At 69.6% G+C, this 114,784-nt stretch carries 107 protein-coding genes and 1 tRNA gene (1 of these 108 running past the window's edge); 46 read left to right on the top strand and 62 right to left on the bottom strand.

Features of this window, described 5'->3' with window-relative positions:
- The 3 genes from DPQ65_RS03795 to DPQ65_RS03805 all read left to right on the top strand — a co-directional run.
- Positions 1-280 carry the final stretch of an IclR family transcriptional regulator gene (locus tag DPQ65_RS03795; protein ID WP_114906045.1) on the top strand. The gene continues 554 nt to the left of window position 1, outside the view, so only the last 280 of its 834 coding nucleotides appear in the window; its start codon lies off the left edge, out of view; it ends in the stop codon at positions 278-280.
- A gap of 76 nt (positions 281-356) precedes the next feature.
- On the top strand, positions 357-1,007 hold the full coding sequence (locus tag DPQ65_RS03800; protein WP_202862995.1) for a hypothetical protein: 651 nt from the start codon (positions 357-359) through the stop codon (positions 1,005-1,007).
- Between the two features lies 1 nt (position 1,008).
- A complete protein-coding gene (locus DPQ65_RS03805; RefSeq protein WP_114906046.1) occupies positions 1,009-2,574 on the top strand; it encodes a GMC family oxidoreductase in 1,566 nt (521 codons plus the stop codon).
- Positions 2,575-2,837: 263 nt separating this feature from the next.
- Here DPQ65_RS03805 and map read toward each other — a convergent pair whose 3' ends face one another.
- Together map and DPQ65_RS03815 are read right to left on the bottom strand one after the other, a co-directional pair.
- Positions 2,838-3,605, bottom strand: a complete 768-nt coding sequence (map, locus tag DPQ65_RS03810) for a type I methionyl aminopeptidase (RefSeq protein ID WP_114906047.1) — start codon at positions 3,603-3,605, stop codon at positions 2,838-2,840.
- Positions 3,606-3,610: 5 nt separating this feature from the next.
- The gene (locus tag DPQ65_RS03815) at positions 3,611-5,014 is read right to left on the bottom strand and encodes a glycine--tRNA ligase (protein ID WP_114906048.1); all 1,404 of its coding nucleotides are present in this window, start codon (positions 5,012-5,014) and stop codon (positions 3,611-3,613) included.
- A 39-nt stretch (positions 5,015-5,053) separates the two neighbouring features.
- Between DPQ65_RS03815 and DPQ65_RS03820 the strand changes: the two genes are divergently transcribed.
- The 11 genes from DPQ65_RS03820 (at position 5,054) to DPQ65_RS03870 (ending at position 16,062) form a co-directional block, all read left to right on the top strand.
- Complete coding sequence (locus DPQ65_RS03820) at positions 5,054-5,413, top strand: DUF6703 family protein (RefSeq protein WP_114906049.1); 360 nt, start codon at positions 5,054-5,056, stop codon at positions 5,411-5,413.
- 74 nt (positions 5,414-5,487) lie between these two features.
- A complete protein-coding gene (locus DPQ65_RS03825; protein ID WP_114906050.1) occupies positions 5,488-6,579 on the top strand; it encodes a metal ABC transporter substrate-binding protein in 1,092 nt (363 codons plus the stop codon).
- Complete coding sequence (locus DPQ65_RS03830) at positions 6,576-7,463, top strand: metal ABC transporter ATP-binding protein (protein WP_114906192.1); 888 nt, start codon at positions 6,576-6,578, stop codon at positions 7,461-7,463. The genes DPQ65_RS03825 and DPQ65_RS03830 overlap by 4 nt, the downstream gene beginning before the upstream one ends.
- Complete coding sequence (locus DPQ65_RS03835) at positions 7,463-8,437, top strand: metal ABC transporter permease (protein WP_114906051.1); 975 nt, start codon at positions 7,463-7,465, stop codon at positions 8,435-8,437. The genes DPQ65_RS03830 and DPQ65_RS03835 overlap by 1 nt, the downstream gene beginning before the upstream one ends.
- Positions 8,434-8,829 (top strand): Fur family transcriptional regulator, encoded by a 396-nt coding sequence (locus DPQ65_RS03840; RefSeq protein ID WP_114906052.1) that lies wholly within the window; start codon positions 8,434-8,436, stop codon positions 8,827-8,829. The genes DPQ65_RS03835 and DPQ65_RS03840 overlap by 4 nt, the downstream gene beginning before the upstream one ends.
- Positions 8,830-8,971: 142 nt before the next feature.
- Positions 8,972-9,754 carry an ABC transporter ATP-binding protein gene (locus DPQ65_RS03845; protein ID WP_114906053.1) on the top strand — a complete coding sequence of 261 codons (783 nt, stop codon included), beginning with the start codon at positions 8,972-8,974 and terminating at the stop codon, positions 9,752-9,754.
- Complete coding sequence (locus DPQ65_RS03850; RefSeq protein WP_114906054.1) at positions 9,751-10,557, top strand: ABC transporter ATP-binding protein; 807 nt, start codon at positions 9,751-9,753, stop codon at positions 10,555-10,557. Before DPQ65_RS03845 ends, DPQ65_RS03850 begins: the two co-directional genes overlap by 4 nt.
- Entirely contained in the window at positions 10,554-12,422 is a 1,869-nt protein-coding gene (locus tag DPQ65_RS03855; protein ID WP_114906055.1) for an AMP-dependent synthetase/ligase, read from the top strand. Before DPQ65_RS03850 ends, DPQ65_RS03855 begins: the two co-directional genes overlap by 4 nt.
- Entirely contained in the window at positions 12,422-13,336 is a 915-nt protein-coding gene (locus DPQ65_RS03860) for a branched-chain amino acid ABC transporter permease (protein WP_114906056.1), read from the top strand. The genes DPQ65_RS03855 and DPQ65_RS03860 overlap by 1 nt, the downstream gene beginning before the upstream one ends.
- The gene (locus DPQ65_RS03865) at positions 13,333-14,586 is read left to right on the top strand and encodes a branched-chain amino acid ABC transporter permease (RefSeq protein WP_114906057.1); all 1,254 of its coding nucleotides are present in this window, start codon (positions 13,333-13,335) and stop codon (positions 14,584-14,586) included. The genes DPQ65_RS03860 and DPQ65_RS03865 overlap by 4 nt, the downstream gene beginning before the upstream one ends.
- A gap of 33 nt (positions 14,587-14,619) precedes the next feature.
- Complete coding sequence (locus DPQ65_RS03870; protein WP_114906058.1) at positions 14,620-16,062, top strand: ABC transporter substrate-binding protein; 1,443 nt, start codon at positions 14,620-14,622, stop codon at positions 16,060-16,062.
- Between the two features lie 66 nt (positions 16,063-16,128).
- On the opposite strand, the gene DPQ65_RS03875 is transcribed toward DPQ65_RS03870, so the two are convergent.
- Both DPQ65_RS03875 and recO read right to left on the bottom strand, forming a co-directional pair.
- Entirely contained in the window at positions 16,129-16,905 is a 777-nt protein-coding gene (locus DPQ65_RS03875; protein ID WP_114906059.1) for an isoprenyl transferase, read from the bottom strand.
- Complete coding sequence (recO, locus tag DPQ65_RS03880; RefSeq protein ID WP_114906193.1) at positions 16,902-17,633, bottom strand: DNA repair protein RecO; 732 nt, start codon at positions 17,631-17,633, stop codon at positions 16,902-16,904. The genes DPQ65_RS03875 and recO overlap by 4 nt, the downstream gene beginning before the upstream one ends.
- Positions 17,634-17,755: 122 nt before the next feature.
- Here recO and DPQ65_RS03885 point away from each other — a divergent pair, with 122 nt between their 5' ends.
- Positions 17,756-18,403 (top strand): alpha-ketoglutarate-dependent dioxygenase AlkB, encoded by a 648-nt coding sequence (locus DPQ65_RS03885; protein WP_114906060.1) that lies wholly within the window; start codon positions 17,756-17,758, stop codon positions 18,401-18,403.
- A 168-nt stretch (positions 18,404-18,571) separates the two neighbouring features.
- Here the strand turns inward: DPQ65_RS03885 and ptsP are convergent, their stop codons facing one another.
- The 13 genes from ptsP to hrcA all read right to left on the bottom strand — a co-directional run bounded on the left by ptsP (position 18,572) and on the right by hrcA (position 31,838).
- Positions 18,572-21,058 (bottom strand): phosphoenolpyruvate--protein phosphotransferase, encoded by a 2,487-nt coding sequence (ptsP, locus tag DPQ65_RS03890; RefSeq protein WP_114906061.1) that lies wholly within the window; start codon positions 21,056-21,058, stop codon positions 18,572-18,574.
- Positions 21,059-21,061: 3 nt separating this feature from the next.
- Positions 21,062-21,688, bottom strand: coding sequence for a dihydroxyacetone kinase subunit DhaL (gene dhaL / locus DPQ65_RS03895; protein ID WP_114906194.1), 627 nt, complete (start codon positions 21,686-21,688; stop codon positions 21,062-21,064).
- Positions 21,689-21,690: 2 nt separating this feature from the next.
- Positions 21,691-22,695 (bottom strand): dihydroxyacetone kinase subunit DhaK, encoded by a 1,005-nt coding sequence (gene dhaK, locus DPQ65_RS03900; protein WP_114906062.1) that lies wholly within the window; start codon positions 22,693-22,695, stop codon positions 21,691-21,693.
- A 78-nt stretch (positions 22,696-22,773) separates the two neighbouring features.
- Entirely contained in the window at positions 22,774-23,085 is a 312-nt protein-coding gene (locus DPQ65_RS03905; RefSeq protein ID WP_162802001.1) for a DUF4333 domain-containing protein, read from the bottom strand.
- A 72-nt stretch (positions 23,086-23,157) separates the two neighbouring features.
- Positions 23,158-24,129 carry a GTPase Era gene (era, locus tag DPQ65_RS03910; RefSeq protein ID WP_114906064.1) on the bottom strand — a complete coding sequence of 324 codons (972 nt, stop codon included), beginning with the start codon at positions 24,127-24,129 and terminating at the stop codon, positions 23,158-23,160.
- Entirely contained in the window at positions 24,126-25,445 is a 1,320-nt protein-coding gene (locus tag DPQ65_RS03915; protein WP_114906065.1) for a hemolysin family protein, read from the bottom strand. Before DPQ65_RS03915 ends, era begins: the two co-directional genes overlap by 4 nt.
- A gap of 16 nt (positions 25,446-25,461) precedes the next feature.
- A complete protein-coding gene (gene ybeY / locus DPQ65_RS03920) occupies positions 25,462-25,962 on the bottom strand; it encodes an rRNA maturation RNase YbeY (protein ID WP_114906066.1) in 501 nt (166 codons plus the stop codon).
- The gene (locus DPQ65_RS03925; protein ID WP_114906067.1) at positions 25,959-27,152 is read right to left on the bottom strand and encodes a PhoH family protein; all 1,194 of its coding nucleotides are present in this window, start codon (positions 27,150-27,152) and stop codon (positions 25,959-25,961) included. Before DPQ65_RS03925 ends, ybeY begins: the two co-directional genes overlap by 4 nt.
- A 13-nt stretch (positions 27,153-27,165) precedes the next feature.
- On the bottom strand, positions 27,166-27,528 hold the full coding sequence (locus tag DPQ65_RS03930) for a histidine triad nucleotide-binding protein (RefSeq protein ID WP_114906068.1): 363 nt from the start codon (positions 27,526-27,528) through the stop codon (positions 27,166-27,168).
- A 53-nt stretch (positions 27,529-27,581) separates the two neighbouring features.
- Positions 27,582-28,946: an MFS transporter gene (locus tag DPQ65_RS03935; protein WP_114906069.1), complete on the bottom strand. Its 1,365-nt coding sequence runs from the start codon at positions 28,944-28,946 to the stop codon at positions 27,582-27,584.
- Complete coding sequence (locus DPQ65_RS03940; protein WP_114906070.1) at positions 28,937-29,680, bottom strand: 16S rRNA (uracil(1498)-N(3))-methyltransferase; 744 nt, start codon at positions 29,678-29,680, stop codon at positions 28,937-28,939. The genes DPQ65_RS03935 and DPQ65_RS03940 overlap by 10 nt, the downstream gene beginning before the upstream one ends.
- Complete coding sequence (dnaJ, locus tag DPQ65_RS03945; RefSeq protein WP_114906071.1) at positions 29,677-30,798, bottom strand: molecular chaperone DnaJ; 1,122 nt, start codon at positions 30,796-30,798, stop codon at positions 29,677-29,679. The genes DPQ65_RS03940 and dnaJ overlap by 4 nt, the downstream gene beginning before the upstream one ends.
- 11 nt (positions 30,799-30,809) lie before the next feature.
- Complete coding sequence (gene hrcA / locus DPQ65_RS03950) at positions 30,810-31,838, bottom strand: heat-inducible transcriptional repressor HrcA (protein ID WP_114906072.1); 1,029 nt, start codon at positions 31,836-31,838, stop codon at positions 30,810-30,812.
- A 597-nt stretch (positions 31,839-32,435) separates the two neighbouring features.
- On the opposite strand from hrcA, the gene DPQ65_RS03955 reads away from it, so the two are divergent.
- Together DPQ65_RS03955 and DPQ65_RS16010 are read left to right on the top strand one after the other, a co-directional pair.
- Entirely contained in the window at positions 32,436-33,314 is an 879-nt protein-coding gene (locus tag DPQ65_RS03955; protein WP_114906073.1) for a DUF3097 family protein, read from the top strand.
- Position 33,315: 1 nt separating this feature from the next.
- Entirely contained in the window at positions 33,316-33,885 is a 570-nt protein-coding gene (locus DPQ65_RS16010; RefSeq protein WP_238146665.1) for a DUF4870 domain-containing protein, read from the top strand.
- Between the two features lie 160 nt (positions 33,886-34,045).
- Here DPQ65_RS16010 and hemW read toward each other — a convergent pair whose 3' ends face one another.
- The gene (hemW, locus tag DPQ65_RS03965; RefSeq protein WP_114906074.1) at positions 34,046-35,296 is read right to left on the bottom strand and encodes a radical SAM family heme chaperone HemW; all 1,251 of its coding nucleotides are present in this window, start codon (positions 35,294-35,296) and stop codon (positions 34,046-34,048) included.
- Between the two features lie 98 nt (positions 35,297-35,394).
- Here hemW and ppk2 point away from each other — a divergent pair, with 98 nt between their 5' ends.
- From ppk2 to DPQ65_RS03995, 6 genes are all read left to right on the top strand, one after another.
- Complete coding sequence (gene ppk2, locus DPQ65_RS03970) at positions 35,395-36,309, top strand: polyphosphate kinase 2 (protein WP_420330068.1); 915 nt, start codon at positions 35,395-35,397, stop codon at positions 36,307-36,309.
- A 127-nt stretch (positions 36,310-36,436) separates the two neighbouring features.
- Complete coding sequence (locus DPQ65_RS03975; RefSeq protein ID WP_114906076.1) at positions 36,437-36,838, top strand: GntR family transcriptional regulator; 402 nt, start codon at positions 36,437-36,439, stop codon at positions 36,836-36,838.
- Positions 36,835-37,725 (top strand): ATP-binding cassette domain-containing protein, encoded by an 891-nt coding sequence (locus DPQ65_RS03980; protein ID WP_238146666.1) that lies wholly within the window; start codon positions 36,835-36,837, stop codon positions 37,723-37,725. The genes DPQ65_RS03975 and DPQ65_RS03980 overlap by 4 nt, the downstream gene beginning before the upstream one ends.
- Positions 37,722-38,474: a hypothetical protein gene (locus DPQ65_RS03985; protein WP_114906078.1), complete on the top strand. Its 753-nt coding sequence runs from the start codon at positions 37,722-37,724 to the stop codon at positions 38,472-38,474. The genes DPQ65_RS03980 and DPQ65_RS03985 overlap by 4 nt, the downstream gene beginning before the upstream one ends.
- Before the next feature lie 2 nt (positions 38,475-38,476).
- Positions 38,477-39,445, top strand: a complete 969-nt coding sequence (locus DPQ65_RS03990; protein WP_238146667.1) for an ABC transporter ATP-binding protein — start codon at positions 38,477-38,479, stop codon at positions 39,443-39,445.
- Positions 39,442-40,242: an ABC transporter permease gene (locus DPQ65_RS03995; protein WP_114906079.1), complete on the top strand. Its 801-nt coding sequence runs from the start codon at positions 39,442-39,444 to the stop codon at positions 40,240-40,242. The genes DPQ65_RS03990 and DPQ65_RS03995 overlap by 4 nt, the downstream gene beginning before the upstream one ends.
- A gap of 177 nt (positions 40,243-40,419) precedes the next feature.
- Here the strand turns inward: DPQ65_RS03995 and DPQ65_RS16270 are convergent, their stop codons facing one another.
- The 4 genes from DPQ65_RS16270 to lepA all read right to left on the bottom strand — a co-directional run bounded on the left by DPQ65_RS16270 (position 40,420) and on the right by lepA (position 46,550).
- Positions 40,420-43,593, bottom strand: a complete 3,174-nt coding sequence (locus DPQ65_RS16270; protein ID WP_272947633.1) for a helix-turn-helix transcriptional regulator — start codon at positions 43,591-43,593, stop codon at positions 40,420-40,422.
- A 27-nt stretch (positions 43,594-43,620) separates the two neighbouring features.
- Positions 43,621-43,773, bottom strand: coding sequence for a hypothetical protein (locus DPQ65_RS04005; protein ID WP_162802002.1), 153 nt, complete (start codon positions 43,771-43,773; stop codon positions 43,621-43,623).
- 165 nt (positions 43,774-43,938) lie between these two features.
- Positions 43,939-44,697: a tRNA (guanosine(46)-N7)-methyltransferase TrmB gene (gene trmB / locus DPQ65_RS04010; protein WP_202862997.1), complete on the bottom strand. Its 759-nt coding sequence runs from the start codon at positions 44,695-44,697 to the stop codon at positions 43,939-43,941.
- Positions 44,694-46,550 (bottom strand): translation elongation factor 4, encoded by a 1,857-nt coding sequence (gene lepA / locus DPQ65_RS04015; protein ID WP_114906082.1) that lies wholly within the window; start codon positions 46,548-46,550, stop codon positions 44,694-44,696. Before lepA ends, trmB begins: the two co-directional genes overlap by 4 nt.
- 154 nt (positions 46,551-46,704) lie before the next feature.
- On the opposite strand from lepA, the gene DPQ65_RS04020 reads away from it, so the two are divergent.
- The 7 genes from DPQ65_RS04020 (at position 46,705) to DPQ65_RS04050 (ending at position 51,925) form a co-directional block, all read left to right on the top strand.
- A complete protein-coding gene (locus DPQ65_RS04020) occupies positions 46,705-47,220 on the top strand; it encodes a type II toxin-antitoxin system PemK/MazF family toxin (RefSeq protein WP_114906083.1) in 516 nt (171 codons plus the stop codon).
- A 61-nt stretch (positions 47,221-47,281) separates the two neighbouring features.
- Entirely contained in the window at positions 47,282-47,476 is a 195-nt protein-coding gene (locus tag DPQ65_RS04025) for a hypothetical protein (RefSeq protein WP_114906084.1), read from the top strand.
- A 55-nt stretch (positions 47,477-47,531) separates the two neighbouring features.
- Positions 47,532-48,017, top strand: coding sequence for an RNA polymerase sigma factor (locus DPQ65_RS04030; RefSeq protein ID WP_114906198.1), 486 nt, complete (start codon positions 47,532-47,534; stop codon positions 48,015-48,017).
- Positions 48,014-48,622 (top strand): methylated-DNA--[protein]-cysteine S-methyltransferase, encoded by a 609-nt coding sequence (locus tag DPQ65_RS04035; protein WP_114906085.1) that lies wholly within the window; start codon positions 48,014-48,016, stop codon positions 48,620-48,622. The genes DPQ65_RS04030 and DPQ65_RS04035 overlap by 4 nt, the downstream gene beginning before the upstream one ends.
- A gap of 90 nt (positions 48,623-48,712) precedes the next feature.
- The gene (locus tag DPQ65_RS04040; RefSeq protein WP_420330065.1) at positions 48,713-49,318 is read left to right on the top strand and encodes a DNA-3-methyladenine glycosylase I; all 606 of its coding nucleotides are present in this window, start codon (positions 48,713-48,715) and stop codon (positions 49,316-49,318) included.
- Positions 49,319-49,418: 100 nt separating this feature from the next.
- Complete coding sequence (gene mgtE / locus DPQ65_RS04045; RefSeq protein ID WP_114906086.1) at positions 49,419-50,759, top strand: magnesium transporter; 1,341 nt, start codon at positions 49,419-49,421, stop codon at positions 50,757-50,759.
- A gap of 197 nt (positions 50,760-50,956) precedes the next feature.
- Positions 50,957-51,925, top strand: a complete 969-nt coding sequence (locus DPQ65_RS04050) for an AEC family transporter (RefSeq protein WP_114906087.1) — start codon at positions 50,957-50,959, stop codon at positions 51,923-51,925.
- 123 nt (positions 51,926-52,048) lie between these two features.
- On the opposite strand, the gene DPQ65_RS04055 is transcribed toward DPQ65_RS04050, so the two are convergent.
- Positions 52,049-52,978, bottom strand: coding sequence for a sigma-70 family RNA polymerase sigma factor (locus tag DPQ65_RS04055; protein ID WP_202862998.1), 930 nt, complete (start codon positions 52,976-52,978; stop codon positions 52,049-52,051).
- An 86-nt stretch (positions 52,979-53,064) separates the two neighbouring features.
- Here DPQ65_RS04055 and DPQ65_RS04060 point away from each other — a divergent pair, with 86 nt between their 5' ends.
- Complete coding sequence (locus DPQ65_RS04060) at positions 53,065-54,384, top strand: FAD-binding oxidoreductase (protein WP_114906088.1); 1,320 nt, start codon at positions 53,065-53,067, stop codon at positions 54,382-54,384.
- A gap of 75 nt (positions 54,385-54,459) precedes the next feature.
- Here the strand turns inward: DPQ65_RS04060 and DPQ65_RS04065 are convergent.
- The 5 genes from DPQ65_RS04065 to DPQ65_RS04085 form a co-directional block, all read right to left on the bottom strand.
- A tRNA-Ala gene (locus DPQ65_RS04065) sits at positions 54,460-54,532 on the bottom strand.
- Positions 54,533-54,628: 96 nt separating this feature from the next.
- Entirely contained in the window at positions 54,629-55,264 is a 636-nt protein-coding gene (locus DPQ65_RS04070) for a histidine phosphatase family protein (protein WP_238146668.1), read from the bottom strand.
- Between the two features lie 4 nt (positions 55,265-55,268).
- Positions 55,269-55,628, bottom strand: coding sequence for a ribosome silencing factor (gene rsfS, locus DPQ65_RS04075; RefSeq protein WP_114906090.1), 360 nt, complete (start codon positions 55,626-55,628; stop codon positions 55,269-55,271).
- Positions 55,629-56,210, bottom strand: a complete 582-nt coding sequence (gene nadD, locus DPQ65_RS04080) for a nicotinate-nucleotide adenylyltransferase (RefSeq protein WP_272947634.1) — start codon at positions 56,208-56,210, stop codon at positions 55,629-55,631.
- Positions 56,210-56,434 (bottom strand): hypothetical protein, encoded by a 225-nt coding sequence (locus tag DPQ65_RS04085; protein ID WP_114906091.1) that lies wholly within the window; start codon positions 56,432-56,434, stop codon positions 56,210-56,212. Before DPQ65_RS04085 ends, nadD begins: the two co-directional genes overlap by 1 nt.
- Before the next feature lie 34 nt (positions 56,435-56,468).
- On the opposite strand from DPQ65_RS04085, the gene DPQ65_RS04090 reads away from it, so the two are divergent.
- Positions 56,469-57,446, top strand: coding sequence for a glycosyltransferase family 2 protein (locus tag DPQ65_RS04090; protein WP_114906092.1), 978 nt, complete (start codon positions 56,469-56,471; stop codon positions 57,444-57,446).
- Here DPQ65_RS04090 and DPQ65_RS04095 read toward each other — a convergent pair.
- The 11 genes from DPQ65_RS04095 to DPQ65_RS04145 all read right to left on the bottom strand — a co-directional run bounded on the left by DPQ65_RS04095 (position 57,391) and on the right by DPQ65_RS04145 (position 70,384).
- Positions 57,391-58,089, bottom strand: a complete 699-nt coding sequence (locus tag DPQ65_RS04095) for a class I SAM-dependent methyltransferase (protein WP_114906093.1) — start codon at positions 58,087-58,089, stop codon at positions 57,391-57,393. The two genes, DPQ65_RS04090 and DPQ65_RS04095, sit on opposite strands and share 56 nt — an antisense overlap.
- A gap of 74 nt (positions 58,090-58,163) precedes the next feature.
- Positions 58,164-59,021, bottom strand: a complete 858-nt coding sequence (locus tag DPQ65_RS04100; RefSeq protein ID WP_114906202.1) for a DUF3626 domain-containing protein — start codon at positions 59,019-59,021, stop codon at positions 58,164-58,166.
- 61 nt (positions 59,022-59,082) lie between these two features.
- The gene (locus DPQ65_RS04105) at positions 59,083-60,153 is read right to left on the bottom strand and encodes an SGNH/GDSL hydrolase family protein (protein ID WP_202862999.1); all 1,071 of its coding nucleotides are present in this window, start codon (positions 60,151-60,153) and stop codon (positions 59,083-59,085) included.
- Positions 60,154-60,229: 76 nt separating this feature from the next.
- Complete coding sequence (locus DPQ65_RS04110; protein ID WP_114906095.1) at positions 60,230-61,330, bottom strand: alpha-hydroxy acid oxidase; 1,101 nt, start codon at positions 61,328-61,330, stop codon at positions 60,230-60,232.
- 51 nt (positions 61,331-61,381) lie between these two features.
- Positions 61,382-62,665, bottom strand: a complete 1,284-nt coding sequence (locus tag DPQ65_RS04115; protein ID WP_114906096.1) for a glutamate-5-semialdehyde dehydrogenase — start codon at positions 62,663-62,665, stop codon at positions 61,382-61,384.
- Positions 62,666-62,777: 112 nt separating this feature from the next.
- Entirely contained in the window at positions 62,778-63,905 is a 1,128-nt protein-coding gene (gene proB / locus DPQ65_RS04120; protein WP_114906097.1) for a glutamate 5-kinase, read from the bottom strand.
- Positions 63,906-64,018: 113 nt separating this feature from the next.
- Positions 64,019-65,530, bottom strand: a complete 1,512-nt coding sequence (gene obgE, locus DPQ65_RS04125) for a GTPase ObgE (protein WP_114906098.1) — start codon at positions 65,528-65,530, stop codon at positions 64,019-64,021.
- Between the two features lie 98 nt (positions 65,531-65,628).
- Positions 65,629-65,904: a 50S ribosomal protein L27 gene (gene rpmA / locus DPQ65_RS04130; RefSeq protein ID WP_114906099.1), complete on the bottom strand. Its 276-nt coding sequence runs from the start codon at positions 65,902-65,904 to the stop codon at positions 65,629-65,631.
- Positions 65,905-65,938: 34 nt separating this feature from the next.
- Positions 65,939-66,247 (bottom strand): 50S ribosomal protein L21, encoded by a 309-nt coding sequence (gene rplU, locus DPQ65_RS04135; protein ID WP_114906100.1) that lies wholly within the window; start codon positions 66,245-66,247, stop codon positions 65,939-65,941.
- A 134-nt stretch (positions 66,248-66,381) separates the two neighbouring features.
- On the bottom strand, positions 66,382-69,300 hold the full coding sequence (locus DPQ65_RS04140; protein WP_114906101.1) for an Rne/Rng family ribonuclease: 2,919 nt from the start codon (positions 69,298-69,300) through the stop codon (positions 66,382-66,384).
- 316 nt (positions 69,301-69,616) lie between these two features.
- Positions 69,617-70,384: a TIGR03936 family radical SAM-associated protein gene (locus DPQ65_RS04145; RefSeq protein WP_114906102.1), complete on the bottom strand. Its 768-nt coding sequence runs from the start codon at positions 70,382-70,384 to the stop codon at positions 69,617-69,619.
- A 176-nt stretch (positions 70,385-70,560) separates the two neighbouring features.
- Here DPQ65_RS04145 and serC point away from each other — a divergent pair, with 176 nt between their 5' ends.
- The 3 genes from serC (at position 70,561) to DPQ65_RS04160 (ending at position 74,122) form a co-directional block, all read left to right on the top strand.
- Positions 70,561-71,640 carry a 3-phosphoserine/phosphohydroxythreonine transaminase gene (serC, locus tag DPQ65_RS04150; RefSeq protein WP_114906103.1) on the top strand — a complete coding sequence of 360 codons (1,080 nt, stop codon included), beginning with the start codon at positions 70,561-70,563 and terminating at the stop codon, positions 71,638-71,640.
- Positions 71,633-72,823 carry a phosphoglycerate dehydrogenase gene (locus DPQ65_RS04155; protein WP_114906104.1) on the top strand — a complete coding sequence of 397 codons (1,191 nt, stop codon included), beginning with the start codon at positions 71,633-71,635 and terminating at the stop codon, positions 72,821-72,823. The genes serC and DPQ65_RS04155 overlap by 8 nt, the downstream gene beginning before the upstream one ends.
- A gap of 165 nt (positions 72,824-72,988) precedes the next feature.
- Positions 72,989-74,122 carry an MFS transporter gene (locus DPQ65_RS04160; RefSeq protein ID WP_337589675.1) on the top strand — a complete coding sequence of 378 codons (1,134 nt, stop codon included), beginning with the start codon at positions 72,989-72,991 and terminating at the stop codon, positions 74,120-74,122.
- 28 nt (positions 74,123-74,150) lie between these two features.
- Here DPQ65_RS04160 and DPQ65_RS04165 read toward each other — a convergent pair whose 3' ends face one another.
- Positions 74,151-76,100 (bottom strand): TIGR03960 family B12-binding radical SAM protein, encoded by a 1,950-nt coding sequence (locus DPQ65_RS04165; protein ID WP_114906203.1) that lies wholly within the window; start codon positions 76,098-76,100, stop codon positions 74,151-74,153.
- 89 nt (positions 76,101-76,189) lie between these two features.
- Between DPQ65_RS04165 and DPQ65_RS04170 the strand changes: the two genes are divergently transcribed.
- Entirely contained in the window at positions 76,190-76,852 is a 663-nt protein-coding gene (locus tag DPQ65_RS04170; protein WP_114906106.1) for a Pr6Pr family membrane protein, read from the top strand.
- Here DPQ65_RS04170 and DPQ65_RS04175 read toward each other — a convergent pair.
- From DPQ65_RS04175 to DPQ65_RS04215, 9 genes are all read right to left on the bottom strand, one after another.
- Positions 76,840-78,684 carry an AMP-dependent synthetase/ligase gene (locus tag DPQ65_RS04175; protein WP_114906107.1) on the bottom strand — a complete coding sequence of 615 codons (1,845 nt, stop codon included), beginning with the start codon at positions 78,682-78,684 and terminating at the stop codon, positions 76,840-76,842. The genes DPQ65_RS04170 and DPQ65_RS04175 overlap by 13 nt on opposite strands.
- Positions 78,685-78,772: 88 nt before the next feature.
- Complete coding sequence (rodA, locus tag DPQ65_RS04180) at positions 78,773-79,951, bottom strand: rod shape-determining protein RodA (protein ID WP_114906108.1); 1,179 nt, start codon at positions 79,949-79,951, stop codon at positions 78,773-78,775.
- A gap of 3 nt (positions 79,952-79,954) precedes the next feature.
- Positions 79,955-80,917 (bottom strand): bifunctional riboflavin kinase/FAD synthetase, encoded by a 963-nt coding sequence (locus tag DPQ65_RS04185; protein WP_114906204.1) that lies wholly within the window; start codon positions 80,915-80,917, stop codon positions 79,955-79,957.
- A gap of 10 nt (positions 80,918-80,927) precedes the next feature.
- Complete coding sequence (gene truB / locus DPQ65_RS04190) at positions 80,928-81,887, bottom strand: tRNA pseudouridine(55) synthase TruB (protein ID WP_114906109.1); 960 nt, start codon at positions 81,885-81,887, stop codon at positions 80,928-80,930.
- Positions 81,868-82,389 (bottom strand): 30S ribosome-binding factor RbfA, encoded by a 522-nt coding sequence (gene rbfA, locus DPQ65_RS04195; protein ID WP_114906110.1) that lies wholly within the window; start codon positions 82,387-82,389, stop codon positions 81,868-81,870. Before rbfA ends, truB begins: the two co-directional genes overlap by 20 nt.
- 94 nt (positions 82,390-82,483) lie before the next feature.
- Complete coding sequence (gene infB, locus DPQ65_RS04200; RefSeq protein WP_114906111.1) at positions 82,484-85,411, bottom strand: translation initiation factor IF-2; 2,928 nt, start codon at positions 85,409-85,411, stop codon at positions 82,484-82,486.
- Between the two features lie 233 nt (positions 85,412-85,644).
- Positions 85,645-85,950, bottom strand: coding sequence for a YlxR family protein (locus DPQ65_RS04205; RefSeq protein ID WP_337589671.1), 306 nt, complete (start codon positions 85,948-85,950; stop codon positions 85,645-85,647).
- 9 nt (positions 85,951-85,959) lie between these two features.
- Complete coding sequence (gene nusA, locus DPQ65_RS04210) at positions 85,960-86,994, bottom strand: transcription termination factor NusA (protein WP_114906113.1); 1,035 nt, start codon at positions 86,992-86,994, stop codon at positions 85,960-85,962.
- Positions 86,994-87,515 (bottom strand): ribosome maturation factor RimP, encoded by a 522-nt coding sequence (locus DPQ65_RS04215; protein WP_114906114.1) that lies wholly within the window; start codon positions 87,513-87,515, stop codon positions 86,994-86,996. Before DPQ65_RS04215 ends, nusA begins: the two co-directional genes overlap by 1 nt.
- Before the next feature lie 104 nt (positions 87,516-87,619).
- Here DPQ65_RS04215 and DPQ65_RS15500 point away from each other — a divergent pair, with 104 nt between their 5' ends.
- Positions 87,620-88,747 (top strand): hypothetical protein, encoded by a 1,128-nt coding sequence (locus DPQ65_RS15500; protein WP_162802004.1) that lies wholly within the window; start codon positions 87,620-87,622, stop codon positions 88,745-88,747.
- Positions 88,740-89,717, top strand: coding sequence for an aminoglycoside phosphotransferase family protein (locus tag DPQ65_RS04220; protein WP_162802005.1), 978 nt, complete (start codon positions 88,740-88,742; stop codon positions 89,715-89,717). The genes DPQ65_RS15500 and DPQ65_RS04220 overlap by 8 nt, the downstream gene beginning before the upstream one ends.
- Positions 89,718-89,738: 21 nt before the next feature.
- Here DPQ65_RS04220 and DPQ65_RS04225 read toward each other — a convergent pair whose 3' ends face one another.
- Together DPQ65_RS04225 and DPQ65_RS16025 are read right to left on the bottom strand one after the other, a co-directional pair.
- Entirely contained in the window at positions 89,739-90,314 is a 576-nt protein-coding gene (locus tag DPQ65_RS04225; protein WP_238146670.1) for a DUF1206 domain-containing protein, read from the bottom strand.
- Positions 90,241-90,546: a DUF1206 domain-containing protein gene (locus tag DPQ65_RS16025; protein WP_337589672.1), complete on the bottom strand. Its 306-nt coding sequence runs from the start codon at positions 90,544-90,546 to the stop codon at positions 90,241-90,243. Before DPQ65_RS16025 ends, DPQ65_RS04225 begins: the two co-directional genes overlap by 74 nt.
- 150 nt (positions 90,547-90,696) lie before the next feature.
- On the opposite strand from DPQ65_RS16025, the gene DPQ65_RS04230 reads away from it, so the two are divergent.
- The 3 genes from DPQ65_RS04230 to DPQ65_RS04240 all read left to right on the top strand — a co-directional run bounded on the left by DPQ65_RS04230 (position 90,697) and on the right by DPQ65_RS04240 (position 94,662).
- Positions 90,697-91,173 carry a HesB/IscA family protein gene (locus DPQ65_RS04230; RefSeq protein WP_114906116.1) on the top strand — a complete coding sequence of 159 codons (477 nt, stop codon included), beginning with the start codon at positions 90,697-90,699 and terminating at the stop codon, positions 91,171-91,173.
- Between the two features lie 31 nt (positions 91,174-91,204).
- A complete protein-coding gene (locus DPQ65_RS04235; protein WP_114906117.1) occupies positions 91,205-93,244 on the top strand; it encodes a thioredoxin domain-containing protein in 2,040 nt (679 codons plus the stop codon).
- A gap of 71 nt (positions 93,245-93,315) precedes the next feature.
- Positions 93,316-94,662 (top strand): CapA family protein, encoded by a 1,347-nt coding sequence (locus DPQ65_RS04240; protein ID WP_114906118.1) that lies wholly within the window; start codon positions 93,316-93,318, stop codon positions 94,660-94,662.
- 267 nt (positions 94,663-94,929) lie between these two features.
- Here the strand turns inward: DPQ65_RS04240 and DPQ65_RS04245 are convergent, their stop codons facing one another.
- The 4 genes from DPQ65_RS04245 to DPQ65_RS04260 all read right to left on the bottom strand — a co-directional run bounded on the left by DPQ65_RS04245 (position 94,930) and on the right by DPQ65_RS04260 (position 100,471).
- Positions 94,930-97,062, bottom strand: a complete 2,133-nt coding sequence (locus DPQ65_RS04245) for a cell wall-binding repeat-containing protein (protein ID WP_114906119.1) — start codon at positions 97,060-97,062, stop codon at positions 94,930-94,932.
- Between the two features lie 82 nt (positions 97,063-97,144).
- Complete coding sequence (locus tag DPQ65_RS04250; protein ID WP_420330066.1) at positions 97,145-97,930, bottom strand: TSUP family transporter; 786 nt, start codon at positions 97,928-97,930, stop codon at positions 97,145-97,147.
- The gene (locus tag DPQ65_RS04255; RefSeq protein WP_114906120.1) at positions 97,923-98,654 is read right to left on the bottom strand and encodes an HAD family hydrolase; all 732 of its coding nucleotides are present in this window, start codon (positions 98,652-98,654) and stop codon (positions 97,923-97,925) included. The genes DPQ65_RS04250 and DPQ65_RS04255 overlap by 8 nt, the downstream gene beginning before the upstream one ends.
- Before the next feature lie 38 nt (positions 98,655-98,692).
- Entirely contained in the window at positions 98,693-100,471 is a 1,779-nt protein-coding gene (locus DPQ65_RS04260; RefSeq protein WP_114906121.1) for a proline--tRNA ligase, read from the bottom strand.
- Between the two features lie 121 nt (positions 100,472-100,592).
- On the opposite strand from DPQ65_RS04260, the gene DPQ65_RS04265 reads away from it, so the two are divergent.
- Positions 100,593-101,474, top strand: a complete 882-nt coding sequence (locus DPQ65_RS04265) for an alpha/beta hydrolase (RefSeq protein ID WP_114906122.1) — start codon at positions 100,593-100,595, stop codon at positions 101,472-101,474.
- Here DPQ65_RS04265 and DPQ65_RS04270 read toward each other — a convergent pair.
- The 6 genes from DPQ65_RS04270 to DPQ65_RS04295 form a co-directional block, all read right to left on the bottom strand.
- Complete coding sequence (locus DPQ65_RS04270; RefSeq protein WP_114906123.1) at positions 101,459-102,163, bottom strand: ABC transporter ATP-binding protein; 705 nt, start codon at positions 102,161-102,163, stop codon at positions 101,459-101,461. The genes DPQ65_RS04265 and DPQ65_RS04270 overlap by 16 nt on opposite strands.
- Positions 102,160-103,839, bottom strand: coding sequence for a branched-chain amino acid ABC transporter ATP-binding protein/permease (locus DPQ65_RS04275; RefSeq protein ID WP_114906124.1), 1,680 nt, complete (start codon positions 103,837-103,839; stop codon positions 102,160-102,162). Before DPQ65_RS04275 ends, DPQ65_RS04270 begins: the two co-directional genes overlap by 4 nt.
- Complete coding sequence (locus DPQ65_RS04280; protein WP_114906125.1) at positions 103,840-104,715, bottom strand: branched-chain amino acid ABC transporter permease; 876 nt, start codon at positions 104,713-104,715, stop codon at positions 103,840-103,842.
- Positions 104,716-104,760: 45 nt separating this feature from the next.
- The gene (locus tag DPQ65_RS04285) at positions 104,761-105,939 is read right to left on the bottom strand and encodes an ABC transporter substrate-binding protein (protein WP_114906126.1); all 1,179 of its coding nucleotides are present in this window, start codon (positions 105,937-105,939) and stop codon (positions 104,761-104,763) included.
- Between the two features lie 39 nt (positions 105,940-105,978).
- Entirely contained in the window at positions 105,979-107,235 is a 1,257-nt protein-coding gene (locus tag DPQ65_RS04290; protein ID WP_114906127.1) for an alpha-hydroxy acid oxidase, read from the bottom strand.
- Positions 107,236-107,379: 144 nt separating this feature from the next.
- On the bottom strand, positions 107,380-108,222 hold the full coding sequence (locus DPQ65_RS04295) for a GNAT family N-acetyltransferase (protein WP_114906128.1): 843 nt from the start codon (positions 108,220-108,222) through the stop codon (positions 107,380-107,382).
- Between the two features lie 137 nt (positions 108,223-108,359).
- Here DPQ65_RS04295 and DPQ65_RS04300 point away from each other — a divergent pair, with 137 nt between their 5' ends.
- From DPQ65_RS04300 to glpK, 3 genes are all read left to right on the top strand, one after another.
- Positions 108,360-110,093 (top strand): glycerol-3-phosphate dehydrogenase/oxidase, encoded by a 1,734-nt coding sequence (locus DPQ65_RS04300; protein ID WP_114906206.1) that lies wholly within the window; start codon positions 108,360-108,362, stop codon positions 110,091-110,093.
- 92 nt (positions 110,094-110,185) lie between these two features.
- Positions 110,186-110,914, top strand: a complete 729-nt coding sequence (locus DPQ65_RS04305; protein ID WP_114906129.1) for an MIP/aquaporin family protein — start codon at positions 110,186-110,188, stop codon at positions 110,912-110,914.
- A 90-nt stretch (positions 110,915-111,004) separates the two neighbouring features.
- A complete protein-coding gene (gene glpK, locus DPQ65_RS04310) occupies positions 111,005-112,543 on the top strand; it encodes a glycerol kinase GlpK (RefSeq protein ID WP_114906130.1) in 1,539 nt (512 codons plus the stop codon).
- 101 nt (positions 112,544-112,644) lie between these two features.
- On the opposite strand, the gene DPQ65_RS04315 is transcribed toward glpK, so the two are convergent.
- Complete coding sequence (locus DPQ65_RS04315) at positions 112,645-113,133, bottom strand: MarR family winged helix-turn-helix transcriptional regulator (RefSeq protein WP_114906131.1); 489 nt, start codon at positions 113,131-113,133, stop codon at positions 112,645-112,647.
- A gap of 50 nt (positions 113,134-113,183) precedes the next feature.
- Between DPQ65_RS04315 and DPQ65_RS04320 the strand changes: the two genes are divergently transcribed.
- A complete protein-coding gene (locus tag DPQ65_RS04320) occupies positions 113,184-114,533 on the top strand; it encodes a PQQ-dependent sugar dehydrogenase (protein ID WP_114906132.1) in 1,350 nt (449 codons plus the stop codon).
- Positions 114,534-114,784 lie beyond the last annotated feature (251 nt).

Here is a 114,784-nt window from a genome sequence, read left to right on the forward strand (position 1 = left end):
CCGTCTCACACCCTCCACCATCACCGACCCGGCGGAGCTGGAGTCTGCCCTGGCCCAGATCGCCGCGGACGGCATCGCCTGGGAGCACGAGGAGTTCCAGGTCGGCACCACCTGTGCCGCCGTGCCGATCCGGGCGGACGACGGGTTGCTGATCGGCTCGGTCGCCGTCTCGGCCCCGGTCCACTGGTATGCCGGACAGCAGCGGCACGTCGAGCACCGGCTCCGCGCCACCGCCTCCCGGGCCGGCCGGATCTACCGCCTGGGCAACCGGCACGCCTGACCCGACCTTCGGCATACCCCTGGTCTTCTCACGCGGTGAGAAGCACCCCTTCCGGCGCCACCTCTGCCTCCCTACGGTGACCAGCACACCGGTCGCGAACTGCAAGGAGGCAGTGATGGGCTATCCCGAGAAGTACCCGGCGAAGTATCCGCAGCTCAACGAGATGGAGTTCACGGACACCGCCCGCCAGATCCTGATCCGCATCCTGCGGGTCGCCTTCCCGCACGAAGGTTTCCCGGACGGACCCTACGAACGACAGGCCGACCAGATCTTCGAGCTCGCCAACGAGTCGACCTGGTTCCGGATCAAGCTCACGCAGGGCATCGCCACGCTCAACGACCTCGCCGGCGGCTCCTTCCTCGGCCTGGATGACCAGAGCGCCACCAAGGTCCTCAAGCACGTCGAGCACACCGACTTCTTCGGGTTCATCCGCCGCACCACGATCCTGAACATGTATGAGGACGAGGCGGTCTGGGAGGTGCTGGGCTATGAAGGGCCCTCCTTCGACAAGGGCGGCTACGTCGACCGTGGCTTCAACGACCTGGACTGGCTGCCCGACCCCCGCGTCGAGGAGAGCCAGGAGGAGTTCGTCGAGATCGTCTCCGACCTGCCGGTGACCTCGGGTGCTGCGCCGGGAACCGACCAGCCGACCGGCGACGCCGCGCGGTCCTCGCACCCCGGCGTGGCCTCCACCACTGCCGACCAGAACCTGACGGAGGACAACTGACATGGCCCAGATCAGCCAGGACGAGGCGAGTGTCGTCATCATCGGCTCCGGCGCCGGCGGCGGCACCCTGGCCTACGAGCTGACCAGGGCCGGGATCCCGGTCGTGGTGCTCGAGGCGGGACCGCACCTGCGCAACGAGGACTACATGAACCTGGAGTGGGAAGCGTTCAACCAGATGGCCTGGCTGGACCCGCGCACCACCTCCGGCAGTTGGCGGATCGCCACGGACTTCCCGAACCTTCCCGCCTGGCTCGTCAAGGCCGTCGGCGGGACGACGACCCACTGGTCGGGAGCCACCCCTCGGTTCAAGGCCCACGAGTTCCGCACCCGGTCGGTCTACGGTCGGGTCGAGGGTGCCAACCTGCTCGACTGGCCGATCACGCTGGAGGAGCTGGCGCCCTACTACGACCGCGCCGAGAAGGCCATGGGTTCGACGCACCGGCACGGGCGCCCACCGTTGCCGGCCAACAACAACTACAAGGTGCTCGCCGGAGGAGCGGAGAAGGTCGGCTACCGGCACTACGCCACGGGCCCGTATGCGACCAATGCCGAGCCGTATGACGGCCGCCCCGCCACCGTGCAGGACGGGTTCAACTTCCAGGGGGACAAGAACGGGTCGAAGTGGTCCACGCTGGTGCGCGAGCTCCCCCGGGCCGGAGAGACCGGCCTGCTGGACCTGCGGCCGGAGAGCCAGGCCGTGCAGATCACCCACGGCAAGGACGGCAAGGTCGACGCGGTCATCTACCTCGACTCAGAGGGCAACCTGCACCGGCAGGCCGCCAAGGTGGTGTGCGTCGCGGGCAACTCGATCGAGACCCCGCGTCTGCTCCTGATGAGCGCCTCCTCCCTGTTCCCCGACGGGCTGGCCAACTCCTCCGGCCAGGTCGGGCGCAACTACATGCGCCACACCACGGGCAGCGTCTACGCGCGCTTCGAGAAGGAGGTGCGGATGTATCGCGGCGAGACCATGTCCGGCCTCATCGCCGATGAGTCGCGGCACGATCCCTCCCGCGGCTTCGTGGGCGGCTACTACCTGCAGATGATCTCGTTGGGTCCGGCCTTCCTCGCCAGCTTCATCGAGCCCGGTGCGTGGGGGAAGGAGTTCACCGAGCTGATGGACGCCTACTCCCGGACCGCGGGCCTGTGGATCGTCGGGGAGGACATGCCGCAGGAGACCAACCGGGTGACCCTCAACAGCACGGTGCAGGACCGGCACGGGCTCCCCGTCCCCGACGTGCACTTCGACGACCACGCCAACGACGTGGCGATGCGCGAGCACGCCTACGCCCAGTCGGACCGTGTCTACGAAGCGGTCGGTGCGCTGGGCACCCACCACACGCCGCCCTATCCGTCGACCCACAACCTGGGCACGTCCCGGATGAGCGAGCGGCCCGAGGACGGCGTCACGGACAGGTGGGGGCGCACGCACGACGTGCCCAACCTGTTTGTCTCCGACGGGTCACTGTTCACTACCGGCGCGGCGGCCAACCCCACCCTGACGATCGTCGCCCTGGCGATCCGGCAGGCGGAGTTCCTCGTGGAACAGCTGCGGACCGGGGCCCTCTGACCGGCGGCGGCCGCGGACTGGACACCCCGAGACGGTCCGCGGCTGCCGCCATCCATTTTTGGGGAGGTTTGGACCGCCCCTGCGCAACTTTGGGGAGGTTTGGACCGCCCCTGCGGAACCTTGGGGAGGTTCGGAACGCCCCCTGCGCAACTTTGGGGAGGTTCGGAACGCCCCCTGCGCAACTTTGGGAAGGTTCGGAACACCCCTGCGGAGCCTTGGAGAGATCCGCAGCACCCGAGCGGGTGTGGCGCGCGGAGAGACGCTCAGGTGCGGTCGGTGAGAACCAGGGGGCCGTCGGCCGTCAGCGCCACCGTGTGCTCGCTGTGCGCCGCGCGCGACCCGTCCGCGCTGCGCAGGGTCCACCCGTCGGCATCGGTGTAGATCTCGTCCGTGGTGGCCATCAGCCAGGGCTCGATGGCGATCACCAGACCGGGCTGCAGCCGCAGCCCGCGCCCCGGCCTGCCGTCATTGGGCACGTGTGGGTCGCCGTGCATGGTGCGGCCGACGCCGTGACCTCCGAACTGGAGGTTGACGCCGTAGCCGGCACCTCGGCATACCTCGCCGATGGCAGCGGACACATCGAACAGGCGACCGCCCGGCTGCAGCGCGGCGATGCCCGCCTCGAGAGCCCGCTCGGTCGTCTCGATCAACTGCAGGTCAGCTCGACTGGCCTCACCCACGACGAAGGAGACGGCCGAGTCAGCCACCCAGCCATTGATGGAGACCGCGAAGTCCAGACTCAGCAGGTCACCGTCCTGCAGTGTGTAATCGTGGGGCAGGCCGTGCAGTGCCCCGTCGTTCACGGAGGTGCAGATGACCTTGCCGAACGGCATGGCCCCGAAACTGGGGTGGTAGTCGACATAGCAGCTGGTGGCACCGGCCGCCGCGATGAGCTCTGTTGCACGCGCATCGATCTCCAACAGGTTGGTGCCGACGCCCACCTCGTCCCGGAGGGTGCTCAGTGCCTGCCCGACGAACTGCCCAGCCGGGCGCATCGCCTCGATCTCGCGCGGCGTGAAGTGCTCGATCACCGCCGTCAGCAGCCGATCAGACGCTGCGCGAGGTAGGCCTCGACCTTGTCCAGGGACACCCGCTCCTGGCTCATCGAGTCGCGCTCGCGGATGGTCACCGCGTTGTCGTCGAGCGTGTCGAAGTCGACGGTCAGGCAGAACGGCGTGCCGATCTCGTCCTGCCGGCGATAGCGACGACCGATCGCGCCGGCGTCGTCGAAGTCAATCATCCAGTTCTTGCGGAGCTGGGCCGCGAGGTCGCGGGCCTTCGGGGTCAGGTCGGCGTTGCGTGACAGCGGCAGCACGGCGGCCTTGACCGGCGCCAGGCGCGGGTCCAGTCGCAGCACGGTGCGCTTGTCGACGCCGCCCTTGGTGTTGGGGGCCTCGTCCTCGTGGTAGGCGTCCACCAGGAAGGTCATCAGCGACCGACCCAGACCTGCTGCGGGTTCGATCACGTACGGCGTGTAGCGCTCGCCGGTCGCCTGGTCGAAGTAGGTCAGGTCAGCACCGGAGTGCTCACTGTGCGTCTTGAGGTCGAAGTCGGTGCGGTTGGCGATGCCCTCCAGCTCACCCCACTCAGACCCGGCGAAGTTGAAGCGGTACTCGATGTCCACCGTGCGCTCGGCGTAGTGGGACAGCTTCTCCTTCGGGTGCTCGTAGTGGCGCAGGTTGTCCCGGTTGATGCCGAGGTCGACATACCAGTTGGTGCGCTCCTCGATCCAGTACTCGTGCCACTCCTTGGCTGTCGAGGGCTCGACGAAGAACTCCATCTCCATCTGCTCGAACTCACGGGTGCGGAAGATGAAGTTGCCAGGCGTGATCTCGTTGCGGAAGCTCTTGCCGGTCTGGGCGATGCCGAAAGGCGGCTTCTTGCGGGCCGCCCCCATCACGTTGGCGAAGTTGATGAAGATGCCCTGCGCGGTCTCTGGCCGCAAGTAGTGCAGGCCGGACTCGTCCTCGATGACACCCAGGTAGGTCTTGAGCATCATGTTGAACTCGCGGGGAGCGGTCCACGCGCCCCGGGTGCCGCAGTTGGGGCAGGCGACCTCAGCCAGGTCTACATCGTCGGGGTCGACCTCCTTGCCCTTCTTGGCGGCCTTGGCCGCGACGTCCTCCTGCAGATGGTCCGCACGGAAGCGCTTGTGACACGACTGGCACTCGGTCAGCGGGTCGGAGAAGGTCCCAACGTGACCCGAGGCGACCCAGGTCTGCTTGGGCAGAATGATCGAGGAGTCGAGGCCTACCACGTCGTCGCGGCCCTGCACCACCGAGCGCCACCACTGGCGCTTGATGTTGTCCTTCAGCGCCACGCCCAGGGGACCGTAGTCCCAGGCCGATCGGGTGCCGCCATAGATCTCGCCGCAGGGGAAGACGAACCCACGGCGTTTGCAGAGGCTGACGACGGTATCGACGGTAGAAGTGGCTGCCATGCCGACGAGTTTAGGCCGTGCGGAGGCTAGGCTCAGAACGTGTCCAATCCGATCACCTCCCCCGACCCTCACTACCAGGCCACCGGCGCCCGTGCGGCCATCGAGCGGGCCAGTGTGCCGGTGCTCAAACGGCTGGCCCTGCTACCCACCTGGTTGCCGATGGTGGTTATCGCAGCGTTGATCCTGGCCGGGGCGTTCCTCGGTGGTCCTCTCGTCGAGGACGACGGCGTGCGGGTGGCCGGAGTCCTGGGCCTCGGCCTGATCGGCGTGGCCCTGCTGGCACTGTTCTGGCTGCTCTATCTGAGCTGGCCACACCTCACACCCCCATTGCGGATGATGCGCATCGCTGTCCTGGTGCTGCTGCTGGTGATCGTCGTCACCCAGTTCGTCACCCCCTGACCGACCTGCTTCGCGCCAGGGGTGGCATCCATGTGATTTGACAACGGTTCTCACGCGGAGTGAGAATCATTCCCATGACCCGACCCTCCACCGTTCTCCCGTTGACCATCGCTTCTGCCCTCCTGCTGGCCAGCTGTGGCGGTAGTGATGCCGGAACCACGGGGGAGGGCACACAGCTCCACGTCGTCACGGCCTTCTATCCCCTGGAGTTCGCGACCCAGCAGGTGGTCGAGGGTGTTGACGGGGTCGAGGTCGAAACGCTGACCAGCCCCGGGGTGGACGCCCACGACCTCGAGCTGACCCCCCGCCAGGTCGGGTCGATCAGCGAGGCCGACCTGGTGGTCTACTCCTCCGGCATGCAGGCCGCCGTCGATGAGGCCGTCGGCGAGCAGGCCGCCGACCACAGCCTGGACACGACAACGGTGGTCAACCTGGTGGACCGTTCCTCGGAGGAGCAGGGGGCCTCCGAGGACGGCCACGAGGCGAGCCACGAAGGTCACGAGGAGCACGAGGACGAGGACTCCGACCACGAGGGCCACGAGAACGAAGGCGCCCACGAAGGTCACGAGGAGCACGACGACGAGGACTCCGACCACGAGGGCCACGAGGACGATGGCGCCGGCCACGAGGGTCACGACCACGGGCCGCTCGACCCGCACTTCTGGCTCGACCCGCAGCGCTATGCCGACGCGACCGAGGCCATCGCCGAGGAGTTGGCGATCGCCGACCCCGCCAATGCCGAGGCCTACCGGGCCAATGCCCAGGCCTTCGCGGCCGAGCTCGGGGCCCTGGACACCGAGTTCAGCCAGGCCCTCGCCACCTGTGAGCAGGACACCATGGTGACCACGCACGAGGCCTTCGGCTATCTCGCCGACCGCTACGGGCTGCACCAGATCGGCATCTCGGGCATCGTCCCGGACGGTGAGGTGTCTCCTGCGCGCGTGGCCGAGATCACCCGGACGGTCGAGGAGCTGGGGGTCCCCGCGATCTATGCCGAGTCCTCCGCCGGCGGGGACCTCGCCGATGTCATCGCCTCCGAGACCGGCACGCAGGTCCTGTCCCTCGACCCGATCGAGGGAATCAGCGGTGACTCGGCCGGCAGCGACTACCTTGAGGTGATGAGTGCCAACCTCGAGGCCCTGCGACAGGGCCAAGGGTGCGCGTGAGCACCACGCAGCACACCCCGGCCGACGCCCCCGCGGTCCGGCTCGACCACGCCGCCTTCGGCTATGCCGGGAGACCTTTCACCGAGGGCATCAACCTGGCGGTGCCCCAGGGCGAGGTCATCGCCCTGCTGGGTCCGAACGGCTCGGGCAAGTCGACCCTGGTGCGCGGCCTGCTCGGGCTCAACGACCAGGTTGGCGGAACCGTCACGCTCTTCGGCACCCCACTGGACCATCTCACCGACCGCAGCCGCCTGGGCTACGTGCCCCAGCGGCATACCCTCTCTGCCTCGGTGCGGTCCACGGTGCGCGAGGTCATCTCCACCGGCCAGCTGGCCAGTCGACCCTGGTGGCGCCGGGCCTCAGCGAACGACCGGGCCACTGTCACCAAGGCCGCCGACACAGTCGGTCTGGCCGACCGCCTCGATGCGGACGTGGCGACCCTGTCCGGGGGGCAGCAACGGCGGGTCCTGATCGCCCGCGCCCTCGCCTCTCAACCCGACATGCTGATCATGGACGAGCCCACCGCGGGCGTCGACGCGGCCAACCAGGACGTCCTCGCGACCGTGCTGCGACGGCTGGCCAGGCTCGGCGTCACGATGCTCGTGGTCACCCACGAACTCGCCGCGCTGCGCGGCATCGTGGACCGGATCGTGGAGATGGACGCGGGCCGGGTGAGTTTCGACGGCACTCCCCTGCAGTATGCCGAGCACCGGGCCCAGGTGTCCCGCGCCGCTGACTCGGGGCTGGCTGGTGCGGATCACTCCGGGGCGCGCCACCACCTCGCCTTCGACGAGCACCACCACGACGACGGACCGGTGGAGTCTCCCGGACTACTCAGCGGGGTGGGGCCGATGGACGGCCCGGTCGAGGGGAAGGACTCCTGATGCCTGAGATCCTGTCCTTCGACTTCATGCGCAACGCGCTGCTGGCTGCCCTCCTGGTCGGGGCCGTTGCTCCGCTGGTCGGCATCTTCCTGGTGCAGCGACGCCTGTCCCTGATCGGTGACGGGCTGGGCCACGTGGCCCTGGCCGGTGTGGCCGTCGGCATCCTGCTCGACAACCAGCCGATCATCACCGCCCTCATCGCGGCTGTCCTGGCCGGGGTGGCCGTCGAGGTGATCCGCGCCCGCGGCCGGGCCAGCGGTGACATCGCCCTGGCCGTCATGTTCTACGGAGGTATCGCCGCCGGTGTGGTCATCATCAACCGGGTCGATGGCAGCCAGAGCGCCAACCTGACCAGCTACCTGTTCGGCGCCATCACGACCACCTCACGGGGGGATCTGATGGTCTTCGGCGTGCTGTCAGCGGTGATTCTCGTTGTCACCGTGACGTTGCGCCAGCGACTGTTCCTCGCGGCAGGCGATGAGGAGTATGCCCGCGCCAGCGGCCTGCCGGTCATGGCACTGAACATCACGCTCTCGGTGCTCACCGCCGTCACCGTGGTCGTCTCCATGAGGGTCGTCGGCCTCCTGCTGATCAGTGCCCTGATGATCGTGCCCAACGCCGCGGCCCAGCAGGTCGCGCGGAGCTTCCGCGCAGCGACCGTGTGGGCGGTGCTCTTCGGCGTCCTGTCCGCGGTCGGCGGCGTGGTGACCTCCTTCTATGCCGACACTGCTGCTGGTGGCACGATCGTCCTGCTGGCGATCGGAATCTTCCTGGTGATCGCGGCCGCCATGGCCCTCGTGACCGCTGCCACCGCGCACCGGCACCGGGTCGCCGAGCGCCATCCGCATGAGCACGGCCCGGGTTGTGGCCACGAGGCGATCCCCCACGATGACCATATTGACTACCTCCACGGAGACCACCGGCACGCCCCCCACGGTGGTCACTACGACGAGCACGAACGGGTGACGAGATGACCGAGACCAGACGCCGACCGACCAGACAGCAGGCCGCGGTGGCCACGGCCCTGCAGGAGATGGAGGACTTCAGCTCCGCCCAGGAACTGCACGCCCGCCTTCGGGAGACCGGCGAGACCGTCGGCCTGGCGACCGTCTACCGCACGCTGACCGGCCTCGCCGAGTCGGGTGAGGTCGACGTGCTGCGCACCGACGAGGGTGAGGCCATCTACCGCATGTGCAGCACCGGACACCATCACCACCTGGTGTGCCGCGACTGCGGGCGGGCCGTGGAGATCGAGGGACCCGCCGTCGAGCGATGGACGGACCAGGTCGCGGCCGAGCACGGTTTCAGCGACGTCGCCCACACCCTGGAGATCTTTGGCACCTGCGCCGACTGCACGCGCCGCTGATCCCTTGCCCTCCTCGCCTCCGGCAGAAGAGGTTACGTTTCGGTAACGAGTGGTTTCGTTCGGTTCTCGACGCCTCGCGGTGGCCATAGCATTCGGCGCAACCTCGGCCGACTCCTGCGGCCGGATGCCGTCTGGAGCAACGATGCTCGCTGTGCACAACCTTGAAGTGGTCTACGAGGACGTGATGCTCGCCGTCCGGGGTGCCAGCCTGTCCGTCGGGCGGGACCGGGTCGTGGCTCTCCTCGGCGCCAACGGAGCCGGCAAGACGAGTCTGCTGCGCGCGATGACCGGGCTCCTTGACGTGCACCGAGGCAAGATCACCCGGGGCGAGGTCACGATCGAGGGCCGCAGACTCAACACCGGCAACGCCTCCTCGGTGGTGCGCGCTGGCGTTGGTCAGGTGATGGAGGGGCGTCGAGTCTTCGTCGAGTTCACCGTGGAGGAGAACCTGCGAGTCGGGGGCCACACTGCCGGCGGCGCAGGCCTCGAGGAGAAGTTCGACCGCATCTACGGGATGTTCCCGGTGCTGGCCGACCGCCGCCGCACGACCGCGGGGTATCTCTCCGGTGGTGAGCAGCAGATGCTGGCCATCGGCCGGGCCATGATGTCCGACCCCGACTATCTGCTGCTGGACGAGCCCAGCCTGGGGCTGGCACCCAAGATGGTGGAGCGGATCCGGGACCTCATCGTGGAGATCAACCAGGCGGGCACGGGGATCCTGCTGATTGAGCAGAACGCCGCCATGGCTCTGTCTATCGCCCACCACGGCTATGTCATGGAGAACGGCATCACGGTGATGGACGCCTCCGCGGACACGCTCCGGGCGGACGAGGATATCCAGGAGTTCTACCTGGGGGTCGGCGCGGAGGGCACGTCCCTGCGCGATGTGAAGCACTACAAACGTCGCAAGAGGTGGCTGTCATGACCACTCCCCTGCTCACGGCCGAGGGCATCGCCCTGCGGTTCGGTGGCAACGTCGCGCTCGACGACGTCAGCTTCGACGTGCGTCCCGGCGAGCTGTTCGCCATCATCGGCCCCAACGGGGCGGGCAAGACTTCGACCTTCAACTGCATCTCCGGCGTCTACCGCCCACAGTCCGGCGACATCACCTTCCGCGGAGCGTCGTTGCTGGGCCAACGGCCCGACCGGATCGCGGCGCAAGGCATCGCCCGGACCTTCCAGAACATCGAGCTGTTCGACAACCTGTCGGTGCTGGAGAACCTCCTCCTGGGGCGCCACCACCTGATGAGGGCCCCCTGGTGGCAGGCCATGGCGTGGCAGCCCGGCACCCGTCGTGAGGAACGTGCTGCCCGGCTGGAGATCGAGCACCTCATCGAGTTCCTCGACCTCACCTCCGTCCGCCGCCACCCTGTCGGGATCCTGCCCTACGGCATCAAGAAGCGCATCGAGCTGGGCCGCGCGCTGGCGATGCAGCCCGAGCTCCTGCTGCTCGACGAGCCGGTGGCGGGCATGAATGCGGAGGAGACCGAGGACATGGCCCGGTTCATCCTCGACATCCGCACCGAGCTCGGGCTGGCCATGGTCATGGTCGAGCACGACATGCGGCTGGTCATGGACCTTGCCGACCGGGTGATGGTGATCGACTTCGGTCGGCGGATCGCCCTCGGCACCCCGCAAGAAGTGCAGCGCGACCCCGCCGTCATCGCCGCCTATCTGGGTGGGGCCACCGACGAGGTCCTTGAGTCGGCTCACCAGGAGCAGCGATGACCGAGGTCCAGCACCTGAGTCGTCAGCTGCGGGCGGCAGCGGCAGAGGTCCCGGACGTGGTCGCGCTCCGGGAGAAGCGGTATGGCCTGTGGCGCGACATCACCTGGGCGGACTACCTGCACAACACCGAGGCGATCGCCTTCGGCCTGGCCGCGCTGGGCGTCGGCCGGGGCGATCGGGTCGCGATCCAGTCCGAGAACCGACCCGAGTGGCTGTATGCCGACCTGGCCAGCGCCATGCTCCGCGCCGTGAGCGTCGGGTTCTACCCCACCAACCCGGTGGCCGAGGTCCGCTACCTGCTCACCGACTCCGGTGCCCGGGTCCTGTTCTCCGAGGACCAGGAGCAGGTGGACAAGGCCCTGGAGATCATCGACGAGATCGACAGCCTGGAGTGGGTGGTCTACCTCGACGGCCGCGGCATGGCCGACTACTCCCACGAGCGCCTGGTGTCGATCGACGAGCTGATCAGCAAGGGGGCCGAGCTGCGCGACCGGGACCCGGACGTGCTGGCCAGGGCCGATGTGGGCCGGGAGCCTGAGGACCTGGTCACGGTCATCTACACCTCGGGCACCACCGGCCCGCCGAAGGGCGCCATGCTCAGCGCCCGCAATGTCGACTTCGGCGCCGCCACCTTCGGCCGGGCACCGGGCATGTTCGGCCACCAGGGACTCCGCCAGAACGACGTGCTGGTCTCCTACCTCCCGCTCTCTCATGTGGTCGAACGGGCCATCAGCACCTGGTGCGGGGTGCGCAACCGTGGCCTCGTCCACTTCGCCGAGTCGATCGACACGGTCGTCAGTGATCTCGCGGAGGTGCAGCCCACCGTCCTGTTCGCCGTGCCCCGCATCTGGGAGAAGATCCAGGCGACGGTGACCATCAAGATGGCCAACGCGTCCTGGGTCAAACGCCGCCTGTTCGCCGCGGGACATGCGATGGGCACCAGGGCCGCCCGGCAGCAGTTGGCGGATGGCACGCCGAGCGTGCTCTCCCGCGTCCTGTTCTTCCTGTCCTGGGTGCTGGTCCACCGCAAGGTCCGTCGGCACCTGGGGCTGGCCCGGGTCCGGCACGCACTCTCCGGTGCGGCACCGATCGCCCCCGAGGTGCTGGAGTTCTTCCTCAGCATGGGGGTCCTGATCCACGAGGCCTACGGCATGACGGAGAACACGGCCGTCGCGACCTGCAGCTATCCCGGCAGGGTGCGCTTCGGCACCGTCGGCGAGGTCCAGCCGGACATTGAGCTCGTGCTGGCCGAGGACACCCACGAGGTGCTCACCCGGCACCCGGGGACCTTCCAGGGCTACTGGGGCAAGCCTGCGGCGACCGCCGAGGTGATCGACAGCGAGGGGTGGCTGCACACCGGCGACGTCGGGGAGTGGGTCGAGGAGAGCTATCTGAAGATCGTGGACCGGATCAAGGACATCATCATCACGGCCGGGGGCAAGAACATCTCGCCCAGCGAGCTGGAGAACGCGATGAAGGCCTCCCCCTACATCCGGGAGGCGGTCGTCATCGGCGACCGACGGCCCTACCTCACCGCCCTGGTCGGCATCGAGTACGACACCGTGGCCGACTGGGCCTCCCGGCAGCGCATCGAGTACACCACCTACAAGGACCTGGCGACCAGGCCGGAAACCGTCGACCTGATCTCCGGCGTGATCCACGAGGTCAACGGCAAGGTCGCCAGGGTCGAGGCCGTGCGCAAGTTCCGGATGCTGCACAAGGAGCTGGACCACGAGGACGGTGAGCTCACCGCGACGCAGAAACTGAAGCGCACCGCCTTCGCAGCGACCGTCCCCCACCTGGTGGACGACATGTATGCCGGCACCGCCGAGCACGCCGGCGCCGACCTGGGGCGGAGCGGCTGATGGCCACCGTCGCGAGCACCCTGCTGGCCGGGCTGGGAGACGGCGCCGTCTACGCCCTCATCGCCGTCAGCTTCGTCATCATCTTCCGTGCCACCGGCGTGCTGAACTTCGCCCAACCCGGGCTCCTCATCCTGGGCACCTACGTCACCTCGGTGCTGGCGGTGGACCGGGGCGTCCCCTTCTGGGTCGCCGCGGTCATCGCGGTGCTGGTGGTCGCAGCCATCTCGATGGGCATCGAGCGGGTCGCCATCCGCCCGATGATCGGCCGGCCGGTCTTCTCCACGGCCCTGGTCACCGTCGGCATCTTCATCGTGCTGCTGATCCTGGCCTTCCGGTTGTTCGCCGCCCGGGCACGGACGATCGCCGACCCCTGGCAGCTCGAGCAGTGGTGTCTGGTCCAGGGCGAGACGCTCTGCGCGGTCAGCCTGTACCAGCACCATGCGGGCAAGATCGCCGTCGTTGCCGTGGTGCTCGGCCTCCTGGGCGTGTGGCTCAGTCGCTCCCGCGTCGGGCTGGCGATGCGCGCTACCTCCCTGGACCAGGAGGCCGCGCTCGCCCAGGGCATCAACGTCGGGCGGATGTTCTCCCTGTCCTGGGCGCTCGGCGGCGGCCTGGCAGCCCTCGGTGGCATCCTGCTGGCGGCCAACGGCTCAGTCGTGCAGGCCAATGACGCGCTCTTTGCTCTCGTCGCCCTGCCTGCACTGATCCTCGGCGGCATCGACTCCCTCCGCGGGGCGGTCGTCGGCGGCCTGGTGATCGGCCTCGTCTCCGCCCTGTCCAGCACCTACCAACCGATCCACGCGCCGTGGCTCGGCCCCAACTTCGAGAATGTCGCGCCCTACCTGGTGATGATCCTGGTGCTCCTCATCCGCCCCTACGGCCTGTTCGGCACCAAGGAGGTGCAACGCCTATGACGACGGTCGCCCCCGACAGCAACCGCGCCACACAGGATGGTGCTCAGCACGGCGCGGAACGCTCCTCGACGTCCCGGCTGACGGGTCAGTCCAGGGCCCTGCGCTCTGGACCCGGGCGTGGGAAGGCTCTCCGGTCGGCCACCCGTGGACGGCCGCGCCTGTTCACCAGCTATGACCAGGACTCGGCGCTGCTCAATACCTCGGCCAAGCGTTGGTGGACCCTGGCGGCCATCAGCATTTTCCTCGTCCTGCCGTTCTGGCTGACGCGCGATCTGAGCCATCTCCTCTCGGTCGCGATGGTCATGGCGATCGCCGGCGTCGGACTGAACCTGCTCACCGGCTACGCCGGTCAGATCTCGCTGGGTCACCCCTTCTTCATGGCGCTGGGGGCCTACACCGGGGCGGTCGTCGCCGGGGTGCCTGGCTCGATCGTCATCGGCTGGGAGTTTGACCTCTCGATCGCCTTGGTTCTGGCCGCCGTGATCCCGGGTCTGGTCGGGCTCGTGGTCGCCCCACTCGCCACCCGGGTCCGTGGTCTCTACCTCGCGGTCCTCACGCTGGGTCTGCTGATGCTCGGCGAGCAGCTGTTCAAGCAGTGGGCCAGCGTCACCGGTGGCTCCGGTGTCGGTCGCGCCGGGGCGGTCCCCGTCCTGTTCGGCAACGACCTCGAGCGCACGTATGCCGTGGGGCCACTTCTCATTGCGCCCCACGTCTCGCTCTATCTGCTCTGTCTCACCCTGCTCGTGGTCCTGGCCGTCGCGGCCCGCAACCTGGCGCGCAGCCGCACGGGGCGCGCCTTCGCCGCGGTGCGTGACCGGGACATCGCCGCCGAGGTCATGGGCGTCAACCTGTTGCGCACCAAGACCCTGGCGTTCGTGTTGTCCAGCGCCTATGCGGGCGTGGCCGGCTGCCTGTTCGCCATCCTCATCGGCCGGGTGGCCCCGGAGCAATGGAACATCCTGATGGCCATCAACCTCCTGGCCATCGTGGTGATCGGTGGGGTGGCCACCATCTCCGGCACGCTGATCGGTGCCGCCTTCGTCGTGCTGCTTCCCCGGATCCTGGAGTGGCTCGCCCCGTGGTTGCCGTTCGTCTCCACCGGCAGCGGTGGCCTGATCACCGTCTTCCAGCTCGAGTCGATCCTGTTCGGCGCGCTGATCGTGCTCTTCCTCATCCTTGAGCCACGGGGGCTCTTCGGCCTGTGGCACCGGGTCCGCACCTACTTCGCCACCTGGCCCTTCAGCTATTAACCCAGCCAACCCACCGCACAAAGGAGTGCAGACATGTCACAGCGCACCACCCCACGAAGGTTGCTCGCCGCAGCAGCAGCCACCGGCCTGATCCTCAGCGCCTGCACCGCAGTCGATGAGGACCCGGACACCGACGATGAGGCGATCGCCGCGGAGGAGCCAGATGCCCCCGCGGACGATGAGCCCTCAGACGAGGACACCACAGACTCCTCCGACAGCACCGACGACGCCGAGGACACCGAGGACCCGGCCGCCGGAGGTGACATCACCACTGGCGACGGTGTCACCGAGGAGGCCTGCCCGGAGGCCGTGAACCCCGACAACGGCTGCATCTACCTCGGCGTCCTGTCCGACCTCACCGAGGGGCCGTTCGCCGCCCTCGCCGTGCCGATCACCGACGCCCAGCGCGCCTACTGGGCACAGGTCAACGAGGCCGGTGGCATCGCCGGCTTCGACGTCGACATCGACACCTACACCCGAGACACCAAGTACCAGCCGGCAGAGCACGCCGCGGCCTACCAACAGATCGAGCCCAACATCCTGGCGATCGCGCAGAGCCTGGGCACGGTGAACACCGAGTCGGTGTTGAGCGACATGGACGCCAACGACATTGTCGCCGTGCCTGCCTCCTGGTGGTCCGGCTACGCCTTCTCGGAGAACGACCACGGCCTGATCATGGAGACCGGCTACTCCTACTGCGTCGAGGCGATGGTGGGTCTGGACTGGTACGGCGAGAGCCACGGCGAGATCACCTCGATCGCTGCCGTCGGCTACCCCGGCGACTACGGTGGCGACTCCGCCGCTGGCGCCCAGCTCTGGGCCGAACAGAACGGCGTGGACGACGTCACCGTCATCCCGACCGGCCCCAACCAGGTGACTGGCGGGCAGGACGCCGTCGTGTCGGCCGTCATGGCTGCGCAGCCGGACGTCGTGCTGCTGGCCGTCGGACCGGCGGAGAACGCCGAGATCGTCGGCAAGCTGGCCGGTGGCGGCTTCACCGGCCGGTTCCTGGGCTCGCTGCCCACCTGGAACCCGGCCCTGCTGGAGAGCGCCGCCGCACCGGCGCTCGTCGGTCTCTACAACCACCTCGCCCCCACCGAGCAGTGGGACGGCACCAGCGCCGGCACCGAGGCGATGAAGGCCTCCCTGGACGGCGAGCTGCCGGCCAACGGTGGTTACATCATCGGCTGGGTCATGAACTACCCGATGCACGCACTGCTGGAGAAGGCTGCCGACAGCGGCGACCTGACGCGCGCCGGGGTGCGGGCCGCCATGGACGGACTCGAAGTCGACTTCGACGGCATGGCCGAGGCGATCACCTACGGAGGCGAGGGCGCTGAGGTGGCGGTCAGCGGCCTGATCGTCGGCACCCCGAACGCCGAGGCACCACTTGGCATCGAGACGACCAACGAGTTCTTCTCGGGTCCCAGCTTCGAGGCGATCGGCTACGACCAGGCCTGCTCGGCCAGCAGCTGAGGCGCCCTGAGCCCCAGTTCGTGCCGGGAGCCCGTCACGGTCGTGACCGTGGCGGGCCTCCCGGTCTCAGCCCGGAGCGTCCACGGCGCCGCCGTAGCGCCGGTCGCGTGAAGCATAGGTCTCGATGGCCCGCCACAGGTCGCGCCGGTCATAGTCGGGCCAGAGAACGTCCTGGAAGACCATCTCGGCATAGGCGCTCTGCCACAGCAGGAAGTTGGACGTCCGCTGCTCCCCCGAGCTGCGGACGAACAGGTCCACATCCGGCACCTCCGGATGGTAGAGGTAACGACCAATCGTGCGCTCGTCGATCCCCCGCGCAGAGAGCCGCCCGTCACGCACGTCCGCCCCGATCTGTCGCACGGCATCAGCCACCTCGGCCCGGCCCCCATAGTTGACGCAGAAGTTCAGCGTGATCACCTCGTTGCCACGTGTCTGCCGCTCGGCCTGCTCGAGCTCGGAGATCACCGACTTCCACAGGCGCGGGGTGCGCCCCGACCAGAGCATCCGCACCCCCCAGCTGTCGAGCTGGTCCCGCCGCCGGTGGATCACATCCCGGTTGAAGCCCATCAGGAAGCGGACCTCCTCGGGGCTGCGGCGCCAGTTCTCGGTCGAGAAGGCATAGGCCGAGAGGCACTGCACCCCGATGTCGATCGCGCCCGCGACCACGTCAAGCAGTGAGGCCTCCCCGGCCTCATGGCCCTGCGTGCGCTTGAGCCCACGCTGGTTGGCCCACCGGCCGTTGCCGTCCATGACGATCGCGACGTGCCGTGGCACCAGTTCCCGCGGGATCTCCGGTGGGCGGGCACCGCTGGGGTGCGGGAACGGGCGGACCGGCGCCGTCACTGGACGCGCTCCACGAGCCGCAGGGAGCGGACTCCACGCTCCAGGTGCCAGTGGACATGTGCTGCCGCCAGCTTGCTGGCCTCCCTGCGGTGCTTGGCCTCGCTGGCATCAGCCAGCACCCAGTCACCGCTGAGCAGGGCAGCCATCAGCTCCAGGGTCTGCGGTGCCGGCGCCGCACAACCCGGCGGTCGGCAGACAGGGCACACTGACCCCCCGGAGGCCACATCGAAGGCCCGGTGCGGTCCCTCTGCACCGCACCGGGCGCAGTCGTGGAAGCTGGCGGCCCAGCCGGCGATCGCCATCGAGCGCAGCAGGTAGGAGTCGAGCACCAGCCCGGCCTCGTGACTGCTCGCAGCGAGTGAGCTCAGGGCACCGGCGAGCAGCACGAACTGCTGGACCGCGGGCTCACCCTCATCGGTCAGTCGGTCACAGGTCTCGAGCATCGCGCTGGCCGCGGTCCAGGCCTCATAGTCACGAGCGATCGCGTCACCGTAGGACGCCAGCGACTCGGCCTGGGTGACCGTGTCCAGGTTGCGGCCCTCGTAGCACTGCAGGTCCACGACCATGCCCGGCTCGAGTCGCGCCCCGAACTTGGACCTGGTGCGGCGCACCCCCTTGGCCACGGCGCGGATCTTGCCCCGCCCGCGGCTGAGGAGGGTGACGATGCGGTCGGCCTCCCCGAGGTTGTGGGTGCGCAGCACGATGGCGGCATCCCGATAGAGCGGCATGACCCCAGTCTCCCACTCTGCCGCCAAGACCCCCTCACATCTGCGTGCCGGTGCCCGTCGTGTCGCAGCCGGATGAGCCACGCCCCTTGCGTCAGTGCGACACCTGTTCTAGTGTCGAACACATGTCCGTTGCACTGCAGGGATCGCTCCTCGACCAGGTCAACGACGTGGGACTGCGGTCCCTCGCCGGGGCCGTTCAACGCACGACGCTCAGCGCGGGTGCCTGGGTGGACATCCGGCCCGGCTGGGTCACCGGCTCCGACGAGTTGTTCACCCGGCTCGCCCTCGGCGGGTCGGCCGGCGTGCAGTGGCGCGGTGAGCGCCGCGTGATGTGGGACTCCGAGGTCGACACTCCGCGCCTGCTGCGCTTCTATGACGAACACGAGGAACTGCCCGACCCCGTGCTCACCCGGGCCCGTGATGACCTGAGCACGCACTATGGCCCCGAGTTGGGTGAGCCGTTCCGCACCGCCGGCATGTGTCTCTATCGCGACGGGCGGGACAGTGTCGCCTGGCACGGCGACCGGTTCGGTCGGGGCAACAGCCAGGACACCATGGTTGCCATCGTCTCCATCGGCGCTCCCAGGGCCCTGCTGCTCCGACCCAACGGAGGCGGCGCCGGCCGCACCATCCGCCGGGTGATCGGTCACGGTGACCTGCTAGTGATGGGCGGCTCGTGTCAACGCACCTGGGAGCACGCCGTGCCCAAGACGGCCAAGCCAGTGGGGCCCCGCATCAGCATCCAGTTCCGCCCGCGCGGGGTCCGCTAGCCGGACCTCCCGCTCGCGACCCCAGCGAGCTCCTGGCACGCCGCGAGGTCGCACGATCGGTGATCACCCGCGTCTCCCCGAGGACGCACGATCGGGGATCACCCGCGTCTCCCCGAGGACGCACGATCGGGGATCACCCGCGTCTCCCCGAGGACGCATGATCGGTGATCACCCGTGCGCCAGCAGCTCGCGCACCTCACGGGCCGACTCGGCCACCAGCGCACGCGCGGCCAGGTCCTGCAGACCGGCCAGGGCAACCCCGCGCAGGGCGTCCTTGACGGCCGGGACGGAGGCAGCCGTGGCGCTGAGCTCGGTGACCCCGAGGCCGACCAGCAGCCGGGCCAGCCCGGGATCGCTGGCCGCGTCACCGCACAGGCACACCTCAACGCCCTCTGCGACTCCGGTCGCGATGCCTTGGATCAGTTGCAGCACAGCGGGGTCCGCTACATCTGCCAGAGCGCCGAGGGCGGGGTTCCCACGCTCGGCCGCGAGGGTGTACTGCACCAGGTCGTTGCTCCCGATGCTGACGAAGTCCAGCAGCGTCGACAGCGCCTCCGGCCGCAGTGCCGCAGCCGGGACCTCCATCATGATGCCAACCTCGAGGGCGTCCGGACGTCCGTCCGGCAGGCGACCACCAGCTTCGTCCAACCGGGCCAGGGCCCACTCGACCTCCTCGACAGTGCTGACCATCGGGAACATCACGCGGACCCGACGCTCCCGTGCCACCCGACAGATCGCCTCGAGCTGGTCCACCAGCAGGGTCGAGTCGTCCCGGAAGGCCCGCACACCGCGCTGGCCCAGGAACGGGTTGGCCTCGACGGCCATGGGGTGGAAGGGCAACGGCTTGTCCCCGCCGACGTCCCACGTGCGGATGGTGATCATGGCCCCGGACAGCTCTTCGGAGATCCGCTCGAAAGTCTGGACCTGCTCGGCGACGCTCGGGGCGGTGCTGTGCGCGGCGAACAGAGCCTCGGTGCGCACCAGGCCGGAGCCGTCAGCCCCTGAGGTGGCGGCGAGCGAGGCCTCCCCGAGGTGGGCGATATTGGCCTTGACCAGCACCTCGTGCCCGTCCAGCGTCACAGCGGGCTCATGAGCGGCGCGGAGCATGCGACGACGGGCGCTGACCCGATCCGCGAGCAACGCCTCGAACTCTCCACGGGTCTCCAGGTCCGGGTCGATCTCCAGGCGACCCGACCGCGCGTCGAACGCGACGAGCGTCCCCTCCGGCAGGCCCTCCGCCGCACGCGCACCCGTCAGCACCGGGAGTCCCCGCGCCCGAGCCAGCAACACTCCGTGCCCCGTGGCACCACCACCGATCGTGATCACACCCAGGGTCTGCCGGGGATCGAGCAGCACGGCGGTGGCCGGGTCCAGCTCGGACACCACCAGCACACCCGCCCCGTCCCGGGAGCCCGGAGCGGCTCCCGTGAGCGCTCGGAGCAACCGCTCCCCCACGCTGGTGACGTCCGCACCCCGCTCACGCTGATAGGGGTCTGCCAGTGTGTCGAACTCGTCCCGCAGCTCGGCCACGCGAGCTGACAACGCCTCGGGCGCGCTCTGCCCGGAGCGTATGCCGTCCCGCACCGGAGCCTCCAGGCTCGGGTCCTCGAGCATGGCCAGGTGTGCCTCGAAGACCGCTGCCTCCGCTGTGCCGACCTGCTGGGTCGTGCGCGCCACCAGGTCGGTGAGCTCCTGTCGGGTCCTCCCCAGTGCGAGGTCGAGGGCCGCGAGCTCCTCGGCCTGGCCATCCTGGTGGTAGTCGTCCAGGCTCACGGGCTGCTCCGGTCGCACGACCGGGCCGACCGCAGCCTCCAGGGCGTAGGTGGGACCCGTCGTGGCATCGTGCCGCGCCGGAGCCGGATCGGCAGCAGGCTCCGGCGCCTCCAGGTCACCGAAGCCCGACCGGGCCAGGTCCTCGAGGGCGTCGAGGAGGTCCGCGGCCCCCTCGCCAGCCGCCACCACCTCGATGCGGTGTCCCCGCCGGGCATCGAGGGTGGCGATGCCGGTGAGGCTGCGACCGTCAACGGGCCCCTTGCCGGTGTCGAGGTTGTGCACCCGCACCTGGAGCCCCGGGTGTCTGGCCACCTCGCGGACGAAACGCGCCGCGGGCCGGGCGTGCAGGCCGTGCGGCGCCGTGACCGGCAGTTCCCTGCTGACCCCGGTCTGCCCGCCCCTGCCCGAGGCGCGCAGGTGCTCCGCGTCGTCAGGCTCCGGCGGCGCTGATACGGGCTCAGGGTGTCCCTGTCCGGCCCCCAGGTGCTGGGCCTTGGCCACCAGACCCTGCTCTGCCTCCCTCGCGGCGGTCACCAGGTCCGCACCTGCCCCAGCGGCCACGGCGGCCGCCACGAGCCCCTCGACCAGCGGGGCCCCGGACACCCGGACTCGCTCGGCCAGCTCGGGGTCGACGAACTCCAGCGCCATCTCCGCTGAGAGCACCGCGCTGCCCAGATCGAGCAGCACCAGCACGCCGTCGCCGCTGTCTGCCTCGGTGATCGCCTCGGAGACGGCAGCAGCGTCGGTGCCGAAGGTCTGTGCGTCCAGGCCCGCCGCGACCAGGATGGCAGGACGGTGCTCGGGGTCGGTCATCTCGCCGGCCAGTGCCATCGCCGCCTCGGCCAGAGCACGGCTGTGGCTGACCACCACGATCCCGATCACGAGTCAGGCCAGGCTGCGAGCAGCGGACTCGATCAGCAGGGTCGAGCTGGTCGCGCCCGGGTCGATATGGCCGCGGCTGCGCTCCCCGAGATAGCTGGCCCGTCCCTTGCGGGCGATCAGGTCCTTGGTGGCGTCGCGACCCCGCGCTGCCGCGTCCGCCGCAGCCCGCAGCGCCCCCGCCAGGTCACTCCCGGCACCGACAGCCTCGTCGAAGGCGTCCAGGGCCGGCGACCACGCGTCATACATGGTCTTGTCGCCGGTCTCTGCCTTGCCCCGCGCCAGGATGCCCTCCACGCCCGCCCGCAGGCCAGCGCCCACCTCGGCCGCCCCGGCCTCCGCGACGTCGGCGAAGGCGCCGGCCATGCGCAGGAAGAAGGTGCCATAGAGCGGCCCGCTGGCGCCACCGACGTTGCTGACCAGGCTCATGCCGACCTTCTTGAGGTAGGCGTCGATGGCCGAGAACTCCTCGGCGCCGGCCAACTCCGCGGCCTTGACCATCCCGCGGTTCATGTTGCTGCCGTGGTCAGCGTCGCCGATCGCGCGGTCCAGGTCGGTCAGGTAGTCCGCCTGCTCACTGACCACGCTGGCATAGTCTGCGATCCACTCGGTGAAGGACTGCAGGTTCGCCACGTTCAGACCCCCCAGCGCAGGCCGGGGGTGTTCACGGGCGCGTCCCACAGCCCGACGAGGTCGTCGTCGGCGCGGAGCAGCGTGACCGAGCAGCCGGCCATCTCCAGGCTGGTGATGTAGTTGCCGACCAGGTTGCGCGCCACGGTGACACCGGACTTCTCCAGGATCTGGGCGACCTCGTGATACATCAGGTAGAGCTCGAGCAGCGGGGTGCCGCCCATCCCGTTCATCATCACGATCGCCCCCGTGTCGCCGGTGAAGTCCAGGTCGGCCAGGACCGGCTCGAGGAGCATCTCGGCGACCTCCTTGGCCGGCGCCATCGGCATCCGCTTCCGGCCGGGCTCACCGTGGATGCCGATGCCGACCTCCATCTCGTCCTCGGCCAGGTCGAAGGTTGGCTTGCCGGCGGCCGGCACCGTGCACGAGGTCAGCGCCATGCCCATGGAGCGACCGCTCTCAGCGACCTGGGTGGCCAGCGCCGCGCAGTCGGCCAGGGAGCGGCCCTCCTCGGCCGCCGCGCCCACGATCTTCTCCAGCAGGACGGTGGTGCCGACCCCGCGACGACCCGCGGTGTAGAGGGAGTCCTGGACCGCCACGTCGTCATCGACCACGACGGACTGGACCTCGGTCCCGGCCTCGGCCGCCGCAAGCTCGGCAGCCATCTCGAAGTTCATCACGTCGCCGGTGTAGTTCTTCACGATGTGCAGCACCCCGGCACCGCCGTCGACCTGCTTGGTCGCGGCCATCATCTGGTCCGGCACGGGCGAGGTGAAGACCTCTCCGGCGCAGGCGGCGTCCAGCATGCCGAGCCCGACCAGGCCACCGTGCATCGGCTCGTGACCTGAGCCACCACCGGACACCAGACCGACCTTGCCCGCACGGATCGGGTCCCTGCGGTAGACGACCCTGTTCTCAAGGTCCACCCGGAGCCTGTCGGGGTGGGCCGCAGCCATGCCCCGCAGTGCCTCGACGACAACGTCCGCGGGGTCGTTGATCAGTTTCTTCATGCCCCCAGCCAACCACCGAACGGGCCTGCCCACCAGAGGGGCGAGGGGACGCGGGCCGTCGAGGCGACTGGCGCCGGTCTAGTCTCCCTGGGCCAGCAGCGGCAGCAGGGTGTACTCGACGTTGTTGCCGTCGACCTCGGTGACCTCGAGCTCATAGCGGTCGTAGTCACCCTGGGGCCCGCTCATCTGCACCTCACAGGTCAGGCTCGCGCCGACCTCCGCAGCCAGTCCCTCCGGGCAGTCGACCGAGGTCACCGACAGGCCGTGAGCCTCGGCCTCCTCCGTGATCGTCGCCTCCAGGTCCTCGGTGGAGATCTCCTTGGAGCACCCACCGAGCAGCAGGGCGAGAGCCACTCCCGCCCCGAGCACCGCACCACGACGCACCATCATGTCCTGCCTCTCCCGACGTCCAACGAGCCGTGCCCGGCCAACCCCACCACGCGGCATACCCGATCGACAAACTCAGAAACCGAGCCGCTGCAGCTGCTTGGGGTCCCGCTGCCAGTCCTTGGCGACCTTGACGTGCAGGTCCAGGAAGACCTTGTGGCCGATGATCTGCTCGATGCCGACCCTGGCCCGGGCGCCGACCTCCCGCAGCCTGGACCCGCCGCGCCCGATGATGATCGCCTTCTGGCTGGGGCGCTCCACGAAGATGTGGACGCGCACGTCGGTCAACGGGCGGCCCTCAGGACGGTCTACGCGCGGGACGACCTCGTCCACCACGACGGCCAGCGAGTGGGGCAGCTCGTCACGCACGCCCTCCAGGGCTGCCTCACGCACCAGCTCAGCGATCATCACGATCGTCGGCTCGTCGGTCAGCACGTCGTCCGGGTAGAGCTTCGGTGAGGCCGGGAGATAGGACGCCAGCACGTCGGCCACGTCCTCGACCTGATCGCCGCGGGCTGCTGAGCAGGGCACGATCGCGTCCCAGGTCCCGAGCTGGTCGATGGCGATGAGGTGCTCGGCCAGGCGTTGCTTGTCGACCGCGTCGGACTTGGTCGCCAGCGCGACCACGGGCACCCGACGGGCCCGCTGCAGCTCGGCGAGGTCGCGCGCGATGAAGGTGTCACCAGGCCCGGGCCGCTGGTCGGCGGGCAGGCAGAAGGCGATGACGTCGACATCCAGCAACGTCTCCCGGACCAGGTCGTTGAGGCGCTGCCCGAGCAGGGTGCGAGGCCGGTGCAGCCCCGGGGTGTCCACCAGAATCAGCTGGTAGGCATCGGTCGTGCGAATGCCCCGGATCGCGTGGCGCGTGGTCTGCGGTTTGCTGGAGGTGATCGCCACCTTCTGCCCCACCAGGGCGTTGGTCAGGGTCGACTTGCCCGCGTTGGGGCGGCCGATGACGCAGGCAAAGCCGGCGTGGTATGCCGAGGGCTCGGTGGGCTGTCGAACCGCGCCCTCATCCTCGGTGGGGTGATTCTGGGGCTGGCTCACTGGGCGTCCTCCGACTGCCGATCGGAGCCACCGGGCGTGGCGGACTCCTCGTCCTCATGGTGCTCTGACTCGACCCGCTCGACCAGGAGGGTCGCCACGCGCCGCCGCCGCCCGGCCATGCGCTCGGCCGTGAGGCGCAGCCCGGCCACCTGCGCCGAGGACCCCACGATGGGCACCATCCCGATCTGGGCGGCCAGCAGTCCCCCGACGGAGTCGACGTCCTCGGTCTCGATCTCGACGTCGAACATCTCGTTGAGGTCGTCCACAGGCATCGTCGCCGGCACCCGGACGGTGCCGTCCTCGAGGGTCTCCACCTCCACGACGTCACGGTCGTACTCGTCGGTGATCTCCCCGACAATCTCCTCGAGGATGTCCTCGATGGTGATCAGTCCGGCGGTCCCGCCGTACTCGTCGATCACGATGGCGATGTGCAGCCGGTCGCGCTGCATCTCCCGCAGCAGCCCGTCGACCGACTTGGACTCGGGGATCCGTTGGACCGGGCGCATCAGCTCGGTGACCGCGTCCCTGCTGTTCTCGGCGTTGGCGTTGACAGCGCGGGCGACATCCTTGAAGTAGAGGATGCCCAGCACGTCGTCGGTGCCTTCGCCGATGACCGGGATGCGGCTGAAGCCCGAACGCAGGAAGAGTGACATGGCCTGCCGGAGGGCGCGGTCCTGCCGGATCGAGACCATGTCCGGCCGGGGCACCATCACCTCGCGCGCCACCGTGTCGCCGAGCTCGAAGATGGAGTGGATCATCTCGCGCTCACCGGCCTCGATCACCGAGCTCTCCCCGGCCAGGTCGAGCAGGTCGCGCAGCTCGGCCTCACTGGCGAACGGTCCCTCGGCGAACCCGCGGCCGGGAGTGACCGCGTTGCCGAAGAGCACGAGCACCTTGGCCAGTGGCCCCAGCAGCACGCGCAGCACCCGGATGACCGGCGCGGACATCAACGCCACCTTCTCGACGTGCTGGCGCCCCAGCGTCCTGGGTGAGACCCCCACGACGACGAAGGAGATGACAGTCATGATGCCCACCGCGATCAGCGCGGTGCGCCAGTGGCTGTCGGTCTGGGTGTCGACAGCGACCGTGACCGCGACGGCGGTGACGGCCTCGGCCAGCACCCGGGTGAAGGCGGCCACGGCCAGGTAGGGGGCCGGTTCGGCGACGATCCTGGAGAGGGCGTCGGCACCGCGCTGGTCCTCCTCCTGTAGGTGCTCGGCCCGGTGGCGGGAGACCCGCAGCAGCGCGGTCTCACTCGCGGAGAGGAGGAAGGCGACGAGGGTCGCCAGAACGGCGACAACGATCAGCGTGATCAACGGTGCGCTCCGGGGTTCACTGCTCGGCGCGGGCGCCGGGTGCCGCCGTGGTGGTGCGGCCCCGCTGAGCCAGGTAGGTCAGCAGCAGCGTGCGCTGCAGCTCGAACATCTCGCGCTCCTCGTCGGGCTCGGCGTGATCGAAGCCGAGCAGGTGCAGGATCCCGTGCGTGGTCAGCAGCAGGATCTCGTCCGCGACGCTGTGTCCAGCCTCCTTGGCCTGCCTGCGCGCCACCACAGGGCACAGCACGACATCGCCCAGCACCCCATCGGTCGTCTCGGTGTCCGAGCCGGGACGCAGCTCGTCCATCGGGAAGCTCATCACGTCGGTCGGTCCGGGCAGGTCCATCCACTGCACGTGCAGGGCCTCCATGGCTGACTCGTCGACCAGGGTGATCGCCAGCTCGGTGCGCGGGTGGACCCGCATCTGGTCGAGCACATAGCGACCCAGGTCGTGCAGCTCCTGTTCCGTGACGGGCGGGGGCACCTCGCCGGACTCGTTGAGGACCTCGATGCTCACCGGCCACTCTCCCCGGCCCGCGGGTCGGTCTGCTCCGAGCCGACCTCACCGCTGTCCTGTCCTGGCCGCCCGGCGCGTCCAGTGTCCGTCGACCGGCCCCGTCGCACGGGTCGGCCCGACCCACCGGACCGCTGTCGCTCGTGGCCCTGCTGGTCGGCATCGTGCCTGCCGTAGGCCTCGACGATCGAGCTGACCAGCCGGTGCCGGACGACGTCAGCGCTGGTCAGTGTCGCAAAGTGGATGTCCTCGACATCAGCCAGGATGTCGCGCACCACCCGGAGGCCCGAGCTGGTGCCAGTGGGCAGGTCGACCTGCGTCACGTCGCCGGTTACGACCATCTTGGAGCCGAAGCCGAGCCGGGTGAGGAACATCTTCATCTGCTCCGCCGAGGTGTTCTGGGCCTCGTCGAGGATGATGAACGCATCGTTCAGGGTACGGCCCCGCATGTAGGCCAGGGGCGCCACCTCGATGGTGCCAGAGGCCATCAGCCGCGGGATCGAGTCCGGATCCACCATGTCGTGCAGCGCGTCATACAGCGGCCGCAGGTAGGGGTCGATCTTGTCGTTGAGGGTCCCCGGGAGGAATCCCAGGCGCTCGCCCGCCTCGACCGCGGGACGGGTCAGGATGATGCGGTTGACCTGTTTGGCCTGGAGAGCGGCCACGGCCTTGGCCATCGCCAGATAGGTCTTGCCGGTGCCGGCCGGGCCGATGCCGAAGACGACCGTGTGCTGGTCGATCGCGTCGACGTAATGCTTCTGGTGCAGCGTCTTGGGACGGATGGTGCGGCCGCGGTTGCTGATGATGTTCATCGTCAGCACGTCGGCGGGCCGTTCGGCCGAAGCGCTCCGCAGCATCCCGATCGAGCGCTCGACCGCGTCGCGGTTCAGCGGCTGCCCGGCGGTGGCGATCACCACCAGTTCGTCGATCAGTCGCTCGATGATCGCCACGTCTTCGGAAGGTCCGGCGAGCCGGAACTCGTTGCCCCGCACCAGCACATCCACGTGCGGGAACGAGCGCTCCATCGTCTTGAGCAACTCGTCGCGCGGCCCCAGCAGGGCCGCCATCGAGGTCTCGGGGGGGATGACCACCGTGTGCGTGGGTGCGTGGCTCCCCTCGCCTGGCGTGGTCTCGGTCGGTTCGGTGGCCGGGGTGGCGGCGTTGGCCGTCCCCGGATGGTGAGGCTCTGTCATCAGGGCCCCGAGTCTAGCCCTGACCGGGCCCTACCGGCCCGAGCTTTTGCGCCCCCAGCACGTGGACGTGCACGTGGAAGACCTCCTGGCCGGCGTCAGCACCCACATTGCTCACCACCCGATAGCCGCTCTCCTCGATGCCCTCGAGCCGAGCGACCTCCCGGGTCGCGGTGAACAGCTCGGCCACACTGGCGGGATCGTCAGCGGCCATCTGACCCAGGGTGTCCTCGTGAGACTTGGGGATGACCAGCACGTGCACCGCGGCCCGCGGAGTGATGTCCCGGAAGGCCAGCACGGTGTCGGTCTCATAGACCGTGTCGTTGGGGATCTCCCCCGCGACGATCTTGCAGAACAGGCAGTCGTTCGAAGTCGGCATGCACCCAACGGTAGCCGGGCCGCGGGCACGTCAGCAGTGGGCCGGGCTGTGTGTCACGCCGGGCGGGACCGGGCCGAGGTGGCGAGCGCCGCCAGCCCGGCCGCCACCGAGGCCACCGCCACCGCGAGGAAGGCGGTGTGCACCGACCCGGCATGCAGCGCCGTGAACACCGCGCCGACCACCGCGAGCACGACGGCGGAGGCGAGGGCCTCACTCACCTGCAGTGAGGACGAGTTGCGGCCGAGGACGGCCGGGGCGGACAGTCGCATCGTCAGCAGGGACGTGGTGGGGTAGGCGATCCCGACACCTGCCTGTGTCAGGCCCCAGACCACGAGCACGGTCCAGCCCGGCCAGTCCAGCGCGATGGCGGCCACCAGGAGGCTCAGCCCGAGCAGGGTGATCGAGGTGCCGATGACCATGACCCGCACCCGGTCCACCGTGTCGTTCAACCGACCCTGCAACCAGGACCCACCCGCCCAGGTGACGGCCCCGACAGCGAGCGCCGCACCGGCCTCGGCCGGGCTGTAGCCGTGCAGATCCTGCAACATCAGTGGCAGGTAGGCCTCCGCGGCCATGAATGACGCACCGATCGCGCCGCGTGCGGAGATCACCGAGGGCAGGCCGCGGCCCAGGGTGAACGTGCCCGGCGGCATGAGCCGCCAGGCGGCCACACCGAGGGCGATGGCGAACGGCAGACCGACCAGCACGTCTCGGCCTGAGATCTGCTCGCCCCCGAGGTTCAGCACGCCGACGCTGGCTGCTGCGAGCACCGCCCACAGAATCGTGCTCACCCCCAGGTAGGGAGCATCCTCGCTCGGCGCGGTGTCTCTGAGGGCTGGCAGCAGCACGGCCAGGCTGACCAGCACGAGGGGGACGACACTCAGGAAGACCCACCGCCAGCCCGCGTGCTCGACCATCAGCCCGGTCAGGACGGGGCCGACCAGGCCGGGCAGCACCCAGGCCGCGGCGAGGAGGGAGAACATCCGCGGTCGCAGTTCATCCGGGATCCCCTGGGCGATGACCACGTAGATCGCGACGGTCGCCATGCCGGTGCCCAGTCCCTGCAGCCCCCGCGCCAGCACGAACAGCTCCATGCTGGGGCTGAGGCCCGCGGCGAGGAGTCCGCAGGCGAACGTTGTCGACCCGACGAGCAGGACCGCACGCGGACCGGATCGGTCCGACCACCAGCCTCCCAGGATCATCCCGATGACGCTGGCGGCGATGGTGGCGCCGAAGGCCAGGGCATAGAGCCCCAGACCATCCAGGGCGCGCGCCACCGTGGGCATCGCGGTCCCGACGGCGATGTACTCGATAGCGAACAGCGAGATCAGCGTCGTGGTCCCGATCGCGACCGGTCGGTTGTCGGGGGTGAGGAGCGAGCGGCGGGGTGAGGGGACTGAGTCGTTCGTCAGGCCCATCGCGACCGGCCGCTGAGCAGGGCGATCGCTGCGGCTCCGGCCGTCGAGGTGCGCAGGACGGTGTCGCCGAGCCGCACCGAGCGGGCACCGGCTGCCACCAGCGCGGCGGTCTCCTCCGAGCTGATGCCGCCCTCCGGACCGACCACCAGCAGCACCACGCCACTGGCGGGCAGCTCCACCCCGACCAGCGGGTCGGTGGCCTCCTCGTGCAGCACCAGCGCCAGGTCGGCCTGACGGACGCGCTCCACGAGGGCGCTGCGATCGACGAGTGGTGCAACGGTGGGCACCCGGGCGCGCCGGGCCTGTTTGGTGGCGGCGCGCACCGTGCGCTCCCACTTGGCGTGTGCCTTGCCGGCCCGCTCACCACGCCAGACGACGACGCTGCGGGAGGCGGCCCACGGCACGACCTCATCGACTCCCAGTTCGGTGCCGATCTCGATGGCGAGCAGGTCGCGGTCTCCCTTGGCGAGTGCCTGGACCAGGGTGAAGCGCGGCTCCGGAGCGGGTTGGTCACGAATGTCACCCGCGACCAGCTCGAGCTCCCCACGGCCGACCGCTGACACCCGTCCCCGGACCAGCCGTCCGCTGCCGTCCGCTACCAGGATCTCCTCGCCGGTCGTCAGGCGGGTCACCGTCGCCGCATGTCTGCCCTCGGGACCGTCGAGACGGACCGTGTCGCCGACAGCGACGGCGCCCAACACCCCGTCAGCAACGAAGAACAGGGGCGCGCTCACCGCGCCGAGAAGGCTTCCTTGAGCTTGCCGAGGAAGCCGTTGTTGGCCGGGGCCAGGCGGCCCTCGGGGCGGGACTCCCCACGCTTCTCGGCCAGCTGGGCCAGGAGATCCCGCTGGGTGTCATCGAGCTTGGTCGGCACGCGCACGTCCAGGTGGACGATCAGGTCGCCGCGTCCCGAACCACGCAGGTGAGTGACGCCCTGCTCGGGGAGGGTGACGGTGTCCTGGGGCTGGCTGCCGGCCTGGAGGTCCACCTCGGTGGGACCGTCGAAGGTCTCCACCGAGAGCGTGGCACCCAGGGCGGCCGCGGTCATCGGCACCTGCACCGAGCAGTGCAGGTCGTCACCGCGGCGCCGGAAGGTCTCGTGCGGGCGCACCGCGATCTCGACGTAGAGGTCGCCGGGAGCACCGCCGCCGGGGCCGACCTCGCCCTCGGCGGCCAGCTGGATCCGGGTGCCGGAGTCCACACCACCGGGCACCTTGATCTTCAGGTCGCGCCGGGCGCGGATGCGGCCCTCGCCCGCGCAGTCGACACACGGCTGCTCGATGATCTCCCCGAAGCCACGGCAGTCCGGGCACGGGCGGGTGGTCATCACCTGACCGAGGAAGGAACGCTGCACCGACTGGACCTCACCGCGGCCGGCGCAGCTGGCACAGGTGCGGGTGCCGGTGCCGGGTTGGCTCCCCGAGCCGGTGCAGGTGGCACAACGGGTGGCCGTGTCGATGACGACGGTCTCCTGCCCACCGAAGACGGCAGTGCGCAGGTCGATGTCCAGTCGCACCAGGGCGTCCTGGCCGCGCTGGGTGCGCGAGCGGGGACCCCGCGACCCGCCGGCGGCGCCGCCGAAGAAGGCGTCCATGATGTCGGTGAAGGAGAAGCCCTGGCCAAAGTTCTGGCTCGCCCCGGCATACGGATCCTGGCCCCGGTCGTAGGCCGCACGTTTGGTGGAGTCAGACAGCACGTCGTAGGCCTGGCTCACCTTCTTGAACTCGGTCTCGGCCTCCGGCCCCGGGTTCACATCAGGGTGCAGTCGGCGTGCTCGCTTGTGATAGGCCCGCTTGATGTCCTGTGCGCTGGCGTCACGGGACACGCCGAGATCGGCGTAGTAGTCGTTCACTCAAAACCTCTCTAGCTGTCCAGGATCTCGGACACATAGTGCGCGACCGCCCGCACCGACGTCATCGTGGTCGGGTAGTCCATCCGGGTGGGACCGACGACGCCCAGTCCACCGGCGCTGCCGTAGTTGGTCGTGATCACCGACGTCGACTGGAAACCTTCGTAAGGGTTCTCGGCGCCGATGCTCACCGCGACGGCGTCGTCGTCGATCAGCGTGCTCATGCTGGACATCAACTTCAGCAGGACCACATGTTCTTCCAGCGCCTCAAGCACAGGCCCGATGGAGCGGGGGAAGTCAGTGACCACGCGGGCCAGGTTGGCGGTGCCAGCCAAGACCACGCGTTCTTCAGTCTGCGCCAGCAGGGCCTCTCCCAGCGAATCGACCACGGCCTCGGCCACCGGTCGGTCGGTCTGCGCCATGGTCTCCAGCGCGGCGCTCAAGCGGGCCGGGACCTCGGGGAGTGGTTGACCGGCTGCCTCGGCGTTGAGCAGGGCCCGGAGGTCCTGGATGGTCTGCTCGCCGGCCAGCCCGATCATGTCGCGGCCGACGTCGACCACACGCTGCTCGACCCGTCCGGTGTTGACGATGAGGACCACCATCAGGCGCGAGCCGCCCACGGCGACCAGCTCGATGTGGCGGACGGTCGAGCGCGACAGCGACGGGTACTGCATGACCGCGACCTGGTTGGTCAGGGAGGCCAGCAGTCGCACCGAGCGGCCTACGACGTCGTCAAGGTCGACGGCACCGGCCAGGAACTCCTCGATGGCCCTGCGCTCGGCCTTGGTCATCGGCTTGATGGCGGCCAGGCGGTCCACGAAGAGCCGATAGCCGGCATCCGTCGGGATGCGACCCGCACTGGTGTGCGGGGCGGCGATCAGGCCCTCCTCCTCCAGCAGCGCCATGTCGTTGCGTACGGTCGCGGCGGAGACCCCGAGCTGATGACGTTCGAGCAGCGCCTTAGAGCCGACCGGCTCGGAGGTGCGCACATAGTCCTGCACGATGGCACGGAGCACCTGCAGTCGTCGGTCGTCACTGGTCATGCCGCTCACCTCCTTCACACGTCTGGCACTCTGACCTGCCGAGTGCCAGTCTACGCCGAAGTGCGTCGCGGTCCGCCTGTGCGTGTGAGATTGGCGACACGCCGACCCCGCAGTTGGTCCACGGGGTGGCGCAGCCAGTACAAATGATGTGGTTGCCCTGCCTGGTATGAGCCTGCAGGAATCCCGGCTTGTCCAGAGCCGTCACAGATGAGGTGTGGGCCCTTCGCGAAGTATGAGTTTGCGAAGGGCCCACGGTGTGTCCGGCGTGATGCTCCGAACGACCGAGCAAGGAGTCGATTGGCTCGCGCCACCCCATCACAGGTGGTGGTCACCGGGACGAAACCCGGATCGCGAATCCGCGACGTTGCCTTGTGGTCAGCGCCTCGTCTCCGAGGTGCGTAGGACAGTTCTAGCCTGCTTCGGCCACCCACGCAAGGGGTTCGGGAGGAAATCTTGGGAAAATCTCGCGGGCCACGGCGTGTCGCCCTGGGAAACGATCCGAACTGTGCCTAGCAGCGGTCGCTCAACGTCCGCGCGGGCACCGGCACTCCGGCGGGTCGACCCCTTCAGACGCTGCTCCTTCCCTACGCTGGCCCGGTGAACAATCGCTATGGCGCAGACGTCCTCTCCGGCGACTGGCGCGCCCCGCGCGGGGGCCGCGCAGCCCCCAGGGAGGCCGAGACCGGTCTGGTCGTCGAGGACGTCCAGACCGGCTATGTCGGCGCGGTCGTCCGCGTGGAGAAGGCCGGCGGAATGCACGTCGTGCACCTGGAGGACCGACGCGGCCGGCTCAAGGGATTCCCGCTGGGCCCCGGCTTCCTGGTGGACGGGCGCCCGGTGGTCCTGACGGCACCCACCGCAGACTCGCGCCAGGCGCTCGCCGCCGCCAGGGCTGCCACGTCCCGCACCGCCAGCGGCTCCCGCTCGGTGGACCGCGCACCCGCCCGGGTGGCCGCCGGCTCCCGTCTCTTCGTCGAGGGCCGACACGACGCCGAGCTGGTGGAGAAGATCTGGGGTGACGACCTGCGCGTCGAGGGCGTGGTCGTCGAGCTCCTGGAGGGAGTGGACGACCTCTCCGCCGTCATCCGCGACTTCGCTCCGTCTCGCGAGCGCCGCATGGGAGTGCTCGTGGACCACCTGGTGCCCGGCACCAAGGAGGAGCGCATCGTCCGGGCCGCCGAGCGGCTGCCACAGTCGCGTTGGGTGCGCATCCTCGGGCACCCCTATGTCGATGTCTGGCAGTCCGTCCGCCCCGCCCGGCTGGGCCTGCAGGTCTGGCCGGTCATCGAGCGCGGGCGCCCGTGGAAGCAGTCCGTCCTCGCGGAGCTGGGCTGGGCACATGACACCCAGGCCGATGTTGCGCGAGGATGGAAACAGATTCTCGGTTCCGTGCGTTCCTATAGTGATCTGGAACCCTCTCTGCTCGCCAGCGTCGAGGAACTGATCGACTTCGTCACCGTCCCCCAGGAGGACTGACATGACCGACAACCCGCAGTGGCAGCCAGGGCAGGTCCCGCCGCCGCCCAACGATCCCCAGCAGCCGCCCGCCGGCGCACCCGGACAGCCGGGTAGCGCCCCACAGCAGGGTCACCCGGCCGGCGGTGCCTGGCAGAGCCAGGGCGCGCAGCCACAGGGCTCCCCTCAGGGCGGGTCGGGGCAGGGCCAGCCTGCCTACCAGGCCGGCCCGATGGCAGCCGGCGACGAACGCACCTGGATGATCCTGGCGCACGTGTCGGCGCCGATCGCGATGATCGTCAGCGCCGGGTGGCTGTCCTTCGCCGGTCCCCTGCTGGTGTGGCTGGTCAAGAAGGACCAGAGCTCAGCGGTGCGGCAGGCGGCCTCAGGCGCCTTCAACTTCAACCTGGCAGCGTGGCTGATGGCGATCATCGGCTGGATCTGCTTCTTCACGATCATCCTGATCCCGGTCGCCATCATTCTCTGGATCATCGTGTTCGTCGTGTCCGTCTACGCCCACCTGCGCGGAGCCTGGCTGGCTTCCAAGGGGCAGGTCTACACCTACCCGTTCCAGATCCGCGTCCTGAGCTGACCCATTTTTGGGGAGGATCGGACCGCCCTATGCGTGATTTTGGGGAGGTTTGGAACACTCGCCGCTGGCGTGATCCTGTTCCGATCTTCCCCAAAGATGCGTGGTCGGCGTTCCGATCTTCCCCAAAAATGGGCGGCTCGCGTTCCGATCTTCCCCAAAATTAGGCAGCGAGCAACCGGTGGACGACGGTGTCGGCGAGCAGGCGCCCGCGCACGGTGAGGACCGCCCTGCCCTGCAGCGCTGCCCGCCCGTCGACCAGGCCATCGGCGATCAGTTCCGCCACCGCCGCCCGGCCCGCCCCCTCGACCAGCCCTAGGTCGAGCCCCTCCACCAGGCGGATGCCGAGCAGGATGTCCTCGTCGTGCCGCTGCTCAGCGGTCAGCACCTCGCGACCCGCCCCTGGCGAGACACCTGAGGCGAGCCGATCGGCATACGGGGCAGGGTGTTTGACGTTCCACCAACGCACCCCACCCACGTGGCTGTGCGCGCCCGGCCCGACGCCCCACCAGTCGGCGTTGCGCCAGTAGTTGACATTGTGTCGGCACCGGTTCTCTTCTGCCAGAGCCCAGTTGCTGATCTCATACCAGCCATATCCGGCGCCGCCGAGAAGGTGCTCGGCCAGCTCGTACTTGTCGGCCTCGTCATCGTCGTCCGGCATCGTGACCACACCGCGCCGCACCTGGGCCGCCAGCTTGGTGCCCTCCTCCACGACCAGGGCGTAGGCGCTGACGTGGTCCGGGCGCAACCCGATCACCGTCTCCAGGCTGGTGCGCCAGTCCTCCAGCGACTCCCCCGGCGTGCCATAGATGAGGTCCAGGCTGACCTGCATCCCTGCCGCACGCACAGCCTCGACAGCCGCATGGACATTGGCCGGGTCGTGCGTCCGTTCCAACGTGGCGAGCACGTGCGGCACGGCAGACTGCATGCCGAGGCTGACGCGGGTGAACCCACCGTCCGCGAGCTCCTGGGCCACGGCGGGCGTGATGGTGTCGGGGTTGGCCTCGGTCGTCACCTCAGCCCCCTCGGCGAGACCGAACTGCTCCCGTATGCCGAGCAGCACCTGGACCAGGTCGCGCGGCGGGAGCATGGTCGGCGTCCCACCGCCAACGAAGACAGTCTGGACCGCGGGAGCAGGTTGCCCTTCGGTGCCGCTGCCGCCAGCAGCAGCGAGCACTCCCCGCGCCAGCTTGACCTCGGCGAGTGCTGCCTCGGCGTAGGTATCGACCGTCGCCCCGTGACCGCCGAGCTCCGGAACCGTGTAGGTGTTGAAGTCGCAGTAGCCGCACCGGACCCGGCAGAAGGGCACGTGCACGTAGATCCCGAACGGACGCTCCCCCAGCCCCCGCGTGGCCCCCTGCGGCAGCCGGCCGTCCGCGGGCACGGGCTGACCCACTGGCTGAGCTGACGGCATACGGCCCATTCTCTCAGGTGATGCCCTCCACCCTGGCATCGCTGGAACGGCCCTCGGCGACGACCCGGCAGCCTCGAGGATGGCGTCACCCGCTGTTCATCGAAGCCTCCTACCCTGCCCACGTGCAACAGGAGCTGCGTGAATATATCGACCGCCTTCGGTCCGAGGGTTACACCGTTCGCGACGACCACGGATCGGACCCGGATCTGATCACCCCGGACGGGCGGGCCGTGGACACCTGGCGCGAGGACTACCCGTATGACAGTCGCCTCTCCCGCAGCTACTACGAGGTGGAGAAGTGGTTGCTCCAGGTGGAGCTGCTCAAGTTCCAGTACTGGCTCAAGGACATCGGCCAGCGCGCCGTCATCGTCTTCGAGGGACGCGATGCGGCGGGCAAAGGCGGTGCGATCAAGCGCTTCATCGAGCACCTGAACCCTCGGGGCGCGCACGTCGTGGCCCTCACCAAGCCGACGGAGCGGGAGCGCGGACAGTGGTACTTCCAGCGCTATGTCGCCCACCTGCCGACCGCCGGCGAGATCGTGCTGTTCGACCGGTCCTGGTACAACCGCGCCGGTGTCGAGCGTGTCATGGGCTTCTGCACCGACCGCGAGTACGAGATGTTCATGCGGCAGGCGCCGCTCTTTGAGGAGATGATCACCGACTCCGGAACGCACCTGACCAAGTTCTGGTTCTCGGTGACCCAGTCCGAGCAGCGCACCCGCTTCGCGATCCGCCAGCTCGACCCGGTGCGCCGGTGGAAGCTCTCCCCGATGGACCTGGAGTCGCTTGACAAGTGGGAGGCTTACACCGCAGCCAAGGAGGAGATGCTCCGGCGCACCGACACCGATCACGCGCCCTGGACCACCATCAAGTCCAACGACAAGAAGCGCTCGCGCCTGAATGCCATGCGCTCCTTCCTGGGTCAGTTCGACTACGCGGACAAGGACCACAGCGTGGTGCTCCCGCCCGACCCGCAGTTGGTCAAGCGGGCTCGTTTCACCACCGGCGACTGACCCGCCACACCGGCGGACGTCCCACCTGGTCCGCCGCACACCTCGCCCCGCGCCAGGGGAATTCATCTTGCGCACCTCACGGCCTCTATGGTTCACTACTCTAGTAATGAACCAGTGAGGAGTAGCGATGTTCGAGGGTCGTGAACCCATCTACCACCAGATCGCGGAGGCGATCCGTGGCGAGATCCTCTCCGGCGCGCTCAAGGAGGAGGACCAGGTCATGTCGACGACGCAGTACGCGACGACCTACCGGATCAACCCGGCCACGGCCGCAAAAGCGTTTGCGCAACTGGTCGACGAAGAGGTTCTCTACAAACGGCGGGGGGTCGGCATGTTCGTGGCGCCGGGGGCGGCGGCTGCCCTGCGCAGCCAGCGTCGCGAAGCCTTCTTCGCGGAGCGGCTCGAGCCGGTCATCCGGGAGGCCGCACTGCTCGGCCTCAGCACCAGCGACCTGACGGACTACCTCGCATCGCACGCCACGACCGGCGTCAGCACCACCGCCCCAGACCAGACTCCAGAGGAGCGATGATGACCGGCTACCGGCTCCACACTGACAACCTGACCGTCTCCTACGGCAAGACCACGGCGCTGACCGGGATCAACCTCGACCTGGCCCCCGACCGCATCCACGGCCTGCTGGGCCGCAACGGCGCGGGCAAGACCACGTTGATGTCCGTGCTCGCTTCACTTCGACGCGGCCAGGGAACCGTCCGGGTGGAGGGCCAGGACCCCTTCGAGAACGAGGCCATCATGCAGAACGTGTGCCTCATCCGGGAGAGCGGTGACCTGCTCCTGGACGAGAAGCTCACCACCAACCTGAGCTTCCTCGAGGACGCCCGCCCCCGTTTCGACCGCACCTACGCCGAGTCACTGATGGCCACGTTCCGCCTCGATCCGGCCAAGAAGCCCCAGGCCCTTTCCCGAGGACAGGCCTCGGCCTTCGGCGCGATCGTGGGGTTGGCCAGCCGGGCACCGCTGACAATGTTCGACGAGGTGCACCTGGGCATGGACGCCCCTGCGCGGCAACGCTTCTACCACGAGGTGCTGCACGACTTCGCCGAGCACCCCCGCACGATCGTGCTCTCCAGCCACCTCATCAGCGAGATCGCCCACATGCTGGAGACCGTCACCATCCTGCACGAGGGCCGGCTGCTCCTGTCCAACGAGGCGGACGACCTGCACGTCAGTGGAGCAACCCTCACCGGAGCAGCGGAGGTCGTCGACCGGCACGCGACCGGGCAGCAGGTCGTCGGCACCCAGGACCTGGGACCGACCCGCCAGGTCACCGTCTTCGGCGACCTCGACGAGGCCGCCCTGGCAGCGGCAGAGCGAGACGGGCTGACCGTCGGTGCCGTCCCGCTGCAGGACCTGTTCATCCACCTGACCGACACCGACCGCGCCGAGGAGGCATCATGACCGCCGTCACCGACGCTCCCGCCACCGGCCGGAGCACCCCGCAGTGGAGGAGCGCGCTGCACTACCTTCTCTCCGGCTACGTCTACATGCTGACGCTGTGGTTCTGGGCGATCGCCCTGCCCGTCGTCGCGATCATCATGTTCATCATCGGCCAGAACGTGGACGAGGTCACCTCCTCGGGCATCGCCTTCACCCACCACGGCGCCCTCTGGTTCCCGTTCAGCATCGCGATCATCCTCTCGGTCACCTACCTGCCCATCCACGTGGCCAACGGGATGACGCGCCGCTCCTTCACCCGGGCAGCCCTCGCGGTCAATGTCATCGTCGGCCTGCTGAACGCCACCATCGCGACCGGTGCCCTGCTCGTGGAGCGCGAGATCTACCATGCCGTCGGCTGGGTGCACGGCGGCACCGACGGCTCGGGCATCGCGGTGTTCAACGGCGGCGTCCTGGTCTACCTGCTGGGCCTGGCGATGCTCTTCATCGCCGGCCAGGTCAGCGGCTCCCTGATCGGCGTCGCCTACTACCGCCTCGGCGGCATCATCGGCACCGTGGCCCTGCCGCTGTGCCTCCTCCCGCTGGCCGCGGTCGGTCTTCTCGGGCTGGGCCAGGGCGAGCAGTGGAACCCCTGGAGCTGGACGGCCGACCTCGCCCCCTGGGGCACGGTGGTCGCCGTGCTCGTCGTCATCGCCTCCGCAGGTGCCTTCCACCTGCTGGTCCGCGACATCGCCATCGACAGCAAGGACTGATCATGAACACCATCACCCGTATGCCGACAGTCGCCTCCTCCTCCCCCGGCACCGCGCCGGTGGTCCAGGTGGTCGGGCTGCGCAAGACCTACGGCAGCAAGGTCGCCGTCGACGACGTCTCATTCGAGGTCGCCCGCGGCGAGATCGTCGGCATCCTGGGGCAGAACGGCGCCGGGAAGACCACCACCGTCGAGGCGCTGGCCGGTCTGCGGACCGCCGACGGCGGCACCGTCAGGGTTCTCGGGCACGACCCGCAGCGCGACCCGGCGCCGGTCCGCGAGCTCCTGGGTGTCCAGCTGCAGGAGTCGCGGCTGCCCGCGAAGCTGCGGGTCGCCGAGGCACTGCGCCTCTATGCCTCGTTCTACGCCGACCCCAGGGACCCGGAGGAGCTCCTCACACTGCTGGGCCTACAGGACAAGCGGGACACGCCCTACCAGAAGCTGTCCGGCGGCCAGAAGCAACGCCTCTCCATCGCCCTGGCACTGGTCGGCAACCCCCAGGTCGCGATCCTGGACGAGCTGACGACCGGGCTGGACCCGCAGGCGCGCCGGGAGACCTGGGACCTGATCGAGGCGGTGCGCGACAGTGGCGTCACGATCGTGCTGGTCACCCACTTCATGGACGAGGCCGAGCGACTCTGCGACCGGGTGGTCATCATCGACGACGGCCGGGTCATCGCCCAGGGCACCCCGGGCGACCTGGCGCGCGGCGACCACGCCGGGGTCACCTTCCGGATGCGGCTGCCGCAACCGCTCGACGCGGCTCTGCTGGTCGGCATCGACTCGGTGACCTCGATGCGCGAGGTCGGTCGCGACCTGGAGGTCACCGGCGGCGCGACCGTGCTGCCGGACGTCATCATCGCCCTGCACTCCTGCGGCCTGGTGCCCGAAGAGGTGCAGACCATCAGCCCGAGCCTGGAGGACGCCTTCGTCGCCCTCGTGGGCCGCCCACCCCAGGAGGACCCGTCATGACCAGCCAGACCCTGACCCCGGCCAGCAGCCACACCGGCACCCGCGGCCTGTCCGCCCTGATCACCGCAGAGCTCAGACTGTTTCTGCGGGACGCCGGCAACGTCTTCTTCGTCGTGGCCTTCCCCACGGTGCTGCTCATCGGCATGGGCCTGGCCATCCCGGGGATGCGCGAGCCGATCACCGACCTGCCCGAGCCGTGGCTCGGTCTGCGGGCCGTGGACCTGTTCGTGCCCCTCATGCTGTGTGTCGCCGCGGCCACCGCCGGCCTGAGCACCGTGCCGGCCTACCTGGCCAGCTACCGGGAGACCGGCGTGCTGCGCCGCATGGCGACCACGCCCATGCGGCCGCAGGGAGTGCTGTTCGCACAGGCCGTGGTGCAGCTGGCCGGCGTGACCGCCGGAGGTGTCCTGGCGTTGGCCGTCGGCAGCCTGGTCTTCGATGCACCGATGGCCCAGAACCCGCTCCTCGCCCTGGTCGTCTTCCTCCTGGCGACAGCCTCGATGTTCGGCATCGGCGTGCTGATCGGCGGCCTGGCTCCCAAGGGCGCCACGGCCTCCGGCATCGGGATGCTGATCTACTTCCCGATGCTGTTCCTGGCGGGCCTGTGGACCCCCGGCCCGATGATGCCGGACGCCGTGGAGGCCATCGCAACGTATACCCCGCTCGGCGCCGCCTCGCAGGCCATGAGCGAGGCCTGGTTCGGCCTCGGTATGCCGTGGGTCCAGCTCGTCGTCATGCTCGCCTGGGCGGTGCTCATGTTCACGGTCGCCGCCCGCACCTTCCGCTGGGAGGTCTGACCCGCCCCCGGGTCGCGCACAGCAACCGGAATCGTCACCAGGTCGCAGCGACCCCGATGCTCTGACCTGCGGTGATGCCGGGAGGCCGCCGACGATTCCGGTTGCTGTGCGGCCGGCAGCGGGGGCGCTGGGGCTGCGGCCGACCACACCAGTGCGAGGCGCAGGGGCTGCGGCCGACTACAGCAGGCGGCGGCCGCGGGCGATGGCGGCGGCCTCGGTGCGACCGGAGGCCCCCAGCTTGGCCAGGATGTTGGAGACGTGGACGCTGACCGTCTTGGTGCTGATGAACAGCTGCTTGGCGATCTGTCCGTTGGTGCGCCCCTGGGCCACCAGCACCAGCACCTCACGCTCACGCGGGGTCAGCTGCGGGACGGCCTCAGCGACCCGGTCGGTGCTGCGGTCGGGCCCCTTCGCCCCAGTTGCCGGCCCGTCCGGGTCCAGCAGGGAGAGCTCGGCAAGAAGCGGGAGCGCCCCCAGCCGGGTGGCCGTCTCGCGCGCCAGCCCCACCTGCTCACGCGCCTCCCCGCTCTGGCCCTGTGCCCGCAGCACCGCCGCGAGGCGCGCTCGGGAGCGGGCCACCTCAAAGGGATGGCCCAGCGTCTCAAAGGCCGCGACCGACTGTTCCCAGGCCACTCGGAGCTCATCCTCCCCCACGGGTTCGATGCCGGTGAGCCAGCGCAGTCGCAGCAGCTCGGCCGTCAGCCGGAGGTGCCAGGCCTGCCCCTCCGGCCCCATCGGGCGGCTCGCCTCGGCCCGTGCCTCCACCGGCTGACGCGCGGCGGTGCCGACCGCTTCCGCCCGCTGGAGCAGACCTGCCCGCTCGGACTGCGGCACGGTCGCGACATTGTTGCCCATCTGTCCCAGCAGCAACGCCGCGAGCCGCACCTGACCGGAGAACCACGGCACCGACCACAGGGTCGACACTCCCGCGACGACCTCCTCATAGGTGCGTTCGGCACGGTCCAGCCTGCCCTCGTCCCCGGCGACATCGATCGCGGAGGCTCCCGCCAGGATGGCGTTCCAGCCGTCCTCGGTCCAGGTCCCTCTGGACCGGTCCACCAGCGCCGCCGCGGCCGGGTCGCCCCGCCCGGCAGCCACCGCCAGTCGCAAGGACTCCAGCAGTGACCGCGGCACCGGTGGTGCGTGGTCATCAGCTGCGTCGGCGACCCGGACCGCCGCGACCCAGTCACCGACCATGTAGGCCGTGATCCCGGACATCATGCGTGCGTCGAAGCCGTAGGGCGACCAGACTCTGCCGGTCGTGCGAGCCAACTCGGCTGCGTCGCGATAGGCCTGTCTGGCCTGCGGGAGGTCGCCCAGTTCCAGCAGGGCCCCACCCAACTGATGCAGCCCGCGCACGACCGCGGCCGGCTCCCCGCGCTCCCTGGCCCGGGCCACCACGTCGAGGAGGGCCTCGGCAGAGGCCTGTGGGTCCCCGAGGAACTCCTGCAGCCGCGCGAGGGTGGTGGAGGCGTCGACGGCCGTCCCGGGCAGGTCGAGCTCGTCGGCCAGGTCGAGGGCTGCCTGCGCCACGCGGACCGCGTCCTCAAAGCGGTCGACATCGATGTAGGCCCGTGCGTGCACGGCCAGGGCGGTAGCACGCAGGCGGCGGGACTCCGGAGCGATGAGGTCCAGCGCCTCCGTCGTCGCCTCCAGGGGCTGTCCGGCCTGTTGGTCACTGAGCAACCCGGCTCGGGCCAGTCCCAGGAGCAGGCGGGCACGGTCGTCTCCTCCCGCAGGTGCCGCCGGCGCATCCAGGGCCGCCCGGAGCAACGCGAAGGAACGGGGCGCGTGGCCAGCATCCACGAGGGCCTCCCCCGCGCGCACGGTCAGCCGCACCCGGTCGACATCGGACTGGTCGGCCACGGCTGGGTCCTCGAGCAGTTGCAGGGCCAGCTGGTAGTGCTCGGCCGCCTCGTCCGGTCCCCCGACCTGCATCGCATCGTCACCGGCCTCGATGCTGGCGGTCAGGGCGGTCAACAGGTCGTGCGCGGCGCGGGCGTGACGCGCCAACTCGGCGGAGGCCCCGAGCCCACCACCGGAGATGGCACGCACATAGGACCGGTGCAGCCGCGTGCGCTCCCCCGGCAGCAGGTCGTCATACACCGCCTCGGCCAGGAGAGCGTGGCGGAAGGCGTAGGAGCCACGGTCGGGGACCAGCACGTTGGTCTCCACCGCCACCCGCAGTGCCGCGTCGAGCTCGGCCTCGGGGAGGCCCAGGACCGCCTCCAGCAGGTCGTGACTCACCCGCCGTCCGGCGGCAGCAGCGGCCCGGACCATGTGCTGTGCCGTCTCGTCCAGGCGGTCGAGTCGCAGGAGCAACAGGTCGGCCAGATCAGCGGGCAGGGCATCGCCACCGAGCTCGCTGGCCTCCAGGAGCTCCTCGGCGAAGAAGGCGTTGCCCTCGGCGCGCCGGACGATCTCCTGCACCCGCTCCTCCGCGAGGTCGGTGCCGTGCGACTGGACATCGTGGGCCGTGCGCACCAGGCGCCGCACCTCGGCGTCCGGGAGAGCCTCCAGGTGGAGCCGCTCCACGCCGGGGATGCGTCCCCACTCGGTGACCGCGTTACGCAGTGGGTGCCTGCGGTGCAGGTCGTCACTGCGATAGGACACGATCAGGCTGACCGGTGCTCCGAATCCCCGGCCGAACAGGAAAGAAATCATGTCGCGCGTCGAGCGGTCTGCCCAGTGCGCGTCCTCCACGACAACGAGGAGCGGGCTGGACCGGCCCAGGTCCTCCAGCGCCCCGTGAACTGCCTCGAAGAGCTCGCCGCGGGCCATGCCGTCGTCCGCGGCTGGCGCGCCGGTGCTCCAGATCGCGCTCGACTCCCCCGGGCGCCCGGCTCCCGCACCCTGCTCCCCCTGGCGCCCGGCTCCCGCACCCTGCTCCCCCTGGTGACCGGTTCCCGCGCTCTGCTCCCCTGGGTGTCCGGTTCCTGCGCCAGCGCGGCCGGCGCCTGTGCCCACGGACGAGGTGCCCGCGACTGTCGGCATACCGCCACTGCGCAGCCGGCGACCGGGCAGCAGGCGGGTGATGGACGGCCGGGAGTCGGCAAGGGCTCCCGCGCGGTCCGGAGCCGCCGTGGCCAGCCGACCAAAGATCTCGGTGAACGGCAGGTAGGGCAGACCGCTGTCCCCGAAGTCCAGACAGTGCCCGACCAGGACCGTCCACCCCGCCTCGACCGCGCGATCGGCCACCTCGGTGACCAGTCGCGTCTTGCCGACCCCTGCGTCCCCGCCCAGCACGACGACAGCCGACACCGGGTCGCTCCCGATGCCGGCTGCCCCCGTCAGGTGATCGATCTCACGTGCCCGCCCGACGAGCGGGGTCCTGGTCTGAGGTGTGGCCACATCCTCCATCATCGCTGGCCCCGGGGGTCAGCGCGCAAGAGCCACGCGGCCCGAGCCCGGAGTGGTGGGCTTGACGGCCCGGCGCCGGCTCCGGGTGGTGCGACCACCCCAGGCCCGGCGCAGCTCCTCGCGACGGTAGTCGGCCTCGTTGCTCAGATGCAGCGGGTTGGTGCTGAACATGTCCTGCTCCGATCCGGTGATGGGTCCCTGGTGGACCCGACCACTCAAGAGTCGGTTGCTGAGGTAGGCCAGCACATCGGAGGAAGTCCCTAAGCGCGTGCGTCGGGCTACCTCAGATCGAGGGTTTCCGCTGGTCGTGCCTACCTCAGAGCGGGTGGCAGACCCTCAGCGGCGCTGGTAGGCCAGGTCGCTGATCGTGCGACCGACCTCGGTGCCTCGGCGCTCGAAGCGGGTGACCGGCCGCAGCGCGGCACGCTCGCTCGAGACCAGCTCGAGCCCGGGGTGCACCTCCAGGACCCGGCGCATGTGCTGCGCGTAGTCGTCGATGTCGGTGGCCAGTCGCCAGAGCCCACCCGGCTCCAGCACACGGCACACGGTGTCGGCGAACTCGGGACGCACGATCCGCCGGTGGTGGTGCCGTCGCTTGGGCCACGGGTCCGGGAAGTAGGTCCACACCTCGGCGGCCGCTCCCTCCCCCAGCATCGTGGCCAGGCCAACCTCCGCGTCGACCTCGACGAAGCGGAGGTTGGGCAACGGGTCATCGATGAGCCGGGACAGGCACTGGCCGATGCCCGGGCGCCAGACCTCCAGGGCCAGGAAGTTGGTGTCCGGCAGTGCTTTCGCGCCCGCGATGAGGGCGTCCCCCGAGCCCGGACCGACCTCCACGACGAGCGGTCCCGTCCTGCCGTAGACCGCCGCCACGTCCAATGAGAAGTCCGGATCGACCGTGGTCGAGCCGTCGTGCCGCGGGACGTCGATCACATAGGTCCCGGCCAGGGCGTCATAGGCGGCCTGGTGCCGCGGTGGCATGCGCTCACCGCGGCGGGTGAAGGAGCGGATGCGAGCGCGGTAGCCGGTCGGGATGCCCGAGGTGGGTCCCGACGGAGTGGGCTGCACGGTCCCCGTCGGATCGGCCGAGCTCACTTCTTGGCCTTCTCCGCGGCACCGCCATCCTGGGACAGCGCGGCGATGAAGGCCTCCTGCGGCACCTCGACGGAGCCGACCATCTTCATCCGCTTCTTGCCTTCCTTCTGCTTCTCCAGCAGCTTGCGCTTGCGGCTGATGTCGCCGCCGTAGCACTTGGCGAGCACGTCCTTGCGGATCGCGCGGATGTTCTCCCGGGCGATGATCCGGGCTCCGATCGCAGCCTGGATCGGCACCTCGAACTGTTGCCGTGGGATGAGCTCCTTGAGCTTGCCGGCCATCATCACGCCGTAGGCGTAGGCCTTGTCGCGGTGCACGATGGCGCTGAACGCATCGACCGCGTCGCCCTGCAGGAGGATGTCGACCTTCACCAGGTCTGCATCCTGCTCACCGTCGGGCTCGTAGTCCAGCGACGCGTAACCCTTGGTGCGGGACTTCAGCGCATCGAAGAAGTCGAAGACGATCTCCGCCAGCGGGAGGGTGTAACGCATCTCCACGCGCTCAGGTGACAGATAGTCCATCCCGCGCAGGGTGCCGCGACGGTTCTGACAGAGCTCCATGATCGACCCGATGTACTCACTCGGCGCCAGGATCGTGGCACGCACGACGGGCTCGGTGATCGTGGCGACCTTGCCGCCGGGGAACTCGCTGGGGTTGGTCACCTCGATCTGCGAGCCGTCCTCCATCCCGACCTGGTAGACCACGTTGGGCAGGGTGGAGATGAGCTCCAGGTCGTGCTCCCGCTCCAGCCGCTCCCGGACGATCTCCAGGTGCAGCATGCCGAGGAAACCGACCCGGAAACCGAAGCCCAGCGCGGCAGAGGTCTCCGGCTCGTAGACCAGCGCAGCATCGTTGAGCTTCAGCCTGTCCAGCGCGTCGCGCAGGATCGGATAGTCCGACCCGTCGATCGGGTAGAGCCCCGAGAAGACCATCGGCTTGGGGTCCTTGTAGCCCCCCAACGCGCCTGTCGCCGACTTGACGGCCGTGGTGACGGTGTCACCCACCCGGGATTGGCGCACGTCCTTGACCCCGGTGATCAGGTAGCCGACCTCCCCGACGCCCAGCCCCTTGGACGGCGCCGGCTCCGGTGAGCTGACACCGATCTCAAGCAGCTCGTGGGTAGCCCTCGTCGACATCATCGTGATCTTCTCGCGCGGGCTCAGATTGCCGTCCACCACCCGGACATAGGTGACCACGCCGCGGTAGGTGTCATAGACCGAGTCGAAGATCATCGCCCGGGCGGGGGCAGCGGCGTCCCCGACCGGTGGAGGCAGCTCGCGCACGATGGTGTCGAGCAGTTCGGTGACGCCCACGCCCGTCTTGCCCGACACCTTCAGGACGTCCTCGGGCTCGCACCCGATCAGCCCAGCCAGCTCCTCGGCATACTTCTCCGGCTGAGCCGCCGGCAGGTCGATCTTGTTCAGGACCGGGATGATCGTCAGGTCGTTCTCCATGGCCAGATAGAGGTTGGCCAGGGTCTGTGCCTCGATCCCCTGCGCGGCGTCGACCAGCAGGACAGCGCCCTCGCACGCGGCCAGCGAGCGGCTCACCTCGTAGGTGAAGTCCACGTGGCCGGGCGTGTCGATCATGTTGAGGATATGGGCCGACCCGTCGAGCTCCCACGGCATGCGCACGGCCTGTGACTTGATGGTGATGCCGCGCTCCCGCTCGATGTCCATCCGGTCGAGATACTGCGCCCGCATCTGTCGCTGCTCGACCACGCCGGTCTCCTGCAGCATGCGGTCGGCCAGGGTGGACTTGCCGTGGTCAATGTGCGCGATGATGCAGAAGTTGCGGATCAGCTCCGGCGGCGTCGCGTTGGGCTGCGGCGCGGAGTGGGCGATCGGTGACACGCTGGGAGAACCTCGGGATCGTCGGGACAGTCCCACTAGTCTCCCATGGCTCCGCCCCCGCGTCGTCCTTCCGCAGCCTGTGGCGTCGGGCCGGCACCACTCCGGGCGCTCGCCTCCACCCGCCAGCCCACCCTGGGCGCTTAGGGTGACCGTCATGCCGACGATGCAGCAGCTCCTCCGGACCGTCCTCAAGATCGTCCGGAGGGCGACCCACGAGGCACGGCGCAGCCAGAAGCGGGCCCGTCAGGGTGGGGCCGAGGGTGGAGCCGGTTACGCCGGCGACTACGAGGGCACTCCCACCATCAGCTATGAGCCGGTGGCCGACGACCGCCCGGATCCGGGTGAGGTCGTCTGGGCCTGGGTGCCCTACGAGGAGGACCATTCCCAGGGCAAGGACCGTCCCGTGCTGGTGATCGGCCGCGACGGGGACCGGCTGCTCGCGCTCCAGATGAGCAGCCAGGACCACGACCAGGACGCTGAGGACGAGGCCCGGTGGGGTCGCTACTGGGTCGACGTCGGCTCCGGCGCGTGGGATGGCAGGGGCCGGGACAGCGAGGCTCGGGTGGACCGGGTCCTGCGGTTGGAACCGGAGTCGATCCGACGGATCGGCGCCGTGCTGGGCCGCGAGCGCTTCGACGAGGTTGCCGAAGGGGTCCGCAAGCACACCTGAACGGCAGCGATCCGCTGGGGAAGTCTGCCCAGCAGCGGCACCGCAGTGCCAGGATGGTCTCGTGAGCACTGACCGGGAGACCCTGGAGCGCTGGGCAGAGTTCGGTGGCGTATGGCGCGTGGTCGCCGCGGACGATGGCGCCGCCACGGTCTCGATGTGCCGGTGCGACGGGGGCGAGGAGGTGCAACGGCTCACCACCGTCGACCCCGAGCTGCTGACCTGGCTGGCGGAGCACCCGGTGTCCGGTCCCGCGTGACCGGACACCTCGACCTCACGTTTTCATGCCCAGGCGCGACTACCCGGTGATGAGCATGCAGCAGCCCTTTGAGCACACCGTGACCGAGCACGGCCCCACCGTCGCTCGGGTCGTGCGGGCGGTGCTCGGCCCCGGACCGGACGCTGATGACGCCTGGTCAGAGACGTTCCTGGCGGCCCTGCGTGCCTGGCCCGACCTGCCGGAGGACACCAACGTGCAGGCCTGGCTCGTCCGCGTCGCGCACCGCAAGGCGATCGACGTCACCCGCGGCGCCGCCCGCAGGGCCGTGCCCACCGACACCCTCCCGGAGCGCCGCGCGACCACGGGGCTCCCCGGTTCGGGCGAACCCGACCTGTGGGCGGCCGTGGCTGCTCTGCCGGAACGACAACGGCTCTCACTGGCCTATCACTACCTCGGTGGGTTGCGGCACACCGAGACCGCCGAGCTGATCGGCGGGACGCCCGCAGCCGTGCGCCGCGCGGCCGCGGACGGCCTCCGGACACTGCGCCAGACCCTCGCCCCGGAAGGAGCATCCCGATGACCAACGACTCGACCCCGACCGACCTGCTCGACCGCCTGGCGGCGCCGACGGACCTGACCGGTCTGCACCGGCTGCTGGAGCTGCGTGCCGCGCAGGAGGGCCTGCTGGACGTGGCCTATCGCACGCTGGACACCCCCGTCGGTCCCCTACTGCTGGCCGCGACACCCAGCGGCCTGGTCCGCGTCGCCTACGAGCGGGAGGGCTTCGACGCGGTGCTCGCCGACCTCGCGACCCGCATCGGGTCCCGCGTGCTGCTGGCCCCCCAGCAGCTGGACCCGGCAGCTCACCAGCTGGAGGAGTACTTCGCCGGCTCCCGGAGCCGCTTCGAACTGCCGCTGGACCACTCCCTCTCCAGCGGTTTCCGGGGCCGGGTGCACGCCTACCTGCCGCAGATCGCCTACGGGCGCACGGAGTCCTACGGCGAGGTGGCGGCGCACCTGGGCAACCCCCGTGCGGTCCGGGCCGTCGGCACCGCGTGCGCGACCAACCCGTTGCCCGTTGTGGTGCCGTGCCACCGGGTGCTGCGCAGCGACGGCAGCCTGGGTGGTTACCTCGGTGGCACCGCCGCCAAGACGGCACTGCTGGAGCTGGAGCACGCGGCCTGATGCGTCAGTCGACCACGACCGAGGGTATGCCGTGGCCCAGGGGCCCCGTCTGCCGAACCTCTGTCGGTGGTCGGGGGCAGAATCACGCGCATGATGAGCAGTGAGGTGCCACTGGTGGTGGGCGAGGACGGCCTGGCTCGGCCGGGATGGGCAGCGACCAACCCGTTGCTCCGGGACTACTACGACACCGAGTGGGGGATGCCGATCCGCGACGAGCAGGGTCTGTTCGAGCGGTTGAGCCTCGAGGCCTTCCAGTCGGGGCTGTCCTGGGCCACGATCCTGCGCAAGCGCCCCGCCTTCCGAGCCGCCTTCGACGACTTCGACCCCGACACCGTCGCGGGCTATGACGAGTCCGACGTGGAGCGGCTCATGGCCGACGCCGCCATCGTGCGCAACCTGGCCAAGGTCCGGGCGACCATCACGAATGCGCGCGCCACCGTGGACCTACGTGCGCGCGGAGGGCTCGCAGACTTCGTCTGGTCCTTCCAGCCCGAGCACACTCCCCGGGCGCGCAGCCTGGAGGAGGTGCCGACGACCTCGCCCGAGTCGGTCGCGCTGGCCAAGGCGCTGCGCCGGGAAGGTTTTGCCTTCGTCGGTCCCACGACGATGTTTGCGTTGATGGAGGCGGTCGGCATCGTTGACACGCATCTCCTCGGCTCGCACCGCCGCGGGAGCTCGGGGGTCTGGCCGGAGTGAGTGGTGGCTGACCGGCGGTGGTCCTGTCGGGCAGGATGGACTGGGCCCGCCCCTGTCCATCTCAGTCCGTCCGGGCCGTGCACCCACGCGGAGGTCATCCATGCCCTACGAGACCCTCGAGGATCTCCTCGACCAGAAGCTGACGCCAGAGACCGTGCGACAGGTCTCGGCGGAGGTGGCCCAGCTGAGCGCCGGTCAGGTCGTTGACCTCCTGGAGCGGGTGCCGACCGCCACGGGCGCGCTGCTCTTCAGGGTGCTTGCCAAGGACCGGGCACTGGCGGTCTTCGAGGACCTGGATGCCGGGCACCAGGCGGACCTGATCTCCTCGCTCCGGGAGGCTGACGTCATCGCCTTCTTCGAGGCGATGGACCCCGACGACCGGGTCACCCTGCTGGATGAGCTGCCGGCATCCGTCGCCGAGCGACTGCTCTCCGGGCTGCAGACCAGAGAGCGCACCCTGACGGGGGTCGTGCTGGGTTATCCCCGAGGCTCCATCGGTCGGCGGATGTCGCCCGAGCTGGTCTCGGTGCACCGGCTCGCCACGGTCGGCCAGGCCCTGGCGAACATCCGGGCACACCTGCACCGTGCGGAGACGGTCTACACGGTCCCGGTGGTGGGCGACGGCCGGGTCCTGGTGGGGGTGGTCGGGTTGCGCCGTCTCCTGGCCACCGATCCTGATGTCCCGGTCGCCGAGGTGATGCGCCCCGTCGAGTCCGCGGTGGTCACCGAGAGTGCCGAGCGAGCCGCCCGCCGGTTCCTGGACCGCAAGCTGCTCGGGATGCCGATCGTGGACCATGAGGAGCGCCTGGTCGGCATCGTCACGGTCGACGACGCCCTGGCGATTGTCGAGGAGGCCGACACCGAGGACGCGGCCCGCCAGGGCGGCACGGAGGCTCTGCGGCGGCCCTACCTCTCGACCGCCGTGACCCGGCTGGTCCGCACCCGCGTCGTGTGGCTGCTGGTGCTGGCGGTCTCGGCCATCCTGACGGTGCAGGTGCTCGAGATCTTCGAGGCGACCCTGGAGCAGGTCGTGGTGCTGGCGCTGTTCATTCCCCTGCTGACCGGCACGGGAGGAAATACGGGCAACCAGGCTGCGACGACGGTGACCCGCGCCCTGGCCCTGGGGGATGTGACGCCACGGGACATCGGCCGGGTGCTGCTGCGCGAGGCCGGTGTCGGGTTGTTGCTCGGCGCCCTGCTGGGGAGCCTCGGCTTCGCCGTCGCCAGCGCCGTCTACGGCTTCCAGATTGGGTTGGTCATCGGACTCACCCTGCTGTCCGTGTGCGCGATGGCCGCGATGGTCGGCGGCGCCATGCCCATCATTGCCCAGACCGTGCGGGCGGACCCGGCGGTCTTCTCCAACCCGTTCATCTCCACGTTCTGCGACGCCACCGGACTCGTCATCTACTTCCTCATCGCACGGGCGGTGCTGGGTCTCTGAGCCAGATCGCACGCGCGGTGCTGGGACTCTGAGCCAGATCGCACGCGCGGTGCCGGGGCTCTGAGTCGGGCCCCTCGTCACCGACCGGGCGGGGATCCTGAGAGCCGCCCTCATCGCGGGCGAGCTGGGTGCACACGGTGAGCGACCGATGACCGCCCGGTGTCTGTGGCGGCCCAGCCGCCCTGGAGACTGCCTGGGTGGACATCGTGTCAGTGATCATCCCGTTCTTCGCCCTGGTGCTGATCGGCTATCTCGCCGCGCGCTCCCGTGCCCTCCCGCTGGAGGCCGTCGCCGGCCTGAACACCTACGTCCTCTACTTCGCCCTCAGCGCGCTCCTCTTCCGGCTCGGCGCCCAGACACCGGTGCTCGACCTGCTCGACCCGACCCTGCTCGGTGTGTGGCTGACCGCCGGGTTGCTGGTGATGGCCCCCGCCGTGCTCCCTGCCGTCCGGGCTGGACGCGGCTGGCTCGACGGCTCACTCGGTGGCCTGATCGCGATCCTGCCCAACTCCGGATTCATGGGCCTGCCGCTGATTGCCGCCCTGGTCGGGGCCGACTCTGCCGGCCCGATCATCACCACGCTGCTGGTCGACATCGTCCTCATGCAGTCGATCGCGATCGCCCTGTCGCAGCGGGATCACACCGGCAGCGGCACTGCGCTGCACCAGGTCGGAGCCGCCATGCGGCGGGTCGCCCGGAACCCGATGCCGTGGGCGATCGTGCTCGGTGCCGCCTGGGGCGTCACCGGATGGCGCCTGGCCGGCCCCGTCGATGACGTGCTCGCCATGTTGGCCGACTCCGCCACTCCGGTGGCCCTGTTCACTATCGGTGCCGTGCTGGCCCGCCAGCAGATGCGTGCTCGGGAGGCCGGCCACCCGCCCGCGGGCCTGCTGTCCAGCGACATCCCCTGGCTGACCGGCCTGAAACTGGTGGCCCATCCACTGACGGTCTGGGCGCTCGGCTGGGCTGCCATCCGGGCCGGACTGCCGCTCCCCGAGTCTGCCCTCGTGGTCCTGGTCCTGGTGGCCGCCCTCCCCTCGGCGACCAACGCCTCGATGCTGGCCGAGCGGCTCGGTGCGGACAATGGTCGGATCGCCTCGGTGATCATGGCCTCGACCGCCATCGGGTTCGCGAGCTTCACTGCCGCGGTGGCCCTGCTGGTCTGACGTCCGGTGTCGATGGAGGTGCGGTAGTTCCAGCAGACCGCCGTCGGAGACTCGCCGCTCAGGCCACCGCGTTCAGGGCAGCACCGCGTTCAGGGCAGCACCGCGTTCAGGGCAGCACCGCGTTCAGGGCAGCACCGCGCTCAGCGCCGCCAGGCGTGCGGGGTCGGCGAGCACGTCGAGCCCTGTGATCCGGCCGGCGCGGAAGGTGACCAGGTAGACGGCGTGCACGGTGTCGTCGGTGACATAGGCGGCCGCAGGGACCCCTGCGACGAGGATCGGGCAGGTCAGGTCGGCGCGTCCTGCGAAGACGCGTGCGACCGCGTCGCCCCCGCGAACGTGGTGCCGCAGGAACGGCGCGCCGTGGTCGGTGCCCTCCCTCGCCAGCTCGACGGCGGCTGCATCGCTGCGCAGCTCGATCTCTGGATCGAGCAGTTGGAGGAGGTCACCGAAGTCTCCCTGCCGCGCCGCCGTCAGGAACGCGCTGATCGCAGTCTCCTGCCGCCGCCTGACCTGGCTGACGTCGACCTCGCGGAGGCGAGCGCGCGCCCGGGAGGCCAGCTGACGGGCCGCCACGGGGGTGCGCTCCACGATGGGCGCGATGTCGTCATACGACAGAGCGAACACATCGTGGAGCACGAGCGCGAGGCGTTCCCTGGGGCCGAGGGTGTCGAGCACGACCTGCAGCGCCGCCGCCAGGTCCTCCGACCGCATCACGGCCTCCGCCGGGTCGGTCGCCGAAGGGGCTCCCGCCACCGGTGCGTCGTCGAGCTCCTCCCGCCAGCCCACCTGCTGGCGGATCAGGTCGATGCAGACGCGGGCGATGACCGTGGTCAACCAGGCCTCCAGGTTCCTGATCGACGCGACGTCGGCGCGCTGGAGCCGCACCCACGCCTCCTGCACGGCGTCGTCTGCAGCCCATGGCGACCCGAGGGTCCGGTGGGCGATCGCATACAGCTTCGAGCGGTGCGTCGCGAACTGCTCCGCGATCTCTCCCGGCTCCTGCGTGGCCTGTGTGAGCACCTGTTGCTCCCTCCCCGCGCGCTTGTTCGTCACACTTTCTGCCTCTCGACCGACTCCCAGGCAGGAGCACCCATCGCGGGCCTCCCCTGTCCGTGAACCACCCTCGTGAAGGAGTCTGTATGACCATCCTGTCCCACCCCAGTCTGAACCAGCTCGCCGACACTGTTCGCGGGCGCGTGAGTCTGCCCAGTGACCCCGAGTTCGCGCAGGCACACCTCCCCTGGAACCTCGCTGTCCAGCAGCCTGTCTGCGCAGTCGTCGAAGCAGCCGATGCCGACGACATCGCCCGGCTGGTCCGGTTCGCCGACTCGCACGAGCTGTCGGTCGCCACGCAGCCCAGCGGGCACGGCGCCACGGGACGCGCGGCTGGGGCGATCCTGCTCCGCACCACCCGACTTGACACCATCGAGATCGACCCGGCAGCGATGACCGCCAGGATCGGTGCCGGGGTGCGTTCGGGCGACCTGCAACGAGCCGCAGCGGAACACGGCCTGACCGCCCTGCCCGGCAGTTCCCCGGTCGTCAGCGTCACCGGCGCAGCCCTCGGCGGCGGCCTGAGCTGGTTCAGCCGTTCTTTCGGATGGATAGCCGACAGCCTCCTCGGCGCTGACGTCGTCACCGCCGACGGCGCCACGGCACGCATCACCCCTGACACGGACAGCGAACTGCTGTGGGCCCTGCGGGGCGGAGGTGGCGACCTGGCGATCGTCACCGCCCTGGAGGTGCGCCTTCGGTCCGCCCCGTCGGTGTACGGCGGCCGGCAGCTCTGGCCTGCCGCTCATACCCGCGAGGTTACGCGGGCCTACCGCGCCATGACCGCCTCGGCCCCCGACGCGTTGACCCTGTGGCTCGAGTTCCTGCACTTCCCGGGTAGCGATCCGGTGATCGCGATCGACTCCACCTATCTGGGCACGGAGCAGGACGCTCGCGAGCTCATGCGGGCCACCGAGCTCCTGCCCGCACCCCTGTCCGACACACGCGCCACGATGAGCGTCGCCGATCTTGGCACCATCACGGCCGAACCGACCAGCCCCGGCCCCGGCCTCTCCCGTGCCGAGCTGCTGACCCACCTCGACGACGCCACGCTCGGCGCGCTGCACGACGAACCGATCGCACCGCTGATGAGCCTCCAGGTCCGTCACCTCCAGGGCGCGCTGGCCAGGCCGAGCGACAGCCCGCACGGCCCGCTCACGGAGCCCTACGCCGTCTACCTGTTCGGGGTCCCGGCCAGCGAGAGCATGGCCGAGGAGATCACCCGGAAGCAGGCACGCCTCGCCGCGGCCCTGCCTGCGAGCGGCCGCAAGCCCGTCACGTTCCTGAACCCCACCGAGAAGCTGTCGGACGCTCTCGCGCCCACCACGATCGAACGCCTCGGCACGCTCAAGAAGGTCCTCGACCCACGGCAGGTCATCCGCGGCAACTTCGGCGTCCTGGAGTGATCCTGGCCCGGCTCACAACAGAGGGACCTTGTCCCGCGATCACGCGGAGCAAGGTCCCTCTGGTTCCTACTTCGGTGGAGCTGAGGGGACTCGAACCCCTGACCCCCTCCATGCCATGGAGGTGCGCTACCAGCTGCGCCACAGCCCCTTACGGAACCAGGAGAGTTTACCCATATGGCCCCCGATTCCACCAAATCCTCCGGGCCCGACCGGCCCCCTCCAGCATGCGGCCCCGGGAGGGTGGTCAGCGGTCGCTGGTGGAGACCACCGATTCGCCGACGCCGGCGTTCCAGGAGAGCATCCGCCAGCCGGTGCGGTGCTCGGCGAGCTCGGCCCAGTGACAGTTGCGCAAACCACCCAGCGAGAGCCACGCCTGGCGCTGCTCCAGGCCGATCAGGGCGGCCACCAGGGTGCGTCCCGTGACGCCGTGCGTGGTCACGACCAGCGTGCCGTCCCCAGGCAACTCCGCCAACAGCTCCTGGATGACGGCCAGGGCACGCTCCTGGACGTGGGCCACTGACTCACCGTGGTCTCCGCGCACGATGTCCTCCCCGCGGGAGAGCGCCGCCACCTCCTCGGGATACCGCTCCGCCACGTCGCCCTGGGTCAGCCCCTGCCAGGTGCCGACATGGATCTCACGCAACCGTGCGTCATACCCGATCGGCAGTGTGGTGACGCCCCCGAGCGCGGCTGCCGTCTGTGCGGCCCGGCGCAGGTCGCTGGACACGATCTTCGTGGGAGCCAGTGCCGCCAGGGCGAGCGCCGCCTCCCTGGCCTGCGCCTCCCCGCGCTCGGAGAGGTCAGTATCGAGCTGCCCCTGCCAGATGCCGCCCGCGTTGTGGTCGGTCTCGCCGTGCCGCCAGACGATCAGCCGACGCACCTGATCAGGCCTCGGGAAGGGTGACGACCGGGCAGTCCTTCCACAACCGCTCCAGGTCATAGAACTCGCGGTCCTCGGTGTGCATCACGTGCACCACGATGTCGCCGAAGTCCATCAGCACCCAGCGTCCCTCCCGCTGCCCCTCTCGGCGCAGGGTCTTGGCGCCCAGCTCCAGAAGCCGTTCCTCCACCGCATCCACGATGGAGGTCACCTGGCGTTCGCCCGGCGCCGAGGCGATGACGAAGATGTCGGTCAGCGCCAACTGGTCGCTGACGTCGAGTCCGACGACGTCCTCGGCCAATTTGTCCTGGGCCGCATGGGCCGCCGCGCGGGCGAGGTCCAGGGCGCGTGCTGTCGCTGCCACTCACTGCTCCTTGTAGAGGTCGTACTTGCCGATGTACTGCACAACGCCGTCCGGCACGAGATACCAGACCGGCTCGCCCTGCTGGGTCCGTTCCCGGCAGTCGGTCGAGCTGATCGCCATCGCCGGCACGCTGAGCAGGGTGACTCGGTCCTGCGGGAGGCCGTCGCCACTGAGCACGTGTCCAGGCCGGGTGACGCCGACAAAGTGCGCCAGCTCGAACATCTTGGCCGCGTCCTTCCAGGAGAGGATCTGGGCCAGGGCATCTGCGCCGGTGATGAAGTAGAGGTCCGCCTCGGGTCGCTGCCCCCGCAGGTCACGGAGCGTGTCATAGGTGTAGGTCGGGCCGTCCCGGTCGATGTCGACGCGCGACACGGTGAACCTCGGGTTCGAGGCAGTGGCGATGACCGTCATCAGATAGCGGTCCTCGGCCGGACTGACCTTGCGTTCGTCCTTGAGGTAGGGCTGCCCGGTCGGCACGAAGACCACCTCGTCGAGGTCCAGGAGCGCTGCCGCCTCGCTAGCGGCCACCAGGTGGCCGTGGTGGATGGGGTCAAACGTGCCACCCATCACACCCAGACGCATCAGTGGTGGCTGCCCGGTCGCTTGTCGGTGGCGCCCTTACCGGCACCCAGGTCGTCGTGGTCGTGGGCCACCGGGTCCAGTGCCAGGCTGTTGCGGAAGGACCACAGGAGCCCGAGCAGTGCGGCGGCGATCACGAGGGTGATCACGCCGTACCAGATCGGGGAGAGAGGCAGTTCCTTGACCTGGTGACCTGCCTCGGCGGCCTGCAGCAGCACATGCGTCATAGGAGCAGACTACCGTGCCGCCTACAGTTGTTTCATGCACCCGGAGTTGTCTGTCGTCATTCCCATGTTTGACGAGGAGCAGGTCCTCCCCCTTCTCGTGGAGCGGCTCCGTCCGGTGCTGGACGGGCTGGAGGCCTCCTACGAGGTGGTGGCCATCGACGACGGCTCGCGGGACCAGACTCCGGTCCTGCTCCAACGTTACCTCCGGGAGTGGCCCGAGCTGAGGGTGCTCCGGCTGCGCGCCAACGCCGGACACCAGGCCGCCATCTCCGCCGGCCTGAGTGCCGCGCGCGGCGACTGGCTGGTCACGCTGGACGCCGACCTGCAGGACCCTCCGGAGCTGATCGCCGAGATGATGGCGGCCGCCGGGGAGCGTGGGGTGGACGTGGTCTACGGCGTGCGCACCGATCGCCGCACCGACTCCGTCTTCAAACGATGGAGCGCCAAGGCGTTCTATGCCGGCATGCGGAGGGCCGGGGCCAAGGACCTTCCGGACAATGCCGGCGACTACCGCCTGATGTCCCGGGCCACCGTGGATGCGGTCAATGCCCTGCCCGAACATCACCGGGTGCTGCGCCTCGTGATCCCCTCCCTCGGGTTCCCTTCCGCCAGTGTGGGTTACGCCCGAGAGGCGCGCGCAGCTGGGCGCTCGAAGTATCCCATCGCCAAGATGGTTCGACTGTCGGTCGACAGTCTCACCGGCTTCTCCCTCACGCCCCTGCGGCTGGCAACGTGGTTCGGGCTCGGCGGCTTCCTGGCAGCCATCGGGCTCCTGCTCTACGCGCTGATCGCCAAGCTGACCGGTCTGACCGTCGCCGGCTGGACCTCGACGGTGGTCATCGTGGCGGCGGTCGGTGCGGTGCAGCTGCTCTGCCTGGGAATCATGGGTGAGTACGTCGGGCGGATCTACACCACTCTGCAGCGGCGGCCGACCTACTACGTCGCCTACGACTCCCTCAGCGGCGGGGCCGACGAGCGGTCACGAACACGGACACACCAGGCGCACGACTGACCGGCAGGAACCGCTCCAACCGCACGATGGCGGTCAGCCCGACATTGACCACCGGGTTCATCTCCTCCAGGTCGCTGCCCTGCGAGCGCTTGCGACGCAGCGCCACCACCGGGCGCAGCAGCACCATCCAGGACCTTGCCGCGGTGACCTCGAGGCCGGCTCCCCTGAGCAGCGACAGGAACTCCACCGGCTCATAACGCCGTTCGTGCCCGACCGCGACGTCATGCTCGGACCAGAGCCGCTGATCCACCGGCACGGCGGCGACCAGCACTCCCCCGGGTCGCAGAACCCGATGGATCTCAGCGGCGGCCCGCTCGTGGTCGGGCAGGTGCTCGAGCACGTCCAGGGCCGTCACCAGGTCCAGCGAGGCATCCGCGACGGGCAGCGCCTGTGCATCGGCACGGATCACCTCCAGTCCACGCTCGCGGGCAACCTCCGCACCCTCGGCAGTGAACTCCAGGGCCAGCACGTCCCATCCGAGTGACTCCAGCACGCGGGTGTTGCCACCTCCCGCGGCTCCGATGTCGAGCGCCTGCCCGGGAGGCAGGTCACGAACGCGGCGGTGCAGCAGGTGTCGCCGCTCTCGGTACCACCAGTGGTCGTCCTCGAGCGTGACCAGCTTGCGAATCTCAGCGCCTTCCACCCGGGCATCTTGTCAGGCAACGGCCCGTTCCCTCACCGCCACGCCCCGTCGCGTGCTCCTCCGGTGCGACGTGGTCAGGTCCAATCGCCACCAAAGCGTGCTACGCAGTGCCACAGCAGTTTCAGGTGCTGCACGTCGTGCCTCCCCTGACGTCGCGCCGTTTCGAGGATGACCGGGTCCACCCAGCCGTGCCGTGCGATCCTCCGTGCCAGCCCGATGACCTCGGGCCCACGGAAGTCGGGATGCTGGGCGAGGGTGTCGAGGTGGACCCGGAAGCCGCGGTGCCACTCGAGGCCGACCCCGAGGCGGAGGGCGGTCTGCTCAGTGGGGGTTCCCGAGTGCGCTGGGTCGAGGACCAGTGCCTCGACGTCCGTGTCCAGATCGAGACCGCCGTGCACGTGCGCCTCCACGTAGTCGTCCAGCAGTCCGCCGTCGGTCCGCTCCCCCAGGTCATCCCGCGTGCGCGCCTCGAACTCGGCTATCGCCGGCCACAGCCCGAACCGGTGGGCGGTCGCGAGGCCCGGCGGTTCGAACACCGAGTCCGGGAAGCAGAAGGTCGCCCTGTCCAGCACATGGGCAGCCAGTCGCAGGTGAGCGGACCCGAACCTGGGCGCGGCGCCGATCTCGCGACGCCGGTGGTTGAGTGCGCCGTACCTCGGCCTGACGGCGGCCGGCTCCGCGTCATACACCCCGGCAAACATGCGGTGCTCCCAGTGCCACCGGTCCCCGCGACGGTGCGCGGTGAGGCCACCATTGCTGGTGCCCGTCTCGAACTGCGTGCGGTAGGTCCGGTCGGTGGCCAGGTGCTCCAGAACCGTGCGGCCGTTGCTCACCAGGCCTGGATGGAAGTGAACGGTGATGCGCAACCCGCGGTCCAGAGGTGGTCCGTCCGCACGCTCCTCAACGATCTTGACGGCGCGCGGACGGGACATGCGACCACGGTAGCCACCTGCACCGTGGGTGCGCACGCTGTTGGATCCTGCCCGTCGACCGTCAGTGCGTGATGACGTCGGTGCGCGCCCTGTGCCGCTCGTGTCGCTCGTCCAGAGCCGACAGGTCCTCCAGCGCCGCCGCCACCACCCTCTCGTCGTCGGAGCGCAACTGCTCCACGAGAGCGGTGACGCGTCCGGAGGGGATGCCGGCCGCCCTGGCTGCGCGCAGGTTCTGGGGACTGGCCAGGTCCATCGCCAGCACGGCATCCGCCTCCTGCTCGACCGAGGACTGGAAGCCCTGGGCCTGGTGCTCGGTGGGCACCGAGGCTGCGACAGCCGAACCCGCACCTGCCCAGAACAGGTCGGCATACCCGATGTTGCCGTCCCGGTTGGGATGGAAGGACTCGACAACCGGCCAGCTCAGGCCGTTGACCCACTCGGTGTCGTCGCAGACGGCGTGCCCGTCGAAGGCGTTGCGTGGGTCGATGTAGCTGTGCCCGGCCCCGGTCGTCTTGGCCTGCACGAGGGCATCCAGTTCGTCCGTGGCGGCGTTCAACTGGGACATCTCAGAGCCGGAGAAGAAGGTGAGGGCATTGCAGTCCTCACCGTTGAACAGATGTGGGTAGCCCGCGATCAGGACATCAGCGTTGGGAGCGCCGGCATCGATCGCGGAGAGGACGGCGTCGTAGCGACCAGGGAGAGCACCGTGCAGCACTGCCCTGCCGTCGGCGATGGCACCGGTGCAGTCCGAGAGCCAGCCCGGCAGGGCGCACTCGGTGATCACGTCGGCGAAGCCGAGGTCGTTGCCACCGATCGTCATCGTGACCAGGTCCGTGTCCGCGGAGAGGGCTCCCACCTGGTGGTTCAGGACGTCGGAGGTCGTGGCGCCGCTGCAGGCCTGGTAGTCCAGGGTTAGCCCCTGTGACTGGGCGATCAGCGCCGGGTAGCCGTACGGCGATCGGTAGCAGTCATCGGTCGAGGCCCGCGTGCCGGTGCCGGCGGAGAAGGAGTCTCCCAGGGCCACGTATGCCGTGTCGTCGGCCTGGGCAGGAATCGTGCCGGCCAGTGCCAGGACCAGCCCGGCAGGGACGGCGGTGAGCAGGGTCATGGGGCTGCGTCGTGTGATGTCCACGCTTGGGAGCATGGTGCCCCGGGAGCGCGGGCCACAACCGGTGGGTAACAACTTTGGCCAGACGCCGGCCAATCTTTTAATCCCGCCCGGGACGCGCCTGCCTGGACCCATAGCCTTCGGCGGCGGGTCCGCCGGCCGAGGTCGTGACCCCGGATCCCGCCAGGACCGAGGGGACGTGCGCCACCTCGGTCACCCCAGCGAGTTGCATCGCCTCCTCGAGCTCGGCACCCAGATCCCGGTGCATCCGCAGCACCGACTCCGCGCCGCCCAGCAGTGCCCACAACGGGAGCCGCCCGAGGAAGGCTGCGCGGGCGCCGAGGGCCAGCGCAGCAAGCACATCGAGCCCGGACCGGATGCCACCGTCCACATAGACCTCCACCGAGTCGGCGACGGCAGACGCCACGGCCGGCAGCGCCTGCGCTGTCGGGAGGCTGCGGTCCAGTTGTCGCCCACCGTGGTTGGAGACCCAGACCGCGGAGGCACCGGCCTCGACAGACCGCACGGCGTCGTCGGGCCGCAGCACGCCCTTGACCACAACAGGCAGGCCCGTGCGCTCGCGCAACCAGACAATGTCGGCCGGACCGAGGTCGGTTGCCTTGGCGAAGCCGGGAAGGTCGTGGACACCGGCGTCGAAGTTGATCCTCAGGTGTGCCGGGTCGGCCTCCTCCCAGACCGTGGGTCCGTCGTCGTACTTGGTCCCCACCACCGGGGTGTCGGTCGTCAGGACCACCGCCCGGGCACCTGCGCTCACGGCCCGCTCCAGCAGCGGGATCGCCAGTGTGCGGTCGGCGGGCAGGTAGACCTGCAACCACCAGGCCACGCCGGTGGCTCCGATCTCGACAAACGGGGTGCCGGCATTGCTCGAGACCACCATGAGGGAGCCTGCGTCGCGGGTGGCGACCGCCATGGCCACCTCCCCGTCGGGATGGATCGCCCGCTGAAACGTCGAGGGCGCGACCGCGTTGGGATGCCTGACCGGCGTGCCCAGCAAGCGGGTTCCGGTCTGCACGTGCGTGACGTCAGTCAACGTGCGGGGCAGGAAGCGCACCCTGCCCCACGCAGCGACGGCCTCGGCGGCAGTGACGCCGTCACGCGATCCCTGCCGGATATAGCGGTGGACCGAGCTGGGAAGGACCTCCGCTGCGCGGGCCTCCAGTCCATCCAGCCACCTGGCCATGCGGTGGAGTCTAGAGAGTCCGGACGATCCTGAGGAGCCCGGGCACCCTGACTAGCGGACCTGTCCGTCGCCCTCCACCACCCACTTGGTGGTGGTCAGCTCGGGCAGGGCCATCGGACCGCGCGCATGCAGCTTCTGCGTGGAGATGCCGATCTCGGCCCCGAAGCCGAACTCGCCACCATCGGTGAACCGGGTGGACGCGTTCACCATCACCGCCGCCGCGTCGACCTCGTTGACCCAGCGTCGCGCCGCTGACCGGTCCTCGGTGACGATCGCCTCGGTGTGGCCGGAGGTGAACTGCTGGACATGTGCCAGTGCGCCGTCCAGGTCATCGACCACGGCGACGCTCATCTCGAGGGCGAGGAACTCCGTCGCGAAGTGCTCATCGGTGACGGCATCGTGCGCGATGCCGGCCGCGTCGGCATACTCCCCTGCGCGGTGGTCGGTGTGCAGGAGGACACCCGCACCGGCCAGCTCGGCCAGGGCCTTGGGCAGGAAGTCCGCGGCGATGCTCTGGTGGACCAGCAGGGACTCCGCAGCGTTGCAGACGCTGGGCCGGTGCGTCTTGGAGTTGAGGGTGATCTGCAGCGCCGAGGACAGATCGGCCCCGGCATCGACGTAGACGTGACAGTTCCCCACCCCCGTCTCGATCACCGGAACGGTCGACTCGGTGACTACCGTCTGGATCAGGCTCGCTCCACCGCGCGGGATCACCAGGTCGACCAGGCCGCGCGCGGTCATCAGTGCCCGACCCGCGGCACGGCCCCCCTCGCTGAGCAGGTTGATCGCGTCGGCGGGCAGCCCCTGCTGACCGAGGGCGGCCCGCAGAAGGCCGACCAGGGCCTCGTTGGTGCGGCTGGCAGCGGAGCCTCCGCGCAGTATGACGGCGTTGCCCGACTTCAGGCCTAGCCCGGCCGCGTCCACCGTGACGTTGGGACGTGCCTCATAGATCATGCCGACCACACCCATCGGCACCCGCACCTGGCGGATAGTCAGCCCGTTGGCCAGGGTCGAGCCACGGACCACCTCACCGACCGGGTCCGGCAGCGCCGCGACGTCGCGTAGCGCCTGTGCCACGGACTGCACCCGCTCGGTGGTGAGCGTGAGGCGATCCAGCAGACCGTCGGCCATCCCGCCGGAACGCTCCCGCTCCACGTCCTCGGTGTTGGCCGCCACGACCTGCGCGGCACCCGACTCAAGGGCATCGGCCAGGGCGAGGAGGGCAGCATCCTTCTGGCTGCGAGTCAACAGCGCGAGTTCACGCGATGCCAGCCGGGCACGTCGGGCGATGGTGTGGACGTAGTCCACCACCTGGGGGTCGATGTCCTCGGCCATCTTGTTCTCCTACCTGTTCGCTAGAGTTTTGGTACGCCCGACCCGCACTCTCGAGAGGTCTGGCACACTCTCCACCGATGTCGTCGGGGACTGGGTCGTGCTCGATCGGTGCCTAGAGAACCACCAGATCGTCCCGGCGGATCACGGTGCGCGGAGCCGGCGCGGAGCCGCGGCTCCGGGCACCGCCTGATGACTGGTCGAGCCGTCGACCGAGCAGGCGCGTCAGGTCCGAGGAGTCATAGCCCACCAGACCCCGCGCCACCACCAGCCCGTCCGGGTCGACCAGGTCGACCGTGTCGCCGGTGCGGAAGACCCCCTCCACCCGGGTCACTCCGACCGGCAGCAGTGAGGTCTGCCTCTGGACGACCGCCTCCACAGCACCGGCATCCAGCACGAGCCGACCGTTCACATTGCTGGCGTGCGCCAGCCAACGACTGCGTGCCCTGCGCTTGCGGCGAGTGGGGGTGAACACCGTGCCCACGTCGTCACCGGCCAGCGCCTGGGCCGCCTGATCGGCAGAAGTCAGCATCACCGTGATGCCCTCGGCCGTCGCCAGCTGCGCGGCAGCAATCTTGGTGACCATCCCGCCGGTGCCCACGGCCGAGCCGGTCGCCGAGATGTCGACGTCGGCAATCTGGTCCATGGACGTGACCACGGGGATGCGTGAGGTGCCGGGCTGGCGGGGGTGCCCGTCATACAACGCGTCGACGTCGGTGAGCAGGATCAGGGCATCGGCATCCACCAGGTGGGCGGTCAGGGCAGCCAGGCGGTCGTTGTCACCGAAGCGGATCTCGTCGGTGGCGACCGTGTCGTTCTCGTTGATGATCGGCACGATCTCGAGCTCGAGGAGCTTCTCCAGGGTCCGGCTGGCGTTGACATAGTGCGAGCGGCGGTGCATGTCGTCGGCGGTGAGCAGCACCTGGCCCGTGCTCAGACCGTGCAACCGGAAGGCGGTGGTGTAGGCGGCGACGAGGCCGCCCTGCCCCGCACTGGCCGCAGCCTGCTGAGTGGCCAAGTCCTTCGGTCGCCTGGTGAGGCCGAGCGGGGTCATCCCCGCAGCGATCGCCCCCGAGGACACCAGGATGACCTGGTCACCGGCGAGCCAGCGCTTGGCGATCACACCACTGAGCGCCTGGAGTCGATAGTTGTCGATCCCACCCTGAGGCGCGGTGATCGAGGACGAGCCGATCTTGACGACGATGCGCCGCGCGTGCCGGATCGCATCGTGAGGCTCAGACATGACAGCATACTAATCCATCATTCTGTATGTTCATGCATCGGGATGGATGCGGCGGCGCCATCGGCACCCAGCACCGGCACCTGGCCGCCCGTCGACCCCGCCCCTTGTCGGGGCTACTCGTCGTCGGGGTCGGTCCACAGGCCCGACCGCCGGTCCTCGTCCAGCTCCGCTCGGGCCGCGGAGGCAGCGTCCATCTTGCCGTGGAAGGCGTCACGCTTCTCGCCGCGTGTCGGACGGTGCCGGTCCTCGAGCCGGATGTCCGTCCCCCGCTGGCCGAGCAGCTCGGCACCCGCTGAGATGGTGGGCTGCCAGTCGAAGACCACGGCGTCGTCCTCCGGACCGATCAGGACCGTGGAACCCGCAACGGCTCCGGCCTTGAGCAGCTCCTCCTCGACCCCGAGACGGTTGAGGCGCTCGGCGAGGTAGCCCACCGCCTCGTCGTTGGCGAAGTCGGTCTGCCGCACCCAGCGCGTCGGGCGGTCGCCGAGGACCTGAAAGACGACGCCGTCGGCCGTCTCCTCACGACGGATGCGGAACTGCGAGTCGTCAATGGCCCGGGGCCGCACCACGGTGCGCGCCGGCTCGACGACGAGGTGCTCAGCGCGTGCGCGCGACACGGCGCGGGCCAGGGCGAAGGTCAGTTCCTTGAGACCGGTGTGTGCCACGGCGGAGATGATGTGGACCTCCAGGCCGCGGGCCTCCAGATCGGGTTTGACCATCTCGGCCAGCTCCCGCGCCTCGGGCACGTCGGCCTTGTTGAGCACCACCATCCGCACGCGCTCGGCCAGCGGCATGCCCCCGAGCGAGGCATCCGGGACGTACTCGGCCAGCTCGTGCTCGATGACGTCCAGGTCGGTCAGCGGGTCGCGGCCGGGCTCCAGGGTCGCGCAGTCGATGACGTGCACGAGCACGTGGCAACGCTCGACGTGACGCAGGAAGCGCAGGCCCAGCCCCTTGCCCTCCGAGGCGCCGGGAATGAGTCCCGGCACGTCCGCGACGGTGAACCGCTCACCACCGGCGGTGACCACCCCCAGGTTCGGGACAAGGGTGGTGAACGGGTAGTCCGCGATCTTGGGCCGGGCCGCGGACAGCACCGAGACCAGGCTCGACTTGCCCGCGGAGGGGAAGCCGATGAGCGCGACGTCGGCCAGGGTCTTCAGTTCCAGGACGACCTCGCGCGACTCCCCCGGCTCGCCCTTCAGGGCAAACCCGGGTGCCTTGCGTCGCTGGCTCGCCAACGCCCGGTTGCCCAGTCCGCCGCGCCCGCCCTGTGCTGCGACGAACTCGGTGCCTGCCCCCACCAGGTCGGCCAGCACCTCCCCGTCACGGGTGCTCACGACGGTGCCCTCCGGCACCGACAGCACCAGGTCCGCGCCCTGGGCGCCGTTGCGCTCACCACCCTCACCGGGACGGCCGTTGGCAGCCGTCCGGTGCGGTCCGTGGTGAAACTCCAGCAGGGTGGTGATCTGCGGGTCGACCCGGAAGATGATGTCGCCGCCGCGACCGCCGTTGCCTCCGTCGGGGCCGCCCAGCGGCTTGAACTTCTCACGGTGCACCGATGCCACACCGTGCCCGCCGTTGCCGGCGGACAGGTGCAGGATGACACGGTCGACGAAGCTAGCCATGGGTTGATCCTCTCAATGGGCCCGGTGGGCGAACGCCAGAACGCCGGTGGTTGCCCTCGGGCAACGCACCGGCGTCCGGAGTGTGTGGTTGGCTCGCCTCAGGCGGGCTGGTCGGCGGTCTGCGCCGCCTCCACGATGTTGACGACCTTGCGGCCGCCCTTGGCGCCGAACTCGACGGTGCCGGGGGTCAGCGCGAACAGCGTGTCGTCCTTGCCACGGCCAACGCCCACCCCGGGGTGGAAGCGAGTGCCACGCTGGCGGATGAGGATCTCACCGGCGCCGACGACCTGGCCGCCGAAACGCTTGACGCCGAGACGCTGTGCGTTCGAGTCGCGACCGTTCTTGGTCGAGGACGCACCCTTCTTGGTTGCCATCTGTCATTCCTCCGTAAGGGTTGCTCGTCGCCGCTCAGGCGTCGATCGCGGTGATCTTGACCTGGGTCAGCGGCTGGCGGTGGCCCTGCCGCTTCTTGTAGCCGGTCTTGTTCTTGTACTTCTGGATGACGATCTTGGGGCCCTTGGCCGCCTGCACCACCTCAGCGGTGACCTTGACCTTGGCGAGCGCGTCGCCGTCGGTGGTGATGGTGGTGCCATCGACAACCATCAGCGGAGTGAGCTCGACGGCGTCGCCGGCCTCGCCGCTCACCTTGTCGATGATGAGGACGTCGCCGACGGAGACCTTCTCCTGGCGGCCGCCAGCGCGGACGATCGCGTACACGTTCAACTCACTTCCTGCAGATCTTGGTTGGGGTCGGAATGAACCGGACCCGGGAGCGGGGTGACGTACCCCGATAGCGCCGACGCGGCGCACCGAGGGTCTAGCCTACCCCGATCCCGGCTCCGGAGACAAACTCAGGCGTTGGCGTCGGAGGCGGTCGGGGCGGCGGGGGTTCCGGATCCTGCGGCACCCTCGTCCTCTCCCCCACGCGGGGGGCCTGCCGGGGCCACCACTCGGCCCCGTCGCCGCCGTGGCCGGGGCGGCGTTGCGGCTCCGCTGGGGACTGCCACCTGCGGCTCCGGAGCACGGGTGGGCTCCGGAGCACGAGTGGCCTGGGGCTCGGGAGTCGTCTCGGCAGTATGCCGTGGTGCCGGCTCCGCGGAGCCCTTCCCCGCGTCGGTGACCTCGGTGGGAGCGTCCACCGCGGACGCCCCGGTCGTGGGCGCGCCCGCCTCTGCCTTGCTCGCCCGGGCGGCCGGGGTCGTGGCAGGTGCCGGTGACGCCTCCGTGGCGCCCTCACTGGACTGGCCGGAGCCCGCGATCGCCGCCGCGTGGGCCGCAGCCGCAATCTGAGCCGGGGTCGGCCCACCGGGCGCCGGGGTCGGACGAGCCGGGACACTGCTTCCGGCGCTCTCGCCGTTGCCGGAGCGGCCGCGGCCACGACGGCCACCGCCGGCAGAGCCACCAGAGCCCCCGTGGTGGTGCCCGTTGCCCTCGGACTTGTCGATCGGCTCGGAGTGGACCACGATGCCGCGGCCGTTGCAGTGCACGCAGGGCTCGGAGAAGACCTCGATGAGGCCGGCACCGACGCGCTTGCGGGTCATCTGGACCAGGCCCAGCGAGGTCACCTCGGCGACCTGGTGCTTGGTGCGGTCCCGTCCCAGGCACTCCAGGAGGCGCCGGACCACCAGGTCACGGTTGCTCTCCAGCACCATGTCGATGAAGTCGATGACGATGATGCCGCCGATGTCCCGCAGCCGCAGCTGTCGGACAATCTCCTCGGCCGCCTCGATGTTGTTCTTGGTGACCGTCTCCTCCAGGTTGCCGCCAGAGCCGACGAACTTGCCGGTGTTGACGTCGACCACAGTCATCGCCTCGGTGCGGTCGATCACCAGAGAGCCACCCGAGGGCAGCCACACCTTGCGGTCCATCGCCTTGGCCAGGGCCTCGGTGACCCGGTAGCGCGTGAACACATCCTGGGTGTCGGTCCACTTCTCCAACCGGTCAGCCAGATCCGGGGCGACGTCTCCCAGGTAGTCGCTCACTTCCTGCCAGGCCTGCTCGCCAGAGACGACGACCTTGGCGAAGTCCTCGTTGAACACGTCCCGGATGACCCGGACAGTCATGTCCGGTTCGCCGTGCAGCAGCGCCGGCGCGCTGGCACTCTTCTGCTTGCCCTGGATGCGTTCCCACATGCCGGTCAGGCGGGCGACGTCTGCGCGGAGCTCCTGCTCACTGGCTCCCTCGGCGGCGGTGCGCACGATGACGCCGGCCCCCTCGGGGACGACCTCCTTGAGGATCTTCTTGAGCCGGGCCCGCTCGGTGTCCGGCAGCTTGCGGGAGATGCCGGTCATCGAGTTGCCGGGCACCAGCACCAGGTAGCGGCCGGGGAGGGAGACCTGCGAGGTCAGTCGGGCACCCTTGTGGCCGATCGGGTCCTTGGTGACCTGCACCAGGACGGAGTCGCCGGACTTCAGGGCGTTCTCGATGCGCTTGGGCTGGTTGTTGTCCAGGCCGGCGGCGTCCCAGTTCACCTCGCCGGCATAGAGGACGGCATTGCGCCCCTTGCCGATGTCGACAAAGGCTGCCTCCATGCTGGGCAGCACGTTCTGGACCCGGCCCAGGTAGACATTGCCGACCATCGTGCTCTGGGTGGCGCGGGACACGTAGTGCTCGACCAGCACGCCGTCCTCCAGGACGCCGATCTGCGTGCGGTCGTCCTGACCGCGCACGACCATGGTGCGCTCAACGCTCTCGCGGCGGGCCAGGAACTCGGCCTCGGTGATGATCGTGCGGCGACGACCGGCCTCACGCCCCTCGCGGCGGCGCTGGCGCTTGGCCTCCAGTCGGGTGGACCCGCGCACGCCGGTGACTTCCTCACGAGCGCGACGGGACTCCCGGGCATCGCCGTCCTCGCCACGGCGGTTGCTGCGGCGACGGCGACGCACGGTGCCGCTCGAGGACTCGCTGTCCGAGCTCTCGGAGTCATCCTGGGTGTCGGAACCGCTGGTCTGATCGGCCGGGGCACCGGCCTGGCTGTCATTGTCGGCTGAGTCCTCCCCGGAGCTCCCACGACCACGTCGGCCCTTACCGCCGCGACGACGGCGACGCCGGGCATTGCTGCCCTCTCCGTCGTCGGATGCCTCGGTCTCGTCGTCCCGCTGCTGGTCCTGCCCACGGTCCCCGGAGTCCGCCGTCTGATCGGCGTCGGAGCCGCCCGGCTCCTGGCCCGACGTCTGAGCCGTGCGGCCGGAGCGACGTGAGCGCTGGCGGCTCGGCTGGTCGTCGCGGGAGGTCTGCTCGGTCTCCTCTGTGTCCTCGGGCGCCCTGGCCGGCGCCCGCCGGGTCGGGACGGCACTCAGATCCGGTGCCTGGAACAGCATCCCGAACGGCGAGCCCCCGCCAGCCGGTGCGGTCTGCTCCTGCTCGGTGTCGGGCTCGGTCATCTGCTCGTCCTGCTGGTCGCCACCATCGGCACCGGCGTCGCCCGACGACGGAGTGACCCCCGCCGTGGCCTCCTCGTCCAGGAGCGACTCGACGGCCTCATCGGCCGCCTTGGCCCGGGCAGTGGTCTTGCGCGTCGTGCTCTTGCCGGTGGCGCTCTTGCCCGTGGTGCTCTTGGCCGTGGTGCTCTTGGCCGTGGTGCTCTTGGCGGCCTTCGTCGCGGTTGCCTTCTTCGCTGTCTTGCGGGCGGCCTTCTTGGCGGGGGCTGCCTGCGGCGCGCTCTCCTCGTGGGAGAACAGTGCACCGAAGGCGGAGGCCCCCTCGCTCGGCGTGGTGGACTCCCCTGCTGAGTCTCCGGGCGTGTCGGGGCTCTGGTCCATGGTGACCATGGCTTCCTCTCGTGGCTCGCCAGGAGTCCACACCGGACCCGTGGGTCCACTCCCGCTGAGCGCGGGTTGCGTCGTCGGGCCGGCGGGTGCCGGCCGGACGGAAGTCGTCCTGGTTACGCCGGACGGCTCGCGCACTTCGCGCGTCACCTGGGCGGCGCCGACCAGATCCGTGCGCGGCCTCGAGTCCTACACGTGGGCCGCTCACTCGCGTGCCAGCTCTTCGGGCCGCACTGCGGGAGATCCTGTCGGGTTGGGCGGCTGGTGTGGCCGGTCGCACAACCACGGCCACTATCTCACAGGTGGGCCGTTTCCCCGTCTAGGTCAGTGGGTCGAGCACGGCATGGTCGTCCCCGAGGGGTCCCTGCGCGAGGCGCCCGCTGATCGGCCGCGGGAGATCCAGGCCGCTCACCTCGCCCAGTGCAGCCCAGAGCTCCGCCGGCCGCACGGTGGGTGTCGTATGCCGAACGGTCAGCAGGAGCTCCGCTGCCCCTGAGTGGTCGGTTCCGGTGGCTGCGCGGTCGCGGGCACCCTCACGCCTCGGCGTGTCGCTCACCTCGGCCCCGAGCACCGGCTCCCGCACCTCGATGGCGCGTGGACCCTGCTTCATCACCCGGGTCACCTCCACGTGGTCCCGCGCGAGGAAGGCCTCCAGCGCCAGCTGCAGATCGGGCGCCGGGAGCCCCTGGAACACCATCTGCCAGCGGCTGGCCACGAGCCGGTCAGCCAAGCTCCCCGTGCCCGCCACCGTGACGTGCACGATGTCCAGCCCGTCGGGCAGCGCGGCAGCCAGTGCCGACCCGACCTCCGCCGGGTCCACCTCACGGGTCACTGACAACTCGACATACTCCGCCTCCGAGGCCACACCGGTCGGGGCGGCATTGGCATAGCTGATCTTGGGATGCGGGTGGAACCCGGCGGAGTAGGCCATCGGGATCTGCGCCAGCCGCAGACCCCGCTCCAGGGCACGCTGGAAGTCACGGCTGGAGGTGAAGCGCATCCGCCCGCGCTTGGCATAGCGAACCCACTGCTTCTGGACCGCGGGGTCGGGTGCTGGGCCCTCGGGGACACGTCGTGCTGCTGCCATGGCAGGCACACTAGCCACGTTCTCTGCCCGGGTTGGTGTGGCGAACTCCATAACGAGGGGGCTGTCGGCGAACGCCATCCAGGTCGTACAGTCGGCGCATCCAGATGTTGTTGGCCGCACTCAACGGAGCGTCGCGACCGCCTTGTCACTGCCCACCACTCTTGGAGGCCCTCCCAGTGCGTGTCCACAACTTTGCCGCCGGTCCTGCCGCGCTCCCGCTCGAGGTGCTCGAGCGGGCGCAGTCCGAGCTCACCGACTTCCACGGTCTGGGCATGTCCGTGATGGAGATCAGCCACCGGAGCAAGGACTTTGTGGCCGTCGCGGCTGAGTCCGAGGCTCTGCTGCGTGAACTCCTGGGGGTTCCGGAAGGCTATACCGTGCTCTTCCTCCAGGGCGGCGCGACCGGTCAGTTCGCGGCGATCCCGATGAACCTCACCGCGCCCGGCGCGAGCGCCGCCTACATCAACACCGGCTCCTGGTCCAAGAAGGCGATCGGCGAGGCCGGCAAGTTCCTCCAGGTCAACGTCATCGCCGATGAGTCGGCGTCCAACTACTCGACGGTCCCCGCCGCGGAGAGCCTGCAGGTCAGCCCGGATGCGGCCTACCTGCACTACACCGCGAACGAGACCATCGGGGGCGTGGAGTTCGGCTATCTGCCCGACGCCGGCGAGGTGCCGCTCGTGGCCGACTTCTCCTCCACCATCATGTCCCGCCCGATCGACGTCTCCCGGTTCGGCCTCATCTACGCCGGCGCCCAGAAGAACCTCGGCCCCTCCGGGATCACCGTGGTCATCGTGCGGGACGACCTCGTCGGCCACGCCCGGCCCGAGACGCCGTCGGTGCTCGACTACGCCGCGATGGGCGGCGCGGACTCGATGCTCAACACCCCACCGACCTTCGGGTGGTACCTGCTGGGCCTCAACCTGGAGTGGATCCGTGACAACGGCGGGCTGGCCGGCATGGCTGAGCGCAACGAGCGCAAGGCCCGCACCCTCTACGATGCGATCGACACGCTGGACTTCTACTCCAACCCGGTCGAGCCGGCAGCACGGTCCTGGATGAACGTCCCCTTCCTGCTGGCGGACGCCGACCTGGACAAGGAGTTCCTGGCCCAGTCCGAGGCCGAGGGCCTGACCAACCTGGCCGGGCACCGCTCCGTGGGCGGCATGCGAGCCAGCATCTACAACGCCACCTCCCAGGAGTCGGTCGAGGCCCTGGTTGACTTCCTCAAGGAGTTTGAGCGCACCCATGCCTGAGACCTTCCGCATCCAGACCCTCAACGCCATCTCGCCCCTGGGGCTGAACCGGCTCGACCGCGAGGTCTTCGACCTCGGCACCGAGTTCACCGACCCGCGTGGCATCCTGCTCCGATCGGCCGACCTGCACTCCTACGAGGTGCCCGACAGCCTGTACGCCGTCGCCCGCGCTGGGGCGGGGACGAACAACATCCCGGTCGACAAGCTGGCGGCCCGCGGCATCCCGGTCTTCAACACACCCGGTGCGAACGCCAACGCGGTCAAGGAGCTGGTCATCGCTGGCATGCTGCTCGCCGCGCGCAACATCTACCACGCCGCCGACTACACCCGGGACCTTGTCGCCGACCAGGCCTTGTCCGGCAAGGACCTCGACAAGCAGGTCGAGGCCGGCAAGAAGCAGTTCGCCGGCTTCGAGCTGCCCGGACGCACGCTCGGCGTCATCGGGCTCGGCGCGATCGGCGTGCTGGTGGCCAATGCGGCGCAGGCCATGGGCCTGAAGGTCCTGGGCTATGACCCGGCGATCACCATCGAGCGTGCCTGGCAGCTCTCCCCCGCTGTCGAGCAGGTCACCAGCGTCGAGGAGCTCTTCGCCAGCTCCGACTTCATCACGCTGCACGTGCCGCTCGTCGAGGGCACCAAGGGCCTGGTCAACGCGCAGCGGATCGCGGCGATGCCTGAGGGCGGGGTCGTCCTCAACTTCGCCCGGGGTGGCGTGGTCGACGAAGAGGCCGTCCTGGCCGCCCTCGACTCCGGTCACCTGCACGCCTACGTCAACGACTTCCCGACCGAGGCGGGGGCCGTCCACCCCAGGGTGATCACCCTGCCCCACCTGGGTGCCTCGACCGGCGAGGCCGAGGACAACTGTGCCGTCATGGCGGTCGACCAGCTCTCGGACTTCCTGCTGCACGGCAACATCCGCAACTCGGTGAACTTCCCCGAGGTCGTGATGGCCCGTTCGCCGGGCACCTCACGCCTGGCGATCTTCAACGAGAACAAGCCCAACATGATCGGACAGATCACGGGAGTGCTGGGTGACGCGGGACTCAACGTCACCGAGTTCACCAACAAGGCGCACGGCGACTACGCCTACACGCTGGTGGATGTTGAGGGCCAGCTCGCGGACGACCTGAAAGAGCAGATCCTGGCGATCGACGGTGTGATCCGGGCGCGCCGGATCGACTGAACCGGCTCGCAGGATCGACTCATGCCGACTGCGAACCTCAGGTAGCAGCGATAGCCTGCCCACATGATGTTTCCCTCCGGTTCCAGTTGACCAGCCCCCGCCCCTGATCGCCGTCGGAGGTCCCTGGAACACAGGGTCCTGCTCTATCGCGCGTCACGGGAGGCGATCCCGCTCTTCGCGGTCTATGCCCTCCTGTTCGCCGACCACGGGCTGAGTAGCTCCCAGATCGGGGTGCTCCTGGCGGTGTGGTCCGCCAGTTCCTTCCTGCTCGAGGTCCCCTCCGGGGCCTGGGCGGACCTGCTCGACCGGCGTCGCCTGCTCATCGCCTCCGGGGTGCTGTATGCCGCGGGGTTTGCCACGTGGCTCACGTGGCCCTCCTTCCTGGGGTTCCTGAGCGGATTCGTGCTGTGGTCCCTCTCCGCGGCCCTGATGTCCGGGACCTACGAGGCCTACCTGTTCGACGAGCTCACCGCTGCCGGGCGACCTGAGCGCTATGGCCCAGTCAAGGCCCGGGCCGAGAGCGTGACCGCCCTGGTCATGGCCGGCGCCATCGCGCTCGCCGCACCCCTGCACGCCCTCGGTGGCTACGCCCTTGTCGGCTGGACCTCGGTGGGTGTCGCCCTGGTGCATACCCTGCTGGCGGTCGCGCTCCCCCGGGTCAGCCCGGCCGTCGACGTCGACGAGGCGCCGGACCCCGAACCCGCCTCGCTGCGGGCCTGGGCACGCGCCGTGGGCACCGGAGCCGGCGAGGCCGCGAGCAGTGTCCCCGTGCGACGTGTCCTGCTGGCCTATGGCACCGTCGTCGCGCTCGTGGGCCTCGATGAGTTCTTCCCCCTGATCCTGGCCGAGGGCGGGGCGTCGGTCGGACTGATCGCCTGGATCCTGGGCGGCATCACGCTCCTGCAGGCGGCCGCGACCTGGTGCGCGGCCGGGGTGGCCCGCCTGGCGGGCCTGCCCCATGCGGTCATCGTGGCCGCAGCTGGACTGCTGCTCGCCGCAGGCGCCTGGTGGAGCGGTCCACCCTCCTACGCCGCGATCGCGGTCGGCTACGCGCTGGCCACCGCTTCTTATGTCAGCGGCGACATCCGCCTGCAGCACACCATGAGCGGCAGGGCTCGGGCGACGACCACCTCAGTCGCCGGACTCGTCGCTGAGGTGGGCTTCCTGGTCGCGCTCGGCCTGATCAGCCTGGCTACCTTACGTTTCGACGTCGCTCCCGTCGCGGCCGTGCTCGCACTCGTGGTGACGGTGCCGGCCACCATCGCGGCCCACCGCACCCCCGCAGCCCCGGTCCACTGACGCCACAGGCATGGCCACCCGGACAGTTTCAGACCACGGTCAGCGGCAGCAGCTTCTTGCCCGTCGGCCCTGTCTGGATCTCGGTGTTCATCTGCGGGCAGACACCACAGTCGAAGCAGGGAGTCCAGCGGCAGTCGTCGACCTCACGCTCGTCCAGGGCGTCCTGCCAGTCGTCCCAGAGCCACTCCTTGTCCAGACCGGAGTCGATGTGGTCCCAGGGCAGCACCTCGGTCTCGCCGCGCTCTCGGGTGGTGTACCACGCGACATCCAGTCCGTGGCCGGCCAGCGCCTGCTGCGCGGCCGCCATCCAGCGTTCGTATGAGAAGTGCTCGCTCCAGCCGTCGAACCGGCTCCCGGCGCGCCAGACCTGCTCGATGACGCCACCGACCCTCCGGTCGCCGCGGGACAGCAGCCCCTCGACGATCCCGGGCTGGCCGTCGTGATAGCGGAACCCGATGGCCGAGCCGTAGCGCCGATCGGCCCGGATGGCCTCGCGGAGCTTGAGCAGTCGCGCGTCGGTCTCCTCCGCGCCCAGCTGGGAGGCCCACTGGAAGGGCGTGTGCGGCTTGGGCACGAACCCGCCGATGGAGACGGTGCAGCGGATGTCCTTGCGCCCACTGACCTTCCGGCCGGTGTCGATGACCTGCTTGGCCAGCTCCGCGATCTCCAGGACGTCCTCGTCGGTCTCCGTGGGCAGCCCGCACATGAAGTAGAGCTTGACCTGCCGCCAGCCGGCACCGTAGGCCGCGGCGACCGTGCGAATGAGGTCCTCCTTGCTCACCATCTTGTTGATCACCTTGCGCAGGCGCTCGCTGCCGCCCTCCGGCGCGAAGGTGAGTCCCGAGCGCCGACCATTGCGGGTCAGCTCGTTGGCCAGGTCGATATTGAAGGCGTCGACCCTGGTCGAGGGCAGCGACAGCGAGGTGTTCGTGCCCTCGTAGCGGTCGGCGAGGCCTTTGGCGACGTCAGCGATCTCGCTGTGGTCGGCGGAGGACAGGGACAGCAGCCCGACCTCCTCGTAACCGGTGGTGTCCAACCCCTGCTGCACCATCGCGCCGATCCCCTCGATCGAGCGCTCCCGCACCGGGCGGGTGATCATGCCCGCCTGGCAGAACCGGCAGCCACGGGTGCACCCACGGAAGATCTCCACGCTCATCCGCTCGTGCACCGACTCCGTCACCGGCACCAGCGGTGTCTTGGGGTAGGGCCAGGAGTCCAGGTCCATCACGGTGTGCTTGGAGACCCGCCACGGGATGCCGGGTCGATTCGGCACGACGCGCTGGATCCGCCCATCGGGCAGATAGTCGACGTCGTAGAACGCCGGCACATAAACACCACCGGTGCGGGCCAGGCGCAGCAGCAGCTCATCACGCCCCCCGGGGCTCCCCTCGCCCTTCCACCCGCCGATGATCGAGGTCGCGGCCAGCACGGCCTCCTCGCCGTCGCCGACGATGGCAGCGTCCAGGAAGGCGGCGATCGGCTCGGGGTTGAACGCGGCGTGCCCGCCGGCGATGACGACCGGGTGCTCGTCCGTGCGGTCGGCGGCGTGCAACGGGATCCCGGCCAGGTCCAGCGCGGTGAGCATGTTGGTGTAGCCGAGCTCGGTGGAGAAGGACAGCCCGAGGACGTCGAAGTCACCGACCGCACGGTGCCCGTCGACGGTGAACTGCGGCACGCCCTCGGCGCGCATCAGGTCCTCCAGATCGGGCCAGACGGAGTAGGTGCGCTCGGCGAGCGCCATCGGCTGCTCGTTGAGCACCTCGTAGAGGATCATCACGCCCTGGTTGGGCAGGCCGATCTCATAGGCGTCGGGATACATCAACGCCCACCGGACCGTCAGCTCCTGCCCGTCCGGGCCGTGTCCGGCAACATTCCAGTCCTTGACCTGGGAGTTCAGCTCGCCCCCGACGTACTGCACCGGCTTGCTGACCTGCTCCAGGAGCGGTTCAAGGGCAGGGAAGATGCTGTCGCCGGGCAGGCGCACAGTTGCGTCGTCGTCCGTGGCAGTCATGCACCCAGGGTATGCCGTGGGGAGGGTCAGGAGCGTCGCGCCTCTACGCTACGGGGATGAGACTGGCCCGCGGGTGGCATCTGCTGACCCTGGTTGTGGTGGTGACGGCGCTCGTGTTGCAGACGGCCCTGGTCGTGCGCGGGTCAGCGGTGCTCGACGAGACCGTCGTGCCCCCGCTGGGGACACGCCTGTTCCAGATGGTCTGCTACTTCACGATCCAGGCCAACGTCCTGGTGGCGATCGCCTCGGGCGCTCTCGTGGTCGCCCCTGCGCGGGAGGGTCAGCTGTGGCGGGTGGTCCGGGCTGACGCGGTGCTGGGTATCACGCTGACCGGTGTGGTCCACTTCTTCCTGCTACGGCCCCTCCTGCACCTCAGCGGCTGGGACGCTGTCGCCGACACCCTCCTGCACCTTGTTGTCCCGGCTCTGGTCATCCTCGGCTGGCTCGTGTGCGGACCGCGACCGCGGTTGGATGCACGGACGGCGTGGTGGTCACTGGCCTGGCCTGTCGCCTGGCTCGCCGTGACCCTTGTGCTCGGCGCCGTCCGTGACTGGTATCCCTACCCGTTTCTTGACGTCTCCGAGCACGGTCTCGGACAGGTGCTGCTCACCAGCCTCGGCGTGACCCTGGTCTTCCTGACCGTGGTCCTGGCGATGCGGCTGGCAGAGAGGTCCCTGCCAGCCGCGCCGCGGGAGTCCGACTCGGGTCAGTCGGTGTAGAGGGCATCCAGTTCGTCGGAGTACTTCTTGGTGACCAGCCGCCGCTTGAGCTTCATGCTCGGCGTCAGGTCGCCCTCCTCGACGGTCAGGTCGTGGTCCAGGATGACGAACTGCTTGATCTGCTCCCAGCGGTTCAGCTGGGTGTTGAGCTCGTCGATATAGCCCTGCACCATCTCCCGGCACGCGGGCGAGGTGACGATCTCGGCATACTCCTTGCCGCCCAGGCCGTTCTGGCTCGCCCATCCCTCGATGGCCTCCGGGTCCAGCGTCACAATGGCCGAGACGAACTTGCGGCCATCGCCCTCGATCACGAGCTGGCTGGCGTAGGGGCAGATGCCCTTGAACATGGACTCGATCACCGAGGGCGCGATGTACTTGCCGCCGGAGGTCTTGAAGAGATCCTTCTTGCGGTCGGTGATGCTGAGGAAGCCACGCTCGTCGACCTCACCGATGTCGCCGGTGTGGAACCACCCGTCCGAGTCCAGCGCCTCGGCGGTCGCGTCCTCGAGCTCGTGGTAGCCGGGGGTGACTCCCGGGCCGCGCAGCAGGACCTCGCCGTCCTCGGCGATCTTGACCTCGGTGCCCGGCAGGGCCCACCCGACGCTGCCGAATTTGTAGCCGCCGGTGTGGGGACGGTTGACGAACGATGCTGCGCTGGTCTCGGTCAGCCCGTAGCCCTCGATGATCCGCAGCCCGACGGCGTCGAACCACTCGGCCACGTCGCGGTTGAGCGCGGCCGATCCGGAGATGAAGAAGCGCACCCGCCCCCCGAAGCGTTCCTGGATCTTCTTCAGGACAACGGCGTTGGCGACCTTGTGCTGCAGGGCCAGGACACCCGAGGGCTCCCTGCCGGCCTGCTGCAGCTCGCTCACCTTGCGACCGACGCCGGTGGCCCAGTGGAAGAGCTTCTCCTTGATGCCTCCCTCCTCGGCCATCATCATGGTGATCCTGCCGTAGGCCTTCTCGAAGATGCGTGGCGCGGCCCCCATGAAGGTCGGCTTCACGATCCCGACGTTCTCCACGATCTTGTCGACCCGCCCGTCCACTGCGGTCGGGAAGCCGATCTGCAGGGGCAGGACGAGCAGGACCTTGCCGAAGACGTGCGCCAGGGGAAGCCACAGGTACTGCAGGTCGTCCGGGCTCAGGATGCCGATCGAGTCCACGGCCGCCGCTTCATAGGTCCACGCGGAGTGCGGCAGGCGGACCCCCTTGGGCCGCCCCGTGGTGCCGGAGGTGTAGATGATGGTGGCCAGGTGGTCCGGCGTCAGCTGGTCGATCCGCTCGTTGACCATCTCGGGTTCAGCCGCCAGGCGGGCCTGGCCCCGCTCCTCCAGCTCGGACAGCGAGAGCACCCAGTCACCGTCACCCTCCCCGTCGATGACCACGACGTGGCGCACCTCCGGGATGTCCGGGCGGTGCTCACGCAGCTTGGCGACCTGCGTGTCGTCCTCGGCGATGACCACCTTGCTGCCAGAGTCCGCCGCGATGTAGGCGACATCCGCTGACAGGGTGGTCGGGTAGATCGTGGTCGTGGCGGCACCGGCCGACATGACGGCGAGATCGAAGAGCACCCACTCCAGCCGCGTGGCCGAGCACAGCGCGACCCGCTCCTCAGGGGCGACACCCAGGTCGATCAGACCGGCGGCCAGTGCATAGGCGCGGGCGGCGGAGTCCGCCCACGTCAGTGACTCCCAGGACTCCCCGACGGGATAACGAAAGGCCTCCGCGGTCGGTGTCGCGGCGACCCGGTCACGGAACAGGTGGCCCACGCTCGCGACCCGGTTGTCGATGGTCGCCTGGTCATACGCTTCATCACGGGAGGTCAGTGCCATTACTCGTCCTTCGTTGGGCGGGTGGTCGCCTGATCTTCTCAGGTCCGGGGCCGGGGACGGTAGTGCCCCTGCCCTTGAGATCAGACCGTTACCTTGGAGTACCGCGTGTGGACGAGACCGGTGCGCGGCCACCGCGATCCTGGAATGTGAGCTGCCGGCCCGCGGGGCGTCGGTCCGTGCCGTCGTGCGTTCGCTGGCAGGCCGCGACCAGCCCGATCGCCAGCCAGCAGGCGAACATCGAGGACCCGCCGTAGGACAGGAACGGCAGCGGGAGGCCCGTGACCGGCATGAGTCCCAGGTTCATCCCGATGTTCTCCGCAGTCTGGAAGAGCAGCCACCCGGCCACGCCGACGGCCACCAGTCGCGCGAACGGATCGGTCGTGCGCAGGGCAACCCACAGGGCGCGCAGCACGACAAAGAGCAACAGTCCCATGATGCCGAGCGAACCCAGCAGCCCAAGTTCCTCGCCCGCGATAGAGAAGACGAAGTCGGTGTGCTGGAACGGGATGAACCCGCCCTGCGTCTGGGGGCCCTGCCCGATCCCCGCTCCGTTCCACCCGCCAGACCCGATCGCCAGCCGCGCCTGCTGGGTCTGGTAGCCGATGCCCTGCGGGTCGCGCGCCGGATCGGCGAAGGCCAGGAGCCGGTCCAGCTGATACGAGTCCAGCAGGGGAATGCGGATGGCTGCCAGGACCGCCAGCCCAGCGCCCCCGATAGCAGCGAGGGTCCAACGGCGCGCAGCACCGGAGGCGGCAACCACACCGACGGTCAGGGCGCCCAGCACCAACGCCGTGCCGAGGTCCGGCTGCAGGAGGATCAGGAGAATCGGTATGCCCGCGAGCACCCAGGCGGTCAGCACCTCCCGCCAGGCCGGGGGTCGGGTGGTGTCCCGCCCCTCAGCCAGAATCATCGCCAGGCCCACGCAGAGGGCGATCTTGGACAGCTCGGCCGGTTGGAGCGAGAATCCGCCCGGCAGGTGGATCCAGGAACGGGACCCGTTCACCGTCACACCCAGAGGGCTCAGCACGAGCAGCAGCCCCATCAGGCCGGCGAGATAGAGCCAGGGAGCGGTGGCCCGGATCCACCGGACATCCACTCGGAGCAGCAGCACAGCCATGGTGACGCCGATGCCGGTGTTGATCAGGTGCCGCACAGCCAGGGCCGGTCCCACGTCCACGTGAGTGCCCGACCAGACCAGCACGGCCCCGATCAGGCTGAGCCCGAGGGCCGCGATGTAGAGCCCCCAGTCGATGCGCAGCCAGGCCATCGTCTAACCGAACAACAGCGATCGGCTGACGTCCACGTCCTGACCGATCTGGGTGAGCAGCTCCTCGATCGAGTCGAAGCGGACGTTGCCCCTGAGGTGGGCGACAAAGTCAACGCCCACCTGCTCGTGGTAGAGATCCAGGTCGCTGCGATCGAGCACATGCGCCTCGACGGTGCGCACGGGCACGTCGTCAAAGGTCGGGTTGGTGCCGACCGAGATCGCTGCGGGCAGTCGGCGCTCCGGATCTCCGGGCGGCAGGTCCAGACGCTCCAGCCAGCCGGCATAGACCCCGTCGGCAGGCACCAGGCCGGTGAGCACACCACCGAGATTCGCGGTCGGGAACCCGAGCTCACGGCCGCGGTGGTGCCCGTGGACCACCTCGCCGGTGACCCGGTGCGGGCGGCCCAGGATCTCGGCCGCGCCGGCCACCTCACCGTCGGCCAGCAGCCGACGCAGGTGGGTGGAGGACCAGTTGCGTTGGCCGGCGGTCGTCTCGCCCACCGCGTGGAGCTCGACCACCGCGAAGTCGTGGGTTGCACCGAGCTCCCGCATCGTGTCGATCGTGCCGGAGTTGCGCACTCCGAAGCGGGAGTCCGAGCCCAGCACCACCGCCGTGGCGCCCAGGGTGTCGACGAAGACCGTGCGGACGAACTCCTCAGGCGTCTGGGCAGCCAGCTCGTGGGTGAACTCCAGCACGAGCACGGCGTCCAGGCCCGTGCCGGCCATCAGCTCCAGCCGGTGGCCCAGACCGGCGATCTGAACGGGTGCCCGGTCCGGGTGCAGGACAGCCAGGGGCGGGGGGTCGAAGGTTACCGCGACCGCACGGGCATGCCGCAGGGCGGCCTCTCGGACGACGGTCCCCAGCAGGGCGCGGTGGCCGCGATGGACACCGTCGAAGTTGCCGAGGGTCACCACGCTGGGTCCGTAGCCGGACGGGATCTCCTGCAGGTCGGTCCAGCGCAGCACGGGGTCCACTCTAAGGGGCGGGGAAGACGACATGGCTGCGTGCCTCCCCGTGCGTCTCGTCGAGCATCGCCACCAGACGCCCGTCGGGACCGACCGCCGCCACCGGCTCGATCCGTCCGGGCGAGTCGGAGGGCAGCCGCTTGCCGTGCCCGAGGTCGGTCGCCTCCTGCGCGGTGAGCTGGCGGACCGGAAAGCTGGCAGCGGCCGCACCGGCCAACGGGATCAGGTGGGCCGGGGCACCGTCCAGCTCCAACTGCTCCAGCGTCACGGCGCGCGGCAGGTCCAGGTCACCAACCCTGGTGCGCCGCAAGGCGATCAGATGTCCGCCCACGCCAAGCAGCTCCCCCAGGTCGCGGGCCAGGGCACGGACATAGGTGCCCGAGCTCACCTCGACCTCGACGTCGAGGTCGAGGTGAGCTGCCTGGGCGCCGGCGCGGCCCCTCCGGACGGCGAGGACCTCGAAGCGGTGGACCGTCACAGGTCGCGCGGCGAGCTCGACGTCCTCCCCGGCCCGGACCCGGGCGTAGGACCGCTTGCCGTCGATCTTGATGGCGCTGACGGAACTGGGCACCTGCTGGATCGCGCCGGTCAGCCGACGGACCGCGGCGCGGACCTGCTCCTCGGCGAGGGCCGAGGCGTCGCGACGTGCCGTCACCTCGCCCTCGGCGTCATCGGTGACCGTGCTGACCCCGAGCCGGATCGTGGCGGTATAGGTCTTGTCGGCGCCCACCAGGAAGGTGAGCAGCTTGGTGGCCCGGTTCACCCCGAGCACCAGCACGCCGGTCGCCATCGGGTCCAGGGTCCCGGCATGGCCGACACGACGGGTGGCGCACAGCCGACGACAGCGACCCACCACGTCGTGGCTGGTCCACCCCGCGGGTTTGTCGACCACCAGGAGGCCGTCACCAGCCGGCTCCCTGCCGGCCCCCTCGCGCGGTGGACGCTGGCGCTCAGTCCCGCCCGTCGGCATACTCGCCTGTTGGTTCGCCACCGGACCCGTCCTCCGCCGCGTCCCCGTCCTGGCCCCCGGATCCCTCGTCCAGTGGCTCGGGCTCGCGGGGCTTGCGGTAGGGGTCGGCGTCACCGGCGTAGCCGCTGGCGGCACGGCCGGCAGCCAGCTCGGCATCCCGCTCGTGCACCTGGCGGAAGATGTCCTCCATGTGCGCGGCGTCCTCGGGCAGGGCGTCGGGCACGAACTGCAGGGTGGGCGTGAGCCGGATGCCCAGTCCCTTGCCCATGTGGGAGCGGAGCCGCCCGCGATAGGCCTCCAGGACCTCCGCAGCATCCTCCCGCTCCTGGTCGCCACCCAGGACGGTGTAGAAGACGGTGGCCTGCTGCAGGTCACCGGTGACCCGGACATCCGTGATCGTGATGAAGCCCAGCCTGGGGTCCTTCACCAGGGTGTCGATCCCCTGGGCCATCAGGACCTTGATGCGCTCGGCGACCTTGCGGGCGCGTGCGGGATCAGCCATGTCTCCTCCTCGGTCGGGCGTGCAACGAGTCAGTCTAGGTCCGCGACGGGCCGGCCCCACCACAGGTGGAGCCGGCCCGTCACAGATGCTGTCCTCAGGTGCGCGGGATCTCGCGCATCTCGTAGGTGGTGATGAGGTCATCGGTCTGGACGTCGTTGAACGAGCCCAGGTTGATGCCGCACTCGAAGCCCTCGCGGACCTCGGTGACGTCGTCCTTGAACCGCCGCAGGCCGGCGATCTCCAGACCATCGGTGATGACCACACCCTCGCGGGTGATCCGGGCCTTGGCGCCGCGCCGGATCTCGCCGCTGCGCACCAGCGAGCCCGCCACGTTGCCGAACTTGGAGGAACGGAAGACCTCACGGATCTCCGCGGTGCCCGTCTCGACCTCCTCGTACTCCGGCTTGAGCATCCCGGTGAGGGCGTTCTCGATGTCCTCGATGGCCTGGTAGATCACGCCGTAGTAGCGGATCTCCACACCCTCACGCTCGGCGACGTCGGCGTTCTGCCCCTCGGCCCGGACGTTGTAGCCCAGGATGATGGCATCCGAGGCCGCGGCCAGGTTGATGTTGTTGAGGGTGATCGCACCGACACCGCGGTCGATGATCCGCAGGCCGACCTCGTCGCCGACATCGATCTGCAGCAACGCGTCCTCGAGCGCCTCGACCGATCCGGACACATCGCCCTTGAGGATCAGGTTGAGGGTGTCGACCTTGCCCGCGGCGAGGGCCTCGTTGAGGTCCTCCAGGCTGATCCGCTTGCGAGCCTTGGCCAGCGAAGCCTGGCGGTCGGCCGCCTCTCGCTTCTCGGCGATCTGCCGTGCGGTGCGGTCGTCCGGGGCCACCACGAAGGTGTCACCCGCCCGCGGCACCGACGCCAGGCCCAGCACCTGCACCGGACGTGACGGCGTCGCCGACTTCACGTTGTTGCCGTGCTCATCGAGCATGGCGCGCACGCGACCGTGTGAGGCACCCGTGACGATCGCGTCACCGACATTCAGCGTGCCCTGCTGCACCAGCACCGTGGCCACCGGCCCACGACCGCGGTCCAGGTTGGCCTCGATGGCCACACCGCGGGCGTCCTTGTTGGGGTTGGCCCGCAGGTCGAGGGCGGCATCGGCTGTCAGCAGCACGGCCTCCAGCAGCGCGTCGATGTTCTGGTTGTTGCGTGCGGACACGTCAACGAACATCGTCTCACCGCCGTACTCCTCGGCGATCAGGTTGTACTCGGTCAGCTGCTGGCGCACCTTGGCCGGGTTGGCGCCGTCGACATCGATCTTGTTGACCGCGACCACGACCGGCACGTCGGCCGCCTGGGCGTGGTTGAGCGCCTCGATGGTCTGCGGCATCACACCGTCGTCCGCCGCGACCACAAGGATCGCGATGTCGGTCGACTTCGCACCACGGGCACGCATGGCGGTGAACGCCTCGTGACCCGGGGTGTCGATGAAGGTGATCGGACGGTCATCGCCCTCGTGCTCGGTGTGCACCTGGTAGGCACCGATGTGCTGGGTGATGCCACCGGTCTCGCTGGCCCCGACGTCCGCCTTGCGGATGGCGTCGAGCAGTCGCGTCTTACCGTGGTCAACGTGACCCATGACGGTCACGACCGGCGGACGCGGCAGCAGGTCCTCGTCGCTCTCGGCCTCGGACTCGGCGTCCAGGTCGATGTTGAAGGCGCTGAACAGCTCGCGCTCCTCCTCCTCCGGGGAGACGACGCGGATGTCGTAGCCCAACTCCGAGCCGAGCACGCCGAAGGTGTCTTCGTCCAGGGACTGGGTAGCCGTCGCCATCTCACCGAGGTGGAACAGCACGGTCACCAGCGATGCCGGGTCGACGTTGATCTTGTCGGCGAAGTCGGTGAGCGAGGCCCCACGACGCACCGTGATGCTCTGCCCGTTGCCGCGCGGGACGTTGACGCCACCGATCGTGGGCGCCTGCATCTGCTCGAACTCTGCGCGCTTGGCCCTCTTGGACTTGCGTCCGCGGACCTTGCCGCCGCCGCGACCGAAGGCACCCTGGGTGCCGCCACGGCCGCGCGGACCACCACCGGGGCGACCGCGGAAACCTCCGGGGCCACCACCGGGGCCACCCCCGGGACCGCCGGGTCCGCCACCGCCGGGCCTACCACGACCGCCGGGGCCACGTGCCGGACGCTCGCCCGGACGGGGCACCGCTGCGCGGTCGGGCATCATCCCCGGGTTGGGGCGCGGACCACCCGGACGTGGGGCGCCCGGACGCGGGCCGCCGGAGCCGGCCGGGCCCCCGCGGGAGCCGCCGGGACGAGGCATGCCCTGGGACGACGCGAACGGGTTGTTGCCCGGACGCGGCGAGCCGGCGCGGTCGCCACCGCGCTCGGGACGGTCACCGCGCGGACGCTCCCGACCCATCCCCTGCGAGGACGCGAACGGGTTGTTGCCCGGACGCGGGCCCGGCTTGCCACCCGGACGCGGGGCGTCCTTGCGGGGGCCGGGGGCCGGCGGCGCGGACTTCTCTGCCCCGGGGCGCGGGGCCGACGGGGGAGTCTCTCCCGGCTTGGGCGCGGAAGGCCTGCTGTCCGCAGACCTGCCGTCGGCAGCCGTGCTGTCCGCGGCCTTGGCGTCGGCGGCCGTGCTGTCCGCAGACTTGACGTCCGCGGGAGTCGGCGCCTCGGGGGCAGGGGCGGCCGGCGTCGCGGCCGCCTCAGCGGACGTGGACTCCGCAGCCGGCGCGGCGGGCGCCGCCTGGTCTGCCGGCTTGGCCGGACCGGGCTTCGCGCCACCGGGCACGGGTGCCGCGGGCGTGGCGCCGGGCACGGGCTTGGCGGCCTTCGGCGGCGCCTTCTTCGGCGCGGCGCTCTTGGTGTCAGCCTCGGCCTTCTTGGCCGCTGCCGGGGGACTCTCACGAATCTTGCGGACCACAGGCGGCTCGATGGTCGACGATGCCGACCGGACGAACTCTCCCTGCTCCTTCAGGTGGGCGAGCAGTTCCTTGCTCTCGACCCCGAGCTCCTTGGCGAGCTCATAGACCCGGACCTTAGCCACAGTTCTCCTTCGTTGGGCGTCTCGGTCCGAGCCTCTTCGGGCGCGCGACCGGGACTATTGCTGGTGGGTGCTCATTGCTGAGTACTCATCGGGTGCTCATCAGCGTCAAACCCGCTTCCGGTTCCTCGATGACAGGGCCACTCGGCCCCGCCTGCTGGCGACCGGTCCTGCTGGACCGACCGTCTGGCGCCCGACCCACGTGGGTCGGACGGTCCCGTTGTGCCGGGTCAGTCCTACTGACCCAACAACGCCATCAGTGCCGTGCTGTCCGGTCGACCGGGCACCCGGAGGGCCCTGCCGAACGCACCACGCTGGATGGCAACCGTCACGCACTCCGGTGTGAGGTGCACATAGGCACCCCGCCCCGGTTGCCGTCGCCGTGGGTCCGGGATCAGGTCCCAACCCTGCCCGGGACCGTGCTGGTCCCCGGCGACGACGCGCATCAGTGCGGCTTGCTCCGCCCTGCGCCGACACCCCAGGCAGGTGCGCACCGGAGTGCGCCCTGACCGGCGCTCGGACGGCGGAACAACCTGCACCACTCTACAGGGTCACTCGCCTGGGGCCACGCCGGACGGCACCGATCCCGGTCCGTCAGCGGCAGCGGTGTCGGAACGGATGTCGATCTTCCACCCGGTCAGCTTGTGGGCGAGTCGTGCGTTCTGGCCCTCGCGGCCGATCGCGAGGGAGAGCTGGTAGTCGGGAACCACCACCCGGGCCTGGCGGGCGCGGTCGTCCACGATCGTCACCGACTGCACCCGGGACGGAGAGAGCGCGGAGGCGACAAACTCCGCCGGGTCCTCGCTGTAGTCGACGATGTCGATCTTCTCGCCCTGCAGCTCGTTCATCACGGCCCGCACGCGCTGGCCCATCGGCCCGATGCAGGCACCCTTGGCGTTGACGCCGGGGATGGTGGAGTGGACCGCGATCTTGGTGCGGTGACCGGCCTCGCGCGCCAGCGCCTCGATGCGCACGGTGCCGTCCGCGATCTCGGGCACCTCGAGAGCGAACAGGCGGCGCACCAGGTTGGGGTGCGTGCGCGACAGCAGGATCTGGGGGCCGCGCGGGCCCCGCTTGACACTCACCACGAAGCAGCGCAGCCGCTGACCGTGCTCGTAGGCCTCCCCCGGCACCTGCTCGGAGGTGGGCAGCTCCCCCTCGACGGTGCCGAAGTCGACCAGCACGTGTCGCGGATCGCTGGACTGTTGGATGACACCGGAGACGATGTCGCCCTCACGGGCGCGGAAGTCACCCAGGATCGCGTCGTCCTCGAGCTCCCGCATGCGCTGCACGATCACCTGCCGGGCCGTGGCTGCCGCCACCCGACCGAAACCCTCCGGGGTGTCGCTGAACTCCGGGCCGGGCTCGCCGCGCAGGCCGGTCTCCTCGTCGATCTCACCGGGCTCACGGGCCCAGACCGTGACGTGGCCACTCTTGCGGTCGAGCTCGACCCGGGCGTTCGGGAAGTGGCCCTCGACGCGTTCGTAGGCCATGAGCAGCGCCTGCTCGATGGCCTGCACGATCGTCTCCAGCGGGATCTCTCGCTCCCGCTCCAGCTGCCGCAGCACCGCGATATCGATGTCCATCAGTTGTCCTTTCCACCCGGCCGGGTGAACTCCACCTGCACCTTGGCCGCGCTGATGCGGTCATAGGGCAACAGGTTGTCGGGGGCGTCAGCCAGTCGTATGCCGTCAGGCCCGGCCTCCACGAGCCGCGCCTCGATCTGGGCGCCGGTCTCGTCCTGACCCGGGTCACTCACGCGCAGCCGCACCAACCGGCCGACATTGCGCCGGAACTGCTCGGGGGTGCTCAGCGGGTGGTCCACACCGAGGGAGGTGACCTCCAGAGTGTAGGGCGCGGCCCCCATCGCGTCGGAGTCATCGAGGGCCTCGCCCACCGCGCGGCTGGCCTCGGCGACCTCATCGAGGGTCAGCGGCTCCACCGCGCTGGCGAGGTCATCGCCGAGCAGGTCACGCACATCGCGGGCGACGCCGACCCGCACCAGTCGACGCTTGCCGGCGGGATGCACTGCGACGTCCTCGACGACGACACCGGTGCCCGCGAGCGCGGCTGCAGCCGTCTCCCGGATCTGCTCGGCATGACCCATGGTGGGTGCCTCCCTCTTCTGCTGTCGCGATCGCGCCTGTTGATCGTGCCGGGTTGTCCCCGGAACGGCCACTCTAACCGCTCCGGTGTGTCAAGATCGCCGTCATGGCCACTGCAGTGACGCGTCGATCCGTGCTGGCCGTGATCGGGGTGGGACTCGGGGCCGTGCTGACAGGGTGCGACAGCGCCGAGGAACCCACCGTGAGCACGGCCACGCCCGGCCCCGGACAGCCCCCGGACCCGGCTGAGCCGAACGACCCCGCGGAGCCCAGCGACCCGACAGCCACGACGGGGGCGGACGCCGCGGTGCTGCTGCTCGCGCTCGAACGGACCCGGACGCTGTCGGCCCGCTGTCGACGGATCCGCGGTGCCACCGGGCGGCACCAGCAGGCGCAGGAGCAGGTGCAGCTCGCCCTGGACGAGCAGGTCCGGGTCCTCACCGAGGTGCTGGAAGCCGGCCACGTGGCTCTGCCTGAACCCAGCGACCCCGGCGACGCGGCCGCTGCCACGAGCGGTGGCGCACCACGGAGCGGAGCACAGGAGGACGCGCAGGCGACCGCGGATCCGGAGGACTCGGCGGGCTCCACCGATCCTCCCGCCGACGGTGATGCCGCGACGGCCACGGTGCCGGCCGCCGAGCGCGCCGTCGCCGACCTGCGCGCGCTGGGTCAGGACTGTCTGGACGACATCACGCCTGCGGCCCTCACCGCCCTGAGCGAGGTCAGCGCCGACAACCTCCCCATGCTGCTCTCGATCGCCGGGCAGCGCGGGGCCACCGCGTCCTTGTTCGGCCAGCAGCCCCAGTGGCAGAAACTGTCCGGCCCGACCGGTGACCCGGCGGCAGCGTTGCTGGACGCCTACCGTCCCGCCGTCTACGGGTTCGAGGTCCTCGCCGCACGGTCCCGGGGGGACGAGCGCACGGCCTACGAGGCCGTCCTCACGCCGTTGCGGGAGGTGACCCGGCAGATCACCCAGCTTGCGGGGGACGCTGCTGCGCCCGCCCCACTCGGCTACGGCCTCCCCGACGGGGCCGCGGGTCAGGAACGGCGCGCCCGTCTGGCGAGCGACCTGCTTGCCGTGCTGCCGCCCACGATCATGGCGCCCACCACTGGCTTTGCCGGGGACCCGGCTGCCGTCGCCGGATCGGTGCGCCTTCTGGCCGACGTGGTGCGCCTGGCCCAGCCGTGGCGAGCGGTCACCGGCTTCCCGGGGATGCAGGTGGCGGGTGCCTGAAGCGGTGCCCGAGCCCCTGCCCAGGGCGGTGACCGACCTGGTGCCGCCGGGCCTGATCGGTCACCTGCGTCAACACGTCCCCGCACCCGGGCATATCTCGGGCACCCAGTGGTTGCCGACCCTCCCTGGTTTGGTGCGCGATCTGCTGGAGGACTGGGACCTGCGGGTGACCGGACCGGGGACGCACGGCTATGCGGCTCTTGTCCTGCCCGTCACCGGACCCGACGGGCCGGCCGTGCTCAAGGTCGCCTGGCCGCACCCCGAGGCCCGCGACGAGCATCGGACGCTCCGCGCCTGGGCCGGGCGAGGAGCGGTCCGCCTGCTGGCTGCTGACCCGACTCGTTGGGCCCTCCTGCTCGAGCCGTTGGACCGGCAGGACTTGAACCGGCTGCCGGTGACGGTCCTGGACTCGTGTGAGCAGATCGGTCGGCTGGCCGCGCTGCTGGACCGGCCGGCACCCCCGTGGATCGGCCTGCGGGCCAGTGACCACCTGATCGAGCTGGTGACCGATCTGGACGCTGTCCGGGCCGGGCCGCTCTCCGGCGCCCTTCCCCGCCGTCTGCTGGAGCGTGGTCGTGCCCGGGCGCTGGAGCTGGCCGCGGAGCCGGACATCGACGCCCGACTGGTGCACGGCGACCTGCACCAGGAGAACGTGTTGTGGCGCCCCGACCCCGGGGAGTGGGTCGCTATCGACCCGCAGGCCATCGCCGCCGACCCGGCCTGGGTGGTGGCACCGGCCCTCTGGAACCGGTGGAACGAGACCGTCAACGCCCACGACATCCGGACCCATCTCACGCTGCGGCTCGAGGTGCTGTGCGAGGCGGCCGGGATCGATCCGGACCGGGCACGCGCCGTCACCGAGCTGCGCATCCTCCGGAACGCACTGTGGGACGTCCAGGAGCAACAGCCCGGCCTCGCCGAGGCACTGACCCGGCACGTCACGATCATCAAGGCCATGCACCCTGCCTGACCCGACGGAGCTCGATCGGGGTCACATGGTGGAGTAGCGGGCCCGCGCCAGGGAGTAGAGCCCGTAGGCCGCGAGACCGACCGCAACCAGTAGGAGCAGGACCTCACCGAGCGGCTGGTCCCGGAGCGTCTTCAGGGCGGCGTCCAAGCCGGTCGGCTGGTCCGGGTCGGCCTGCAGTGCAGCCGTTCCGATCAGTGCGCCCACCACGCCGAGCGCGGCGCCCTTGGCGACATAGCCGATCATCCCGAGCCACTCGATGGCCCGGCTCACCTCCCGGCGACCGGTCCCCTGCAGGTCCTGCACGAACTTCTTCGCGACACCCTTGTAGACGTGGTAGGCCCCCACTGCCACCACGCACCCACCGACGACCCCGACCAGGAGCCGCCCGCCGGGCGCCGACATCAGGGTGCCTGTCGCCTCGGTCGTGGTCTGGCCGCTGTCCGCCCCCGAGCCGGTCACCACGCGCAGCGCCGTCCACCCCAGCACGCCGTAGAGCACGCCCTTGCCCGCTGCCCTGCCGCGATCAACCACCTGGTCCCGCAATGCGCGGTGGTGTGGCAGCGCCGCCTCGATCAGGTGCCAGACGGCCAGTGCCACGAAACCGGCGACACACACCCACAACAGGACCGCTCCCCCCCGGGGAGGAGCCCAGCTGCTGGAGTGCCCCAGCCTCGTCAGCCTCTCCCGACGACCCGAGCGCGACCTGACCCGCGATCCAGGCGATCAGCAGGTGGACGAGCCCGCTGCCGACATACCCGAACCTGGCGAGGAACTCGAGGCTGTCGCTGTTGCTGGCCTCGGCGGCCAGGTCCTGCACATCGTTGCTCACTGACAGATTTCACCAGACGGGAGACCACGGAGCCACCTCAACCCTGGGTGTCGTCACGCAGGCGGCCCAGCTGGTGCAGCGGCCCAACTGTTGCGGCGGCGCGTCCGTCTCCGACACCGACTGTCAGTGCTGCCCGGTAGACCTGCCCCCATGAAGAAGTCAGAGACCCGACCACAAGCGGATCAGACCTGCTTCCCGCCCTTTACGGTCACCCAGGCGGCAGTCCAGCAGATCGAGGCGCTGGGCGGCGCGGTCCGCGTCGACGTGGAGGACGGTGGATGCAGCGGCACCAGCTATACGTTCACCCAAGGCGTCGATCAAAAGATCGATGATGCCCGATACGGCTGTCATGGGGCCTGGCTGGTCGTGGGCCAGCGGGCTCGCTCGGTGCTGGCCGGCGCTACACTCGACTACTCCGCGCGCCTGCGCCCGCCGAGGTTCCGGGTCATCAAGAACCCGAACACACCGGAGGTCTGCCCCTGCCGACGGTCCTTCGGTGAGCCGTGGCCGGGGCCAGGCCAGCCCACCTGCCGCTCCTACCGGCCGATGCCTTGGGACACCGACTACGAGCCACCTGTCGACTGGCAACGACGCACCAGCTACGGCAGGCCTGAGGCGAGCTCGTGACCCACTGTCATCGAGGTGGCAGGGTGGAGGGATGGCGAACCGACTAGCCGACAGCACCTCGCCCTACCTCCTCCAGCACGCGGGCAACCCCGTCGACTGGCGAGAGTGGGGTGAGGATGCCTTCGCCGAGGCACGGCAGCGGAACCGCCCGATCTTCCTGTCCATCGGCTATGCCGCGTGTCACTGGTGCCATGTGATGGCCCACGAGTCGTTCGAGGACGAGGGCATCGCCGACCTGTTGAACAGCAACTATGTCGCGGTCAAGGTCGACCGTGAGGAGCGCCCGGACGTCGATGCCGTCTATATGGACGCCACGGTCGCGATGACCGGCCACGGTGGCTGGCCGATGACCTGCCTGCTGACGCCGGAGGGCGAGCCGTTCTGGTGTGGCACCTATCTGCAGAAGCCGCAGCTCACTCAACTGCTGACCGCCATCGACAGTGCCTGGGCCGACCAGGAGGCGCAGGTGCGGGCCAGTGGCACCGCCGTCGTCGACGCGCTCACCAGGGCCCAGGGCGGCACCGACCAGGGCCTGCCGCTGCACGCCGACCTGCTCGAGGCTGCAGTCGCGACCCTGACCCGCAACTATGACCAGGAGCACCCAGGCTTCGGCACGTCCCCCAAGTTCCCGCCGAGCATGGTCCTGGAGTTCCTGCTGCGCCACCACGCGCGCACCGGCAGCCCGTCGGCCTGGCGGATGGTGCAGGAGACGGCGACAGCCATGGCCCGGGGAGGCATCTATGACCAGCTGGCAGGCGGTTTCGCCCGGTATGCCGTGGACCGCGCCTGGGTGGTCCCCCACTTCGAGAAGATGCTCTATGACAACGCCCAACTGCTGCGCGTGTATGCGCACCTGTGGCAGGCGGCCGGTGGTGTCAAGGGAGCGGGGGCGACCCAGGCACTGGCCGAGCGGGTCGTCCGGGAGACCGTGGAGTTCCTCCTCGCGTCCCTGCGGACCCCTGAGGGTGGCTTCGCCTCCTCCCTCGACGCCGACACGGAGGGTGTGGAGGGAGCAACCTACGTCTGGACCCCACCCCAGCTCGACGAGGCGCTGGGCGTCGAGGACGGCCAGCGAGCCGCCAGCCTGCTCACCGTCACCGCCTCAGGAACGTTCGAGCACGGCACCTCGACGCTGCAGCTGCTCGGCGACCCGGAGGACGCGACGTGGTGGGCGGACACGCGGGCCAGACTCCGCGCGGTCCGCGACCAACGACCCCAACCCGGCCTGGACGACAAGGTTGTCACGGCGTGGAACGGTCTGGCGATCGCCGCCCTGGCCGAAGCCGGCTGGTTACTGGAGGAGCCCTCCTGGGTCGAGGTCGCTGCCGGTGCGGCACGTCTCGTTCTGGACCTGCACGTCGTGGACGGCCGCCTGCGACGCAGTTCGCGCGGTGGTCGGGTCGGCGCCGCCGAGGCTGTCGCCGAGGACTACGGCAACCTGGTCGAGGGGCTGGTGACCCTCCACGCGGCCACTGCGGACACGGCCTGGTTGACCGCTGCCGGCACGCTCCTGGAGGACGCGGTGCGCCGGTTCGGTGACGGGGACGGCGTCTTCCACGACACGGCCTCGGACGCCGAGCCGTTGGTCCTGCGTCCGCGGGCTCGTGGAGACAATGCCGAACCCTGCGGCCAGTCCGCGCTGGCGGGTGCGCTGCTCGCGCACGGGGCCGCCGCAGGGTCGGCAGCACACCTCGACCTCGGTGTGCGAGCTCTCGAACCGATGGGCGTGATCGCCCAGCGGGACCCGAGGTTCGCGGGGTGGGCGCTGGCCGTCGCGGAGGCGGCACTCGCGGGTCCCTTGCAGGTCGCGATCAGTGAGGGTGACGGACAGCAGGAGCTGGTGAGCATCGCGCGGCAGCGCGTCGGAGCCCTGGTGGTCGTCGGCCGCCCTGGCCAGGTGCCACCGCTACTCGAGGGACGCCCCGGTGTGGACGGCCGGGCCGCGGCCTACGTCTGCCGGGGCACGGTCTGCGACCTCCCGGTCACCACTGCCGAGCAGCTGCGCGAACTCCTCGGCGACCCCCGTGGCGCGGTCCCCGCCGGAGACGATGACCAGGTGCCACCCACCTGAGCCGTCCCGAACCCAGCCGTCGCCCGCGTGGCCCGGACCGCGCACCCAGCCGTGCGCCATACAGTGCCGTTATGTCTTCCCGTGCCGGCACCCGACTGCACACCCGTGTCCTGGCCCTGGCCGTGGCGCCCCTGCTGGTCCTGAGCGCCTGCGGCGGTGGCGAGCAGGCGGGTCTGGAGCCCCCGCCGCTCGACGCCGGCGAGAGCACCACGACCGCGGATGTGCCCTCGGGGGGTCAGGTGTCTCCCCCCGAGGGTTGGGAGGAGGGGACCGAAACCGAGGACCAAAGCGAGGGGCCGACCGACGATTCCGGGGAGCAGACCGAGGAGCAGACCGAGGAGCAGACCGAGGAGCAGACCGAGGAGCCCACCCCCGAGGAGGGGGAGCCCAAGGAGGTCACGATCGGCGCGGCTGGCGACCTGCTCGCCCACGCACCGGTGATCGCCAATGCACAGGCCAATGCCGGTGGGGACGGCTACGACTTCTCTGCGATGTTTGCCGACGTCAAAGGGCTGCTCACCGACAATGACCTCACGATCTGTCACATGGAGACGCCGTTGTCACCGGACAACACCAACATCACCGTGCCGCGCGTGCTGGTCTTCAACACTCCCCACGAGCTCGCGGACGCAGTGGCCGATGCTGGCTATGACGGCTGCGACTTCGCCTCCAACCACACCTGGGACCAGGGGCTGAGCGGGCTGGCCGACACCCAGCAGGTGATCGAGGACGCCGGGCTGCAGTATGCCGGACCGGTCGCCGACGAGGCTGACGCCGGGCACCACGCGAGCTATCAGGTCGATGACGTCAACGTCGCACAGTTGGCCTACACCTACACGATCTACAACTCCGGGCAGCCCACGACCGACATCCCGCCAGAGGCGCCCTGGCTGGGTGAGTCCCTGTGGCCCGTCATCGGTGCCGAGGGCATCATCGAGGATGCTGAGGGCGCCAAGGCTGACGGTGCCGACTTCGTCGTGGTGAGCATGCACTGGGGCAACGAGTACTGGACCGACCCCACCGACCAGCAGCGCGAGATCGCCGCCGAGCTGCTCGAGTCCGACGCGGTCGATCTGATCCTCGGCACGCACGTCCACGTGATCCAGCCCTGCGAGAAGATCAACGGCAAGTACGTGATCTACGGTCTGGGCAACTTCCTGTCCAACCAGTCCCCCGACACCACGGCCGGCAAACTGCGTCCGGAGACCCAGGAGGGGATGATCGCCCGCTTCCACCTGCGCAAGGACGCAGACGGCGAGGTCAGCTCACAGATGGAGTTCCAGCCCACCCGCGTGCAGATCGACAATCACGTGATCCGGCTGGCGACCCCGGACCAGAATGCCGAGACCTATCACCGGGTCGTGGAGACGATGGACCGCCTTGGTGAGGACGCCTGCGACGCCGAGCCGCTGAGCTGATGTCGAGGCCCTCCCCTGCTGGCCCGGCGGTGCGGTCGACGTCCGGCACGCCGGCGTGTCGTGCACCGTGCGCACATCGTTGCGGCGTGTCGTGGGTCAGAGCACAGGTCCTGCACCACCCGTCGCGCCCCACGGGCCTCCCAACGGACTGCATCGATAGGGCTCCCCACGGACTGCATCGATACGCGGCTGTCACCGACGACGGTGCCCGCCCACGCCACAGCGTGAGCGGGCACCGTCTCGATCATCCGGAGGAGACCGTCGCGATCAGGGCAGATACTGCTCCATCGCGTCCAGGACGTCATCGGCAACTGCCACCGGGCCACCCAGCACGATGATCCGCTGCGGGTCCAGTCGGTCGAGCGTCGCGCCGGTGACCTCGGTCAGCTTGTCCGGGCGGGTCAGCAGGATCGGCAGCCTGCGCGCGCCGGCCACGGCGGCGCCGGTCAGCGCGTCCGGATAGTCCTGTCCGCTGGCCACGAAGACCGCGTCCACCAGCGGCTGGAAGCGCTCGGCCAGGAGCGTGGCCGTCTCGTAGCGGTCCTGTCCACCCACGCGGGTTGCAGGCGCACCGGTCGCCGCGGCGGCCTGGGCCGCGACCTCCTCTGACACCGCATCGGTCCCGCCGAGCACGATGATCTCGCTCGGGTCCAGGCTGGTCAGCGCGGTCCGTGTCGCCTGGGGCAGCAGATCGGTCCGCGTCAGGAGCACAGGGGCGTCCTCCAGGCCCGCGGCGGCCGAGCCGACCAGGGCGTCCGGGTAGGCCTGGCCGCTGGCGAGATACACCGTGCCGCCAGCCTCGTACTCACCGGAGATGGCCGCGGCCGTCTCATAGCGGTTCTCGCCGGCGTGCCGAGTCGTGCTGAACCCCAACTCGTCGAGCTCGGTGGCGATGGCCGGGGCCAGCGCGCTCTCACCGCCCACGATGACGACCTGCTCGGGCGCGAGGCGCTGGAGCTCGGTGCGTGTGGCCGAGGACAGGGCTTCGCCGCGGGTCAGCAGGACCGGGGCGTCCTGGATGCCGGCCCGGGCCGCGGCCACCAGCGCATCCGGGTAGGCCTGGCCGGTGGTGAGGAAGACCGTGTCGCTGTCGGCGTTGCCGAACTGCTGGGACAGGGCCACCGCCGTCTCGTAGCGGTCCGCCCCAGCCACCCGGTCAACGGACTGCAGACCGACGGTGAAGACCGAGGTGCTGCCGGAGACCTCGTTGGCGACGATGACCAGCGGCTCGCCAGTGGGGCTGTCCTCGGCGGCGACGAACTCCACGCCCTCTGCGCCCAGGTCGCCCATACCCTCGACGTACTCACCGTCGACCGCGACGTCCCAGTTGCGGTTGTTGACGTAGTCGACGAAGCGCACGTCAGCGGGGTCGGTCACGTCGAAGGTCATCACGCCGCCGATGCGCTCCAGGCCCACGAAGGCGAAGGTGTGCGACCCGACCTGACCGATCCCCTCCCCGCCCTCTCCGTCCCGGTTGGAGGTGTCCAGAAGGTTGCCCTCGGCGCTCCAGTCCTTCAGCGGGATCGCCCAGAGGTTGCTGACCTCGGCGGTCTCCAGGTCGATCGTCGCGATGGCGTTGGCCTCCTGCAGCGAGACGAAGGCCTGGCTGCTGTCGGCGGAGATCGCGGAGAACTCCGGCTCGAGGTTGCGGGCTACCCGTCCAGCCGGCTCGTGCCCCTCTGGCACCTCGACGTCCGGTCCGAAGACCCGGACGCCTTCGGGGAGCTCGGTCCCCTGGTCGTATCCCGTGAAGCGGGCCGTGCGGACATCGTCCTGTGAGATCTCGGTCGGGTCCGCAACGTCGATCACCGAGACCGTGCCCTCCGGGTCGGAGCTGAAGTCGTCGGCCGGCTCGCCCTCGTTGGCGACGACGACCTTCGTCCCATCGGGAGAGACCGTGATCGCATCCGGCAGGGAGCCGACGCGCACGCCACCCAGGTAGTCCCCGTCGGTCGAGTAGAACAGGGCCCAGCCGTGCGCGACCTTGTCCGGTGCCTCGACGGCAACCGCGATCCACTCGCCGTGGACCTTGACCGAGTTGATGGTTGCCCCGGCGGGCACGACGCTGCCGTCGGCTGCCTCGGCCCCCTCAGCGGCCAGGGTCTCGACGAAGGAGGGCGCGCTCGGGTCAGTCCCGTCCAGGATGTCGATGGCGCCCTTGAGGGCGTTCACCACGAAGATCCGCCGGGTGAGCGGATCAAAAGAGGTGATCTCGGCGGCGGACTCGTCGAACTGGCCGGTCTTGTGCGTGCCGGCCAGAGTGAGTGCCAGGCGCGGGTCAACGGCCGCGGGGCTCGTCTCGCCTGCGTCGTCGGTCGGGGTGGCGAGCGCTGCCGGAAGCACGCCGACGGTCAGGGCCGCCGCCGTCAGGAGGCTCAGGGATCGTGAGGGAGTTCGCATGGTCGCATCCCAGTCCGTCGGAGTGACGCGCTGATGGCCGTGACGTAGCCGCGAGGTGACCGTTCGTGAACGGCCACTGACGTCACCCAGCGAACTGCGCGTAGGTGTCGTAGCCGATCTTGACGATGAAGGCCACGAGGAGCACGACGAACACGGTCCGCACGAAGCCGCTCCCTCGGGCCACCGCGGTGCGGGCACCAAGGTAGGCACCGAGCATGTTGCACAGTCCCATCAGCAGACCCACCTTCCACATCACGGCACCCATCGGGATGAACACCGCGAGAGCGGCCAGGTTGGTCGCCCAGTTGGCGATCTTGGCCTTGGCGCTGGCCTGCAGGAAGCCGTAGCCCAGCAGCCCGACCATCGCGAAGACATAGAACGACCCGGTGCCCGGCCCCAGTGCACCGTCGTAGACCCCGATGCCGAACCCGATCAGGCCGGCGACCACCAGGTGCGCCCGTCCGGAGAAGCGCAGTTGCGAGATCTGTCCCATGCTCGGCTTCGCGAGCGTGTAGGCCCCGACACCAATGAGGACCAGCAGGATGATCGGGTTGAACGCTGTCTTGGGGATCAGGCTGGCGATCAGCGCACCACCCAATGAGCCGAGGAATGCGCAGCCGGCCAGCGGCAGGGCCGTTGACAGGTCGGGCCGCACGCGCCGGAAGTAGGTGACCGAGCTGACGGTCGTGCCGCAGATCGACCCCAGCTTGTTGGTCGCCAGGATCTGCACCGGGCTGGCTCCCGGAAAGCCGAGCAGCAGGGCAGGCAGCTGGATGAGCCCACCACCGCCGACCACCGCGTCGATCCACCCGGCCGTCAGACCGGCCAGGGCCATCAGGAGATAGAGCCAGAGGGAGGGATCATCCACCGGGGCCGCCGGAGTTCCACCCGGCGACGATGCCTGAGATCTCCGCCAGCGAGTGCGCCACGGCGTCGGGGGTGGTGTCCACCTCGACCCGCTGCTCCAGGGGGATGTCACTGTGCGGCACCAGGATCGCGCGCATGCCGACCTGTTGCGGCCCGTGGATGTCCTCGAACAACCGGTCGCCGACATACACGCAGTCGGCGGGGTCGGTGTCCACGGCGGCTGCCGCCGCGCGGAAGGCCTCGGGGTGCGGTTTGGTCCACGGGATCTCGCTGCTGTAGACGTCCCCGTCGATCAGGTGCAGCACCCCGTCACGTTCGAAGATGGCCCGGTGGTGGTCGCGGGACCAGATCGTGTTGGACAGCACCCCGACGGCGATCCCCTGCGCGCGCAACCCCTCCCAGAGCGGGTGGACGAGCGGGTCGGTGTGGGTGTGTGGCTCCCAGAACCGGTCATAGGCCCCGCGGGCGCGGAGGTAGTCCGGGTGCTCGGCGCCGTAGCCCACCTCGGCCAGCAGGTCCTCCACCCGGGCGCTGCGGTGCTCGGTCCTGGCCTGCTTCCAGGCCAGTCCCTCAGCCTCCAGGATCCGAGCGGCCAGGTCGGCCACGTCCTCGTCCCCCGGACCCACCTCCGTGGCGAAGACGTGCCACTGGGCCATGAGGTCGACCTGGTGCCACGGCGTGAGGGTGCCACCCCAGTCGAACAGCACCGCCCGCACCCGGCTCATCGGTCAGCTCCCATCTGCACCACGTGTCTGATCGCGTCTCAGGACTGCGCGCCCGAGCGGACCTCAGCCACGATCTCGCGCGCCGCGTCGGCCACCGGCACCTCGCGCCGCTCACCGCTGCGCCGGTCCTTGATCTCGATGGTGCCCTGCTCCAGGCCCTTGCCGACCACGACGATCGTCGGGACACCGACCAGCTCGGCGTCCTTGAACTTCACACCCGGGGAGACCTTGGGGCGGTCGTCGTACAGCACCGTCAGCCCCTGGCCCTCAAGCTCACTCACCAGTCCGTCGGCGTGGTCGAAGACAGCCTGGTCCTTGCCGGTCGCGACCAAGTGGACGTCGGCGGGGCTGATCTCCCGGGGCCAGCACAGGCCGATCTCATCCAGGGTGCCCTCGGCAACAGCGGCCACGGCGCGGCTGACTCCCACGCCGTAGGAGCCCATCGTCACGGTGGCGAGTTTCCCGGACTGGTCGAGGACCTGCAGACCCAGCGCCTCCGCATACTTGCGGCCCAGCTGGAAGATGTGCCCCATCTCGATGCCGCGGGCCAACGTCAGGGTGCCGTTGCCGTCCGGGCTCGGGTCACCCTCGCGGATCTCCGCGGCGTGGATGACGCCGTCGGCAGAGAAGTCACGCCCGTGCACCAGGTGGAAGACGTGCCTGCCGTGCTCGTCGGCGCCGGTGACCCAGGCCGTGCCCTCGCCGATGCTGGCGTCGAGCAGATACCTGATGCCGGAGGCCCTCTCCTGGCCCAGCACACCGGGCCCGATGTAGCCCTTGGCCAACGCCGGGTGGGCGGCGAAGTCCTTGTCCTCGAAGGGGCCGGGCTCGGCGGGCGAGACCTGGGCCTCGAGGCGCTTGGCGTCGACCTCCCGGTCCCCGGGGACACCGATCGCGAGGGGCTCGCGGGTGCCGTCGGGGTGGGTGAGCATGACCAGCACGTTCTTGAGCGTGTCGGCGGCCGTCCACTCCCGACCGTCCTCCCGCGGGTGGTTGGCGTTGGCAGCAGCGACCAGCGTCTCGATGGTGGGCGTGTCAGGCGTGTCGTGGACCTGGGCGGCCGGGACGCCAGAGGCATCGACGGGTGCGGGCGTGGGCACGTGCACGGCCTCCACGTTGGCGGCGTAGTCCCCCGTCGTGCTGCGCACGAAGGTGTCCTCGCCGTGCGGGCTGACCGCGAGAAACTCCTCGCTCGCCGAGCCGCCCATGGCCCCGGAGTCGGCGTGCACGATGACGTAGTCGAACCCGAGCCGGTCGAAGATCCGGACGTAGGCCTCCCGGTGCCGCTGATAGGCAGCCTCCAGCCCGGCATCGTCGAGGTCGAAGGAGTAGGAGTCCTTCATGATGAACTCGCGGCCACGCAGGAGGCCCGCGCGCGGACGCGCCTCGTCGCGGTACTTGGTCTGGATCTGGTAGAGGCTGACCGGCAGGTCCTTGTAGGAGGAGAACAGGTCCTTGACGGTGAGGGTGAACATCTCCTCGTGGGTCGGCCCGAGCAGCATGTCGACCCCCTTGCGGTCCTGCAGCCGGAAGAGGTTGGGGCCGTACTCCTCCCACCGGTTGGTCGCCTCGTAGGGTTCCTTGGGCAGCAGGGCCGGGAAGCTCAGCTCCTGGGCGCCGATGGAGTCCATCTCCTCGCGGACGATCGTCTCGACGTTGCGCAGCACCCGCAGGCCGAGCGGCAGCCAGGAGTAGATGCCCGGGGCGGCACGCCGGATGTAGCCCGCACGGACCAGTAGCTTGTGGCCCGGCAGCTCAGCATCCGCCGGGTCCTCGCGCAGGGTCCGCAGGAACAGGGTCGACATCCGCAGTGCCACAGGGGCTCCTTCATCTCGGGTATGCCGACCGCCGGGTGGGGCGGTCGGGGTCACCGACCGAGGATATCCGCTGAGTGGTGGGCTGCCGCACCGGTTCGCGGCCGTGGCCTAACCTGCCGGGGTGAGAGCATCCTCCGCGCCGGGCAGACTCCGCCGCTACCCCCGCCGACGTCGCGTCCTCGGTGACCTGCGCCGCTGGCGCGACGTGGCCCTGCCAGGCCTGGGCCGTCGCAGCGACCTCTACGTCTGGCTGCCCCCGGGCTACGGTCGAGGCACGCAGCGCTATCCGGTGGTCTACCTGCAGGACGGCGGCAACCTGTTCGATCCCCGGACCTCCTTCGCCGGGGCCACGTGGCAGGCCGACGAGGCCCTGACCTGGCTGCATACGAAGGGCATCGACGCGATCGCGGTCGGGGTGCCCTGTTCGCCCGACCGCCGCCTCGAGGAGTACTCCCCCGCCTTCAGCGACACCCTGCTGGCACAGCATCCGGGCCTGGGAGCCCCGGCAGCGGACGTCTATGTCGACTTCCTGACCGAGCACCTCAAGCCCTGGGTGGACCGGGGGCTGCGCACCCGACCCGAGCGCGAGCACACCCTGGTCGCAGGTTCCTCGGCGGGGGCCGTGGTGAGCATGCACGCGTGGCTTCGGCGCCCGGACGTCTTCGGTGGCGTCGGGGCCTTCTCCTCGGCCTTCTGGGTGCCCGGTGAGGCGCACCTGGCCGAGCTCGAGCAGGCAGTGGTGGCCCCGCACCCACCGACCCGGTTCTCCCTCGACGTCGGCGGACGTGAGACGCCTGACGACCCCATCCTGCAGGCGGCCTACCGCCGCGACACCGAGCGTGTCGTCGCGGCTCTGCAGGAGGCGCAGGTCCCGGTGCGCTACACCTACGACTCGACTGCCTACCACTTCGAGACCGCGTGGGCGCAGCGCCTCCCCGCAACGCTGGAGTGGCTGCTGTCCGGGTATGCCGTGGCCCGCCCCGGCGCTCAGACGCCCAGGTAGGCCTGGACCACCCGGTCGTCGGCGAGCAGGTCGGCGGCCGGCCCCTCGTGGGCAATCTCTCCGCTGGCCAGGACATAGCCGTGGTCGGCGGCGCGCAGGGCGCGGCGCGCGTTCTGCTCGATGAGCACCACCGTGGTGCCCGAAGAGCGGATCTCCTCAATCACCGCGAACACCTCGTCGACGATCTTGGGCGCCAGCCCCATGGACGGCTCGTCCAGCAGGATCAAGCGGGGACGCGCGACGAGGGCGCGCCCGATCGCGAGCATCTGCTGCTCGCCGCCGGACAGGGCTCCTGCCGGCAGGTCCCGACGTTCAGCCAGCACCGGGAACCGTGCGTAGACGTCCTGGATCGCCGCCGAGTCGTTGGTGTGCCAGCCACCCACCTGGAGGTTCTCGTGGATGGTCAGGCTGCCCAGGATCTGACGTCCCTCCGGGACCTGCACCAGGCCCTCCCCGACCAGCTTGTGCGCCGGCATCCTGCTGATGTCGCGGCCCTCGAAGGTGATCGTGCCGGAGCGGGGCCGCACGATGCCGGACACCGCGTTGATGATCGAGGACTTGCCGGCGCCGTTCGCTCCGACGAGCGTGACCAGGGATCCGGGCGCCGCCTCGAAAGAGACGCCGCGCACGGCCTCGACCCGACCGTAGGTGACGACGAGGTTCTCGACCTTCAGGATGGCGTCGCTCATGATGCGTCCTCCGACTCGGAACTGCCGAGATAGGCCTCGACGACGGCGGGGTTGTTGGCGATCTCCTCCGGCGTACCCGTGGCGATGACCTCCCCGAAGTTGAGCACGACGATGCGGCTGCAGGTCTTCATGACCATGCCGACGTTGTGCTCGATGAGCAGGATGGTCAGCCCGTCGCTGGCGAGCGAGGCGATAAGGTCGGACAGGGCGTCAGCCTCGACGTGGTTCATGCCCGCGGCTGGTTCGTCCAGGATCAACAGCGAGGGGTCCGAGGCCAGGGCCCGGGCGATCTCCAGGCGGCGCTGGTCGCCGTAGGACAGCGCCGAGGCCTTGTTGCCCGCCTTGTCCGCGAGCCCGACCCGCTCCAGGCAACTGGCCGCATGCCGGGCGGCCTGCTGCTCGTCCCGTCGAGCCGACGGCAACCAGAGCAACCGCCGCAGGAAGGTCGGCTTGCTGACCAGGTGCCCACCCACCATGACGTTCTCCAGCGCGGAGAGGCGGGCGAAGAGCTTGGAGTGCTGGAAAGTGCGGCTCACTCCCGCAGCCGCGATCTTGTGCACCGCGGCCCGGCCCGGCTGGAGTCCGAGCACCTCGGCCGTTCCTGACGTTGGTCTGGTCAGACCACTGATCATGTTGACCAGAGTGGTCTTGCCGGCACCGTTGGGGCCGATCAGGCCGATCACCTCACCGCCAGTGACGTGCAGGTCGATGTCCTTGTTGGCATGGACACCGCCATAGTCCTTGCCCAGACCAGCCAACTGGACCACGGTCTCCCCCGGCGCGGGATGCACGCGCTGGGTCAGGCTGCCTGCGTCGTCCCCGGAGCTGGCAAGCACCAGCTTCTGGGATCGCCGTGGCAGGAGGCTGGCCAGGCCGCCGGGCAGGAACAGGATGACCAGGAGCATCAGCAGGCTGGCCAGGAACGGGCGGATCCAGCCCGCCTCGATCCCGATGGCGCGCTGCACCTCTGGGACCATCTCGAGGAAGAAGCTGCCCAGGGGTGGCCCGAAGAAGGCCGTGGAGCCACCGACCACCGCTGTCACCAGGCCGTCGATCGCCTTGGCGAAGCCGAAGTCCTCCGGAGCGAGCAACCGCACAAAGAAGGCCCACAGCACGCCGTAGAGCCCGGCGAGGGCGCCTGCGGACACGAAGGCCGACAGCCGGTGGGACCCCACGTCGATGCCCATGGCGCGGGCGGCCAGCTCGTCCTCGCGGATCGCCTCGAGCGCCCGCCCGTAGCGTGAGTTGCCCTGCCGCCAGAACCAGTAGGCCACGATGGCCAGGATCGCCCAGGCCATCCACGGCTCGACCACCTTGGGCACCGACATGCCCTGGGCCCCGCCGGTCCACTCCATGTTGATGATCAGGATCCGCACGGCCTCGGCGAACGCCAGGGTGGCGATCGCCAGGAAGACCCCGCGCAACCGCATGGTGGGCAGGCCCAGCACGACCGCGGTGACGGCTCCCACGCTCATCCCGATGACGATCGCGATCAGCAGGGCGGGAAGGTCACCGACGTCGTCGGGGGCGGGGGCTAATGTCGCGCCGGTGAAGGCGGCCAGCGAGGCGAAGCCGGCCTGGCCCAGGCTCAGTTGGCCGGCGACCAGGACGGCGTAGAAGGAGTAGGCGAAGATCGCGCCCAGCGCGATGAAGACAAGCGTCGACTCGGAGAACACTCAGACCTCACGCACCTTGCGCGCTCCGAAGAGCCCCTGCGGACGGACCAACAGGATGAGGAAGAGGAGCCCGAAGGCCACCAGGTCTCTCCAGCTCGAGCCGATGTACTGGACCGCGAACACCTCGGCCAGTCCGAGCAACAGTCCGCCCACGAGGGCGCCAGGCAGCGACCCCATCCCTCCGACGATGATCACGGCCAGCCCCTTGAGCTCGATCGCGGTGCCCATCGTGAGCTGGGCGCTGTTGACGTTCATGGCGAAGAGGGCCCCGGCGACCGCGCCGAGCGCCGAGGAGATCGCGAAGGTGGTCATCGTCACCCGGTCGACGTTGATGCCCAGCACCCGGGCAGCCGTCGGGTTCTCGGCGACGGCGCGCATGCCGCGCCCCAGTCGCGACCGAGCGACCAGCACGGTGAGAGCCACCATGAGCACCACCGAGATGACCAGGATCGCCACCTGGACCACCGTCACCTGGGCACCGAACACGGTGAAGGTGGTGCTCGGGAAGGAGTCGGCCGGGAAGCGACGGGTGTCGGGGCCGTAGCGCCACTGCAGCAGGGCGATGAACATGCCCGCCAGCGCGATCGAGGAGATCAGACCCGCAAAGTGGGCATCCGGTCGGTCCTTGAGCGGCCGGAACGCGACACGTTCGATGACCATGCCTAAGATGCCGCCGACCACGAAGACGATCGGCAGGGTGAGCCAGATCGAGAGGCCGGCGACCTCCACCAGCTCGATCCCGACGAAGGCGGACACCGCGAACACCGCCGGGTGGGCCAGGTTCAGCCGGTCCAGCACGCCGAAGACCAGCGTGAAGCCGATCGCGAAGAGCGCGTAGATGGCCCCGATGAAGAGCCCGTTGAGCAGTTGCTGCATGTGTGTCCGCCTCCGTCAGGGGTCAGGAGCGAGGGTGCTGCCGGATCAGTTGAGGACGGCGAACGAGCCGTCCTCCACCACCTGGACCACCGCGTCGTGCTCGGCGTCACGGTTCTCGTTGATGCTGATGGAGCCCAGCACCGTCGGCAGGTCCGTAATGTTGCCCAACCCGGCCTTGATCGCCTCCCGACCACCGTCGCAGCCCTCGCGCACGGCGTGGTCGATGATCGTCATGGCCGCGTAGGCCTGGGCCGCGAACTGGTCCGGCGCCTTGTCGTACTCAGCCTCGTAGGCCTCCAGGAAGGCTGCGTTCTCCGGGTTGTCCGAGGCGGAGTTCCAGGCGGCGCCCACGACGACGCCCTCGGCCGCGTCGCCGGCGTCGGTCATCAGCTGCGGGTTGTTGAAGCCGTTGCCACCGATGATCGGCACGTCGAGGCCGAGCTCGCGAGCCTGGGTGACCAGCGGGATGGCTGCCTCGATCAGACCTGAGACGAAGATCGCGTCCGGCTCGGCGTTCTTGGCCTCGGTGAGCAGGGCGCGGAAGTCGGTGTCGGCCTTGGAGAAGGTCAGCGTGCTGGCCACGGTGATGTCCTCCCCCTCCAGCGACTCAGCCATGACCTCATAGCCCGACTCCGTGAAGGCATCGTCATTGGAGTACATGACGACCACGTTCTCCAGACCGAAGGCCTCCACCGACTGGGCCACGGTCTGCGGGATGACCTGACCCTCGGTGAGGGAGTCGCGGAAGATCCAGTCACCCTGCTCGGTGATGCCCTCCGCGGTGTTGGAGATGGCCAGCACAGGGACCTCGCCCTCCTGGGCGATGGGCTGGGCCTGGAAGGCCGTGTTGGACAGGGTCGGACCGATGATGATGCTGGTGCCGTCCCCAACGAACCCCTCGAAGAGGCTGATGGCCTGCTTGGGATCGGTCTGGTCGTCCTCGACGGTCAGGGCGTAGGTGACGCCCTCCTGCTCGTTGAGGTGCGTGGTCGCGAGCTCGAGACCGTTGCGCTGCGACTCGCCGTAGGAACCGGCTGCCCCGGTCAGCGACACCGCGGCACCGACGGGCACCTCCCCCTCGATGACACACGCGTCACCCGAGCCCTCACCGGCGAGCGAGCCGTCGCCTCCGCCGTCGCCTCCGCCGTCATCGGACCCGCAGGCGGTCAGAGTCAGGGCCAGGGCTCCCGCGGCTGCGGTCAGCGTGAACAGGTTGGTGCGCATTTCTTCCTCCAGGGGTTGAGCATTCAGGGGATTGAGCGTTCAGGGTGTGGCGTGCAGCACGGAGGCTGGGGAGCCGGGCGGATGCAGCACGGCATGGTCGGGCGTGAGCTGGTCGAGCGAGGTGACGCCGAGCAGACGCATGGTCCGCTGGACCTGGGAGATGAGGATGTCGAGGGCTCGGGCGACCCCGGCCTCACCGCCGGCCATCAGCCCGTAGAGGTAGGCCCGCCCGACCAGCACGGCGTCGGCCCCGTTGGCCACGGCCGCCACGATGTCGCCACCGTGCATCACCCCGGTGTCCAGCAGAACCGGGACCCGCCCGCCGACGGCGTCCGCAATCTGCGGAAGCACCTCCAGCGGCGTCACGGACCGGTCGAGCTGCCGACCGCCGTGGTTGGAGACGATCAGGCCGTCGGCGCCCAGGTCCACGAACTCCTTGGCGTCCTCGACGTTCTGAATGCCCTTGAGCACGATCGCCCCGGACCAGTTCTCCCGGAGCCAGACCAGGTCCTGGGTGCTCAGCGTGGGGTCGAACATCTTGTTGACCAGGGACTCCACGGTGCCGCCCGAGCCACGCAGCGAGGCGAACTCCAGCGGATCGGTGGTGAGCAGGTTGGCCCACCAGCGGGGATGCAGTGCCATGTCAGCGAGGGTCCGGGGCGTGAGTTGCGGCGGGATGGTCATGCCGTTGCGGACATCGCGAAGACGCTGGCCCGCGATCGCGGTGTCGACCGTGAGCACCAGCGTGCTGAACCCAGCTGCCTGCGCCCGCTGCATGAGAGCCAGTGAGGCCTCCCGGTCCTGCCACAGATAGAGCTGGAACCACCGCTGCAGATCCGGCAGCTCGGAGGCCAGGTCCTCGACGGACACGGTGCCCATGGTCGAGAGCGCATACGGAACACCCGCGGCAGCAGCTGCGCGACCCACGGCCCGCTCCCCCTCGTGGTGCATCATGCGGGTGAAGCCGGTCGGCGCCAGGACCAGTGGAATGGGGCTCGTCACGTCCAGGACCCGGACGGCCGACTCCACCCGGGACACGTCGCGCAGCACGCGGGGGCGGAACTCGACCCGCCCGAACGCATCCCGCGCACGGGTCAGGCTGACCTCGCTCTCGGCAGCACCATCGACATAGTCGAAGGCCGACTTCGGCGTGCGCCGCCGGGCCAGCTGGCGCAGGTCATCGATCGTCTCGGCCCGCTCCAGGCGACGCCGGGCACGGTGCAGCGTGGGACGGTCGACCCTGACCAGCGGTCTGAGCTCGTCGACCCTGGGGATCCGGCGCTTCACCCGTGCCATCCGCGGCGTCCTACACTTCCTGATCGATTGCATATCCATGCATGCACATGAATAGGTCCTCGAGGATCTTAGCCCGCCGTCAGCCTGCTTCCTGCACGCCGGAGCCACGTGCGCCAGATCGTGATCCGGTCGTGACCCGGTGGGTCAGAGGATGACGGTGGCGAAGGTCCCGGTCTGCACGAAGCCGACGTGTCGATACGTCGCCAGCGCAGGGATGTTGAACTCGTTGACGTAGAGGGTCACGGTCGGCGCGACGTGCCGCAGGACGTGTTCGACCACGGCAGCCATGGCGGGGACCGCGATGCCCCTCCCCCGCCACCGGGGGTGCACCCAGACGCCCTGGATCTGGGCGACGTCCAGAGCGACGCTGCCGATGTCTGCCTTGAAGATCACCTCGCCGTCCTCGATCCGCACCAGCGACCTGCCGTCGCGGACCAGGGCCCCGACCGACAGCCGGTAGGCGCGGTCCGAGCCGCGGAAGGGCGGATATCCGATCTCCTCGGTGAACATGGCGGCTGCTGCCGGCACCACCAGGCCGGCCTCCTCGACCGTGGCCGGACGGACCGCCGGATCCGCGGGGATGCCCAGCAGCGAGGGCGCGGACCGGATGGTCATCACCGGTTGGCTGCGACGCACCTCTCGGGCCGGTCCCCACTGTGCCGCGAGGGCGTCCCACAGGGGCAGCACCTGGTCGACGGGGCCGAACAGCGAAGAGGCCCAGGCCCGCCGTTTGACGACCTTGGCCGCCAGCGGCTCGACCATGTCGGGCGTCACCTCGACCGGCACGACGTTGGCTGACGTCCAGCACAGTGCCGTGCGTCCGTCGCGCTGGTAGCCGAGGACGGAGTTGCGCCCCCCGGCCAGCCCGCCCTCGAGGATCCGCGCCGCGACGAAGACGTTGGAGACGGGGTCACGCCCGCAGATCTCCAGGGCCTGGGAGGCATCCGCCATTCCCAGGCCACGCACCGGGGCCGGCATGCGCAGCATCTGCCCAGCCTAGCGACTCGAGGGCACCCGATGACCTAACCGGGCTCACCGGTTGCGCCGTGGGCCCTGAGGACGCGAGGATCGAGGCAACCGTCACTACTACGTAGGAGATGCCCGTGCAGCCTCGCCCCCTGACCATGGAGAGCCGGCAGGCCGCGCTGGCAGCGCTCACCGACAGCGGTGCCGGTGGTGCCGAGATCGACGTCCTGGTGATCGGCGGCGGGGTGACCGGCGCCGGGACGGCCCTGGACGCGGCCACGCGCGGGCTCTCGACGGTGATCGTGGAAGCCCAGGACTGGGCCTCAGGCACGTCCTCGCGCTCGACGAAGTTGGTTCACGGCGGGTTGCGCTACCTGCAGATGCTGGACTTCAAGCTGGTGCATGAGGCCCTCACCGAGCGCGGACTCCTGCTGAGCAAGATCGCGCCGCACCTGGTCAAGCCGATGGCCTTCCTGATCCCGCTCGAGCACCGTGTCTGGCAGCGCGCCTACTACGGCGCCGGAGTCACCCTCTATGACCTGCTCGCCAACATCATGCCGGGTCGGCGGGCGCTCCCGATCCACCAGCACACCACCCGCAAGGGGATGCAGAAGCAGTTCCCGGACCTCCGGCACGACACGGCCATCGGCGCCGTGAAGTACTGGGACGCCACCGTCGACGACGCACGCCTGGTCTCCACCCTCATCCGGACCGCAACGACCTACGGCGCCCACGCCGCCACCCGCACCCAGGTCACCAAGCTCACCAAGGATGCCTCGGGACGCGTCAACGGGGCAGTCCTGCAGGACCTGGAGACCGGACAGGAGATCACGGCGCGCGCCCGTCACGTCATCAACGCCACCGGCGTGTGGACCGAGGACACCGAGGAGCTGGCGGACACCAGCGGTGGGTTGCGGGTCCTGGCGTCCAAGGGCATCCACCTGGTGATTCCCCGCGAGCGCATCAAGGGGACCTCCGGCCTGTTCCTGCAGACCGAGAAGTCTGTGCTCTTCTTCATCCCGTGGTCCCGCTACTGGATCCTGGGCACGACCGACACGCCCTGGGAGTTGGACCCCCAACACCCGGTGCCTACTGCCGCGGACATCGACTACGTGCTGGGCCACGCCAACGAGGTGCTCACCACCCAGCTGACGCGCGACGATGTCATCGGCTCGTATGCCGGGCTCCGCCCCCTCCTGCAGCCCGGCACCAAGGAGGGCACGGACTCGGCCAAGGTGAGCCGCGAGCACACCGTGGCCAGCCCCGTGCCAGGTCTGACCATCATCGCCGGGGGGAAGCTCACGACCTATCGGGTGATGGCCAAGGACGCCGTCGACTTCGCCATCGGTGGTGAGGCCGTGGAGACCCCCAGCATCACTCACGAGATCCCGCTGGTCGGGGCCGAGGGTGAGCAGGCGGTCCGTAGGCAGGCCGCGCACTGGCGCAAGGAGTTCGGCTGGTCCGAGCAGATGGTGGACCACCTGTTGCACCGCTACGGCTCGCTGCTGACCGAGGTGGTCGAGACGATCCGTGTCGACCCGTCCCTCGGCCGCCCGGTGGAGCACGCACCGGCCTACCTGCGGGCCGAGATCGCCTATGCCGCCAGCCACGAGGGTGCGCTGCACCTCGAGGACGTCATGTATCTGCGGACCCGTATCAACTATGAGTTCGCCGACCGGGGCCTGGCTGCACTGGAGGAGATCGCCACTCTGGCCGGTGACGTGCTGGGCTGGGACGAGGCCCGGCGTCAGCAGGAGATCGAGGCCTACCGCGCTCAAGCTGTCGCGGAGGAGCAGGCGGCCCTCCAGCCGGACGACGAGTCGGCCGAACGGGTCCGCAGCCAGGCGCCGGACCTCACCCCGATGACCGCCATCGGAACAGCGGGAAACTGACCACCGCAGCGTGCGCCTCTAGCGCTTCTGACACGGCGTCTGCCACGCTGCCCCTCGAAGGTTCCACTCAACGATGAGAATGGAGTACTCGCATGGGAGATATCTTCCTCTACGAGATTATGGGCACGGCCATGCTGACCCTCCTGGGTTGTGGCGTGGTGGCCAACGTCATCCTGCCCAAGACCAAGGGCAACAACGGCGGCTGGCTGCTGATCAACTTCGGCTGGGGACTCGCAGTCTTCGCGGGTGTCTACGTCGCCTACAAGACCGGCGCGCACATCAACCCGGCCGTCACCTTGGGCCTGGCCGCCAGTGGCGCTGAGTTCTACGACCCGAACGGCGCTATCCCGGTCAACTTCGGGAACACCATCGCTTACCTGGCCGCCGAGCTGATCGGTGCGTTCATCGGTGCCGTCCTGGCCTGGGCCGCCCACAAGAAACACTTCGACGAGGACGCCGAGCCCGCCACGAAGCTGGCTGTCTTCTCCACCGGCCCCGAGATCCGCAACCCCGTGTGGAACACCGTCACTGAGGTCCTGGGCACCTTCGTCCTGGTCTTCGTCATCCTCATGTTCGCCAGCACACCGTCAGGTCTTGGCCCGCTGGCCGTGGCCCTGCTCGTGGTCGGGATCGGCGCGAGCCTCGGTGGTCCCACCGGCTACGCCATCAACCCCGCCCGTGACCTGGGCCCGCGCATCGCCCACGCCATCTTGCCGATCCCGGGCAAGGGCAGCAGCGACTGGGGTTACTCCTGGGTCCCGATCGTGGGACCCATCGTGGGAGCTGTGATCGCCGGCTTGCTCTTCATGGGCATCAGCTGACCGAGGTGCCGGGTGCCCACCACATCAGGTGAGCACCCGGCAGACACACTCCCCTCCATCCCGCACACAACGAAGTGAAGGAGCTCAGCAATGGCTGACTACGTACTCGCGATCGACCAGGGCACCACGAGCACCCGGGCGATCGTGTTCACCAAGTCCGGCGAGATCCACTCGGTCGGTCAGAAGGAGCACGAGCAGATCTTCCCGAAGGCGGGGTGGGTCGAGCACAACCCGGCAGAGATCTGGGACAACACCCGTGAGGTCATCGGTCAGGCCCTGGGCAAGGCCAACCTGGCCAACAGCGACCTGGCCGCCATCGGCATCACCAACCAGCGGGAGACCGCCGTGGTGTGGGACAAGAACACCGGTGAGGCCGTCTACAACGCGATCGTCTGGCAGGACACCCGCACGGACAAGATCGTCGCCGAGCTCGGCGGCGACGAGGGAGCGGACAAGTACAAGGCGGTCTGTGGGTTGCCCCTGGCGACCTACTTCTCCGGCCCCAAGGTGAAGTGGATCCTGGACAACGTCGAGGGAGCCCGCGAGAAGGCTGAGGCCGGCGATCTGATCTTCGGCAACACCGACTGCTGGACACTGTGGAACCTGACCGGAGGCCCGAACGGCGGGGTGCACGTCACCGACGTGACCAATGCCTCGCGCACCATGCTCATGGACCTGAAGACCCTGAGCTGGGACGAGAGCATCGCCTCGGACATGGGCATCCCGATGTCGATGCTTCCCGAGATCAAGTCCTCCTCCGAGGTCTATGGCGAGAGCGAGAAGCTCGGCGTGCCGATCGCCGGCATCCTGGGGGACCAGCAGGCGGCTACCTTCGGTCAGGCCTGTTTCGAGAAGGGCATGTCCAAGAACACCTATGGCACCGGCAACTTCATGTTGCTCAACACCGGCACCGAGATCGTGCCCTCCGAGAACGGACTGCTCACCACGGTCTGCTACAAGATCGGCGAGCAGGAGACGGTGTATGCCCTCGAGGGTTCGATCGCGGTCACCGGGTCACTGGTGCAGTGGCTGCGCGACAACCTGGGCCTCATCAAGGACGCCCCCGAGGTCGAGAACCTGGCCAAGCAGGTCGACGACAACGGCGGCTGCTACATCGTGCCGGCGTTCTCGGGGCTGTTCGCGCCCTACTGGAAGGACGACGCCCGCGGTGCCATCGTCGGTCTCACCCGCTATGTGAACAAGAACCACATCGCGAGGGCATCCCTGGAGGCCACCGCGTTCCAGACCCGCGAGGTGCTGGACGCGATGAACGCCGACTCCGGGGTGGACCTGTCCGAGCTGCGGGTTGACGGCGGGATGATCGCCAACGAGACGCTGATGCAGTTCCAGGCCGACATCCTGGGCGTGGACGTGGTGCGGCCGAAGGTGGCCGAGACCACCGCGCTGGGCGCCGCCTACGCGGCTGGGATCGCGGTCGGGTTCTGGCAAGGCGAGCAGGACGTCATCGACAACTGGGCCGAGGGCAACCGTTGGTCCCCGAAGATGGCCGACGCCGAGCGTGACCGGCTCTACCGCCAGTGGAAGAAGGCTGTCACCAAGACCTTCGACTGGGTGGACGAGGACGCCGAGGCCGCCGAGGAAGCGGCCGAGGAGGCAGCTGAGAGCTAGAGCCGGCGCCGTTCAGCCGCCGGCCGGGCCCGGTCCTGCACCCAGCGGGACCGGGCCCGGACCATGTGGCCTGCGCTTCCCCGGGGCGTCGGGGAAGCGGCTCACAATCTCTCGTCGCCACCATCGCGAGCGAGGGATGCCAGCGCCTGACGGCAGGCCGTCGTCATCGCCTCCAGTTGCGCCGTCGCCTCGCGTGCTGACACCGGCAGATGGTCCAGGAAGGCGAGGTAACCACGACCAAAGGCGCCCTCGGCCTCGGCCATCGTCGTCTGTCCCTCCTGGGTGATCCACAGTTGATGACGCCGCCCGTCCCGCGGGTCGCGCTCCCGGCGGACCACCCCGAGGGTCGCGAGGCGCCCGACCCACTCGGCCAGCGTGGTCAACGGCACCGAGAACTGTTCGGCGAGCTGGCTGGCGCTGATACCTGGCTGGTCGGAGATCGCGCTCGCCACGCCGTAGTCGTGGGCGTTCAACGGGCTGTCGCGCATGGCCTGCGCCAGCAGGGCACCGACGGCCCGGTCCAGCACCATGGCGTGGAGCAAGGGCGTGGGACCTGACCTCTGCTCGTCAGGAGCCGGACTCGTTGGCATGCGGAGAGTCTAGCCGCGACATTGCTACGATTTCGTAGTAGTTTGCCGGTATGGCAACTCGCCCACTCGTTCGTCTCTCCGTCCTTGCCTTCGCCGTGGGCGGTCTGGTCGCCTGCTCGGGCAGCACCCACGACCAGCCGTCGTCCTCTCCCAGCGCGACGGCCGAGGCAGCCGCGACACCCAGGACCCCGGACTCTGCCGAGGGGGCGGCGACAGCCGATCCGGACGCGGCACCGAGCCCGGGAAGTACGGGGCTCGACCTGCTCGAGGTGAGCGTGACAGCCCCACGGGAGGTGGTGACCCTCGACGACGGCACCCTGCTCATCTCCGACCAGGTCGGGGTGGTGCACGTCGTCACTGCCGACGGCGCCGCACGGCCAGAGCCGCTGCTGGACGTGCAGGACTCGATCAAGCAGCCGGGACGCACGGCGTTGGAGGCGGGACTCGCCGGCTTTGAGGTTGCGCCCGACTTCGCCGACAGCGGGCACGTCTACACCACGACGACCCACTCGATCGCGGATGTCGACCGGGATCTGCCCCAGGGGACTCGGCAGGTCAACATCCTGTCCCGGTGGACTGTTGATCCGAGCACCCTCGTGGCTGACCCAGAGAGCGAGGAACAACTCATGGTGCTGCCATCACGCGACGCGGACCATGTCGGTGGCGAGATCGTCTTCGACGACGACGGCTTGCTCTACACCTCGCTCGGTGCCCCCTCCCGCGACGAGGCGGCGCAGGATCCGGCGTCCTATGCCGGCACTGTCCTGCGAATCGACCCGACCCCCGCGGAGGGGACGGCTCTGGAGGACCGGGCCTACGGCATACCCGAGGACAACCCGTTCGCGGACGGTGCGGGCGGGTTGCCGGAGGTCTACTCCTATGGCTATCGCAACCCCTGGCGTCTGAGTTGGGACAGCGAGCACGGGCTGCTGGTGGGTGAGGCGATGTCTCGGGACAAGGACCAGCAGGTCGGCCAACCGGCCGCGGGGGACAACGCCGGCTATCCGGAGGTGACGGGCTCCTGCTGGGGCCAGGACCGCGAGCTCTCCGGGGCCTGCCGGGAGACTGAGGCCGGGATGGTCATCGCCCCTCCCGTGATGGAGTACGGCCCAGAGGTGGGCGAGATCCTCAGTGGGGTGACGGTTGGCACCGGCGGGGACCTGGAGGGTCAGGTGATCGTGACCGACTGGCTCGGCACGGTGCTCGTCACGACCCCCGGCGAGGCACCGTGGAAGCACGAGATCCGCAGCGACGGCAAGGATCTGACAGGCCACCAGTCCTATGTGTGGGATGTGGACTCCGGACCTGACGGGTCGCTCTACGTGCTCACCGCAGGGCGCAGCATGGCCGAGGGAAAGGGCGCCGTCCTGCGGCTCGCTCCAGAGGAACTCGCGCGGTGAGGGAGGGGGCACAGACTCAGGGCCAGGTCCCCGCTGCTAGGATCCGCAGCATGTCAGCCGCTTCGTGTTCGGCCGCTTGCGCGGCAGTGACCAGGACGTCCCGCTAGCGGCGGGACGTCCGGCTCACAGCACCACCTCACCTGGAACGTCCAGTCGCTTCGTGACCCATCCGGAGCGGCCGTTTTGTGCTGCTCGTAACTCTTCCGAGCGACGGAGCAATCGATGCTTTCAGGCGTAACCTCTTCCACCCG

This window comes from Ornithinimicrobium murale, from assembly GCF_003352835.1.
GTDB classification, from domain to species: domain Bacteria; phylum Actinomycetota; class Actinomycetes; order Actinomycetales; family Dermatophilaceae; genus Ornithinicoccus; species Ornithinicoccus muralis.

Excerpts from the sequence above, each read along its gene's own strand:
- DPQ65_RS04320 (WP_114906132.1), top strand. The coding sequence starts at position 113,184 with ATGGCAACTCGCCCACTCGTTCGTCTCTCCGTCCTTGCCTTCGCCGTG.
- DPQ65_RS04240 (WP_114906118.1), top strand. The coding sequence starts at position 93,316 with ATGTCTTCCCGTGCCGGCACCCGACTGCACACCCGTGTCCTGGCCCTG.
- hemW (WP_114906074.1), bottom strand. The coding sequence starts at position 35,296 with ATGCCGTCAGCTCAGCCAGTGGGTCAGCCCGTGCCCGCGGACGGCCGG.
- DPQ65_RS03860 (WP_114906056.1), top strand. The coding sequence starts at position 12,422 with ATGGCCACCGTCGCGAGCACCCTGCTGGCCGGGCTGGGAGACGGCGCC.
- DPQ65_RS04255 (WP_114906120.1), bottom strand. The coding sequence starts at position 98,654 with ATGAGCCGGGTGCGGGCGGTGCTGTTCGACTGGGGTGGCACCCTCACG.
- DPQ65_RS03865 (WP_114906057.1), top strand. The coding sequence starts at position 13,333 with ATGACGACGGTCGCCCCCGACAGCAACCGCGCCACACAGGATGGTGCT.
- mgtE (WP_114906086.1), top strand. The coding sequence starts at position 49,419 with ATGCCCTACGAGACCCTCGAGGATCTCCTCGACCAGAAGCTGACGCCA.
- rbfA (WP_114906110.1), bottom strand. The coding sequence starts at position 82,389 with ATGGCTGATCCCGCACGCGCCCGCAAGGTCGCCGAGCGCATCAAGGTC.
- DPQ65_RS03870 (WP_114906058.1), top strand. The coding sequence starts at position 14,620 with ATGTCACAGCGCACCACCCCACGAAGGTTGCTCGCCGCAGCAGCAGCC.
- rpmA (WP_114906099.1), bottom strand. The coding sequence starts at position 65,904 with ATGGCAACCAAGAAGGGTGCGTCCTCGACCAAGAACGGTCGCGACTCG.
- DPQ65_RS04035 (WP_114906085.1), top strand. The coding sequence starts at position 48,014 with ATGACCAACGACTCGACCCCGACCGACCTGCTCGACCGCCTGGCGGCG.
- DPQ65_RS04145 (WP_114906102.1), bottom strand. The coding sequence starts at position 70,384 with ATGGCAGCAGCACGACGTGTCCCCGAGGGCCCAGCACCCGACCCCGCG.
- DPQ65_RS04295 (WP_114906128.1), bottom strand. The coding sequence starts at position 108,222 with ATGCTGCGCATGCCGGCCCCGGTGCGTGGCCTGGGAATGGCGGATGCC.
- DPQ65_RS04285 (WP_114906126.1), bottom strand. The coding sequence starts at position 105,939 with ATGCGCACCAACCTGTTCACGCTGACCGCAGCCGCGGGAGCCCTGGCC.
- DPQ65_RS03985 (WP_114906078.1), top strand. The coding sequence starts at position 37,722 with ATGACCGCCGTCACCGACGCTCCCGCCACCGGCCGGAGCACCCCGCAG.
- DPQ65_RS03930 (WP_114906068.1), bottom strand. The coding sequence starts at position 27,528 with ATGCCGACTTCGAACGACTGCCTGTTCTGCAAGATCGTCGCGGGGGAG.
- glpK (WP_114906130.1), top strand. The coding sequence starts at position 111,005 with ATGGCTGACTACGTACTCGCGATCGACCAGGGCACCACGAGCACCCGG.
- DPQ65_RS04215 (WP_114906114.1), bottom strand. The coding sequence starts at position 87,515 with ATGGGTCATGCCGAGCAGATCCGGGAGACGGCTGCAGCCGCGCTCGCG.
- DPQ65_RS15500 (WP_162802004.1), top strand. The coding sequence starts at position 87,620 with ATGGCCACTGCAGTGACGCGTCGATCCGTGCTGGCCGTGATCGGGGTG.
- DPQ65_RS04140 (WP_114906101.1), bottom strand. The coding sequence starts at position 69,300 with ATGGTCACCATGGACCAGAGCCCCGACACGCCCGGAGACTCAGCAGGG.
- DPQ65_RS03995 (WP_114906079.1), top strand. The coding sequence starts at position 39,442 with ATGACCAGCCAGACCCTGACCCCGGCCAGCAGCCACACCGGCACCCGC.
- DPQ65_RS03990 (WP_238146667.1), top strand. The coding sequence starts at position 38,477 with ATGAACACCATCACCCGTATGCCGACAGTCGCCTCCTCCTCCCCCGGC.
- hrcA (WP_114906072.1), bottom strand. The coding sequence starts at position 31,838 with ATGACCAGTGACGACCGACGACTGCAGGTGCTCCGTGCCATCGTGCAG.
- DPQ65_RS04155 (WP_114906104.1), top strand. The coding sequence starts at position 71,633 with ATGCCTGAGACCTTCCGCATCCAGACCCTCAACGCCATCTCGCCCCTG.
- dhaK (WP_114906062.1), bottom strand. The coding sequence starts at position 22,695 with ATGAAGAAACTGATCAACGACCCCGCGGACGTTGTCGTCGAGGCACTG.
- DPQ65_RS03975 (WP_114906076.1), top strand. The coding sequence starts at position 36,437 with ATGTTCGAGGGTCGTGAACCCATCTACCACCAGATCGCGGAGGCGATC.
- DPQ65_RS03935 (WP_114906069.1), bottom strand. The coding sequence starts at position 28,946 with ATGGGCCTGACGAACGACTCAGTCCCCTCACCCCGCCGCTCGCTCCTC.
- DPQ65_RS03825 (WP_114906050.1), top strand. The coding sequence starts at position 5,488 with ATGACCCGACCCTCCACCGTTCTCCCGTTGACCATCGCTTCTGCCCTC.
- truB (WP_114906109.1), bottom strand. The coding sequence starts at position 81,887 with ATGCCGACGGGCGGGACTGAGCGCCAGCGTCCACCGCGCGAGGGGGCC.
- DPQ65_RS04030 (WP_114906198.1), top strand. The coding sequence starts at position 47,532 with ATGCAGCAGCCCTTTGAGCACACCGTGACCGAGCACGGCCCCACCGTC.
- DPQ65_RS03905 (WP_162802001.1), bottom strand. The coding sequence starts at position 23,085 with ATGATGGTGCGTCGTGGTGCGGTGCTCGGGGCGGGAGTGGCTCTCGCC.
- DPQ65_RS03925 (WP_114906067.1), bottom strand. The coding sequence starts at position 27,152 with ATGACAGAGCCTCACCATCCGGGGACGGCCAACGCCGCCACCCCGGCC.
- DPQ65_RS03835 (WP_114906051.1), top strand. The coding sequence starts at position 7,463 with ATGCCTGAGATCCTGTCCTTCGACTTCATGCGCAACGCGCTGCTGGCT.
- recO (WP_114906193.1), bottom strand. The coding sequence starts at position 17,633 with ATGCCGCTCTATCGGGATGCCGCCATCGTGCTGCGCACCCACAACCTC.
- DPQ65_RS03805 (WP_114906046.1), top strand. The coding sequence starts at position 1,009 with ATGGCCCAGATCAGCCAGGACGAGGCGAGTGTCGTCATCATCGGCTCC.
- DPQ65_RS04245 (WP_114906119.1), bottom strand. The coding sequence starts at position 97,062 with ATGCGAACTCCCTCACGATCCCTGAGCCTCCTGACGGCGGCGGCCCTG.
- DPQ65_RS04005 (WP_162802002.1), bottom strand. The coding sequence starts at position 43,773 with ATGTTCAGCACCAACCCGCTGCATCTGAGCAACGAGGCCGACTACCGT.
- DPQ65_RS04280 (WP_114906125.1), bottom strand. The coding sequence starts at position 104,715 with ATGCAGCAACTGCTCAACGGGCTCTTCATCGGGGCCATCTACGCGCTC.
- DPQ65_RS03850 (WP_114906054.1), top strand. The coding sequence starts at position 9,751 with ATGACCACTCCCCTGCTCACGGCCGAGGGCATCGCCCTGCGGTTCGGT.
- DPQ65_RS04040 (WP_420330065.1), top strand. The coding sequence starts at position 48,713 with ATGATGAGCAGTGAGGTGCCACTGGTGGTGGGCGAGGACGGCCTGGCT.
- DPQ65_RS04235 (WP_114906117.1), top strand. The coding sequence starts at position 91,205 with ATGGCGAACCGACTAGCCGACAGCACCTCGCCCTACCTCCTCCAGCAC.
- DPQ65_RS04170 (WP_114906106.1), top strand. The coding sequence starts at position 76,190 with ATGAGACTGGCCCGCGGGTGGCATCTGCTGACCCTGGTTGTGGTGGTG.
- proB (WP_114906097.1), bottom strand. The coding sequence starts at position 63,905 with ATGTCTGAGCCTCACGATGCGATCCGGCACGCGCGGCGCATCGTCGTC.
- DPQ65_RS04315 (WP_114906131.1), bottom strand. The coding sequence starts at position 113,133 with ATGCCAACGAGTCCGGCTCCTGACGAGCAGAGGTCAGGTCCCACGCCC.
- DPQ65_RS04100 (WP_114906202.1), bottom strand. The coding sequence starts at position 59,021 with ATGTCCCGTCCGCGCGCCGTCAAGATCGTTGAGGAGCGTGCGGACGGA.
- DPQ65_RS04300 (WP_114906206.1), top strand. The coding sequence starts at position 108,360 with ATGGAGAGCCGGCAGGCCGCGCTGGCAGCGCTCACCGACAGCGGTGCC.
- DPQ65_RS04110 (WP_114906095.1), bottom strand. The coding sequence starts at position 61,330 with ATGGCCAGGTGGCTGGATGGACTGGAGGCCCGCGCAGCGGAGGTCCTT.
- DPQ65_RS04115 (WP_114906096.1), bottom strand. The coding sequence starts at position 62,665 with ATGGCCGAGGACATCGACCCCCAGGTGGTGGACTACGTCCACACCATC.
- DPQ65_RS03815 (WP_114906048.1), bottom strand. The coding sequence starts at position 5,014 with ATGGCAGCCACTTCTACCGTCGATACCGTCGTCAGCCTCTGCAAACGC.
- DPQ65_RS16010 (WP_238146665.1), top strand. The coding sequence starts at position 33,316 with ATGACCGACAACCCGCAGTGGCAGCCAGGGCAGGTCCCGCCGCCGCCC.
- nadD (WP_272947634.1), bottom strand. The coding sequence starts at position 56,210 with ATGCGTCTGGGTGTGATGGGTGGCACGTTTGACCCCATCCACCACGGC.
- DPQ65_RS04175 (WP_114906107.1), bottom strand. The coding sequence starts at position 78,684 with ATGGCACTGACCTCCCGTGATGAAGCGTATGACCAGGCGACCATCGAC.
- DPQ65_RS04270 (WP_114906123.1), bottom strand. The coding sequence starts at position 102,163 with ATGAGCGACGCCATCCTGAAGGTCGAGAACCTCGTCGTCACCTACGGT.
- DPQ65_RS04305 (WP_114906129.1), top strand. The coding sequence starts at position 110,186 with ATGGGAGATATCTTCCTCTACGAGATTATGGGCACGGCCATGCTGACC.
- DPQ65_RS04090 (WP_114906092.1), top strand. The coding sequence starts at position 56,469 with ATGCACCCGGAGTTGTCTGTCGTCATTCCCATGTTTGACGAGGAGCAG.
- nusA (WP_114906113.1), bottom strand. The coding sequence starts at position 86,994 with ATGGACATCGATATCGCGGTGCTGCGGCAGCTGGAGCGGGAGCGAGAG.
- DPQ65_RS03845 (WP_114906053.1), top strand. The coding sequence starts at position 8,972 with ATGCTCGCTGTGCACAACCTTGAAGTGGTCTACGAGGACGTGATGCTC.
- obgE (WP_114906098.1), bottom strand. The coding sequence starts at position 65,530 with ATGGCTAGCTTCGTCGACCGTGTCATCCTGCACCTGTCCGCCGGCAAC.
- DPQ65_RS04060 (WP_114906088.1), top strand. The coding sequence starts at position 53,065 with ATGACCATCCTGTCCCACCCCAGTCTGAACCAGCTCGCCGACACTGTT.
- DPQ65_RS04020 (WP_114906083.1), top strand. The coding sequence starts at position 46,705 with ATGCCGACGATGCAGCAGCTCCTCCGGACCGTCCTCAAGATCGTCCGG.
- DPQ65_RS04230 (WP_114906116.1), top strand. The coding sequence starts at position 90,697 with ATGAAGAAGTCAGAGACCCGACCACAAGCGGATCAGACCTGCTTCCCG.
- DPQ65_RS03840 (WP_114906052.1), top strand. The coding sequence starts at position 8,434 with ATGACCGAGACCAGACGCCGACCGACCAGACAGCAGGCCGCGGTGGCC.
- DPQ65_RS04290 (WP_114906127.1), bottom strand. The coding sequence starts at position 107,235 with ATGGCACGGGTGAAGCGCCGGATCCCCAGGGTCGACGAGCTCAGACCG.
- DPQ65_RS03980 (WP_238146666.1), top strand. The coding sequence starts at position 36,835 with ATGATGACCGGCTACCGGCTCCACACTGACAACCTGACCGTCTCCTAC.
- DPQ65_RS03855 (WP_114906055.1), top strand. The coding sequence starts at position 10,554 with ATGACCGAGGTCCAGCACCTGAGTCGTCAGCTGCGGGCGGCAGCGGCA.
- DPQ65_RS04085 (WP_114906091.1), bottom strand. The coding sequence starts at position 56,434 with ATGACGCATGTGCTGCTGCAGGCCGCCGAGGCAGGTCACCAGGTCAAG.
- rodA (WP_114906108.1), bottom strand. The coding sequence starts at position 79,951 with ATGGCCTGGCTGCGCATCGACTGGGGGCTCTACATCGCGGCCCTCGGG.
- DPQ65_RS03885 (WP_114906060.1), top strand. The coding sequence starts at position 17,756 with ATGTCCGTTGCACTGCAGGGATCGCTCCTCGACCAGGTCAACGACGTG.